The organism is Frisingicoccus caecimuris, from assembly GCF_004340975.1.
GTDB classification, from domain to species: Bacteria; Bacillota; Clostridia; order Lachnospirales; family Lachnospiraceae; genus Frisingicoccus; species Frisingicoccus caecimuris.
In genome coordinates this window covers 173,015-271,296 of the sequence record NZ_SLXA01000003.1, presented here as the reverse complement: position 1 = coordinate 271,296, position 98,282 = coordinate 173,015, and the positions used below count along the sequence as shown (strand labels likewise).

Here is a 98,282-nt window from a genome sequence, read left to right as displayed (position 1 = left end):
CAAATAACGTCTTATTATTCAAGGGATTTTCCTTAAAATGAGCACAAAGAGGCCGCCGCATCTATGATTTATTCAATCATTAATGCGACGGCCCCTCTTCTCTTATAAATATTTATCCATTATATGGCTGAAATCAAATGTGGCAAAGTAATCTGCCGGAGTTTCGGCGCGACGGATCATTTGTGTACCACCGTCCTCTTTCAAAAGAATCTCCGCTGAACGGAGTTTTCCATTGTAATTGTATCCCATTGCAAATCCATGGGCTCCCGTGTCGTGAATGATAATAAGATCACCCATATCAATCTTCGGAAGCTTCCGGTCAACGGCAAATTTGTCGTTGTTCTCACAAAGGGAACCGGTCACATCATATACGTGGTCACAAGGGGCATCTTCCTTACCGGCAACCGTAATATGATGATAAGAACCGTACATCGCCGGACGCATCAGATTGCAGGCACAGGCATCCAGACCAATATATTCTTTATAAATATGCTTTTCGTGGATTGCCCGAGCGATCAGATGCCCATAAGGTCCCAGCATGAATCGACCCATTTCTGTGAAAATTGCCACATCGCCAAGACCGGCCGGAACAAGTATCTCCTCAAAAGCCTGACGCACACCTTCACCAATTGCCATAATGTCGTTGGCCTGTTCATCCGGATGGTAAGGAATACCAACGCCGCCGGACAGATTGATAAATTCAATCGAGGCCCCGGTCTCTTCTTTTAATTCTACAGCCGTCTTGAATAGGATCCGCGCCAGAGCCGGATAATATTCATTGGTCTTTGTATTACTTGCCAGGAAAGCATGCAGACCGAAATGTTTAACACCCTTATCCATCATTTTTTTATAGCCTTCGGTCAGTTGTTCCCGTGTAAAGCCGTATTTTGCCTCTCCCGGCGTATCCATGATGCCATTGCTCAGTTCAAAATTTCCGCCTGTATTTAAACGGCAGCACATAGTCTCAGGCAGCTTTCCAAGAACCTTTTCCACAAAATCAATATGGGTAAAATCATCCAGATTGATAATGGCCCCAAGCCGGGCTGCCATCTCAAAATCTTCCGGAGGCGTTGCATTGGAAGAAAACATGATATCATGACCGCTGAAATCGCAGGCATCCGACATCATAAGTTCTGTCATGGAAGAACAGTCCGTACCACAGCCTTCCTCCTTTAAAATCTTTAAAATATATGGGTTTGGCGTTGCCTTTACAGCAAAATATTCTTTAAATCCCTTATTCCATGAAAAAGCCGCATTTACCTTACGTGCATTTTCACGGATACCTTTCTCATCATACAAATGAAACGGCGTCGGATACTGTTTTACTATTTCCTCCAACTGTTCTTTTGTCACAAAAGGGACTTTTTTCATTTTGATTCATTCCTTCCTGTCAATTCGATAATTTTTATTTCATTGCTCAATGAGTCTTTAAACAAATCTACCAGATTTTTTTTCCCGGAGTAGAGACAGGCGGACTGATCGCCGTTGCCCACATCCCCCGTCAGCACCGTCGCCGAATCCACAATGACGCCGATCTGCCCCGGTTTTCTGTCCGCCAGATAAATTCGGGCATTTGGAAGTTCATAGGGCGGATTCGTAATGACGACCACTTTCAGGCCTTCAGCCCCCCGCCGTTCAAGAATCTCCCGATAGCTGTCCAACACCTGGTTCTCCCCGGAAAAATATATACGATATACGGCATGTCCCAGCATATAAGAAACCTTATCTGATATATGGGCGTCTCCCTGGATCGTGATGTAACCTTCCATAGCCTCCGTCCGCACGGGAATCTGTTCCTGTAAAAACTGTTTCACCTGTCTAAGATGCTCCAGTTTATTATTACTGAACTCCTCAATCTCGACGGGAATATACCGCACCGGTGTTCCTTCCATCAGCCGGGCTGCACCCTTATCAACCAGACAGGCCAGAGCCGTGTAAGTGTTGGACCTGGAAATGCCTGTGCGTTTTGCTGCTTCATAGCCCGTAAGCGCCCCGTCGGACAGAAGCGTCAGATAAATCGTTGACTCCTGCCGTGTCAGTCCAAAACACATCAGAGCATCGTTTAAATCCATCGTATCACCTCTTAGTATTTCTTTACAGGAACACTATATTATAATATACAATAATTGTCAATATACTTATTTAAAAAACGCCCTCCGTCCAATCAGAGAGCGTTTTCATCTTACATATATTCAGTTAACTGATTTTATGGATCCAGCCTTCCGGCGCTTCGATGGTTCCCATCTGAATGCCGGTCAATGTATCATATAACTTCTTTGTGACCGGCCCCATCTCATCCATACCGCTCGGAAAACAGATATCTCTGCCGTGATCTACAATCTTTCCTACCGGAGAGATGACCGCTGCCGTACCGCAAAGACCGCATTCCGCAAATTCACTTAACTCGGACAATTTTACCTTTCTCTGGGTAACTTTCAATCCGAGATAATGTTCAGCAACATATACGAGAGAACGTCTTGTAATCGATGGAAGAATGGAATCTGACTGTGGTGTTACAATATCGCCTTCTTTTGTAACAAAGAGGAAGTTTGCACCGCCTGTCTCTTCAACATAAGTGCGTGTTCCAGGATCAAGGAAAAGATTTTCATCAAAACCATTGGCGTGAGCTGTCACATTGGCATGCAAGCTCATCGCATAATTTAATCCGGCTTTGATATGACCGGTTCCGTGAGGTGCGGCACGGTCAAAGTCACTGACACATAATGTAATCGGTTTTGCGCCCTCTTTAAAATATGGACCTACCGGTGTACAGAACAGACGGAACTGGTATTCATCCGCAGGCTTAACACCGATGACCGGACTTGAAGCATACATATAAGGTCTTAAGTACAGAGTGGCGCCGCTTCCGTAAGGAGGCACCCATGCTGCATTGGCCCGGACAACTTTCTCAACAGCCTCGATAAATCTTTCCTTTGGAAACGGTGGCATTTCCATGCGCTTCGCCGAATCCATCATACGTTCCGCATTTAAATCCGGACGGAAAGTAACAATGCTTCCGTCGGCTGTCGTATAAGCCTTTAAACCTTCAAAAACCTCCTGACAGTACTGAAGGATACCGGCACACTCATTGAGTACAAGCGTTGCGTCTCCGGTCATATAACCTTCCTGCCACTGTCCGTTCTTAAAATCAGCAACATATCTCTGATCCGTCGTATGGTAAGCGAACCCGATATTCCCCCAGTCCATATCTTTCTTTTCCATAACAATTCCTCCATTCGTCGTATATACATATATTCGTCATTGAACCAATTTTACTCTCATTAATTCATAAAATCAACAATTTCTTTTAATTTTGACTTTCGAACATACATTTTAAAACAATATTCCAGATCGAAATAAGTTTTTTCCTCGCTGTCCGCCGCCACAACAAAGTCTTCCATCTTATCCAAATTCGGGAACCATGTATCCGCCTGATAAGCATAATCCATCACCGTCACATGGGCCACATCACAGTAAGGAAGCATCTGTTCATATATACTGGCTCCGCCGATAACATAGATATCTTCGGACTTGAAAGCTTTCAGATATTCCAGAGCTTCCTGGACACTGTGGACCACAACGGCCCCCGGTACTTCATAATCTTTTTGCCGTGTAATGACCACATTGGTCCGGTTTTTCAACGGTCTTCCCTTTGGAAAGCTTTCCAGCGTCTTTCGCCCCATAACGACCACATGTCCTGTCGTTGTCTCCCTGAAAAATTTCATATCCTCCGGAATACTGTTCAATAACTTATTCTGAAAGCCAATTGCCCAATTTTTGTCTACTGCTACGATAATATTCATCCTTCGTCCTCCTAAACTGCTACCGGAATATTTTTGATCTGCGGTCCCGTCTGATAATTATCCAGCCTCACGTCATCCGTTGTAAAATCATAGAAATTTTTAATTTCCGGATTGATCCAGAAATCCGGAGCCGGGTAGGTCTCCCTTGAAATCAGTTCTTTTACCAGCGGAATATGTCGGTCATAAATATGGGCATCAGCAATGACATGCACCAGCTCTCCCGCTTTGAGCCCGCTGACCTGAGCGATCATATGCAGCAGCACCGCATATTGGACCACATTCCAGTTATTGGCCGTTAAAATATCCTGAGAACGCTGGTTTAATACCGCATTGAGCTTATCATCTGTTACATTAAAAGTCATACTGTAAGCACATGGATAAAGATTCATTTCATGCAGATCCTGATGAACATAAATATTCGTCATGATCCGCCGGCTGTAAGGATTTTCCTTAAGATCAAAGAGTACCCGGTCTACCTGATCCATCATACCTTCCTTATACTGATGTTTTACCCCAAGCTGATAACCATAAGCCTTTCCGATCGAACCGTCCGCATCTGCCCATTCATCCCAGATATGGCTTTTCAGTTCATGAATATTGTTCGACTTTTTCTGCCATATCCAGAGTATCTCATCCACAGCGCTTTTAAAGGCTGTCCGCCGCAATGTCAATGCCGGAAATTCTTTGGATAAATCATAACGATTGACAACACCAAACCTCTTGATCGTATAAGCATAACTTCCATCCTCCCACTTCGGGCGGACCTTTTCACCTTCCGTGCTATATCCATGATCCAGAATATCCTGACACATATCTATAAATAATCTATCCGCATAACTCATATTTTTCTCCTCCGTTATTAACGCATATTCAAAAAAATTTTAACATATCTGTCTGGTATTCGTCAAACCTTATAATTCTGACTCCATATTTTTTATTACCCAAACTAATAAATATATGATAGAATACTTATATATCTTAAAACATTAAGAACGGAGCAGTGCTATGAATGAACATTTGACAACGATTATGTCTGAATACTATCAGAACATTGACATTTACAAAAAACTTTCACACGACGTGAACGACATAATCAACACCCTGCTGGAAGTCAATCACATCAAGATTTCCAACATGGCCATCCGAATCAAATCGGAAGACGCACTTCGTAATAAAGTTATGTACAAAAATAAATACACCCATCTGGATGAAATTACCGACGTTCTCGGCGTCCGCATTATCACACTTTTCGAGAATGATGTGGACTTAATTCTGGATCTTTTGGAAAAAACCTTTGAAATCTGCGAAATTGTGGACAAGCGAAAAAAGGAACGTGAAAGCCGTATTGAATTCGGTTACAATTCTCTCCATGTAGTCGTCAAGTTTACAGATAATCGATGCGAACTGGTGGAATATCAGAAATACCAGGATATCCGTTTCGAAATTCAGATTCGTACTGTTCTCCAGCATGCCTGGGCCGAAGTGGAGCATGGACTTGGATACAAGTCTTTTTACGAACCGCCAATGAGCGTGAAGCGTAAACTGAACCGTCTGGCCGCCACCCTGGAGATTCTGGATGAAGAATTTGAAAATATCCGTTATGATATCGCCCTGTATAACCAGAGCTTCGACAAAGTGGAAAAGATATTAAAAACCGATATTAATAAGGATTCCCTTATCGCCTATGTCAATAACAGCGAATTTCTGAATCAGCTTGTGGAACGAATCGCAAAGGAGCAGAGTTACGAAATCGTTAAAGACCCGAGTTTTATCAGTCACCAGAAGCTGGCAACAAAGCTGACGATGTATGGTTATCAGTATATTCATGAGCTGGACGCGGATATCCATCGATACGAAAAGACGCTCTACCATATCGGACATGAAATGTGCGACCGGATTTATCATGATAATACCAGCATCAATCTTTACAGTTGTATCATGTGGTTTACCTTCATTCCCGTCATTAAAAACTTGATTTCCGGTATGGACTCTACCAGTGATGATATGCTTGAAGATGTGATCTTTGAAACCTTTAAAAAGAACAATAGCTCTATTTTCGAAGTATTTAATCAAAAAACCATACCCGAGACGATTTAGACCGTGGCATGTCAAAAGCCTGATTCGAAGCAAACTTCTGTTTCGAAATCAGGCTTTTTTAAATATCCTTTATATTTAAAATTCCAACTGGGCATAGACATCCTTCGGCACATAAGCCCGCACGAAAATACCGTCAGCCCGGTATTCTTCCTCCAAAAGCTGTCCATATTTCCGAATCACGGCGATATCTCCGGCCCGGCTGTACTCAAACACCCGCTCAATGAGCACCTTACTCTGACGCAGGATGTCCTCCAGAGCTTCTTTCACTTCATCCAGACCAATTTCTTTTTTAGCCGAGATTTTCAGCGTCTTTTCCGCCCGGAAATCTTTCATCACCCCATCCCCGGTCTCCATACGATCTATTTTATTAAACAGGGTAATGACCGGTTTGTCACCAACTTCCAACTGATTCAACGTATCATAAACCACATGCATATGCACATCCATCTGAGGATTGGATGCGTCCACCACATGAAGAATTATATCCGCATATTTTGCCTCTTCCAATGTACTCCGGAAAGCCTGTATCAGATGATGGGGGAGCTTTCGGATAAATCCGACCGTATCCGTCAAAAGCACTTCCTGACCACTGTCCAGCTTCAGATTCCGGGTCGTCGGATCCAATGTGGCAAATAATTTATTTTCCTCTAGGACGCCAGCCCCTGTAAGTTGATTGAGTAAGGTAGACTTTCCTGCATTGGTATAGCCAACAATGGCTGCAACCGGTACAGGATTTTTGCTGCGCTGCTGCCGTGCGACCTCCCGGTGACGTTTCACCGCTTCCAGTTCCTGTTTCAACTGAGAAATACGATCCCGGATTAATCGCCGATCCACTTCTAATTTCTTTTCGCCCGGTCCTCGCGTACCGATACCGCCGCCCAGACGAGATAAAGAACGGCCAAGCCCGGTCAGACGGGTGGAACGATACCGGAGCTGAGCCAGCTCAACCTGAATCTTACCTTCTCGGGTAGATGCCCGCTGAGCAAAAATGTCCAAAATGATCAATGTCCGGTCCATAACCTTCGTATCCAACATATCCTGAAGGTTGGCCAGTTGAGCCGGTGACAATTCATCATCGCAGATAATGCCTGTCGCATCTGTCTCCCAAATCAGTTCTTTTAACTCTTCAATCTTACCTTTGCCGAGATAGGTGCCCGGATGGGGTGCCTCCCGATTCTGAATCAATTTCCCAACAGTCCGAGCGCCGGCCGTTGCTGCCAGCTCGGCAAGCTCATCCAACGATTGTACGGTATCATCATTCTCCTGGAAGGATACGCCGACCAGAATGACCCGTTCCGTCAATTTTTTTGTTTCATATATTTCTGCCATAATACCTCTTCTATCGAATCCGTGTCTGAATAAATGTCTTTTCCCTTGCAGCGGCTGAATCATCCGAATACTTATCCAGATAGACGTTAATGTATTCCAAAGCTTTTTCCCAATGTCCTGCCTGCTCAGCTGCAAAAATCTGATTCTTAGAAATCATCCGGTCCAACAGACGATTATTCAGAGCCACACCCTGAGTAAAAATGGTTTCTGCTTTCGCAGGATCCCCCATTTCCATAAGGCACAGGCCATAATCATTATAGGCCTCCGCATTATCCCTGATCTCAGCCACATAAGTTTCATAATACTGACAGGCCAGCGTATAATCCGCCGGTGATTTCTGTGTACTGAGCTCCGCTAGACCGAGATTGGCCGAAATTTCTCCCTTATCCAAAGCCTTTTGAAGCTTTTCTTCTGCCATTGTCAGATCGCCAAGCTTCAAATAGATATTCCCCTGATTTACCAGATCTTTCGCCTTGTTGCCGCCAAGCCCCAAAGCTTCATTCAGCACAGCTTTTGCATCTTCGGTTTTATTCTGGGAAACCAGAGCTTCATATAAGGCCAAATATATTTCATAATTTTTTTTATCTTTTTTGATCGCGATCCGCAAGTCCGCTTCCGCACTGGTACCGTCACCAACTTTGACATATTCCATACCACGAAGCATATACGCATCCGCCGACTTTTCCGCATCTACGAGCTGTGTATAGGTCATGACCGCTTCCACATACTTGCCGGCTTTATCCTGAGTTTCCGCCTTATAGTATAGAATATCAATTTCCGTCGCAGAAAAACGACTCTCTTTTCCATCTAATGCCTGATTAAAACAATTCAAAGCCTCTTCATAATTACCCTGATATAATTGTGATATTCCCATCGCCCGATAAACAAGCTGGATATCTCTGTCACGTTTCATCAGTTCCAACGCCTTGTTAAAGGAAACCATCGCATCATCGTAAAGCTTTAATTCACTGCGGGCCATTCCCTGATTCATATAGTATTCACCATTACCGCCGTCATATTCGATCGCCTTTGTGAAATAATCATGTGCCGTCTCATAATCTGCCTGAGCATAGGCCTCCAGGCCTTTATTATTCAGCTTATTGCCCTCTCCGAAATTTCGCACTACATAAAAAAGAACACATACAAGTGCCACAGCCAATAGTACCTGGATCACTCGTCCGATGATATTTCTCTGATGGTGTCTCTTTGCTTTCACGCCGGAACTTTTTCTGCCTGTCGTCTTTTTCATCGTTTTTTTCTTCCTGTTTGAAGTTTCAAGTCTCCGGCTTCTCTCCAAAGCCTCTGAGTCTCCAAGTCGTTTCACCCTTCCTGAAGAACCCGTCGGCCTCTTTCTATTTGAAATTTCAGAATCCCCGCGTCTCTTTTTTTCTGATGACCCTGAAATATCTATTTTTCGCTTTCTACGCCGTTTTTCTTCCATAGTTACCTCCCTGTAATAATATTAATATTATAGGGGTTTGCTAAAAAAAAGGCAAGACTTTTCAAACTCTTTTCACAGACGGAAATTCCAACAACGGCACAGTAAGATCCATACAGGCAGCCGCAATAAATACACTGCTCACTCCAAACCCCGCCCATTGGAACAAAAGGGTCATAATTCCGGTCATCAATGCAAAAATCCACCGTCCTGCTCTGGACGGAGGCATTGTCTCATAACTCCATACAAAATAAGCTGCTGCCAGAAATACGGAAGACGATAATAAGTTTTCCGGCGACCCAATGGCAAGTATACACAAAAAAGCCAATGGATAGACGACCGGACACATGCGTTTGGAAACCATCCATACCACACTGAATATGGCAAAGGGCCACAAAGATTCAACCAATGGAAGCGAAAAAGGTGAGAATAAAAGTTTTCCCAAAATAGCCGGATGAATCGGTGAACTGCCGATGCCGCCAAAAATCTGCTTGCCTGCAATAATCGCCGTCACCGAAGCGAGCGCCACTTTCCAGAGGGGAGTCTCTATCGGAAACAACAGGGTCAGCAGCAGACCGGTAAAAAGTGCTGAACCATCCTGAATCGATACATATTCATTGCGAAACATCTGCCAGAAATACTCCGACAACACGGCACAAAGTCCTCCGACAAATAGCATCCCGGCAAAATGTATCCGCCATCCCGGATTCTGATAAAAAACGGCCCCGATCAGTGGAAGAAGCCCAATAATACTCTGCTTCATCACATCGTAAATGGTTCCACGACGGTGTATATGCGGCGCACTCTGACTGCGTATTTCCAGAGGCTTTAACCGTCGGAAAATCTTTCGTTCCGACGGAATGTCAATATAATCCCCTGCTCGATTTTCTGAATTCTCCGAAAATACAGCCGCTTTTTCCCTGGTTCTGCCTTTTTTGACCTGACCGATGTACTCGGTCAGCCGCCTTCCGGAAGGACAGACATAGGAGCACAGGCCGCATTTCATACACTCCGTTGCCCGGAGATTTTCAGGGATTTCTTCTCCGGCCAGATATTTTTCCTCAATCCTGTCCGGCATCAGTCTCTGAGGACACACTTCCCGGCAGAGACCGCAATGAATGCAGGGAGAAACGGGCATTGCCGGCGGGTGCAGAACAAGAAGACCGCAGGTCTCCCGGGTGACCCATGCATTCGGTCCATCCACCGTACTGCCTCCCAATGGCCCTCCATGAATAATAACAGCCTCAGAAGGTTTTCCTCCGCAATAGTCAATGATATCCTGAACATTAGTGCCTATAGGCACCCACAGATTTTTAGGCATAGATACTTCCCCTGAAACAGTAATTCCTACACGGGTCCAGGGTTCACCATCATAAATTCCATCATATAGAGCTGCCATCTCAGCTACCGTCACTACGCAGGCCGTCCCCTTTTCCCGGCCCAGGACCTCTTTACGGAGCATCTTTTCATCGCCCTTCGGATAGCGCCGTTTCATTGACAGGACCCATATTGGCCGCTTATTTCCCATATTCTGCCCATATTTCTGTACAGTCCGCCGCATCCGCGCCACCGCATCAAAGGCATCCTCATTGATACATATATAAATCGCCTCTGCTTCTGCCACGATCGCCCCGAGAATTGCTCCAATCACAATCTTTCCCGGACTTTCCAGCATCAATCGATATCCGGATGTAATATAGGGTTCATTGGCGAATCCGTTAACAATAAGCACCTGGGATTTCATCAGACGCTTTCCTGAAAGACCAATCCGACACACCGCCTGAGCCAGAGCATCCCTGTCAAAATTTAAGGCAAAGGGATGCCATGTATTGGCCTTTTTGTTTTCTTTTCTTATTTTTACATAGGGTTCAAAAATACCAGGCGCCCTCTGATAATTTGTAATTTCCTCCACATATCCGGCAATACTCGCATGAACACAGGCCCGCTCCCCGGAATCCGTTTCTCCGATCACCTGTCCCAAACTGACATATTCCCCCGGAAGTACAGTCGGCCGACAGATAACTTCTCCATTCTGACTCAGTGAAATACATACCTGCTCCGGTACATAGCCTTCAAAAGCCTTTTCCCTGGTCAGCTCCTCCCATGCTTCTTCATATACATTTATTCCACGGCTTCTGCCCATGCTGTCACACTCCATCTTCATATTTCTGGAATAGTATGTGTGCGGAAGATTTGATTTATGCGCATTTTTATCCGAATAAAAAACGCCTGATATCTATACGCTGTCCAAACGAATAAATATCAGGCATATCTTTCAATATATAGCTTTTTTAGAATGCAATGACGATACCGCCATCATTGGCATAAAGTGTTCCTACCCCCGCCGTGTCCGCGATGATAATCTGCTTAAATGGATAACGTTTTTCAACCTCTTCCTTTACGTACCGGGCCCGTTCCGGACAATTGCAATGAGAAATACCAAAAATGCGATTCTCAAAGTCCGATACCCGGCTTCCGACCTCTTCGATCATCTTCTTTAAGGCCTTTTTCGTTCCCCGTCCAATCGCGCACTGTTCAATCGTTCCCTCCGGTGTTCCCATCATGACCGGTTTAATATTCAGCACGCTGACCAGGGCCGCTTTCATTCCGGTCAGCCGCCCGTTTTTACGAAGTGTCTCCAGATTTTCCAGAACAAACAGGGTTTCCCGGCGACGAATATAGTCTTCGACCTGTTCAACAATCTCTTCAAAAGAAGCTCCCTTCCCGGCACACTCCTGAATCTTTAAAGCAACAAGTGTTTCACCGATACAGGCTGAACGTGAATTAAATACATAAACTTTTTTGTTAGGAAACTCTTCTTCCACCATCCGCTGACCCAAAACAGCACTGTTATAGGAACCGCTCAGCTCCGCAGATAACGTGACACAAAAAGTTGTTACCTCATCCTCACCAAATGCCTTTTTATACTCTTCCGGTGACGGACAACTGGACTTCGGGCACCCTTCAAAATCTGCCACCGCTTTAATAAATTTTTTCTGATCAAAAGAATCATCATCAATAAAGTCCACACCATCCACCTGCAACGTCAAAGAGACAATCTTGATCTTTCCTTCCTTTTTCATCTCCGATGTCAAATCCAGGCAGCTATCACCAACAATGCGATACTCCATTTTTATTTCCTCCACACATAGTTTTCATTACTACAAATCATAGCATAGAACCCTTTGCACGTCAACATTAGAAATCCAGTGAAAGGATAGAATCAGCCACATTGTCCAGAAATCTTCGGTCATGCTCTACAATGATCATCGTTGGACAGATGTCTTTTATCAAATTTTCGATTTGCATTCTGGAAAAAATATCTATATAATTCAGCGGTTCATCCCATACATAAAGATGGGCCTGTTGACATAGACTCTTCGCCAGAAGCACTTTTTTCTTTTGCCCGCTGCTGTAAGCCTGCATGGGCTTTTCAAACTGCTCCCGGGAAAAATCCATTTTTCGCAGCAATGTAAGAAACAAGGTTTCATCCAATCCATAATTTCGCACAAATTCTTTCAGATAACCCGTCAGCCATGATGTATCCTGAGGCACATAAGATATTTTCAATCCCTGAGCCGACAGGATCTGCCCCTCGTGGGGAACATCTTCACCGACAATTAATTTTAAAATACTGGACTTTCCGCAGCCGTTACTCCCTTTCAATCCAATCCGCTGTCCCTGATTCACTTTCAGATTTATATTCCGACATACTTCCTTTTCCCCATAAAAAATCCTCAGGTTTTTCAGTTCCACCAAACAGGACTTATAATGAGTCAGCGGTTTTAAGGATAAAGTTTCTGTTGTTTCCACATTCTTAAACAGCTTTTTCTTTGCTTCTATTTCTTTTTCCTGCCGATGCTCCAGATTCTTCCGGCGTTGCTGCATCCTTCGCGACTTTTCACCGACATAGTCTCTGTTTCTTTCATAAGCCACAGATTTCTTACCAATTTTTGTCGATTCCACTTTGTCCGCCCATCGCTGCGCCTGTCCGGCAGCCATTTTCAGCCTTCGGATATCTTTCTCGAGGCGGGCATTTTCTGCCCGTTCAAAGGCGTCCCGGCGCTGCTTATTCTCCCACCAGCTGGAAAAATTCCCCTTTTCAATATCGAATTCCTGACGATTCACTGCTAAAATGTGATCAATACAGCCATCCAGGAAATACCTGTCATGGGATACCAGGATAAATCCTTCTTTCCCGCTCAAATAATCCCGGACAACGTCTCTGGCTTCCATATCCAGATGGTTCGTCGGCTCATCAATCAACAGAAAATGATTTTCCCGTGCAAAAAGAATGGCCAATAGTATTTTTGTCTGTTCTCCTTGACTTAAAGTATCAAAAGACTGCTCTAACACTTCCATTTCCAAGCCAATCTGTGTCATTTCCCGACAGACTTTCCAAAATTCACAGTTCGCATCCACCTCTCCGATAACTTCCATCACCTTTTTCTCCGGATCTGGTACTTTAAAAGGAAAATAGTCAAATATCGTATCCGTAATAATTTTCCCCTGATATTTCATCTTCCCCATCAGAAGATTCAAAAAGGTGGTCTTTCCCCGTCCATTCCGTCCGATCAGTCCAAGGCGCCATCGGGTATCCATCTGAAGATTCACGTTTTCAAAAATATAATCATAAGTTCCTTCATAATAAAAAGACAGATTTCTGACATCAATTAACGACATATACATGCCTCCCTCCCACACGCTTCCGCGCAAATACTGCGTGCAAAAAGAAAGACGCGGAAATATCCGCGCCGCAAATAGACAAGCATTATCACGCGCAACCTGAAGGAGCGCGCCCATACGAAGCATCTGACATACGGTATGCCCGGATGGGTATAATTTTCTCTGTCCCGTTTTTTATTTTATGACGAAAAATTTCTTCCTGCACGCACATCAAACAACACTGTAACACCAGCGCATCTGCTGTACCCATATAAAATTTTCATTTTATCTGCAGGAAATCTTCATTTTTTCATCTCCAATCTACTCAATCTTTATTCAATTTACCACGAATAGACCTATATGTCAATCCTCTGGCCTCCCTGTGACACACTGACTGAGAACATTGATCGCCATATCCATTCTTTCTCTGTCGACAGCTGAATAATTCAGCACGATCACATGCTGTTTTGCCTGTTCCGGCTGATGATAATATCGGGACAGACATGAAATTCGCAGTCCATTTCGACCGGCTACAGCCTCCAGAGCTTCATCCGGCAATTCCGTATCGATTTCCATCAGAAAATGAAGCCCGGAATTTTCTTCTTTAATCTTTATTTTATCGGACAGTGAACTCTTTCGTATACTTTCCAGCAGAATATCACGCTGGTTCCGATAGAAATTACGCATACGGTTAATATGTTTTTCAAAATATCCTCCGGAGATAAATTTAGCCAGGGTATACTGCTCAAAATTGGAAACGGTACAGGAGTAAAATCCAAGCTTTTCATAAAAGTGTTCCAAAAGCTTCCGCGGCAGCACCATATAACTTATACGAATCGTAGAAGACAGGCTTTTGCTGAAAGTATTCATATAAATCACTTTATCCATCACATCGATGCTCTGTAGGGCTGGAATCGGCCGCCCGAGCAGCCGAAATTCACTGTCGTAATCATCCTCAATAATATATCTGCGGTCACTCTTTGATGCCCATCCAAGCAATTCATATCGACGGCTGATGGGTGTCACTGTTCCTGTCGGATAATGATGAGACGGAGAAAGATGAAGTATATCCGCTCCGGAACTTTCCAACATCTCCGTACAGACACCACTTACATCCATCGGTATATAACGTACTTTGACACCATGACTTATATATATCTGGGCAATCTTCTGGTAACCCGGATCCTCTATGGCATAGACCGCCTCATTTCCAAAAAGCTGAATGAGTAATCCGTATAAATACTCGGTTCCGGCTCCGATAATGATCTGCTCCGGTGATACACCGATTCCCCGAAACTGATACAAATGGTCAGCAATGGCCTTTCTGAGTTCCAGGATGCCCCCGGCCGGCGGCGGAAGCAGCAGCGTTGAATCCTGACCAGATAATACCTCTCTGGTAAGTTTCGCCCAGATAGAAAATGGAAAATTATCATGACTTGTGCGATTGCTTATAAAATCAGCCAAATATGTAACCTCTTCCGGCTTTTCGCACATCCAATCGATGTGTTCCGGTTTCTTTTCCGAAAATGTTTTCACTTCTGAAACAAAATATCCCCGCTTGGGCAGCGAATAAATATAGCCTTCTGCCATTAACTGGGCATAGGCATTTTCCACTGTAATGGTGCTTATATCCAGATTTTTTGCAAAATTCCGTTTCGACGGCAGCTTATCGCCGGACTTTAATTTTCCATTCATAATATCATTTTTAATGCATTTATATAAATGTTCATACAAACTGTCTGACCCTAAATCAACAAAAGAGTAGGTGAGCATTGGGCTTCTGACCTCCAATCTGACCATTTTAAATTATTCCTGTTTGGACATTTCCATATGGTCAAAATGAATTATAATTCATATCATAACTTTTGTAAAGTATGAAAGCGAAGGAGAATTAGTGTGAAAGAAAGTAGAGGAAAGCCATAAAAGGGTGCACTTCACCAAGCTGTCTGAAACAGGCAACTTTTTGAGGTCCTATTAAAAACGATTCAGACTAAGAAGCCAATGGTTTATCAGGTGGTAGTACTCCCTCCTTTTGAAGTAATTTAATGGCTTGTTTGATAGCCCTGGCCTTTTGCTTTTCAACAAGAGGTGCGGGCATATCAACTTTGTATAAGTCGCTCGGATTCCAGGTTTCACCAGTAGACAGCATCTGGTAAACAGCAGTGAGCATCATACGGGCAATATCAATAATGGCTCTTTTCTTGCCACGACGTTTTACAAGAGACTCCTATTTCTTTTTGTAGTAAGGAGATTTGCTGGAGGTTACGGCTGCATGGGCACACTGTACTAATCTCGGAGATGATAGTGATGGCGCTATCACGTTTGACACCCGGAATGATACAAAGTAACTGGACCGCATTTTCATAATCAGTATTAGAAGAAATCATATTTTCTATTTTAGAGTCTATATCATTGATTTCAGCTGTGATATAATCCATATGTGCGCGTATGAGGCGCATACGATATTTTTGGGCATCAGTCATCTGATATCCTTCAATGGATTCAATCACTGCATCTTCTTTCGATTTGAGGCTCTTAAGAAGTTTAGAAGCGATTTCTTTGTGATTGACAGACGTACCTGATTGTTCAAGCAGAATAAAGAACTGGCACAGATGTTAAAAGGCGGTGTCATCATGGATGTTACGACACCGGAACAGGCAAGAATCGCTGAGGAAGCCGGCGCCTGCGCCGGTGGTCATATCGTCGGCGCCGCCTACAAAAACCAAATCGGCATTTCCTTTCATCCTGAATTGGATTCTGATTTCCGAATTCACAGAATGTTCCTTGAAAGAATTTAAAAAGGGTGCTATAATAGTAACATCTCGCAGGGTTAGTATATCGGTAATACAGCGGCTTCCCAAGCCGCGGAGGCGGGTTCGACTCCCGTACCCTGCTTATGGCGTATTCACAAGATAACATCAAAAACCTTGTGAATACGCTATTTTTATAAATCCCCCTTGTCGCGCGAAGCTTGACGAAGCGCCCATTAACAAAAAATAATTTCGGCGGCACTGTCCACACGGATATGCCCCTTTTCTTGTATGTCATCACGAAAAGTGAACCTTCTTACCATGTTCGACATATTGTAAATAAAAAAGGAGATTTTTCCATGTCAAACTCATTTTTTTCAGACCGCTGTGGATGTGAAAATCACGGTCATAGAGATAACAGACGGGATGACCGCAGAGATCGACGCGACGACAGGCACGATGACCGCAGAGACCGGCGTGATGACAGACGCAGTTACAACGACAATCGTCGTTGGTAATATTTAAATAGATGGAGCCGCTCCAGCGGCTCCGTTACATATTTATTTCGTGTATATTTTTTTCATTTTCATCTAATTATTTTTATAATCTTTTTATTTCTTGAACACAATTTAATCACATTTTTTGTGTACTATATAATTGTACTGAATAACAAAAGCAAAGAAGTAAAAAACATTATCCCCTCTTGAAAGCCGAAGCCTAACCACTTCGGCTTTTTCTTAGTTTGCGCGCCATGGCCGCGCAAACTAAGAAAGAGCACCCTGAAGGATACTTATACTTGCCTGTTCTTTGTCTCCACCGCTTCAGATCGGGCGTTATGCGTCTGGTTCTGATTCTCTGGTTTTGTCTTTTGAGTTATACTGTTAAATTTTTCATTAGATTTCTTTTGGCCCTTATCCATGATATCACCTCCAGGATAGTATCGGTCAAGAGCAACACAGTTATTCATTCTCGTAATCAAATAAACATTATTTATAAGTATTTTGCCAAGGTTCCAGTCACATCAACACCAAGAGCCTTTGCAATTCGGCCGACTGTCTCAGGTCTAACATCCGCATTCAAAGCACTGTACAGGGTTCCTCTTGGAATTTCAGCAGCTTGAAGCTCTTTTGGTCCCATGCAGGCCCTTGTTCTCGCAAGTTCATATGGTTTAATTAATTCATAAAGAAGCGTTTCAACTATGGGAATTGGACTAAAACTAAAAAAAGAGACACTAACAAGGTTAATCCTAATGTCCTAAAAAAATATGTGATAATACCGATATCTCAATAGTTGATAATGTCCATTTGGACCCGTCCGTTTTTCGAACGGACCAGAACCTTGAAAATATAATATACTTACCTGGAGAACCGGGGGACGTGCTTTCACCCAATCCGAGACCTTACGGAGGGTGGTGATTATTATGAGTACATATGAAGAATTTCAGATTATTTTGAGCATTGCTCTTTTAATCGTCGCTATTCTGAATCTGAAAAATAAGAAATAGCCGTCCTGCTCCTGGAAAAAGTAGACGACTATTTCAATAGTTTAATGCTTATTCGCCGGGTCGGGTGATGTGCGCTCACCTTCCGGCTCCCTTGTTAAATATTATATCAAATATACCAAAAATGTCAAACCTTCCAGGCCCGCCCGGCCAGAATGAAAGGATTGATATTACCGAATACCTGAAAGAGCTGGACAACTTATCTTATGTCTAAAAAGCAAAAAAGCCTTGAAAATCAAGACTTTTCAAATGGAGCATAGGGGACTTGAACCCCTGACCTCCACACTGCCAGTGTGGCGTGCTCCCACTGCACCAATGCCCCAAAATTCAAACACTGCTGAACGACATTTACAGTATGCCATTTCAACTAAGCTCATCGTTCACCTTTGGCTCCGATTCACTAAGTTTCCAGGTATGCGTTCACACTAAGCTCGAAAATACCTGCTCTGCACACTTTCGTACTAGGCTCAAAAATACTTCGCCAAGTACTCAATGCGTCACTAAGTGTTTACAGTATATCACAAATTGTCCGGAATAACAAGTTTTTTCCTATTATTCCGGACTTTTTTATATAACGTCTCACGGTCTTTATGCACCGAATTCCTCCGCACATTTTTTTAACATATCCCGAATCGGCAAATTATACGGGCAACGTGTTTCACAGGCACCGCAGTCCACACAATCGCCTGCCTTCACAGGCATAGCATTGTAACGATCCTTTGCCCAATCACCAAGACCGTAACGATCCAGATAACCCTGGAAAAGGAAACAACCGGAAATGTTAATGCCGGCCGTACATGGCTGACAATAATTACAGCGGCGACAGAAATTCGTACCGAGCTGTTTGCGAACCTGCTCCATAGCTGCCAGCTCTTCTTCGGTCAGCGGTCCTGCTGCTTCAACGGCTTCCATATTTTTTTCAATCTCGGAGATATCATACATTCCCGGAATGACTACGGTCACATCCGGGTTGGCACAGACAAAACGCAAGGCCAGGCGGCCATCCTCGATGGCGCCGCCAGCCAGAGGCTTCATATCGATAAAACCAATATTTTTTTCACGGCATCTATGTATAAGCTCTTCACCCTGACGTTCCACAATATTATATGGAAACATGATGGTTTCCACCCAGTCCATATCAAGGGCCTTTTCAAATACTTCCAATGAATGGGCCGTCAGGCCAAGGTGACCGATTTTGCCTGCGGCTTTTGCTTCCATCATAGCCTCCAAAGCACCGTCCGGTCCGATCACCTGCTCAAGCTGCTCCATATTCGGATTGTGCACCTGATATAAATCAATATAATCTGTACGGAAATTGTTCAGACTCGTTTCAATATCCTTTGCCATAGTTTCTCTGGTACGAGACATGCTTTTCGTTGCAAGTACAAATTTTTCACGCATCCCCTCAATACCCTCGCCGATAAAGCTCTCACTGACCGTATATCCTCTGGCTGAATCAATATAGTTAATCCCCTTTTCTGCCATCATTTCCATTAATTTTTTTGTGCCGGCCGCATCAATCCGCTGAATCGGAATACCGCCAAAGCCCATGCGGGAAATCTTAAGTCCGGTCTTTCCAAGTGTTACATACTCCATTTTTCTAACTCCTTCATCAATCTTTTCCTTATGTTCTACTATACGATATATGATATTTATTTTCAATTAGCATTTTAAAAATAGACTGTCTTTTTTTCATCAGATGTGCTATTCTGATTAGGACAACATATTTTTTCTTTATCAGGGAAAATTATGGATACAAGAAAGGAGTAATATTATGGCTGTTATTGAATTGACTCAGGAAAATTATCAGAAGGAAGTCATTGAATCTGATAAACCGGTCCTCATCGATTTCTTTGCCACGTGGTGCGGACCTTGCAAGATGGTTTCCCCAGTAGTGGATCAGATTGCAAACGAGCGTCCGGACATTAAAGTATGCAAATTAGACGTAGATAAGAATCTGGATCTGGCAAGAACCTTTCAGGTAATGAGTGTGCCGACACTCGTCGCTATGAAAAACGGCAAAATGATCAACAAAATCATCGGGGCGATGCCAAAGGCCCAGATTTTAAAAATGTTTGATTGATTCAGAGAAAAACCCCTCTCAGATGGCCGAGAGGGGTTTGCTTTATCTTCAATTCCGTATATTAATATTTTCATGGCTATCCCCTCCCGACTCATACTCTTTCTTTATTGTCCAGCTAAAAAATCGCTGTACCACAACCTGAGAAGCTATGATACAGCGATTCTTCATTTTATAATACTTTTGACAAAAAATCTTTCAGTCGATCATTCTGTGGATTCCCAAAGAATTCTTCCGGTGTATTCTGTTCAAGAATATATCCGTCAGCCATGAACATGACTCTTGAAGCCACCTCTCTGGCAAAGCCCATCTCATGGGTAACGACCACCATGGTCATTCCCTCATCGGCCAGCTGTTTCATCAGGTCAAGCACTTCACCCACCATCTCCGGATCCAGTGCTGACGTAGGTTCATCAAAGAGCATGACCTCCGGATTCATGGCCAGGCTCCGCACAATGGCGATACGCTGCTTCTGTCCACCGGAAAGCTGAGCCGGATAAGCATCTGCTTTGTCTTCAAGGCCGACCCGTTTCAAAAGCTCCATCGCTTTTTTGTCCGCCTCTTCTTTTGTCATGATCTTAAGCTTTATCGGAGCCAGTGTAATATTATCTTTAATTGTCAGATGAGGAAACAGATTGAAATGCTGAAACACCATTCCCATCTTCTGACGAATCTGATTGACTTCTTTTGATTTCGCCTCGGTGATATCCTTTCCCTCAAATACAATATGTCCGGAAGTTGGCTTTTCCATCAAATTCAGACACCGTAAAAATGTACTCTTGCCCGAGCCGGAAGGTCCAACGATAACGACCTTTTCACCCTGCTCAATATGTTCATTCAAGTCTTTAAGGACATGATTGTCACCAAAGACTTTGTCAAGATGCTTAACGTCGATCACTCTGGGCCAGCCTCCTTTCAAATATTGACAATAATTTGGTCAGGATAATGACAACTACCAGATACATAGCCGCTGTGATCAGAAGCGGAGGCAGCAGATCATAAGTAATCGCACCCACATTCTGGGCTGCCTTTGTCACGTCCCGCACGGCAATCGTTCCGACAATAGCTGTTTCCTTGATCAATACGATAAACTCGTTGCCGAGAGCCGGCAGAATATTTTTTATCGCCTGCGGCATAATGATACTGATCATCGTCTGTCCCCATCCAAGGCCAAGGGAACGTCCCGCCTCCATCTGGCCGACATCCACCGCCTCGATTCCCGCACGGATGATCTCCGCCACATAGGCACTGGAATTAATACCGAAACAGAGGACAGCCGCCACGATCGGTGAGGTATCCATCTTCGCAAAGATAATAAAGTAAATAATCAAAAGCTGTACATAAACCGGAGTTCCCCGGATAATACCGATATAGATATTGGCTATCCAGTTGAGAAGCGTCAATATGATATTTTTCTCTACATGATTTGCCGTATATTTGATGATCGCCAAAATCAATCCGACAGCTACACCAAGCAATACTGCAAAAAGTGATATAATTAAAGTCGTCTTAAAACCATTCAGATAAGCCGCATAACGGCCGTTCACTAAAAATGCTTTTTCTATTCTTTCCCATGCTGATATTAACCAATTACCCACATCATTACCTCAAATCCTATTTTGTTGTATGATTGATTGTAAATTCGTCAATCTTACCTTCATCAATGAGCTGCTGTAATACTTCATTCATCTGATCAAGAAGCTCTGTATTACCTTTCTTTACTGCGATGGCATATTTATCTGTAAAAAGCTCACCATCAAGGATTTCCAGGTCGTCGTTGGCAGCTACAAGCTGTTCGGCTGGAAGAGAATCCATGACAATACAGTCTAATTTATCATTTTTAAGTTCCAGAGCTGCTTCCGCATATTTACCAAACTGTTTTACTTCGCATCCCAGATCATCTGTGCAATAAAAATCACCGGTCGTTCCCATCTGAACGCCAACAATAGTTCCTTCTGTCACATCTTCTACAGATTCAATCTTTCCGGCATCTTTTTTCACAACAACCACCTGTTTGGAGGTCGCATATTCAATAGTAAAATCCATCTCTTCCTGACGATCCGGTGTTACAGAAATACCTGCCGCCGCAAAATCAACAACGCCCTGCTGTACAGCCAGTAACGCGCCATCAAAAGTCATATTCTGGATTACCAGTTCTTTACCCATAGCTTTTGCAATTTCATTAGCAATATCCACATCCACACCAATAACTGTCTCTCCATCTTCTGTATATTCATATGGAGCAAAACCAGCCTCTGTAGCCATGATCAACTTACCGGAATCTCCGGCTGCTGTGCTTTCAGCGCCAGTTTCCGCTGTTGTATCGGCAGTCGTCTCTGCCGCCTTTGTTTCTTCGCTTTTTGAGCTGCAGCCAGCCATCACGGATACGGACAAAGCCAGCACACATGCTAAACTTACTATTTTTTTCATTGTTTCTCTCCTCCTGATAAATTAAATCTAAATATTTAACATTCTACAGTATACAATAAATGTTCCATAAAATGCAAGCATTTTCGCATAAAAATACATCAAAATACAATAACTTCACCATCGGCGGCGGCACAATAGCACTCTTCCAGTTTTTCAAACTCCGCCTTTCCACTCGTCGCCTCCACTATTTCTTTGCAGAGCCCGTCAAAAAGCCCTTTTTCTATCAGTATTTCAACAACCACCCGTTCTGTGTAATCCGTACTGACAGTAATTGCCCGACTTTTTCCAAGAATATATTGAATTTTCCCAATACCATTATAATCTGTATAAATTTTCATTCGACAGCTCATAATCTTCTCCACGATCACGCTGTTTGCAAGCCCTTCCTGAACGGCCTGACTATAGGCCCGCACAAGGCCCCCCGTTCCTAAAAGGGTTCCCCCGAAATATCGGGTCACGACTACGCAGACATTGTGCAGCCCTGACCCTAAAAGCACGTCCAACATAGGTTTCCCGGCGGTCCCCGACGGCTCACCGTCGTCACTGCATCGAGAAACCTCATTCCGCTCCCCGATCACAAATGCATGGCAATTATGCCGGGCATCCCAATATTTCTTTTTCATTTGTTCTATAAACTGTACTGCGTCTTGTTCTGAATTAACTGGGCATACTGTTGCTATAAAACGAGATTTTTTTTCAACAATCTCTCCTTCTCCGCCCTGATAAACGATTTTGACTCCATCCATCCTGTTCAAATCCTTTCAGGTTTATTTCAAATTTTTATAATATATTAGACAGTGTACCATTAATTCAGCAATAATTCAAAATTTTCTTTGCTTTCACTGCATATATTTGTTATAATGTACATTTGTAAAGGAGGCTATAATTTTATGGACTACAGTAAACACGGAACGCAAAAAAAAGAAAAACACATACGTTCTGATATTCCTAAAGCTAAGCATAAAGTCAGTTTTAATATATTCCGCATTTTTATTTTTGCCCTGATCGCCATCGGCGTTATGGGTATCGCCGCCGCAATCGGAGGTCTCAGAGGTGTATTAGACTCTGCTCCTCAGATCAGTGTGGAAGATGTTATTCCTGAGGGTTATAAATCCTTTATTTATGATAAGGACGGTAACCTGCTGACACAGCTTTATCAACCGGAAACTAACCGTATTCAAAAAAGTATCAGCGAGATGCCGGAAGTTCTCCAGAACGCTTTTATCGCTCTGGAGGATGAACGTTTCAGAGAGCATAATGGTATTGACCCAAAAGGTATTGTTCGTGCCTTCGTTGTCGGTGTTACCTCCGGTGATTTCTCCGAAGGTGCCAGTACCATCACACAGCAGCTTCTGAAAATTAATGTTTTTGGCGGCGGTGATGAAGATTCACTGCTTTTAAAATTCAAACGTAAATTTCAGGAACAATATCTTGCTCTTGAACTCGAAAAAACGATGTCCAAGGATGAGATTTTGGAAGCCTACTTAAATACCATCAATCTCGGGGCTTCGACCTATGGTGTTGAAGCAGCTTCTCAGAGATATTTCGGTAAATCCTGTTCGGAAGTCAATGCTTCTGAAGCGGCCGTTCTTGCAAGTATCGCCAAGAGCCCGACCTGGTTTGATCCGATGTACTATCCGGATAATAACAAAGAGCGACGGGATAAAACCCTTGGAAATATGCTGGAGCAGGGTTACCTGACCCAGGAACAATACGACGAAGCGATCGCCGATAATGTCTATGAACGTATTGCTGCCCGGGCTGAAGAACAGGGCGATAATCATCGTGTCTTTACTTATTACGAAGATGCGGCAATCCGTCAGGTACTTCAGGACCTTCAGGATCAGCTTGGCTACACCCAGGAGCAGGCCGTCAACAAACTATACGGCGGCGGCCTCAAAGTCTATCTGGCGCAGGATAACCAGATGCAGACGATTGTTGACGAAGAATATCATGATGATTCCAACTTTGGTTATAATAACGCTCTTGGCCTGGAATGGCGCTGTTCCGTTATGGAAGAAGACGGAAGTACCTCAAACTACGACCAGTTAACGATGCAGTACTGGTATTGGAACAATGAAAACTCCAGCTTCAAACTGATTTATAATAATGCGGACGAAGCCTGGAATGATATTAATCATTATAAAGAAGCCCTTGGTATCACGGAAGAGAATACCCTCGCTGAAACCTTTTACCAGCCATATGCGATGCAGTCCTCATTTGTGCTGATGGATCAGCGGACCGGGGAAGTAAAAGCCATTGCCGGTGGACGTAATGAGAAGCAGGAAAGCTTATCCTTCAGCCGCGAGACTCAGGCCACACGTCAGCCAGGTTCCTGTTTCAAGATTCTTGGATGTTATCTTCCGGGTCTGGATGCGGCAGGGCTGACACTTGGCAGTACAAAAATGGATGCGCCGTACACCACACCATCCGGCTACAGCCCGGTCAACTGGTATTCGGGATACTGGGGACTGGCTACGGTGCGTTATGCCATTACCCAGTCCATGAACGTTGTAACGACAAAATTCTTTGTGGAGGATGTTACGCCGGAACTTGCCATTGACTACTGCCGGAAACTTGGTATTACCACATTGACTGACAGCGACTATGTAGAATCCTTTGCTCTTGGCGGTCTGACCTATGGTGTTACCAACCTGGAAATAACCGGAGCTTATGCTGCCATTGCCAACGGCGGTAAATATGTCCGTCCGGTCTTCTATTCCAAAGTCGTTGACCGTGATGGTAATGTCCTTCTGGATAATACAAATCCTCAGGGAAAACAGGTTATTAAAGAAACAACCGCTTACCTTCTGACCAGCGCCATGCAGGACGTTGTCACCAAAGGTACCGGTACCGCCTGTGCTCTTCATGACGGTATGGATGTGGCCGGAAAAACCGGTACAACTTCCGACAGTAAGGACCTCTGGTTCGTGGGCTATACTCCATATCTGACTGCTGGTATCTGGCTTGGTTACGATCAGAGCTATGCAATGGAAGGTGAGTTAAGCGAAACTGAACACGAATATCTGTGGGCAACAATCATGCGCCGGATTGATGCAGAATGCGGCTATGAGCCGACTTCCTTTACCGTACCGGAAAATATCGGTACACGGACCGTCTGCTCCAAATCCGGAAAGCTTGTCGGAACCTCCGCATGTACACCGGTCACCGAATATTTTGATTTAACATCACTGCCAAGCGGTTACTGTAATGACCACATTGGTGCAACAATTTGTAATGTATGCGGTGGTATTGCAAATGGAAACTCGAAGAGCACTTCTTATAAAGAATATCGTTCTTCATCAGAAATACCTGGTTACTACTGCACATGCCCGCCGGAAACAACATCTGTTGAAAGTACAACGTCTGAAACGACTCCGACGACGACTCCAAGTACAGAGCCATCTGGTGAAACTCCAACGACACCGACAACTCCAACGACACCGACAACTCCGACAGATCCGACAGCGCCAACACCTGTTGGCTGACCAACGAGATGAAACACGTTTTGCGCGTTTCACTCGTTATCGCAACAATCGCCAAATATCCGCACAAGTGCGGCTGCCTGGCTCGTTGCTCGCATAAATAAAAGAACGTCCCCAAAGTCATCAAATAACTTTGGGGACGTTCTTTTTCATCTACTTTTTCATCTTTGGATTAAAAATGAGAGATGCCAGATAAGAAATCAGCAGAGACGCGCTGATTCCAATCGACGACGCACTAAACCCACCTTTAAAAATCCCAATAAATCCTTCATCATTGATTGCGCCTTTAACACCTTCCCACAAGCTGTAACCAAAGCCGCACAGCGGTACGGTAGCCCCTGCCCCGGCAAAATCCACCAGAGGTTTATAAATACCAAGGACTCCTGCCGCGATTCCCAGACAGACGAGCAGTACCATAATGCGTCCCGGAAGGAGTTTGGTCCGATCCATCAAAATCTGAATCAGCCCACAAATCAGGCCTCCCACTAAAAAAGCTTTAAGAAACATCATTATACATCTTCCTTTCCATCCCACAGTCCGACCTGCGGGCTCTTATGGAAAGTATGTGCAAAAACCACCGTAATATACCCGGGAGCAATCAATTTACTCTATTCTTTAAAATACCGCTTTCATCAATAATTTGTACGATTTTTTCCATCGTCGGAACATCCCGCACCAGCGCAAATCGAACATAACGGCTTCCCAGACTTCCGAAACTGCTTCCCGGCGTACAGATAACACCGGTTTTGTCCGCCAGGTCCATACAAAATTGTTCGGAGGATACATACCCGTCCGGAATCGGCGCCCAGGCGAACATGGTCCCCTCACTGTCCGGTACATTCCATCCGATACGGCGCAAGCCTCCGCAAAGTGCATGATTTCGCCGTTCATACTCAGCACACTGCTCAAGCACCGCATCCTGAGGTCCGTTCAAAGCCGCAATGGCGCCATACTGTACCGGTTTAAATACGCCGTAATCGATCTGAGACCGAACCGTCTTAAACTTACTGATAATCTCCTTATTGCCAATCACAAAAGAAATTCTGGCTCCCGTCAGATTATAGGATTTAGAAAGAGAGTAAAATTCCACGCCCACATCCTTTGCCCCATCATACGCCAGGAAAGAACCGCCCTTTCTTCCGCCGTAAATGATATCTGAGTAAGCATTGTCATGCAGGACAATAATCTGATATTTCTCCGCAAAACGAATGAGTTCTTCGTACATCCGATCATTTGCCGTCACACAGACCGGATTCAGCGGATAGGATACAATTATAAATTTTGCTTTCTTTGCCACTTCTTCCGAAATGCTGTCAAAATCCGGCAGGAAATGATTCTCCGGACGCAGATCATAAGTCACAGGCACAGCACCGCATAAAAATGGTCCGACTGAGAAAATCGGATATCCTGGATTGGGCACAAGGACCACATCTTCCGCATCACACAGAGCCATGGCAATGTGGGCGATCCCTTCCTGAGAACCGTTAATGGACATAATTTCATCATGTTCAATATGTACGCCATACCGACGCTCATAATGGCCGGCCACCGCATCTAAAAGCTCCGGCATGTCCACCAGAGAATACTTATAGTTCTCCGGATCCTGGCATGCTTTACAAAAAGCTTCCATCACATGGGGTGCCGGTTTAAAATCCGGCGTTCCCACGGACAGATTATATACTTCTCTTCCCTGCCGCAGAAGCTCCTCTTTTTTCTCATTTAATATGGCAAATATCCCTGCCTCAAAGCTGTCCAAATGTTCGGCAAAATGGAATTTCATCCTCATCGCTCCTTTAAAATTTTATCATATTGTATTTATTATAGACCAATCATCCGTCTTTTTCAAGCACTACACCGTGGGCAATCCCCGGAATACTCAACCCCTCGTTAAAACTTATTTTTGACAACAACGCCCCCGTCGGAACAAAAAGGACCCGTTTCCACTCTCCGATTTCCATCTGATGCATGACATAGCTGCATAAAGTCACAGCCGAACATCCACATCCACTTCCCCCGGCATGGGTATCCTGAGTCTCATGGTCAAAAATTTCAATACCGCAATCCATATGAGACCCTTCAATATCGTAGCCTTCCTCACGCATCAATTCAAATAAAATTTTCTGACCGACAGTCCCCAGATCTCCGGTAATGATCCGGTCGTAGTCCTCCGGTTTCCGATTCATGTCCTTTAAATGACTGGCAATAACAAGGGCGGCGGCCGGCGCCATGCAGGCCCCCATATTCTGGGAATCCTTAATGCCATAATCCATAATTTTTCCTGTCGTTATCCCATGAACACGAACACATTTTTTTGCCGCCTGCTCCGAACATTCCTCCGCGTTTTCCAAAACAAGGGCGCCGCTTCCTGTTACCGTCCATGTAGACGCTAAAGAGCGCTGATTACCATATCCCAGAGGATAACGAAATTGCTTTTCAGCACTGGCAAAATGGCTGGAAGTCACCGCCACTACACGACTGGCAAAACCGCCATCAATCGCCATAGAAGCCAGACTCAGAGACTCTCCCATCGTCGAACATGCACCATAAAGACCAAAATGGGGAATCTGCAGCTCCATGACGCCAAAGGAAGTGGCAATCGTCTGACCGAGCAAATCCCCGGCAAACAGATAATCAATATCCTCCGGCCGTAAAAATGCCTTATCCAGCGCTTTTAATACGGCCGTGTATTGAAGCTGACCTTCCGCTGCCTCCCAACTGTCCTGTCCCATCATCGGGTCTTCGCATACGGTGTCAAAATAAGCCCCTAAAGGTCCTTCTGATTCCTTTTCTCCCACAATAGCCGCATAGCTGCGGATTATCGGAGGTTTTTCAAACATCACTGTATATCTGCCCTGTCTCTTTGTTCCCATAACTGCCCTCCTATACCATTCCGATACTCATAAGTATCCAATAAATCAAGCCAAAAAACCAACTTGTCACTATACCATATAAAATGACCGGCCCGGCAATATTAAAAATCTGACTGCCGATACCAAATACCTGTCCTTCACGCTTAAATTCTATCGCACAGGAGGCCACCGAATTGGCAAAACCGGTAATTGGCACGAGATATCCGGCCCCGGCAAATTTTGTAATCGGTCCTACCAGGTTGAATCCTGTTAAAAGAACGCTGATCAAGATCAGTATAAGTGTTGTGTAATTGTTCGCCAGTGTGTGCATCATCCCCTGGGATTTAAACCAGTTGTACAGACACTGGCCGATCACACAGATGATGCCGCCGCTGACAAAAGCCTTCAAAAACGAAAGCCATCCATTGACTTTTGGCGTTACCTGTTCTACATAGTCCTGATATTCTTTCTTATTCAATGCCTTTTCCTCCTCACACAAAAAATTCTATGATTCCACCGACAGCTTTTCCCAGAGCTATGGCCCAGATAAATGCTTTCATCCCCTCCCTTAGCCGCAGCCGATGAAATAAAATCGGAAATACATTAACGACTTCGGCCAATGCTCCGATAAAACAGCCCACATATATTCCCATGAACAGACCAAAGATTCCCATCTCCCATGATAAACCCACCGGTATATGCCACTGATAAATCCAAAGCAAATTTCCAATGATGCCTCCAGCTATAAAACAGACCTCATACCATCGAATTCGGGAGGCGCTGTGGGTCACCTGAGCTAATCGGTTCAATACACCAATGGTGGCGATCAGAGCAAACAGAGCAGCCGCCACTGTAAACCCGGAAGATACACCAATAAAAGCCAATGCAAGGTTTTCCATATTCTAATCCTCCACATCCAGTGATTTTCCCCGACGGTCCGAAGATTTTACATAGGCATCCACCATATCCTCTTCATACTTATCCATTTGAATTTCCATGGCTGTTGGATTCCTGCGCCCCTTCTTTTCAAAATGATTAAAAAATACAAGAATGCCAAGTGCAATTCCCACGGAATAGGTCGCCTCTAACACACCATTGCCGCTGTCCGGTCCCAAAAACATTTCATACAGCGTATCAAAAAGGTCTTCCACTCCTGCGTCCTCATTATAAGTCATGATAGAAAAGGCTGCCCCGAAAAATGTGACCAGACTGACCAGAACAACTTGAATATGACTCCATAGACCAGATGGCCTCTTTCCGGAAATCAAGTCTACCAGACAGTCACTGCTTCCTGTGGAATGGATCTCTAAATCCCTCCCCAAAAACCTGTAAATCGCCTCATAAACATAGAGAATAGAGATAACCTCTTTTTCTCCATCCGTTTCCTGAAATGAAAATACCGGCACATTCTTAACCCGCTGCATCAGTTCCTCATCGTTGCAGTAAATACTGGCCATATCCTTCAGTCTGACCTGTTTTTGGTCGACACGGACATGGGCATCCAGCTTAATATAAATATCTGATTTTATATGCTCCAAAGAGTATCCTCTCCTTCCTTTGGCGCATGATCTTCTATTTCCACAAAAACCGCATCCTCATAAGTTGTCTGACCCACATTGGAAGCAAAACGACTCCACACACTCAGCCAGAGAACTGCAGCGACGACTGTCAATATCAGGCATATGAAAATTTTAAAACCCCGTATTTCATGCATTTTCATCACTCCTTTGAACCTTATTATTCCTGACCAACATAAAAAAATACATCTTTTGAAAAAAATGCTTGTTTTTTCAAAAGATGTATTCATAAAAAAGCTATTTAATTATTTACACACATTCACCGGTGAACCATCCAGATAAGCATACACATTATCAAAAACAATTTTCGCACGGCGAATCATAGATTCCTCAGAGATAAAAGCCTGATGCGGTGTCAGCAGCGTATTCTTTGCGGAAAGGATCGGATAATCTTCCGGAATCGGCGGTTCCATATCAAATACGTCCAGACATGCAAAGCCTAATTTATCTTCATTCAATGCCTTTGCCAGCGCCGCATTGTCTACGATCGGTCCGCGGGCACAGTTGATAAATACCGTATCCGGTTTCATAAGCGCAATCTTATCTGCACTGATAAATCCCCGTGTACTGTCATTTAACGGCATATTCAAAGAAACGATATCACTTTCGGATAATACTTCATCCAGTGATTTATATTCAATACCAAGAGCTTTGGCTTCCTCGGTCTGACTCCGGTTATAAGCAATAACCTTTGCGCCAAAAGCCAGGAACAATTTTGCAGCAACCATACCAATCTTTCCAAGACCGATAATACCTACCGTACGTCCACAGATTTCGCGGCCGCCGATACCTGCACTTGTACCGCCTTTACGAACCACATCATTTGCCTTTGCCACATTTCTCAGACCAGCAATCGCCATACCGATCACCAACTCTGCCACCGTCTGATTCGAATAACCGGCCGCATTACAGATCATAATATTCTTATCTCTGCATGCCTGTACACCAATATGATCGATTCCTGTAAATGCTACGGAAATCATCTTTAAAGCATCTGCAGATTCCACAACCTCTGCCGGATATGGATTGTTGGCGATCATGGCAATGTCACATCCTGCGGTACGTTTTTTAAGTTCTTCCAAATCTGTAGTCTTTGTATCATAATAACAGAATTCATGACCCCTGTCCTTCAACCCCTGTGAAAGTTCATCCAATACTGCCTGTGATACCCCAATCGGCTCTAATAAACTGATTTTCATACTAAAATTCCTCCTCGATGTAATCCTTATTATACTCCTTTCAGGCGGATGCCCGTATCTCTATAATACACCCAAATACAGGTGAAATGCAATCCCAATTCTGGGTATGATTACTGGTCGATAATCTCCCTCATCCGCTTCAGAATCCGCTTTTCCATTCGGGACACCTGAACCTGAGAAACACCAAAATGTTCAGCAATTTTACTCTGAGTCTCATTACAATAATATCTGAGAATAATCAGTTCCCGCTCCCTCGCATCCAGATTCGCCAACAATTCCTCGATCAGCAGATGGTCTAAAAGTTCTCCATGGCTGTCTTTCTTTTCAATCAGTTTATCCACCAAATGTACCGGCTGACCATCGCTCTGGAATATCACCTTATTTAACGATTCAACCTCCGACCCGGCTTCCATGGCTGAAATAATATCCTCCGGCTCCAGACCGGTACAGGCACAAAGCTCACTTAACGAAGCTTCACGACCATTCTGATGGTTCAACGTCTCTCTGGCTTTCTGAATTTTCCACGAATGCTCTTTCAGAGACCGACTGACCTTGATCATTCCATCATCCCGGAGAAACCGCTTGATCTCCCCGGAGATCATCGGCACCGCATAGGTAGAAAACCGTACATCATAGCTCGTATCAAAATAGTCGATCGCTTTCATCAGACCGATGACACCGATCTGAAACAAGTCCTCCGCTTCATACCCCCGATGAGCGAAACGTCGGACCACACTCCACACAAGTCCCATATTTTTTTCTACAAGTAAATCTCTTGACTTCTTATCTCCTGATTTAGCGGCTAAAAGTAACTCAAGAAATTCCATAGATTGTCAGACCACTCCCAGTCTCTTTTTCATAACGATACGGGTTCCCTTTCCCGGCTCGGACTCTACCTTCAGTTCATCCATAAACGCCTCCATAAAAGCGAATCCCATACCCGAACGATCAATATCCGGCCTTGTCGTAAACATTGGCTCCATAGCCTTCTCAATGTTTTCAATGCCCACGCCAAAATCCACAACTTCCACGACCACCTCCCTGTCATCAATCCGGCCATACATTTCTATATCGCCCTTACCACCGCCGTAACCATGAATAATACTATTTGTTACCGCCTCAGAAATTGCTGTCTTTATATCCGCCAGTTCTTCCAGCGTCGGATCCAGACGGGCCACAAACGCAGAAATTACCATCCGGGCAAAGCTTTCATTTTCCGAACAACTGTCAAATATTACTTTTATTTCATTTTTGTCCATTGAAAACATCCTCCACTTCCGAATAGACCCGAATAATTTTATGCAGACCGGACACGTAAAAAAGTTTTTCCACCGCCGGACATACGCCCGCCGCACATACCGTACCGCCGCACATGGAAAGATCCCGATACCGGCTGATCAGCATCCCCACACCGGAACTGTCCATAAACGTTGTCTTTGTAAAATCAAAAATAATATTCCGAATATCCCGTTCTCGTCCGATACGTTCCAGTACCTGCCGTATATGCTCTGCCTGATGATGATCCAATTCCCTTCCTACCTGAATGATCAGATAGGGACCTTTCACCTGATATTCCATTTCCATTGTCATACCTCCTATACAGCAAAAAAGATGAGCCCCCCACATGTATGAGTTTCTCATCTTTTGTTTCTCAATTTCAGTTTTATTCACCTTCCGATATACGGCTCTCAATCTGGCTCAGATAAGTCCGCGCATCATTCGCATAATCACTGTCACCGTAATTATTAATGATCGTATTATAACAATTTCTGGCCTGTTCGAAATCCGTCAGGTACTGATATGCCCGTCCCATATTATACCAGGCCTCCACCGAATCCGGATTCAGATTCAGCACTTTACGGAAATAGGTCACCGCATTCATATAATCCTTCTGATCGTAATACTCACAGGCCTCCTCATAAAGCTGGTTAATAACCGTATCTTTGGTATTTGTCAGCAGAAAATCATAAACATCCTGAGCCTCCTGGCCATCCAAAAGCGTCTTATCCACATCCGCCAGCACTGTTCCGGCCGTCACAAAATCATTATCCAGATAAGACTTCATCGCCTGAATCAAACGTTTATCATTCTGCTCACTGTCCGCCCCGCTTCCTACACTGTCCATATTATTTTTCAATTTATCATTTTCATCGGTCAGCGTATCCACCTGATTCTGAAGTGACGTAATTTCCTTATTTCTTTCGGAAACCTGACTGCTATACCCAACCACCGCCTGATTGTATTCCGATGCTTTGGTCTTCTGAATCGATGGTACGAGCAAAAGGCCAACCACTGCAGCGCCGATAATAATACCGATCAGTATATTTACAAAGGAAAGCGTACTTGTATTAAAATCCGTATAGCCTCCCGATGTTCGCTCAATAACGATAGGATTCGGGTCTTTAATCTGAACATAGGCAGCTTTTTCCCGCTCCACGTCCCCACCTTTCCGCCTCTGTCTGGAATACCCGACCAACTCATTCATATAGCGAACGGTTGTAATATTATTCCGGTCCAGCTTCAGCGCTCTGGATAATATCTTCCTCGCCGCAGAATATTGCTTATGTTGAATATATAAAAGACCTAAAAGCTGATAGGCCCGAATATAATTCGGATTCAGGTTGACTACTTTTTTTAATTCAATAATAGCCAGATCACCGTTGCCTTCCTCCAGATATTTCAAAGCCAGATTATAATTCTGAATCGTATTGTTGATGACCTGGAGCTGCCCCTGATTATTCTGAACCTTTTTAATATAATTCCGGGCAACATTTCCTTTACCCTGAAAATGGACACTAATGACCCACTCACTCAAAGCAGATACTGTTTCTCCCATCTGAAAATAAACCAGACCTAAAAGATTCCGGGCCTTTGTATTACGTTTATTGTATTTCAGACTCATCTGCAATGACGTGATGGCGCCGCTCAGATCCCGTAACTTCGCTTTACTTAAACCCACATTGTAATGATCATTCGAAGCCCGGATAATCCGCTTCATCGTCGGTTCTTCATATTCACATTTCGGACAACGGTATGTATTTTCAAGGGGCGTACCGCATTTTGGACAATTCATACACGTCCCTCCTAAAACTGTTTAAAACCCTTTGGATCACTGCGGAATTCTTTCATCATCTCTTCAACAATATCGATGACATCCCTGAGGTCATTTCTTTGAATTGCCTCTTCCGCCTGGTCCACTTCAAGACTCGGTTTGTATTTTTTAAGTTCTTCATCAAAGTTAATCATCTAAATCTCCTCCCAGAAGCTCTTTCACATGGCCGACCAGATAGAGAGAGCCTGTACATATAAGAACGCCATCTCTGCCCTTCCATTCCTGTCCGGTCATAATGGCCTCACTTACATTATATGTACCCTGAATATTTCCATGCCAGTTTTTTTGAAAATCTTTCATTACTTCATGAAAATCCCGGCGCCGGCCATTATCAATCTCGGTCACAATGATACCTTTCAGCCGGCGTATACCGCACAAATGTCGGACCATCTCCTGATAATCCTTATCCTCTGCTACAGCAAATATCAGATAAATATCTCTCTGTGAAAATATCCGGTCCACCGAACGTACCAGTTCCCGAATACCATCGTCATTGTGAGCGCCATCCACATAAATATCTCTGCCCACCGGCTCCATCCGTCCCGGCCAGGTCATATGCCGGACACCCTTCAAAACTTTCTCACGAAAATCTGTCTCTGTCATTTTCCAGTCTGAAAACTCTCGGAGAACTTCCATGGCTGTCACTGCCAAAGCCCCATTTTCCACCTGATACATGCCGCTGGTATTAAGCATTATATCATACTTTTTAAAATATGGACACACTAAAGAGAACTGTATGTGGGCTTCCTCTGCGGAAATGTCTTCCATCCATTCCGGTTTTACCGGATAACACATGGGCCTCTCCGAAAGATGCTGCTCATTAGCCCGCGTTTCAATCACCCGGACGGCATCCGGACGGGCCGCCAGATAGACAAGAGGCACTCCCGGTTTGATGATACCCGCTTTCTCCGCCGCAATTTTTTCAATTGTGTCACCAAGTATGGCCGTATGGTCCAGTCCGATGGAGGTGATGACAGTCAGATCCGGCGCTTCCACCGCATTGGTCAGATCCAGCCGACCGCCAAGTCCCGTTTCAATGACGCCATATTCAATCCCGGCTTTTTGAAACGCACACATGGCCATCAGATAAATAAACTCAAAAAAGGTCGGATGGACAATCCCCTCAGCGCTCTGAGCATCCACCAATGCCTTAACTTTATAAAAAGCTTCCGAAAAAGCCTTGTCACTGATCTCTCTGTTATTGATACGTATCCGCTCATTGATACGGACCAGATGAGGTGAAGTAAAGAGCCCGGTCTTAAACCCCATTTCCCGCAGACAGGATTCCATATAAGCGCAGACCGAACCCTTGCCGTTGGTTCCCGCCACATGAATATAATGAAAACTCTTTTCCGGGCTTCCGAGAAGTCTTAAACGCTCCCGGGTCTGTTCAAGACCCCCGGTCCTTACGAACCGGGGGATATGATACAAGTATTCAACAATATCATTCATCATCCGTTTAAAGCTTCCAATCGTTCTTCAACCTGCTTTAACATCTGGGTGTATTTTTCCAGCTTGTCCCGCTCGGCCTGAATCTTTGCTTCCGGCGCTTTGCTGACAAAGTTCGGATTATTCAACATTCCCGATGCTCTGGCAATCTCTTTGTGAAGCTTTTCTTCCTCTTTGGCCAGCCGGGCTTTTTCTTCGCCAATATCCACCAGCTCAGCAAACGGCATGTAGATGACCGCCTGGTGAATCACTGCGGATACGGCATCCTTTTCAATGCCTGTCTTATCGGCCTGAATCAAAACATCGCTGGCATGGGCCAATGTGGCAAAGAATACTTTACCATCTTCAAAAATCCTGCGAACAGCTTCGCTTTCAGAAACAACGATGACCTTTGCCTTCTTGCTCGGCGGCACATTCATACCTGTTCGCACATTACGGATACCGCGGACAGCCTCTTTAATCGTCTCTACCGCATTTTCATCCGCTTCAAAATTCCATTCTTCCCTATATTCCGGCCAGGAAGAAATCATAATGGATTCCTCTTCCTCCTGAACATTGCAGAAAATTTCTTCTGTGATAAACGGCATATATGGGTGAAGAAGCTTTAATGCCTGGATGAGGACCGTTTTTAATGTCCAGAGAGCCGCAGCCTTCGTCGTATCCTCATTATTGTACAGACGTGGTTTAACTATCTCGATATACCAGTCACAGAATTCTTCCCAGATAAAATCATACAATTTCTGAACGGCAATGCCAAGCTCGTATTTATCCATATTGGCTGTAACGTCTTTCGCCAGTGTGTTTGCCTTGGACAATATCCACTTATCTGCCTGAGTCAGATCATCTAATGTCACATTGTCTATAGAAATGCCTGCTTCTTCCGCCTGCTCAAAATTCATCAGCATAAACCGGGAGGCATTCCATACTTTATTCGCAAAATTACGGCTGGCTTCCACCCGCTCCCAGTAGAAACGCATATCGTTTCCAGGCGCATTGCCTGTAACAAGGGTAAACCGCAGCGCATCGGCACCGTATTTATCAATAACTTCCAGCGGATCGATGCCATTTCCAAGAGACTTACTCATTTTCCGTCCCTGGGAATCTCTCACAAGACCATGGATGAGAACTGTATCAAATGGAACCTCGCCCATATGCTCAAGGCCCGAGAATACCATACGGATAACCCAGAAGAAAATAATATCATAACCGGTAACAAGAACATTTGTCGGGTAGAAGTAATCCAGATCTTCTGTCTTATCCGGCCATCCCAATGTGGAAAACGGCCACAGAGCCGAGCTGAACCATGTATCCAACGTATCTTCATCCTGAACAATATGATGGCTGCCGCACTTACAGCAGGTTTTCGGTGCATCGGCTTTTCGGGCCACCATGATCTCACCGCAATCCTGACAATAATATGCCGGAATCCGGTGTCCCCACCAGAGCTGACGGGAGATACACCAGTCGCGGATATTTTCCAGCCAGTGAAGATAGGTCTTATCAAACCGTTCTGGAACAAATTTTAAGTCACCTTTTTTCAATGCTGTAACGGCCGGTTTTGCCAGCTCCTCCATCTTAACAAACCACTGCTGCTTAATCAGCGGTTCTACCGTCGTCTTGCACCGGTCATGGGTACCTACATTGTGATTGTAATCTTCAATCCGTACGAGCAGACCGAGACGGTCCAACTCTTCTACAATGGCCTTACGGGCCTCATAACGGTCCATACCGGCATACTTCCCGCCGTTTTCGTTGATAGTGGCATCATCGTTCATGATGTTGATCTGTTCCAGATTGTGTCTCTTGCCCACTTCAAAGTCATTCGGGTCATGTGCTGGTGTGATTTTAACCGCTCCAGTTCCAAATTCTTTATCTACATACTCATCTGCTACCACCGGAATCTCTTTATTAACGATTGGCAAAAGAACCTTCTTTCCGATGAGATGTTGATAACGTTCATCCTCCGGATGTACGGCTACCGCCGTATCACCCAACATGGTTTCCGGACGGGTTGTGGCAATTTCCACCATTTCATCAGAGCCAACGACCGGATAATTGATATGCCAAAAATGACCTGCCTGGTCCTCATATTCAACTTCCGCATCGGAAATGGATGTTTTACATACCGGACACCAGTTGATAATTCTTGCACCTTTATAGATCAATCCTTTTTCATGGAGACGTACAAACACTTCCTCAACGGCTTTATTGCATCCTTCATCCATGGTAAATCGCTCTCTGTCCCAGTCACAGGAAGATCCCAGTTTTTTAAGCTGGCTGATAATACGTCCTCCATACTCTTTCTTCCAATCCCAGGCCCTCTCCAAAAAAGCTTCCCGACCTAAATCTTTTTTGCTGATACCTTCTTCTTTTAACTTCTCCAGAATCTTAACTTCCGTTGCAATACTTGCATGGTCTGTTCCCGGCTGCCAGAGGGCATTATATCCCTGCATCCGTTTGGAACGAATCAAAATATCCTGTAATGTATTGTCAAGGGCATGACCCATGTGAAGCTGTCCCGTGATATTTGGCGGCGGAATCACGATTGTAAACGGTTTCTTACTCCGGTCCACCTCCGCATGAAAATATTTATGGTCGAGCCATTTCTGATAAAGCTTATCCTCAATGGCCGACGGATTGTAGTTTTTCTCCAACTGCATCTTTTTTCCTCCTTAAAATTGAAAGAGCTTCCGCCCCCATAAGGGCGAAAGCTCGCGTTACCACCTTAATTATACGGAAAAAACAGAATTCCCGTACATCTCTCCGGTCTTTAACGGAACCGCCCGTGACCGGCTACTTGCCAAACCTGATTTCACCTGTCCTGTTCAAAAGCTACCTTCGGAACCCACTTCTTCAGATGACCTTTCAGCCGCCGGGCCATCCTCTCTGTAAAGGTTCTGTTCCTACTCCTCTTTCTCGTCACATTTGCTATATAGAATACATTTTATTCAAAATCATTGGAAAAGTCAAGTCCTACATTTCTTCCACTGAATTGACACCTTCCAATTCTTCGATAAAAGTATGTACATCTACGCCTTTAGATTTAGTGCTGACTTCCAGAGACATGGTTGCATTGACAATATCATCCTTATTTTTTTTAGATTTACTGAGTTCCAGGCTCAGAAACTTAAAGCCCCTTTCCTTCATGGCCGACATAAACGGTGTAATGTACTTTCTGGACTCGAACTCCACATACAAATCATAGACCCGGGAATGCTCATAGGCAAATTCATCAATTTTCTGCAGATAGTTATAGACAAAAAACACAATCGCCGTACAGATAATGGCACCGGAATAAAAGCCAATGCCGATGGCCAGACCAATACCGGAGCAGGCCCAAAGACCGGCCGCCGTTGTCAGACCTTTAATCTGATTTCGTCCGGTCACCATGATCGTTCCCGCTCCCAGAAAACCAACCCCACTGACAACCTGAGCAGCCATACGAGCTACATCACCGGTTCCATTGGAAACAAAACGAAATACATATTCCCCTGTCATCATGATCAGCGTTGCTCCAAGGCATACGAGTATATGGGTCTTAAATCCGGCGCCCCGCTTTTTCATACTGCGAAAAAATCCGATCACGCCGCCACAGATCGTTGCCAGAAGCAGACGGATCAAAACAACGGGTATACTAAATGTGTGGAGATATTCATTTATCGCTTGTAATACTTCCATGTTCATTCTATCACCACCAGAACAATGCTTTTTACAAAGCTTCTACATTTTTCGTTGCTACTATAGAAACACCCGTGCCGACAACATTTTCCATGATCACGTCACCAATATGCACCGGCGCTTCCACCTGAATGCTCTGAAGTGCTTTCGCACAATCAAAAATCTTGCTCTTCGGGATATCCGACTTTGTTTTTACAGAGACCATCGGAATCTTACCGCCGTTTACCCGCACGATGGATGTCACAATACGGGTCGGATTCGTCACTTCTTTCCGTGCGTATTCCTCTCCCCGTTTACATGTATGTCCGGTAACCCGAAGGATTTCCGTACCTTCCATCTCTACTGTCACGGTGCAGCCCAGAGGGCATCCGATACAGGTTAATTCTCTTTTTTCCATATGCTTACGCCTCCTCGACCTTAAAGATAATCTGTTTCAAATCCGGATATTTCAAAAGTTGTTCCTTTTTCAGCTTGACCTCTTCCATCTCACCAGGCGCCACCACCGGACGTCTCCGGCGCATGACCCGTTCATCGTCAAAATAGGTGGACACATAACAATTTTTCTGAACAGCCCCCACACGGAAACGAACGGTAATCTCGTCGTCCATCCGGTCTACATTCAATGTCTTAGGCACCGTATAACGGACAATCCCCTGTGGACAGAGCGCTACGGTTTCATGGGTTGTCTCCGGCTCTTTACTGCCGTTCCGAATATATTTAGCTGCATTTCTTCCAGCCGCTGCCGCTTCTTCCGAAACGAAGTCTACCAGATCATGGACATGAAGGACATTACCGCAGGCGAAGACTCCCGGCACGCTTGTTTCCAGACTTTCATTGACCACCGGTCCGTTGGTCACCGGTTCGATATCGACGCCGATGCCTCTGGACAATTCATTTTCCGGAATCAGGCCGCAGGAAAGAAGCAGTGTATCACAGTCATAATGTTCTTCCGTTCCCGGAATCGGTTTACCTGTGCTGTCTACCTCAGCCAGAGTAATTCCTTTTACCCGCTCTTTACCATCAATATCGATGACCGTATGACTTAATTTCAACGGAATACCAAAGTCATCCAGACACTGCACAATATTTCGTTTCAGGCCACCAGAAAATGGCATCAATTCTGCAACCACTTTCACCTTTGCCCCTTCCAGTGTCATACGCCGGGCCATGATCAGCCCGATATCACCGGAGCCTAAGATAACCACTTCCCGTCCCGGCATAAAACCTTCAATATTTACCAGACGCTGTGCGGTTCCGGCAGAATAAATACCGGCCGGACGATATCCCGGAATATTCAGCGCGCCCCTTGGACGTTCCCGACATCCCATAGCCAGAATGACAGCCTTTGCCTGAATCTCAAACAGACCGTCCTCCCGATTCATGGCTGTCACCACTTTATTTTCTGAGATATCCATAACCATCGTATTTAATTTATACTCAATCTTTAAATCCGCCACTTCATCAATAAAACGCCCCGCATATTCCGGTCCGGTCAACTCTTCCTTAAATGTATGGAGACCAAAACCATTGTGGATACACTGATTCAAAATACCGCCAAGCTCATGATCTCTTTCCAGGATGATGATACTTTCCAGACCATTTTTTCTAGCAGATGCTGCGGCTGCCAGACCGGCAGGACCGCCACCGACAATGACTAAATCGTAATTTAACATTTCTCACACCATCCCTTCTATAACCTGTCTTTTACCGTACCGACGATCAGTTTGGAATCTCCGCCGGATTTTGTAATATCCGCCATACTTACATGAAGCTCCCGTGCCAGAATCTCCATCGTTCTCGGTGAACAGAAACCTGCCTGACATCGTCCCATTCCGGCCCGGGTCCGACGTTTCACACCATCTAAAGACCTGGCGCCCACCGGACGATGAATTGCATCCAGAATCTCGCCTTCCGTGATCATCTCACAACGGCAGATAATGTTGCCGTATTCCGGTTTCACTTCAATCAATTTTGCCCGTTCTTCTTTGCTCAGCTCAGAAGGGTTTAAAATGCCCCGGCGTGTTCCGATAAAATCCGGATTCTCAGCCAGCCCCATCATCCCGGACACAATATCTGCCACCATCACACCAATGGCCGGCGCACTGGTAAGTCCCGGAGACTCGATACCGGCCACATCAACAAAACCTTTGGCATCTTTTACCTCACCAATGATAAACTCATGGTGGTCTTCATGGGCACGAAGTCCGGCAAAGGAAGTGATCACCTGCCGCATTGGAAGATCTGCCACAGCTTCTCCCGCTTTGCCAGTGAGAAAATCCAGTCCCTCTCGTGTTGTCGCCGTAGCCTCTTTATCTTCGATGTCAATGGCCGTTGGTCCGACGAGCAGATTGCCATGAACCGTCGGTGTTACGAGCACACCCTTGCCAAACTGATCCGGCAATGGGAAGATTGTGTGAGACACATGATTTCCGGCCGTCTTATCCAGGAGACAGTAATCGCCCCGCCGCGGCGTAATATGAATCTTTTCTTCACTGACCATATTATGGAACCGATCCGCATAAACACCGGCTGCATTGACAACAACCTTCGTCTCAAGGATCCCCTGATTCGTAGTCAATACATAACCTCCATCGATTTTTTGAATATTCTCAACCTCTGTATTTAATTTAAATTCAACGCCGTTGACTGCTGCATTTTCAGCAAAAGCGATGGTCATGCCAAATGGACATACGATGCCGCCTGTCGGCGCATAAAGGGCTGCCACCACCTGTTCCGTCAGATTCGGTTCCAGTTCATGGGCTTCCTTTGCATCAACAATCCGAAGATCTTTGACACCATTTTTCTTTCCCCGCTCCAAAAGCTCTTCCAGCTTATAAATATCCTCTTCATGTATACAGACGACCATAGAACCAATTCGCTCAAACGGAAAATCCAGTTCCCCGGCCACAGCGTCCATCATCTGATTTCCCTGGACATTCAGCTTTGCCATCAGTGAACCCGGTTCTGCATCATAACCTGCATGGGCAATGGCGCTGTTTGCTTTGGAAGTTCCGGCACAGACATCCTCTTCCTTCTCAACCAGACAGATATTGGCTTTATAACGTGACAGCTCTCTGGCTGCCGCACAACCGGCAACACCGCCGCCAATAATAATAATATCGTACATCTTTTCTCCCTCCTGCATGTTTATCGATATGCTTTCTGAATCTCACGGACGATATCCGGATAATTGCCAATGACCGAATCCACACCCCGCTCAAACATTTCTTCAATTTCCTCTTTTTCATTGACCGTCCATGTATTGATCTCCAGATTATGGGACTTAATCTCCGCCACCACTTCCGGCGTCATATTTTTATACATCGGATGGTAACACTCCACACCGGTGGAAGCTACATAGACTCCCGCATTGATCAGCCAGGACTCTTCCAGAAGGCCGCATTTTATCGTCGGGTCAATGGCTTTCATACGAAGAATGGAAAAATGATTAAATGAAGAAATAATCATTTTATCCTTCAGCCCATATTCCTGAATCATGTCATACACTTTTTTCTCGATACCGTCATATTCAAACACACCGGTTTTCAATTCGATATTGGTAATGATGTCTTTATCCTTCACCAGTTCCAGATATTCCCGTAATGTCGGAATATGCTGAAAACCATATTCTTTAAAGATATAGGATGCATCCAGCTTTGCCAGTTCTTCATAGGTAAAATCCCTTACCCATCCGGCGCCGTCGGTTGTCCGGTCCACCCGCTCGTCATGAATGATAACAACAACGCCATCCTTTGTCAGATGAACATCGTTTTCAATGCCGTCGGCTCCGGCCTCAATGGCCTTTTCAAAAGCCAGCATCGTATTTTCAGGGTATTTGCCGCTGAATCCTCTGTGCGCAAAATTCTTCGTCATCACTTTTCCCTCACTTTTTTTAAAAAAATGTAAGGCGAAACAGATAGCCCCGTCGAACTACCCATTTCGCCTCTCTCACTCTCTAAAGCGTTACACTATGTATTTTTATAATAGCACTTCTGCCCTTTAAATGCAATGGTCAAACACATATTATTGCATTTTCCACAACGTTCTGTTCGTCGTGGAGATGGCATCTGCACCGGCAGATAAAGCACTCATAACATCCTTTTTATCTGTTAAAAGTCCGCCTGCGATCACAGGAACACTGACAAAATTACGGATATCCTTCAAAATCTTCGGCATGATTCCCGGCATGATCTCCACACAATCCGGATGATATACTTCAATCTGACGCTTGGAATTCTCCAGTGCGATCGAATCAATGATGAAAAATCTCTGAATTGTCAGAAGCCCCAACTCTTTTGCTCGCTTCACCATCATTGGTTTGGTACTGATGATACCATCTGCCTGAGTTACTTTTTTTATAAAATCCACAGAAATTTCTTTGGAGCTTAACCCCGTGATCAAATCCATATGGACGATTGCTATTTTACCGCTATCCTTTATCCTTTTAACAATCTCGCCAATATTACATACGTTACCAAACAGGATAAAGATGACCTGACATTCCGTTTTCAGGCATTCGGCCAGTCCCTGTTCGTCCTTAATCGCCGCAATCACCGGCGAATCAATCAATATCTCTGCATCTAACATCTCTTTCATGCTATAAACCCCGATACTCTCCTTTCTCCTTTTCCAGCCATGCAAGCACCTCCGGACAAATTTCATCCCATTGACTTTCACTGTGTATATCTTTCATTTTTTCCAGCATTTCGCTGACTGGCTGCGCTTCAAAACTATGCTCCGCATCTTTGAACCGCTGATTGATCCGCTCAAGAATATCCGGTGAAAGTATCATGCGATTCGTCTCCTGGAGCATTTCTTCCTCTCTGCCCAGAATTTTCAACATCATCAGCCAGGCGTCTCTGGAGGCCTCCGAACCATTTCTCTCATAAGCCTTTTTAAAACAGGCCAGAGCCGCTTCCCCATTTGCCAGACGCGCAAAGGCAATTCCCATATTATGGTAAACATTTCCCTGGAATTCCTTTGTCACCATGTCTTCCGAATCTTCCATCATCAAGTCTACCTTTTTATACACAGCCAGCGCTTCCAGCGGACGTCCATAACGCAGATAATTATCCGCTTCCACCTTACGGGTTTCAATCGGATTCTGCATCTCAATCTCTTCGATGGTCTTTTGTAGCTGGTGTATCTCTTCTTTGGAATAATAATCCACTGACATAAGAATGAGCCGCACCATTTCTTTCAGTGTCCGCCCATTTTTCTTTGCCTCTCTGAGACGTTTGACCAGTGCCCTTTCTCCCAGATTTTTCTCAATCCAGTAAAACAAGCCATCGCCGAAGGTTTCCGTGCTGACCGTATAGATATGATGATAAATGTAATAGCAGAGCTGCTCCAGACTGTAAACGCGTATACCGCTTAAGCCAAAATAATAAGGCACCATATTCTGCCGTCCATCCGTCAGAATCAGACGTCCCGGCTCATGAACTTCCTTATCATCAAATGTCTCGTCATAAATATCAAATACATGCTCCGCCGCTTGATCGGATGCCGGATAAAATTCCCCAAATCCCATATCTTTCAGCGAAACCCGGCAATTGGATGCATCGTCAAAACAAAGTTGGATATGAAAATATCTTGTTTTATCCGGACGTTTTTCATCCCCTCCAAAGCTCTGCAGCGGGATCTGAAATGAACGTTCTCGTTTACTTAAATAATCCATCAGATGAATAGTCACATGATCCATACCATCCGGTATAAAAAAGGCTTCTGCCTGGACATCATACCAAATCTGACCCGCCTGAACAAGCTCCAGATTCATCATCTCTCGTTTTTTACTACCCCGAATATAGATGGTCTTGGAAATCACATCGTCATTAAGCGCAATAAAACTGCCCTCTTCCAGCAATCCTGCTGCCAACAGGCTATAGTAACAGGCTCCCCGTGAAAAAATATTGGAGCCAATAAAGCCCTTGCGGTGATGACAGAGATTTTTCAGCGAAATCTTTGCCCAATTGCCTTCAAATCCTTCGCCGGTCAAATAAACCGTAGAAATAATTTTATTTGCTGTTACCTGCCGGACGACTTCTAAAAATCTGCGGTCCAGCTCAGGAGGCGCCATCTGTCCGATCTCGCTGCCGTCAAAATATTCGGTGAGCGGGACTGTCGTCGCCATGACGGTCACCGGCATCCTTTTTTTTGATATAGCCAGATGATAGTAAGTCATCCCCCTGTGGGAATAATCAAATAATCCCACATCATGCTGCCACAATTCATGTTTCTGGTTCAGAGCATAATGCTCATAGGCCGAAACATGATTGATCACAGATAACCGACTCTCATCAAAATTCATCTCAGCGCTCAGCGCCTTCAGTGCCTCTACTGTATTTTTGCCCAGTTTCTCCACGGACACGGTCAATTGCCCCACTGCCCAATGAGGATAATACTTGGTTAACAATTTCAGGCTTTCCTGCATAAAAATCCGTACCAGTCCGGCACCGGAATAGATATCGCCGTCAACCGTAATGCTCTGTTCCGGCTCCAGCGCATCGACAAAATTCTCCACCAACACCCCACGATGTTCATTGACTGCTTTCCATGCCTCATAACCGCAGACCCATGAACGATCGGAATAGAGACGGCAAAGAACCGCTGGAATCCGGTCCATCATCTTTTCTCCGATATAACAGATGGTATCCATATCCTGTGTTTTCTGGTTATAGCAGCTGATCTGGATATAATCATTGCACAGATCGTATCCTAAAATCAGTTCTTTTATTCGATTATCCATAAACACATCCTCTTCTCTAAAGTAAATCAAACACTTCGCCTGCTACAGCTTTTCTCCGGCTATATTCGCAGGCTGTCCGATAAAGTGCATCATAGTCATTGAAATCTTTCTGAAGAATCATGCGGTTAATATAATCCATACCGCCGACAGGTGTCCGCTCTCCATCAGCTTCCCTCTGAATCTCCCGGCTCTCCGTCACGGTAATGTCTTCTCCATCGTCATCCAGCGCCTGCCAGATAAGTTTCTCACCGGCAAATAACGGCCAGGAGCTGACAAAAATACCGCCGTATACATTCTGCATATTTTCTTCTTTCCATTCACTGTCCTGCGCATCTGACTGAATCCGGTAACGCACCTTGACCGTATGCTCCGGATTCGTTATGAATGTAACAAACACTCTATCCAGCAGTTCCCGCGGAATATCCGTCAGATTCATAAATGATTTAAACCACGGAAGCATGATACCCCGGCTCATAAATCTGCGCACTTCACGACGAATCCAATCGCTGTACTGATTCTCACCATGAGCAGGCTCCGAAAGATATTTTAAGATTGCCAGACTGCAGATATCCCGTCCCCGGTCCATCTGATCCATTTCAATCTCCATATACTGGAAAAGATTCTCTTTTAGTTCCGTATCTTTCACCAGACAGCTATAGGCATTGTAAGCAAGATAGGCCCGGACAATTTTAATATTCGGCCGCATCCGGTAATAGGAATCAAACACAGGACTGCTTTCTTCTACCATATCCTCAGTAAATAAAACCTGACAGAGCATTTTTTCCTCTAATTGATGGACTTCCACCTCAAAACCGACAGCAGCTTTCCAGATATCCATATAATCCTTCGTTGTTCCAAGATAATACCGATTCAGATATTCAAGAATACTCTCGTCATATTTGCCCGCCTTAAATGTGTAGAAAGCCATCTCTAAAAGAAGCCCATCCTCTTCATAATTCCGCTTCCGGATCATCCGGGAAGTCAGCCGCATCAGCCGTTTATCCCGGATATTTTCATAACCATATTCGCTGATGGCTTCCAGGGCTTTTTCATAAAAACCCCGCTGGATATAATATTCAATGATACTTCCCCGCTCTTCACTTCCAAGCAAATGAATATCCAAGCGGATCAGGTATTTTTCAAGGGTCTCTCCTTCATAATTTTCATAGTAAATATCAATCAGATTTTTTAAAATATTTTTCTGATACTCATTGCTGATATAATGAATCTTTAAAGTTCGTTTAAAAATTTCGATGGACGTATCATCAATCATCTGATATTTCAGCGCCCGTTCGCTCCGGTTCAGCAACACCTTGACATTTTCCGGACACAATTCATAACAGTCCTTGATAAATTCGGACTCGTCCATCAATTTGTCCATAGTATATTCCACAGTGCGCACATATCGGTTGCCATCCATATCCTCAAAGGCGATATTATACTCATCCATGAAAATATCCACATAGGCTTTGCCATTCTCCACCGGATAAATAAATTCCCGGTCTACCTCCCGCATCGAGACCACCACACTGATGATCCCCGGATGACTGCATTGAATCTGATATTTAAACATGATATCCGGCAACTCTCTGGCCAGCTTACTGTTCATCTTATCCCGGGTAATATAAAACTTGTAAAGTTCGGCAAGATTGGCATCGATATGTCCCAGACTGAGCTGTTCATAGGTAAAGGCTTTCATAATATTCTCATAGGAATAATAAATCCGTTCCTGATTCTGGCGATGACGGATAATATATCGATATAAAAAGGCCTTCCGCTTCCAGTCCAGCTGATTATTATAATTAAAATAATAAAGCACTGCTGACGGAAGTTCCTTCACCGCTTCCTCATCCAGAGACTGCATATAAAATTCATATAGCCGCGCCAATTTTACAGAATGAAGAATTCCTTTCAGATACCATTCATTATATTTTTTATCAATCAAATGTCCTTTCATAAGCATGCTGCATACAGCCGCCAGAAATTCTTTATTCTCATGGCGTTCGCATAACCGCATCATGGACCGGAGCACCAATGGACGATATTTCCGCTCTCTCACAGCCAGATCTGCGAACTGATACATCAAGGAAGCGCTTAGTGTCTCATACCTTGTCCCCCAATGAAGCAGCTGCGCCTCAAAGGCATCCAGTTCCCGCACCATCGACGGATCCTCGTTGGCCAGATGCAGCGCCTCCTGATACATTAAAGGACTGTGGCATCCCCGTTCAAACTCTGCTTTAATCCTTTTGAAGGTATGAACGCCGCCGCCCATCAGCCGTTCATCCAGCTGTATCAGCATCCATAAAAGCTCCCACCGGTCACACTGGCCTTCATAAAACTCCCACATCCGCTGAATAACGTAGTGGGTATAATCCGGTTCTCTGCGGTAGAGAGACGTAATATACATATAATAACAGTATTCCAGCAGACAGTTTCTCCGAAGTTCCCGACCATTGATGTGGCTGACAATATCCTTTGCACCCTCTTCCTCACCAATGGTCATCAAAAAATGAGCCTCCAAAAGGGCATAACGGACGGAATCACTATTATTCCGGCAGCAATCCACATCTTCTCTGCTCTCCCGGCTCCACGTGTCCATATCAATTTTTCCGGCTTTCCAGTCCAGATACCGCCGTTCAATATTGTAAATGCTGCTGCGAATTGAAGCATGCGGTTCATCCTCCTCACGGAAAACCTCCTGATCACAACATACTTTGATCTCTATAGACTGGGAAAAGGTCGAAAGCACGATACGGCCGGAATTACGGCCCCGCTTTAAAAATTCCGGATTGATAAAATATTCCAGTTCATAATAGCTGCCCAGAAAATCCTGAGTTGTCAGCCGCTTTTTATAAACGCTTAAAAAATCCCCCTCGGCATGAATAAAAATCTCCTGATAGCCCCAAGTGTTCTTTTCCAGAACCAACTTATCACTGAAAGCCTCCGACAGATTATTCTGAATAATTTCCCGCTGAGTTACCGAAATCGTCACCTTCTGTTTTTTCTTTAATGTATAAAGAAATTCCTCCAACGCCTGATTGACATTCCGGCTCTTCATCAGTTTTTCATAAATATGGGCATGAATTTTATTTACGAGGAAGACTCTCGGGAAATCCGCAGACTTGAACAGATTGACAGCTTCCTGCCAATGCTCGGCAGCCAGTCTTGAAAATTCTTCCAGGTTTCCAACTTCACCAAAGCTGGTCATACAGTAAGGAGAACGCACAGATACCCGGTATGGTACCTGAAGCTCTCCTCCATTGCTGATAATACTGATATGTCCCTCCGCCTTGTCTCCCGGCTCCATATTCTCCGCCATAAACGTAAAATGAATCCGGTTATCCGTTCCAATAATATCTGTCTCCGTGCAGCGCATCTGCTTATTGGAAGAAAAGACTTTGGCACGCACATCAATACCATTCGTAGCATAGACCCGGAATTCTCCCGAAAAGCTGCTGCCGGCTTCAACCTCCAGACAAATGGATTCCTCCGAAACATGAATATCCGGACAACCATATTCAAATATTCCTTTAGACAATAAATTTATCTTTTCTTTCAATGTTTCTCTCCTGTTTATCATTTGCATTTTTAAATGAAATGTACTAATATAGATTATACCACTACAATGAAGACTGGTGCAACAAAAAGTAATGAGGTGTAATATTATGACACAGAAATCCGAACATTTTCATGGCAGCGACCTTGAGAAAATCGAGGAAATTTACCATATTCCGAGGGAAGAAATTACCAGCTTTTCAGCCAATGTCAACCCCATTGGTATTTCTCCGAAGCTGCGTACGACCCTCGCCCGGCACATTGACGATATTACCGGCTATCCTGAAAGGGAATATACCTCTCTGAGAAAATGCATAGCTTCCTATGTGGATACTGATTTTAAGAATATCATCGTGGGAAACGGCTCCACTGAGTTGATTTCCCTGTTTATTCAGATATTAAAGCCCCACAAAGCCCTTATTCTCGGACCAACATATTCCGAATATGAGCGTGAAGTCACTCTGGCCGGCGGCACTTCCCGCTATTATCGACTGGACGAGAGTCATGGCTTTTCCATCCATGTAGACGCACTTTCCAGACAATTGAACGAAACCATTGACTTACTGATCATATGTAACCCGAATAACCCGACGTCCACAGCCATTTCCCGTTCTGATATGCGCCAGATTCTGGACACATGCAAAGAGAACGGCATCTATGTTCTTGTGGATGAGACCTATGTGGAATTTGCCGGAAATCTCCAGGATATTACAGCTATTCCGCTGGCCCAGTATTATAATAATATCATCGTTCTTCGAGGCATCTCCAAGTTTTTCGCCGCCCCTGGTCTCCGTCTCGGCTACGCTGTCTGCGGTAATCGAGACCTGATCAAAGAAGTCGTTGGACACCAGGATCCCTGGACGATCAATACCCTGGCCGCCATCGCCGGTGAAATCATGTTTACCGACGAAGAGTACATCGCCCATACCCGCCAGCTCATCTCTTCTGAGAGAGAACGAATCTGCAGAACGCTGGACAATTTCAGCGGCCTTACCTATTATCCGCCAAAAGCCAACTTCATCCTCTTGAAAATTCTAAAAGATGATGTCACAGCTATGGATGTTTTTGAAGCGGCCATTCAGAAAAAACTTATGATTCGGGACTGCTCGGACTTCCCATTTCTGAATAATAAGTACTTCCGCTTCTGTATCATGATGCCGGATAAAAATGACGAACTACTGGCTGTTATACAAAAACTACTTGGATAATTCTTATTAAAACAGGGAGGCTATGACACTTAAGCATCATAGTCTCCCTGAAATTTTTATTCGTTATGAAACTTCTGCCTTCGGCACCAACGCCAATACGGATCTGAAAATCGGCGGAATATGAATACTCTGCTTATAAGTCATGACCACATGCCCCGCATCCAGCCGTTCTTTCATATCCATCTGATCCGCCAGCAGATCGCCCTTCCGCCCATAAATGGACCGGACCGATAAATCAAACTGTATGTAATCGTTGCTGTTATGCACTTTGAATCGCTGACGCTCATAATCCACAACAACGCCAATCGTTCGAAGATTCACTGTAATTTCTAAATACAGATTTTTTAAGAGAGGATAACTGCTTTCCTTCAACCACCGTACATCACCCCTGAAAATTTTCCGACACTCCTGAGACGTTATCGGTGCATAATCTTTATAAATCATACCGGATCTACGGCTTTTTCGCTCAACCATCAGATGCTCCGTATCATAATCCACCATGACAATACTGTATACATCTTTATCCGAGGAAGCATTATCCAGCCCATCCTCCAGATAATTAATATCATCGTTAAAATATATTTTACGGATTTTGCTGATCTTACTCAGGCGGTTTTCCGGTGTGTTTTTAATCGTTTCCATCATTCGTTCATAATCTTTCAAATCAAGAACATTATTGCTCTCGTAATATACTTCTCTATCCATCAGTTATTATATTCACCCTTTCCAAAAAGTGTTTCCCCATTGACCTTTCCTACTCTTATTATTATATTCGGAAGTTGTGAAAAAATGATGTATAAATACTGAAGAATTTCTAAAAAGAATTGAAAAAATCCGTTGAGCCGGCAAAAAAAACTGCCGCACCTGTGATTTACCAACCACTGATGCGGCAGCGCCGCTTTACTTTTTACAAAAAGATACAATCGTCTTCTTTGAAAGACAGATATACATCCGTATTATTTTCAATCAAGGTAGCTTTTTTGAATAATACGTCCACATCCACTTGCTTATCACCGCAAAGTACTGCGTAACGAAGCACATTTCCATGTGGAAGGCTGACGAAAACTCTTCCCTTCATCGTCAGATAACCTTCTTTTTCTATCGGTTGCGTACTGATTTCCACAATCTCAGGACGGAAAGCCACATCTTTGGCATCCGCCTGTTTTCCGGTCAATTTCTGGAAATCTTCCATCGGCATGATGTTGTAGTGACCGATAAAAGTTGCCGCAAATTTGGATATCGGCTGGGTATACATCTGGGTCGGTGCGGCCGACTGTTCAATCTTGCCTTTATACATCAGATGAATCACATCGGACATAACCATCGCCTCGTCCTGGTCATGGGTTACGAAAATCGCTGTAATATCCATCTCCTTCTGAATACGGCGAATTTCCACCTGAAGCGAATGACGGAGCAATGCATCAATGGCCGACAATGGCTCATCAAGAAGCAACACCTTTGGATGAGTCACCATCGCGCGGGCCAGAGCAGCTCGCTGCTGCTGACCACCGGACATCTGAGCCGGATAATGGTGCAGATGATCGGACAGACCAACAATATCCACCATCTCTTCCACCCGCTTTGTGATTTCTTCCTTCGGAACCTTTTTTAATTTAAGGCCAAAGGCCACATTCTGGGCCACGTCCATATTCGGGAAAAGACTGTACTGCTGAAATACCATACCGATATCTCTGTCCTTTGGATTGACATTGGTAATATCCTTACCATCGAGATACACTTTGCCGGAGGTCACCGTTTCAAGTCCCGACAGACATCGGAGTAATGTACTTTTTCCACAGCCGGAAGGTCCCAGGAGCGTCACCAACTGTCCCTTTTCCACCTCCAGGTCAATATTCTTCAAAACTTCATTCTTTCCAAAACTCTTACTTATATTTTCAAATCGAATATATGACATTTCTCATCACTCCTTTATTTTTTCTGTACTCTGTTTTTACCTTCACGGCTCTTCAGGAATAATACGACCGCCGTGATCACAAAGGTCACGAACATAATAATCACAAACACAGCACTGGCCTTTGTACTATCACTCTTCATTGTCTGATAAAGGAATATCTGCATATTCGGAGCAGATGTTCCGGCAAGATTTCGAATCAGAACATAATCACCAAAGATGATACCAACAGCCAAAAGCGATGATACGATAATTGCTGAAATAATATTCGGTACAACGACTCTGAAAAAGGCATAGATCTTTGAAGCTCCGAGCATCTCAGCCGCTTCAATCAATGTTACCATATTCACAGCGCGCATTCCGTTTCGGATACCCTGATAAATATAAGGCAAGATTACAATACAATATGCGCCCATCAACATCACCATACGATTACTGAGAACAGATTTGTTCCCTACATATAAGGATAAGATGCTGACAGAAAGGATAACCCCCTGAATGGTATATGGAATCATACAGATAATCTGTACATATTTTTCAAGTTTAGGAAAATAAATCGTTGTTACAAACAGGGCCAGTAAGACGATAACGATCGTCAATAAGATCGGCACAATACACATACCGACCGAACGCCCCACCGACGCAAGGAAATTAGGGTCTGAGAACAACGAAGCATAGTTGCCAATACTAAAGCCTTCCGGAAGGATACCCGTCCATTTTTTGAATAAAGAATAAATGATGGATATCACGAGAGGAATCAACAAATAAATCATGACAAGCAGCATAACGGCTATAGAACCTGCACTTTTTTTCTTCATTTTCTACGGCCTCCCTTCTGGAACTGTCTGCTCAAACCATTCGTAATGAGAATCATGATGACCATGATCACCATCATCACAACGGATAACGCACCGCCAAGACCGGCGCGAATCTTCACTTCACCCGTGAAACATCCCGCAATCTGAACCGGCAGAAGGGCGATATTGTCCATCATCAACGCATAGATTGTTGCGTAAGCAGCCAGCGCGTTGGCAAACAAAACGCTAAACGTACTGAGAATACTCGGCATCAATACAGGAATTCCGACTTTTTTCCAGAAAATCCCCTGGGTGCCGCCTAAAAGGGTACATGCTTCCTTCCACTGCTTTTGCACGCCGTCAAAAGCCGGTATCAAAAGGAGGGTGGACAACGGAATCTGAAAATAGATATAAATAAGGCTCATGCCATTCATTGTATACAGATTATAATTCGCCAGCATATCAATGCCAAATTCTCTGCCGATACTTACGATGAGTCCGGCATTTCCCAAAAGAATCATATAGGCAAAAGCCAGCGGAATCCCGGCAAAGTTAGACACCATATTCAACACGGCCATAAAGATATGATTCATCCGTCCCTGATGCTGATGGGCAGCCCGTGCCCCAAGAAAGGCAATAATGATACCTACGATTGCCGATACGAATGATATTTTCAAACTGTTAAGAATTGCTTTTTGATAAAGTAATTTTGAAAACACAGCCTGATAGTTTTCGAGCGTAAAGCCTGTTCCCCCATCGGACTGAAAACTCTTTAGAATGACTGTAAGCAAAGGTACAATCTCATAGAGCATCGCAACGATCAAGAATGGCACTAACGCAAGTAAATATATATACGTTTTCCTTTTCATTCAATTCAACTCCTGTCTGATGCTATCGTTTTGTTTACCTGGATGCGCCAGATTCCTGTTTTATAATCTAAAAATGGGGGTGCAGGAATTTGCACCCCCATAAACGAACTCAGATTAGATTATAATAATTACTGTACAAGCAGCGGAGCGACTTCTTCTTCCCAACGTGTTTTTGCTGTTTCACAAGCTGCGGAATATGCATCTGCATCTGAAATCAGAACTGCATTTGCAACCTCCTCTTTGCTGATAACCTGATCTGCATATTCTTCTGCAATTTCAAAATCCTCTCTTGTAGGAATAGCGCCAGCCAGAGCCAGATATGTCTGACCTTCATCACTGAACATTACTTCTCTTGTCAGAGCTGCTGCATTTGGATGAGGAGCATATTTATTGATCACAGATGCGTATCCGTTCTGGAGAGAACCATCGGATGGAACAACTGCTGTCATGTTATACTGGTCAATATTCTTGCTGTAAGGAATACCCTGGAAGCTCCATACAACACCGACTGCGATTTCACCGGATTCGAAGTTAGCCTGGGTAATATCCAGTGTGTTAACTCTTCCTGCTTCAGCCATTTCTGTCCAGAATTCAAAAGCAGGCTCAAGGTTGTTCATGTCACCGCCGAATGCATAAGCAGAAGCGATAAATGCGCCCTGTGCATTACCTCCGGTAAGAGGTCCAAGTGCAACTTTATAGTCGCCTTCACGGATATCCTGCCAGGATGTCGGTACTTTATCAACCTGATCTGTGTTTACAAGGAATGTTGTAACACCTGTGTAGGCAACCATCCACTTGCCGTCTTCGCCTTTCGCCCAATCCGGAACGTTGTCCCAATAGGATGTTTTATATCCCTGAACAAGGTCTTCGGAAACTGCCTGGCCTGCAAAACCATAACCAACGTCTCCCATATCCTTCGTTCCGTTTTCTCCTTCTGTTTTGAACATCTGCAATTCTTCAGAAGAACTCATATCCGTATCATTATGAGCAATAGCGTATGTATCATTCATTGCCTGCCATAACGAACCCCAGTCTGCCCATTCGTCCGGCATACCAACAGATTCTACATGGCCTTCTGCTTTTGCATTTTCAGTGATTTCATCCACTGTTAACGCATTCAGATCAACAGCGCCATCTGCTGATGCAGTTGTTTCAGCACTGGATTCAGCTTTTGTTTCTGCAGTGGTCTCGGCCTTTGTCTCTTTATTTCCGCCGCCACAGCCAACCAATGCCAGGCACATTGCTCCAGTCAAAGCAACTGCCAATGATTTCTTAGTCATTCTTTTCATAGTTTCTCCTCCTTTTTCATGGACTTTTCTCGTATAAAGTCCTTATAAACTATAAAAAGAGTCGAAAGGAACACCTTTTTGACATTCTCTCTCTAACTCTATCGTCAAAGCTATTTTACCATAAATTGTCCGAATTGTAAACCAATGATTGTTTATTTTCCATAATCTTTTGAAACTTTTAACATTTTTTATATATTCACGTTATATTTATGCAATTTTCATGCCAAATTTTTACGTTAAACGGGAATCCTCGGTTTTTTATGTTAAATTTTTTTAACATTCTGATTTGTCTAAATTTTCACAATATAAAAAGGCACAAAGGTGTTTTTACATGCCTTTATGCCTTTTATGATTAATTTTATTTTATCGGTTCAGACTGCTCTGACGATGAATAATTTCATGACGTCCCGGTCCGTTGGAAACCATCGTAATCGGAACTTCAAGCTCTTTTTCGATAAATTCGATATAGTTCCGGCAGTTTTCCGGAAGATCTTCATATTTTGTGATACCACGAATCTCTGTTTTCCATCCAGGCAGCGTCGTATATACCGGTTTTGCCTTTTTAAGCTGTGGTGTAGCCGGGAAGTCACGTGTCACTTCACCGTCTATCTCATAGCCGACACAAATTGGTAATTCATCCAGGTAACCAAGAACATCCAGAACAGTCAGCGCCACTTCTGTCGCCCCCTGCATGCGGCATCCATATCTGGAGGCCACCGCATCAAACCATCCCATACGTCTCGGCCGTCCGGTCGTCGCACCAAACTCGCCGCCATCTCCGCCGCGTCGGCGAAGTTGATCAGCCTCATCTCCGAAAATTTCAGATACAAATTCACCTGCACCTACAGCGCTGGAATAAGCCTTTACAACAGTGACCACATCTTTAATCTCGTATCCCGGAATACCGGCGCCGATGGCACCGTAGGATGCCAGTGTGGATGAAGATGTGACCATCGGATAAATACCAAAATCCGGATCCTTCAGGGAACCAAGCTGACCTTCCAGTAAGATCTTCTTACCTTCTTTAATAGCATCCCGAAGGAATACGGAAACATCACATACGAACGGACGAATCATCTCTCTGTATTTCAGAAGTTCCTGGAAAATTTCTTCCGGATCGATTGGAGCTTTATGATATAAATGTTCTACAAGAACATTCTTTGTTTCCAGTACCTGATAAACCTTTTCTTTCAACACAGCTTCATCTTCAAAAAGTTCATTGACCTGGAAGCCAATTTTTGCATATTTATCTGAATAAAATGGTGCAATACCGGATTTCGTGGAGCCAAAAGATTTGCCTCCCAGACGTTCTTCCTCATATTGATCAAACAGAACATGGTACGGCATAAGAATCTGTGCCCGGTCCGACACAAGGATCTTCGGCTGCGGAACTCCCTGTTTCACCAGAGAATCGATCTCATCAACCAAATTCTGAATATTCAACGCCACACCATTACCAATGACGCTGGTTGTGTGATTATAAAACACGCCTGATGGAAGGATATGAAGAGCAAATTTACCATAATCGTTAATAATAGTATGGCCCGCATTGCTTCCGCCCTGAAATCTGACAATAATATCGGACTCTTCCGCAAGCATATCGGTAATCTTACCTTTTCCTTCATCTCCCCAGTTTGCGCCAACGATTGCTTTAACCATAATAAAATCTCAGCTCCTTAAAAGTATTCGTACAACAACTGTAAACGAGGCTACGTTTACATACTCTTACATTTTATGCTATAACCCACAAAAAGTAAAGCTAAAAATGCGGTCAGGGAAAATTCCCTGACCGCAAAGCCTCTTTATTTATTCAGCAAAAGAATTAATATTTGAAGAATCCTTCGCCAGTCTTTCTTCCAAGTTTACCGCCGCGAACCATCTGTCTCATCAAACGGGAAGCACGATATTTGGAATCACATGTTTCAGCATAGAATGTATCCATGATATGTAAGCAGGTATCCAGACCGATCAAATCGCCCAGAGCCAGAGGTCCCATCGGATGATTGCATCCAAGTTTCATGGATTTATCAATATCTTCTGCGGAAGCCAGTCCTTCCTCAAGAACGATAGCTGCTTCATTGATCATCGGAATAAGGATACGGTTAACAACAAATCCAGGTCCTTCTTTAACTTCTACAGGATCTTTACCGATTTCTTTGGAAAGTTCATAAACTGTATCAAAGGTTTCTTTGGATGTATTCAGGCCATTGATAACTTCAACTAATTTCATAACTGTAGCCGGATTGAAGAAATGCATACCGATCACTTTATCCTGACGTTTTGTAGCAGATGCGATTTCAGTAATGGAAATAGAAGATGTGTTTGTTGCTAAAATTGTTTCAGGTTTGCAGAGTGCATCCAGTTTTGCAAACAAATCTTTTTTAACCTGTACGTTTTCAACGATAGCTTCAATAACAAGATCAGCGTCTGCTGCTGCATCCAGAGTAGCAGATGTAGAGACGTTACCCATGATTTCAGCTTTCTTTTCTTCTGTCATTTTCCCTTTGGAAACCATCTTGTCAAGGCTCTTTTCAAGTTTTCCAACCTGAGTTGCTAAGATTTCCTCGGACATATCGTTAAATACTACCTGATATCCGGTTTTAGCCATAACCTGTCCAATATCCAGTCCCATCTGTCCTGCGCCCACAATAAATACTTTTTTCATAGTGCCCTCCTACTGTGAATTATTTTATATATTGTTTTCTTATTTCTCGTGCAAACAGCCTATTTGATATTTATTTAACTTCTTTTTTAGTTACTGTTTGCCACTAACTTCATTCTACCTCAATTTATCCCAAAAGTAAAGTTATTATTTCACTATTATTCACAACTTTTAGTATATATTCCGATAACTTTTGTGCATAATCAAGCTTTACCTGTTGTTATCAAATTAACAACTTTTAGATATTATTCATTTTCTATTCTGCCACTGCAATAACTTCGATTTCTACTAACGCTTCTTTTGGAAGAGAGGCAACCTCAACACAGGAACGGGCCGGAGCATCTCCCGTAAAATATTTTGCATAAATTTCATTTACTACAGCAAAATCATCCATGCTGTCCAGAAATACTGTTGTTTTGATAACATCGGTATAAGCCAGTCCGGCTTCCGACAGAACCGCACCGAGATTTTTTAATACCTGCTCTGTCTGGGCAGCAATCCCCCGGGCCAATACACCCGTCTCAGGAATGAGACCGATCTGTCCGGATGTAAATACAAAATTTCCGGCTTTTACCGCATGTACATAAGGGCCTACTGCGGCCGGAGCATTTTTTGCATTTATAATTGTCTTTTTCATAATGTTTACCTCCATTTTAAGCCTTCATGTATGTCTTCAGGCTGCTTTAGTCACTTGTCCCCTCAATGAGCACATCCATAACGCCACCGCAGACCATGGCGTCCTCTTCGCTGACATCCTTTGTCATATCTACCGTCATTATTGTATATCTGCCTGTCCCGATATATTTCAATGCTTCCCGTATCACCTGAGCTTCCGCACAACCACCGCCAATGCTGCCGTATATCCGTCCATCCCGGTAAATGATCATCTTTGCACCGCTTCGCCGGGGAGTGGACCCCCTGGCGGAAAGCACGGTAGCCACCGCATAAGGTTCGTTTTCTTCCGCAAGTCTTTCAAGAACACGAAAATCGGCGTCTGCTGCAGGCATTTTAAAAGCAGAAACGATATGACGGCGCTCCTGAATCATTTCCGCAAGAATGGATACAGCGATTTCCGCCGGGGATAAGGCTCCGATGGAAAGTCCAATCGGCATATGAATCCGGTCAATGGCTTCTTTTTTGTATCCTTCGGATAATAAAAGTTCCCGGACGCCGGCCACCCGCCGCTTAGACCCCATCATTCCCACGTATGCCGGTTCTCTCCCGGAAAGCAATTTACGAAGACACTCCATATCGTAGCGGTGTCCCCGAGTGACCACCGCCACATAATCACTGGATGTTATATGAAGTTTGTCGAAGCATCGTTCAAAACTCTCACACAGAATCTGCCGGGCCTTCGGAAAACGCTCCCGATTTGCAAAGGAAGGCCTGTCATCCACCACCGTCACGGCAAATCCGCATTCCGCCCCAAAAAGCGCCAGCGGCCATGATACATGACCGCCGCCAAGAATGATCAGCCGTTCTTCCGGTTTGTAATATTCCATAAAATCAGCCTCTTTCTCCGCCGGATCACCAGGATTTGAAAGAACCCATTTTATCGTCTGTCCATCGACTGCTTTACGTGTACACAACATAGCCGGATTTCCCTGCCTCAATACATTCAACAATTCCGAATACTCTTTTTTCATAGCTATTCCTTCGGCATCCGTTTCACATCGGCCACTTTATCACTGTGTACCGTAAGCTGCCACAACGCCTGGGTCAACTTTTCAACCTCTTCTTCCGTGTTGAAATAATTAAATGAAAATCTTGCGGTACCTCTTGGGTAGGTTCCCAATGTTTTGTGTGCTTCCTCTGCATTATGAAGACCAGAACACATAACAATGCCATACTGGTTTTTCAATGCTTCCTCCAACTCCGATTCTTCCATAAAATCCGTCTGAATTGAAATTACCGGAATCCGGTCTTTATAACCCGGTCCGATAATATGGACCCCGTTAACATGCTGAACCTTGCGTATGAACTGTTCCACCCGTTGCCGTCCCATACTGCTGAGCGTATGCAGTGTCTTTTCTTCAATAAATTCAAAGGCTTTATGAAGTCCGGCAATCGCCACAGCATCTAACGGCTTCTGTTCAAATTTTTCCCGCATATCCGGTCCACCGAGCATAGCCGCCGCCCGTTCACTGGCAATAAATCCGCCGATTTTTTCCGAGGCAAAAAGTCCATAGCCGCCGGAAAAAGTCATCAGATCAACGCCCCATATGTTCATAAATATTGGAACGCATCCGGCCGTCTGTGCCGCATTGACGATCACAAGAAGCCCATGTCTTCTGGCAAACTCTGAGATTTCTTTCGCCTGCAGGATGGTACCGCAAACTTCTGAAGCATGATTGACGATCACTGCCTTTGTATTCGGACGAAGCAGTTTTTCTACTGCATCAAATCCCTTTTCTCCCTTTATGGGATCAAAGAAAATAAGCTGTCCTTTTTCGTTACATGGTATCCGTGTATATTCCACGCCGCCGGATACACCCTCATCCGCCTCATGTCCGATGGCATTCAGAGCATTCATGACCGTATCATTTTCCATCGATGATATGAGAACATGGTCTCCATCTTTAAAAAGCGCCCGAATCAGCCCATCCAACGCGGCGTCGACACCCGATGTAAAAACAACCGAATCTGGCCCAGGTCCGTGAAACAGTTTATTTAACTGTTCTCTTGTCTCATCCGCCATCGTCTGAATATCGGATATATCCATATTGACAGCAGCTTCCATCGCTTCTTCCACACCATCCCCCTTCGGTATCAGGGTTGTCAATTGATCCATATAAATTGTATCCATTAGATTTCCTCCTGTCTTTCTATTACTTCTATTTGCTCTCGCTTGTCAATATCCTGAAGCTCCTTTTCATCATTAACTTCCAGAAAGCGAACATTTTCTCTGTGACGCGCCATCACCTGGCGTCCGCCTATATCTCCGGATAATTCACTCAGCTCCTTCAAATATTCCCTCGAAAATATCACCGGATTCCCCCTTCGTTCTCCGTAACTTAAAGCCAGAATACCACCGTCAAATTCCGACATGAGCCGTACCAGCGTTGTTTTTTCCAGCCACGGCTGATCACAGACCATAAAAAGTATTCCATCCACTTTTCTGTCTTCTTGAATGACCGCTTCAATACCAAGACGAATTGAAAGGGATATCCCCAGCTCTGGTTGTCCATTGAATATGGCGATCATCCCTTTTGCCTCAGCCGCCGAGACGATTTCCGGCGTCCCGGTCACAACGACAGCCGGCAGTTCCGTTTTCATTTCCTCTATATTTTCCATAGCCCACAGATACATGGGCTTTCCGTGAACCTGAGCGGCCAGCTTATTTCCTCCAAAACGCTTTCCCGCACCCGCGGCCAGCAAAACAATTCCCAGTCGCATCATTTCTCCAGGGCCAACATGCCCATTTTAATTCGCTCCGCTGTCATTGGAAGTTCATGCAGACGCACGCCACAGGCATGATAAATCGCATTTGCCAGTGCCGGAGACGGTGTATTGATAACAATCTCTCCGATGGATTTTGCACCAAAAGGCCCCGTCGGCTCATAGGTACTTTCAAATTCTACCTGAATTTTCCCCATATCGATCCGTGTTGGAATCTTATACTGCATGAAGGAATTATTCATCATCATCCCATCATCTCTGTACTGTATATTTTCAAAAAGCGCCATGCCAATTCCCTGAACGATACCGCCCTCCGTCTGAACCCGGGCCAGATTCCGATTGATCGGCGTACCACAGTCTACAGCTGCTGCATAATCGATGATTTCCACCTGCCCCGTCTCTTTATCCAGCTCTATTTCGACAATTCCTGCCATAAAGGGCGGCGGAGACACCGGTGAAGTAAAGCTTTCCGACGCACTCATGACATCATTTCGATTAAAATGGCTGGCATCAGCCAAATCCGACAGGGAGATCTCTTTTTCATCTTCCATCGAATAAAACCGTGTACCGTCAAATTCCACATGTTCCACCGGACAATCCATTTTTTCGGCCGCCAGAACCGTCATTTTCTTTTTCAATGTCTCACAGGTCTTGATGACGGCGCCGCCGGTCACATAGGTCGTACTGGAAGCATAGGAGCCTGTATCGTAAGGCGAAACGTCCGTATCCACGCCGTGAACCGATATTTTATCCAGATCACATTCCAGACATTCAGCCGCCATCTGGGCCAGTATCGTATCGCAGCCTGTTCCCATATCTGTAGCGCCAATGAGCAGATTATAAGTTCCTTCATCGCCGAGGCGGATTTCCACCGCCGCCTGGTCCACACCGGAAATTCCTGAGCCCTGCATCGCCAGAGCGCCGCCGACAGCCCGGACTTTTCCATTGCCCATATCTTTTACCGGATATTTTTCATCCCAGCCAATCATCTTTTTCGCCTTTTTCAGACACCGCTGAAGTCCGACGGATTTAAAGGTTTCTCCATAATAAGAAGCTACCGGCACATCTTCCGGTATGATATTTATTTCCCGCAGCTTCATCGGATCCATATCCATTTTGGCTGCCAGTTCATCCATCGCCGATTCCAGAGCAAAAATCCCCTGAGTAGCCCCGTATCCCCGATAGGCTCCCGCTGACATGGTATTTGTGTAGACCACCTCTGCTGTAAAACGACTGGCTTTTAATGGTCCGTACAGGGATATGGACTTGTGTCCGGAAAGTCCGACCGTTGTCGGTCCATGCTCCCCATAAGCTCCCGTGTTCGATAACGTATATAAATCAATCGCCTGCAGCCGTCCGCTCTTATCCGCGCCGATGCGAACAGTCACTTCCATTTCATGACGGGATGTGGAAGCGATCATCACTTCTCTTCGGGTAAAGATCATCTTGCATGGCTTTCCTGTCAGCCAGGTGACGATTGCAGGGTAGACCTCTGAAACCGCCGTCTGCTTGGCCCCGAAACCGCCGCCGATCCGTGGTTTAATCACACGGACCTTGGATTTTGATATGCCAAGAGCCCGGGCAACAATCCGACGGACATGAAACGGAATCTGAGTCGCACTGGTCACCACCAGACGGCCATAAGCATCCAATGCAGTACTTGTCACAAATGGTTCCATCATCGCCTGATTGTTTGCCAGCGTATGATACGTTCCTTCCACCACATAAGCACAGTCCGCCAGTACAGCCTCCACATCTCCATCCGTATAGCCATCCGTGGCGCAGAGATTGCGCCGGTTATCCGCACCAACCGGCATCATGGAAACCCAGTCTGCCTCCGGATGTACAAGCACCGGATGATCCTTTGCCTTTCTAAAATCCAGTACCGGCGTCAGAATTTCATATTCCACCCTGATTAATTTTAATGCTTTTTTCACCGCTTTTTCTGTTGTTCCTGCCACCAGGGCCACTTCATCACCCACATACCGGACCATATCTTCCAGAATATACCGATCATAAGGGCTGGCTTCCGGATAGGTCTGTCCCGCTTCCGTAAACCGGATATGCGGCACATCCTCATAGGTCAGTACACACTCGATTCCAGGAACAAGCTTTGCCTTCGACGTATCGATGGACACAATCTTAGCAAAGGCGTGAGGACTTCGGAGCGCCTTTACGATCAAATAATCCTTTGTCGTCAGATCATCGGTAAACAAAGGCTTTCCGGCCATCAAGGCCATCGCATCTTTTTTTACAATTCTTTGATTAATGTAAGATTTTTTATCGGACACCCTCAATGACCTCCCCTTTTTCAAATAATTGATAATTCGCCCGGGTTGCTCCCAGATAATTGCGAATTGCCCGATACTGACCCTCATAGCCCGTACACCGGCAAAGATTTCCGGCAAGATATTCTTTAATCTCCTGTTCCGTCGGTTTTTTCAATTCCTTTGCCATGGCGAGCACATTCATAATGAATCCCGGACTGCAGTAACCACACTGCTCCGCCCCCTGTGCAGCCATAAACCGGGCGAATTCCTCCGCTTCTTTTGCTACACCTTCCAGGGTGGTCACACGATGTCCATCCGCCCGGACCACAGGAACCGAACAGGATAATACCGTCTTTCCGTCCAGATAGACCGTACATACTCCACAATTGGTCGTATCGCAGCCGCATTTCACACTTTTAAACCCCTTCTCCCGGAGATAATCCAACAGCATTGTATCCGGCTCAACATGATCCTCATATACTTTATTATTAATCCAAAGTTTTATCTTCATTGCTGTGACACCTCTACATTTTTCCTTCTTCCGACTGGGATAAAACATCCCGTACCGCTCTGTAAATAAGAATCTCCGATAATATTCGACGATATTCGCTGCTGGCTCTCATATTACTTCCAAAACGCACCTTTTCACTGACTGCCGACGCAAACTGCCGGATAGCTGCTTCTGATGCCTCTTTCATTAAATTTTCTGAAAGTATTTCCGACAGCTTTCCTGAATTTTCTGCAACCACTGCTCTGGCCGGACGAGCCCCAACAGTGATTTTCCATTGACTGTCTAACCGGGACACACCGACTGAAAGTACTGGAAAATCCGTCTTTGTATTGCGGAAACTTTGATAAGCCGCCTTCCGTCCGTTTTTTTTCACATGCACCCGCACCAGAATGTCCCTGTCATAATCCATAGAAACAAATTCATCCAGAGGAATCCTGCCTCCGGCATACATTTCTATCGTCGTGTCCAGCGCCAAAAAAGCCGTCAGCGGATCGGAAAATCCAAAACGCTGATATAAACTGCCGCCAAGCGTCGCTGTATTCCGGAACTGAGTACCGACAATTCCCCTCAACGTCTCCTTCATCATTCCATGGAAATATCGGTTCATTCCCTCATGGCACTCGATATCTCTGAGGGAAGTCATACAGCCGATAATAAACGCTTCCTCCGTCTCCTCAATCTTATCCAACCCCAGATCACTCAGATCAATGGCCTTTCCGATCGCACGATTCCCAAGGCGCAGCCACATACCGCCGCCAAAGACAGCAGAACTCTTTTTCTGATTCAATTCATAAGCTTCTTCCAGGCTTTTTACTTTTTCATAGCCTTGTATGGTATACATCTCTTCCTCCTATATTCCATGCTCCCAGCCACAGACGGCTTCCAGCACGCCGCCGCCGATAGCTCTGGCTTTATCTGATATGGTAAAACAATGATTCCGTTCACACCGGGCGTCAATATCTCCTGCCTTCATCCCCCTTGTCACCAGGACCCCTTCCTGCAAAATGCCTCGCACAATTCCGGAAATCTGTGCCTTCACTGGCACATTCCCGGACATGGCTACTATCTGCCCGGCTTCGACCCGGTCGCCGATGGCCGTCAGAGGCATGAACCGTCCGTCTCCGGAAGCACGAATAATCCGTTCCACCGTGTAGCCACCGATATTTCCGGGAATCCCTGTATTCGGTATAGCGCTTCCCGAATCAATCACCCGGCCCAGATAATGCCCCCGTTTCGTCTCTATAACCCGATGACAGTCGATGCCGGCAGTAAACCCCGGACCTACACCGATGACAAACGGTGCATCCGTTATCTTTGTGCCAAGATTCTTCTTTGCCATAATGGCATCCACGAGTACATCCGGTTTAAAATCTTCCAGAATGACCGCTTCCGGATCCACAAATACCGGTATGCATCCCTCCGAAGATATCTTTTGTCCATCATTCAGACTATCTGCAAGCCTTGCACGGATACCTTCTACTTCCGCTTTGCCTTCGTAGACCGCCCTTGAAAAAGACACGCTCCGTCGGACCGCTGTTGGCACCGCCAGGTCCGTCATCCATACCCGGTATCCGGCCCGGAAAAGACGCCAGCCGATACCTGTCGCCAAATCTCCGGCTCCTTTGATCAATATCTTCACACCCACTTCTCCGTTTCATTTATTTTTTATCCGTACAAAAAAGAGCTGTTCCACTCCTTTTTGCCGAAGCTGTTTTCGAATATACTGTATTTCATGATAGATAAAATCATTATCCACCTGATTTATGACAAGGCCGTACCATTGACTCTCTTTAACATTCTTTCGTAAACCTTTGGGACTGGAGCCTATCTCAACAAGATCTTCCGCTGTTATCCGGTGTTCCGACCCACATTTTAAAATATCCATCACCCGTTCCGGTCGATGGCAGCTCTCAATCACGCTTCCTCCAAGACAGGAAGCGCCCAAAACCCCAATGACATGGGTGGTTTCTGGTCTCAGTACCGGCTCCCACATTTCCGGCGCTTTGCATGGTAAGCCACGAGAGCCGTCCGCTTCGATCAAAACCGGGATTCTCTCCGCTATCAATGTCTGAACATCCGCTTCTTCCGGCGGTCCAATTTTCCCCGATGCTGTCACAACACCCAATGTCTGCCGAAAATTTCCGTCATTCACAGGCCACATATGGGTCGTCGTGAAAATTCCATGCCGAATCTTCCGAAATGCATATTCTTCGGATAGACTTTCGATCAGGCTTGTCTTGCCGCCGGCGCCGACAATCGAGATCACCGGTGCCTGGAGATGTTCCAACCCGGTCGCCTTTAAAAAGCTGTCCGTTGACGAGTCATAAATTTTCATCATGAATTCCTTCCTATTTTAGCATACTTTCACCGCATTTGATACATACTATTCTCCATAAAAATAAGTTCTCTTCAGTGAAAGGAGCATCCCTATGCAGATTCTTTATATTATCATACTTTCCACAGCATCCATCGTGGAACTTTTTATCTTATGTAAACTTATGGGCTACCGTCAGCTCTCCCAGCTCAGTATGTTTGATTACGTCAATGGTATCACCATTGGAAGTATTGCCGCTGAAATGGCAACCTCTCTGGACGACAGCTTTGTGGAACCTCTCGTTGCCATGATCGTCTACGCTCTGGCCGCCATCCTTTTGTCCTGGTGGAGCAGTAAATCCATCCGGGCCCGGCGCATCATTTCCGGAAATCCGGCCCTTCTTTTAAATAATGGAAAACTCTTTGAAAAAAATTTCCGAAAAGCCAAAATCGACTTAAATGAGTTCCTGTCCCAATGCCGGATCAATGGCTATTTTGACATATCCCAACTGGAATCTGCCATTCTTGAAGAAAATGGACACATCAGCTTTCTTCCGAAAAGCGGAAATCGGCCGCTGACACCGGTGGATATGCAGCTCACTCCGGAACGGGATTCTCTTGTCGCCAATCTGATCATCGACGGCCATATTATGCCCCATAATTTGAAAGCTTCCGGAAAAGATGAGAAATGGCTGTCCGGCCAGCTCAAAACCTATGGGATTTCTGATGTAAAGGAGGTCTTTCTGGCCACCTGTGATTTAAAACAGAAATTTACCGTCTATACCTACTCTAAGGGTGAAATTCCACCGGACGTCCTCGCCTGAAAAAGGATTTTCACGCATTAAAACCTACCCGCGGACTTCATTCACCGGATGCCCACTTAAAAATGCATGGATATTCTCAATAAGAATATCCATCAGGCGCTGCCGTGTTTCCTTCGGCGCCCATGCAATGTGAGGAGTTATCCAGATATTTTTCGCCTGAAGCAGCGGATTGTCCGGTTTGATCGGCTCTGTCGACGCCACATCCACACCGGCTCCTGCAACCTTTCCGCTGTTCAAGGCGTCTCGTAAATCGGCTTCCCGAATCAATTTTCCCCGTCCTGTATTTAACAAGATCACACCATCTTTCATTCGACTGATGGTTTCTTTATTGATCATTTCTTCATTTTCTGCCGTCAATGGGCAATGCAGCGTAATGATATCCGCTTTCTCGTAAATCTCATCCATCGTCGCCATATGGCAGTGTTCCGTTTCCATGGACCAGTCCGGTGTTCGGCGATAAGCCAGGACTTCCATACCAAAGGCTTCCGCTTTACGCGCTACCGATTGTCCGATGGCTCCATAACCGATAATTCCCATCGTCTTTCCGGCCAGTTCCATCAACGGCCTATTCCAGAAGCAAAAATCCAGACAGGATGCCCACTGTCCCTGCCGAACCGCTTCCGCATGCATTCCCACTCTGGAGGTAATCTCCAACAAAAGCGCCATCGTAAACTGCGCCACTGCTTCCGTACCATAGGTCGGAATATTTGTCACCACAACACCCTGTGCACTGGCCGCCGCCACATCAATAACATTATAACCAGTCGCCATACAGCCAATATAACGGATGGATGGACAGGCTTCCAGCGTTTCCTTTCGAATCAGTGTTTTATTCGTCAAAACAATATCACTGTCTCCAACACGTTTGACCACATCTTTCTCCTCCGTCCGGTCATAAATCCGAACTTCGCCCATCGCTTCAAGTTCCGCCCAGGACAGATCTCCCGGATTTAATGTATATCCATCCAGAACAACAATTTTGTGCATCTCTTTTCCTCCTGATTTTAATTTTCAAACCAACGTTTGACTTCATCCACGTTGCCGGACAAGGTTCCCTGGATCATCTGGGCTGTACCGCCGCCTTTTCCCTGATACAGTGACTGTATCTCTTTGCCGAATTCTCTGGCCCGCTGTCCGCCATCAATGAGCACATAACGGTACAGGCTGCCGTTTTTGGCCAGAACCAATACCCGCTCTGCCCGGCCTGCGAGAAGATTGGCATACTCCCGGAGTTCATTGCCTTCCAGCTCATTTTCCAGAACACAGACCGCTTTGCCTTCCACCGGTTGACCGGCAGCTTTCATCGTGAGCATTTCCCGTTTCATCTGGACCATTCTGAATTTTAAATCACTGATTTCTTTCTGAAGTCGTTCCACAGCTCCGGAAATCTCTCCGGTTTTCGCCGATAAGAGATGGGAAATCTTCACGACGTTCTCATGCTTTTCCATATAATCCTCCAACGCCCTCTGGCCGGAAAGCATAGCGATACGTACACCACCCTTATAATTCTGTACGGATAAAATCTTGATCAGCCGGATCTCTCCCGTTCGGGATGGATGAGTACCGCAGCAGGCGCATCGGTCATATCCCGAAATTTCAACAATACGTACATCCCCGTCCAGAGCCTTTTTACTGCGATACGTCATCTGTTCCAGCGCATCTTTAGAAGGAAGCATTGCCTGAATCGGAATATTTTCTTCAATGGCCCGATTGGCCTCCGCTTCAATTTCCTGAATCTGCTCCTCCGTCAGTTCACCGTTGATATCCAGTGTGATTGCTTCACTTCCCATATGAAATCCCACATTGTCATAACCGTATTTTGCATGGATCAATCCGGAAACAATGTGCTCCCCGGCATGATTCTGCATGTTGGAAAAGCGAAATGCCCAATCCAGCCGTCCCTGAACCCCGGCGCCGACCGCCAGCGGTCTGTCGGCATAATGCCATACCTCTCCGTCCTTCTCATGAGTATCGGAAACAAGCGCCGTATCAATCCATCCTCTGTCTCCCGGCTGGCCGCCGCCTTCCGGAAAAAAGGCCGTTCTGTCCAGTCGTATTCTATATGTACCATTTTTTTCTTCACATTCCAGCACCCGAGCATTAAATACACGAATGTAAGGATCCTGTTCAAATAATCTATCTGTCATTGTTTTTACTCCTGTAATCTTCTGAATCATATACATTGATGTTACATTCATATTCTACTGTAGCAGGTTTAAAAAATCAATGGATTTGCTGAGCATAAAAAGCTCAGGGCAAAAAGAAAATATCGCTCCATCATCTGATTTGATGATTTTGCGATATCCTCTTTTACTTCACATATTTTACTGAAAACTTTTCCGTCCGCTGGCGTCTTTAACGCCCATTTCTTCCCGATACTTTGCAACTGTCCGACGGCAGATTTTCACGCCGCGCTCTACGAGCCGTTCCGTGATCACCCGGTCACTCAATGGCTTTTTCTTGTCTTCTTCATCGATAATTGCCATCATCAATTTTTTCACCTGCTCCGTGGTAATCTTTCCACCGCTGTTTCCAGCCGCAATACTCTTTGAGAAGAAATAATTCAATGGATAAATTCCCCATGCGCACTGGAGGTATTTATCCCGGATCGTCCTGCTGACTGTGGACTCATGAACATCTAAAATCTCGGCCACATCCTGAAGTCTCAATGGTTTTAAATGACCTGTACCCAGTTTAAAAAACTCTGCCTGATAATCCACAATACATTTTGCAACACGCATTAATGTAGAGTTTCTCTGTCCGATACAATTCTGTATCCATTCTGCCTGACGGATTTTTTCAATGATATAATTCTGGGTTTCCTTTGAAGATTCTGTCTCTAAGACTTTTTTATAAAAATGATTAATACCAATCTTCGGATATGTATATTCATTCAACAAGATTTCGTAGTAATTTGCCAGTTTAACCACTGTCACATCCGGTGTAATATATTTCAAATGCCCTCTCGCATCAAAACCACTGCCTGGTTTCGGATTCAGTTCTTTAATATGATCGCAGGCCTCGATCACCTGCTCCATCGGCAACTTCATCTTTTTGCTGATGACATGAAGCTGATTTTTCCCTAAAAGTTCCAGATAATCTGAAACAATCTTCCGGGCGGTTGCATCTTCCTCGTCTTCTCTGTCCAACTGTAAAAGCAGACATTCCCGAAGATTTCTGGCGCAGACTCCTGCCGGGTCCAATCCCTGGAGAAACTTCAGCTGCTCTTCTACAAAGGCAACGTCCGTGTCAAACCGTGCAGCCACATCCTCCAGATTTTCTTCCATATATCCTTTAGAATCCAGAGAATATACCATAAACTGAATCACATCATACTGCAAATCTGTCAATTCCACCGTCAAAAGCTGGTGAAGAAGATATTCGGATAACTCTTCACCCATACTTTCACTGTAATCCATCAAACGCTTATCGTCCGAATCCTCACCACCATATTCCTGACGGTAATAAATACGATTGCGTTCGTCGATTGAATCCAGCCATTCCAGCTTTTTTACCAAATCCCCGGCCTTATCCGGTGTCTCATAGGCATCCTCAATATCCACTACCGGATTTTCCAACGAAACCTCTTTGATATATTCACTCAATTCCTGAGAACTCATCTGGAGTATCTCCATCGATTGTATCATTTTTTGAGATAATATTTGATTTTGAGTCACCGACAATCGAATATCCATAATTCACCATACCTTTTCCAAAGCCTCGCCTTCGGCTCTTTTCACACTCCGTGTTCTTTCGGGTATCGCCTTGTCCTGGTCGGACAAGCCGCGAAAATAGCCTCGCCTTCGGCTCGGCTATTTTCCATTATACCTCATTTTCTTCAGAATGGCAAAAGTATTTAAAAAAGGATGTGATTTGTCATTAATGATAAAGCCGAGAAGCTGTTTCCAGATTCTCGGCCATTTTGTTTTATCTTCAGATATGTTTCACAGCTTCCGCAATCATATTGACTGTACCGTCAATACCAAATCTGGAGCTGGAAATAGACATATTGTAGGATGCGCTCCGCCCCCATTTGGCTTCACTGTAGTAATTATGATAGCTGGCACGCCGTTTGTCAATTTTGTTCATCAGGCTCTCGGCCCGCTTTTTATCAACATTCTGCCGTTTCATGATTCGTTCTGTCCGGTCGGCTTTATCGGCATGAATGAAAACGGAAAATACATTTTCCTGATTTTCAAGAACCGATTCGGCACAACGCCCGATAAAAATACATGAACCCTCCGCTGCCAGTTTCCGGATCGTGCGGCTCTGCATAATAAACAGGCTATCATTCGTCAGATAGTCCATCGAAGTGATCATCGCTGCATCTGCTGTCGGATTTCCGGAACAAAAACCGTTTAAAAGCCAGCTTGTGCGTTTTTCATCGGCATTTTCAAACAAAGACTGGGTCAGACCGGAATCAATAGCCGTCTGCTTTAACAATACTTTATCGTAACATGGAATACCCAGTTTTTTTGACAGTTTTTCGCCAATCTCCCGACCTCCGCTGCCATACTCTCGTCCAATACAAATAATTACTTTTTCTGCCATACCAAAGCTCTCCTTCCGTTAATTACTGCGCTTTGAATTGATCCGCCCATTTACCGCGCCAATAGAAAATTACCGACAATGCGGTAGCAATGGACCAGCCGATCGGCCAGGACATCCATATACCTGTGACGCCAAAAGATGCCGACATTATGTAAGATAAGATCACTCTCAGAATCAAATCCGTAAAGGTGGCAATCATAAAAGAAGCCATTGCTCCTGCACCCCGAAGCATACCATCAATCACAAGCTTGATGGAAATGACAAAATAGAACGGAGCCACGATTCTGAGAAAGGTAATCCCTGTATCCGAAGCCAGGACAGATGCATCACCGCTCATAAATAATTGTACCATATTCCGGCCAAAAATAAAGAAGGCAATGAAAAATGGCACTGCTGTCAAAAGCCCCATTTTGATACCTGCACTCAAACCTTTTCTGGCCCTGTCCACCTTACCCGCTCCCAGATTCTGGGCTGTAAAGCTGGACACACCGTTCCCCAGGGTCGTAAAACAGGTAATGGAAAAGGTATTCAGTTTAATCGCTGCCGAATATCCGGCAATGACGGAAGAGCCAAAGGAATTGACCAGACTTTGAATAAATATATTTCCAACAGAAACAAAACTCTGCTGCAAAATACTCGGCACAGCGATCATGCTGATTTTTTTCAACATACTCAAAGAAAAAATGTCATATTTTTCCGCTGTTTCGACTGTTTGAAGACGTTTAACAAGGGTTAAAAGCGCCAGTACACAGGCAATTCCCTGTGCGATAAAGGTAGCCCAGGCCACACCGGCCACTCCCCATTGGAAGCCGGCGACAAACCAAATATCCAGAACGATATTTCCCAGAGAAGAACCAATCAGAAAATACAAAGGCGTCTTTGAATCGCCCAGCGATGTGAATATTCCGGTGGCCACATTATATAAAAACAGGAAGAGGAATCCGCCGACATAAATTTTCAAATACAGAGCGCCGTCAGCAAAGATATTCTCCGGTGTGCGAATCATCTCCATCAGCCCTCTGGTCCCTAAAAGTCCTGCAGCCATTAACACAATAGATAAGACTACCGACGATATCAACGTCGTAAATACCGCTGTTTTCATTTTTCCATATTCTTTTGCACCAAAAAACTGAGATATGACGACAGCGCAGCCTACATTGCTTCCTACCGCGATCGCCATAAATATCATTGTGATCGGATACGAAGCCCCGACAGCCGCCAATGCATCCTCCCCCGCGAATTTTCCCGCGATAACACTGTCCGCAATATTATATAATTGCTGGAAAATTACGCTGATGAACATCGGAATTGTAAACTGCCAGAGTACTTTTTGAGGATTACCTTCTGTCAAATCTTTTATCATGCTTTTCATCCTTCCCTTATTGCTTTTATTTCCGAAGGGAATTATACTATAAAACAGATAATAAATAAAATCAATGGATTTTATATACTTCATTAATAGCATCTATGGAAAGGACAAGTCCTTATGAATTTCGATTTTTACCGTACGTTTTATTATGTTGGAAAATACCAGAGCATCACGGCTGCCGCCCGGGCTCTCTATGTGACTCAGCCTTCGGTGACCCATGCGATTCAGTCATTGGAGCGGGAACTTGGCTGCCCCCTGTTTATCCGTTCTCAAAAAGGCGTTCATTTTACACCGGAGGGCGAAAAGTTTTATGCATCTGTCGCTGCCGCCTGCGAAACCATTTTTCAGGCAGAGGCCAGCCTTGAAGCGGCGAAAAATCTTTCAGAAGGTCTGGTCGCCATCGGGGCCAGTGAAACCACACTGCACCACTATCTGATACCCATCCTCGCCGATTTCCGGAAAAAGCATCCGGGTATCCGTCTGAAGCTTTTTAATTCCAGCACTCCGGAAATGCTGAAGGAAATACTGACCGGACATATTGATTTCGCTGTTCTCGTTATCAACAGCGGCTACCGGCATGCAGATTTATCCTTCACTCATCTGACGGATTTTCAGGATATCATGATTGCCGGCCGGATCTTTTCAGACCTGTACGGACGCACTGTCTCACTGAAAGAATTAATGGATTATCCCCTCGTTTCTATGGAAAAAGGAACCATGACCCGTCAGTTTTTTGACCGTTTTTTCCAAGACCATCACCTCGACCCGGAACCGGATATTGAACTGGCGACCACCGATTTGATCGTTCCTGTCATTACCGGAGGACTGGGTGTTGGTATGGTTCCGGAACCCTTTGCCAGAGAAGCTCTTTCTCAGGGACATATCTTTCGTCTGGCTCTCAAAGAAACCATTCCACGCCGTGAAATCTGCCTTATAAAAAAGAAAAAGGCCTCCCTTTCCCTTACAGGTGAAGCCTTTATTCAATATCTTTTGTCAGATAATCGACAAGTTCTTTGATGCCCTCGCCGGTCATACTGCATATTTTAAAAATCGGATGAGCGCCGGCCAGGGTCAGACTTTTTTCCGACCGGATAAGCTGCGCCTCATCTTTGATCAGATCACCCTTTGTGATGACCCCCACCATTGGCTTCTGGAACATGGCCTGAAGTCCCGGCGGAAGTGTAAATGTCATGTCTGTCGGGTCCTGGAGAAGCAATACCACATCCGCCCCGAGGGATGTCACCGCCAACGCCTGATAAAACTGGCGCCGCTCCACATATTCCCCCGGCGTATCGATGATATTATCCGTCACTTCCAGTGCCTGGGTTTTCTTATAATTAATCGCCTGATTGGTCAAATACTGACACAGGGTTGTTTTCCCACAGGACACCTTTCCAATGAGCATTAACTTTTTCATACTGCGCCTCCCGTCAAGTCCGGGTAATCTGGGCCGGACTAAAGCCCAAGACATCGGCCAAAGTATCATTGACGGCAATCAATGCCGCCTCCACACTGGACACATCACCACAGATCACCAGAGAGCCGCTGAAACGATCCACAAAAACAATATCCACCGCTGCCGCTTTCGTCGCCACATCAGCGCCGATAATCGCCGCCTCGCTCGGCGTAATGGTCATAATTCCCAGAGCGCCCCGATTCTCCGTAATGACACCCAGTTTGGTGTACAGATCCTCCTTTGGATTGGCAATCAAATGGGCCATGGTCGTCTGCTTGCCGGGTACATATTCCTGAATAACCCTTTGTTTATCTTCAAAAACATTTTCCACGTTGTTCACCTCTACATCAGGCTTTCAAAAATTTCCGGACGCGGGCTCGGGATGACCACGCTGGAAACAAGTAATCCATTGTTTTTGCCTTCTTCGCTGCCGGCTTCCACAGAAGCCTTCACCGAAGCTACATCACCGGTCATGACCACAAAGGATTTGCCGCCAAGCCCCATACCAAGACGCACATCAAGCAAGGTCACGTTGGCCGCCTTCACCGCCGCATCGGCGCCATAGACCGCTGCTGTAATACTGAAAAACTCCATCACACCGATAGCCCCTGTGCCATGAAAATCCGTCGCCTGATGAATCGCTTCGATCACCTGGGGATGAACTCTCGGAATAACGGTGGAATCCACCACATGACTTTCTCCGACGGCCATTCCCGCATCCAGAGAAGCCTTTACCGCCGCGACTTCACCCGTAAACAATATACTATACTTTCCGGGACATACAGGTTTCGCAAAGGTCAGTTCGACCTGGGCCGCCTTTAAGATAGCATCGGCAGCCTCCACCCCTTTGGCAATACAGTTCAATTCAAGAAAACCTACCGTCTCGATCATCGTCATCCACCTGTCCTTTCAATGATGATCCGTTTTTCAACGGCAACCACCTTTCCGGAAATGCTGGCATGGATATTGGCTCCCATAGCCCCTTCCGGAATTCGTGCGATCAACTGTCCTTCTGTCACCCGGTCACCCGTCTTAACGACCGGTTCCGACGGCGCACCAATGTGCATGCTGACCGGAATCTCTACTCTGTCCGGCGTTCCTTCGGCACAGGTATCAATCTTTAAATCGTACCACGGCATCACTCCGACACGAGCCGCTACCCGTCCTGCCGGAATCTTCCGTCCTTCCCGGTTTCTGTCTGCCGTATATACAGTCTCTTCCCGCGTATAACGGATTCCCGCTTCTCTGAGTGCTCCTTTAAGTACCTGATTCACCCGTTTTGGCTGCAGGCCCATCGGACAGGCATATTCCTCACAGATGCCGCACTCACAGCAGATGGCCGCATTACGGACATCTTTATCATTCAGAATCTTTTTCATATCACCGGACATTGAAAGCTTTCTCATGATCTTATGGGGCTGAAGCGGATGGCCGATCAGATGTCTCGGGCACATCTGCGTACAATAACTGCACTGGATACAGGCGGACCGGGCCCGGTTCAGCATATGCTGGAGGGAAATCTGAGTCTTTCGTGCGATACTGCTGTCCTCCGGAAGAATGAGAATACCGGAGGTCGTCTTCGTCACCACCGCCGTCTTTGCCTCTTCCATCGTCATCCGGGTGCCCATCATCGGGCCTCCGGAAACAACAAAATATCTGGATTTCAACGTTCCGCCGGCCATTTCAATACAGGTTTCAAAAGATGTTCCGACAGGCACATGGAGTACCGTCGGTTTTTTTACTTCTCCTGTGACCGTTAAATATTTTTTTGTAAATGCTTTGCCTTCCATTGCGTCACTAATGCCGAGCATTGTTGCCACATTAGAGACCACGCAGCCAACATCCAGGGGAATTCCTGCCGGAGGCACCACCCTTCCGGTTACCTCATAGACCATCGTCTGTTCATCTCCCGCCGGATAAAAGCTGTCCATTTTCGCCAGCTTTACTCTGGAGCTCCGGTCTTTTAACACCTTTTCCAGCGCTTTAATTTCCTCTGTATATGTTTTTTTCAGGGCAATCCGGCATTCCTTTGCCCCAAGCATCTCTCCGACCGCTTCCACTGCAGAAATGACCCGGTCTCCCAGGTGTTTCATAATATATCTGTCCGTACGGAGCAGCGGTTCGCACTCAGCGCCGTTGACGATCAGATATTCCACCGGACCTCCTGCATATTTGACATGGGTTGGAAAGCCGGCACCGCCGCAGCCGACGATGCCCGCCTCTTTAATACAATTCAATAAGTCCATGGATTCACTTCCTGTTCTTGTTTTCTTTCATGATTTCCATAGAATCTATAATGCCCACAATCGCGCTGTCCACCGGAACGCCTTCTTTTCCGGCAGCCCGCCGGGCCGTACTGCCTGTGACAACAAGCACGTCCTCACCCACGCCGGCGCCGACCATATCTGCAGCAACAAAGACCTCCCCTTTACCCTGAGCCGTCTCCGTCTCCTTGACGATCATAAGCTTCTGTCCGTTTAAGGCTTCCTGTTTTTTGGTCGCCCATACGTGTCCGATTACTCTGCAAATAAGCATACAAGTCCCCCTAAACGATTTCTATCTTTTTATGTCCGGCTTTTAAAATATCCTTTGCCGCCGGTGTAAGGATCGTTCCCTTTGCAAAACGAAGGGTCCCGCAGGTACAGTCCTTCACCAGCTCCTTTGCCATCTTTTCCGTCACCAGCTTCTCACGGATCACATCGTCCCCACATCCGGTTCCGGAAACGCAGGTCTCCGTTCTGCCAGGGCATGCCGCATCGCTGCCTGCAAGACCGCCGCAGCTCTTTCCCTGCTGCTCTTCATTCAGTATGGCACAGACATTTTTTACCACTTCATTAATTAATTGTTCCATATCCATTGCTGACATCCCCTTACTTTCACATGGCGTGCCATAAAGGATAAATGCTTCGGTACCCACCCGGTATCCGCAGGCGTTGGCTTCATCAAAGTCGATATGCATGGCCGGAGCAAATTTTTCGCTGACACGAATCGGTACATCTTCAAAGATAACCTTCCGGTCGCTTTCCACTTCCACCCGGACCCGCTCACCGTCGCCTACTCCGTATGCCTCCGCATCCTGAGGACGCATATGGATGTGATTGCGCGCCACGATAACGCTGCCATTGGCTTTCATCTCGCCATGGGAACCAATGATCATCACATCCGACGCTCCGTCAAGATTCCCTGACAAATTTACCGGCGCCGTCAATCCGAGCTTCCGACAATCTGTCTTGGACAATTCTACCTGAACAGCCTCTCTCGGAGGACCAAGAACAGCCACATTTTCCACACAGCCATCTTTGGTTACCAGTTTCACCCTTTGTTCGCTCAAATACTCTCCGGGCTGAGATAAATCCCGCCGTTTTTTCAAAACAGCCCCTTCGCCGAAGAGGGTCTCGATCGCGGCCTGAGTTAAATGGACATGGCAGCCGGATGCTTCGATCAAAATTTTCTTTTTCTCTACGCTCATCACTTTCTGCCTCCCTCATAATAACCTGCCAGCCACCGGCAAAATACAATATAAACGCCGCTGCTCAGACGATTCAGGTTCCGGATAATATCCGGCCGCTCTACGACGCCCTCCGCCGTCATAAAGGCACGCGCCGCCGAAAGCTCCGCTTCCCGCACTCTTGCCCGGAGACGGTTCAGCTCCGCCGCCATCCGCCCCATCGTATAGTCGGGTATCGGATGATCTATTCCCAGATATTTTTTTACATTGTGGGAATTCTCCCGCAGCTCTTTATCGGTCATGCCGAGAATCTTCATCGGCTCCAGGGGTTCTTCCTTCACCTCGGCGCCCAGAATACACCGGACACCATAAAGAATATCGCCCAGGTCTGTCACCAGCTTTTCCTGTTTCCTGTCGCAGGCTTCTGCCTGAAGGCAGATGATCTCTGCCTGCAGACTGTCAAGCTGTCCCCGAAACGCAATGCGCGGATGGGTTTTCGGCACCAGAAGATTGCCCCGCAGGTGCGTCATATGTTCCGGCTTTTCACCGTATCCCGCACCGGTCTGTGCATCAATATATGTACGCTGTCCATGGCCCGGAAGAGGCGTCCTGGTCATCACCGCCGGCTGACGTTCCATGATCACCAGAGAAATGCCCCGGTCCCGGAGATATTCTTTGGCAAGAGGCGTCACAAACACATCCGGTTCAACTCGATATTCGGTTGTACTGTCCGCAAGGGTGGCGGCTCTCAGCATGGTCTCTGTCAAAATTTTCATAACCAAACCTCTTCTTTAATCCGTCCGGACTTATTATTTTAAAGTAGGAAGGATGTATTCTACTTCTTCGTGTGGACGTGGGATAACATGAACGCTGATCAGTTCACCCACATTCGCTGCCGCGGCTGCACCGGCATCCGTAGCTGCCTTTACAGCGCCGACATCACCGCGGACCATGACGGTAACAAGTCCGCCGCCGACATGAACCTTACCGATCAATGTAACATTTGCCGCCTTTACCATTGCATCGGCTGCCTCAATTGCGCCAACCAAACCTTTTGTTTCGATCATTCCCAAAGCCTGTATAACATCTGCCATAATAAATATCCTCCTTAAAATAAATATTTAAATTTTTTCTTTATATAGTATGTCTCTTTTGAAAGAGAATAACTAACCTCTCAGTTTTGCCAGTACCGCCCGGGTAATGGCTTCCACATCCTCTGCCGTCAGTCCGGATGCCTGTCCGGCACTTTCCGTCCCATAACAGCATGGGGTCTGCTCCGGTACCGGAACATTGTATTTCTTCCGGATATCCGAAAGTTCTGTCACTCCGCAGGCTACCCGGCGGATATTGATCAGATTCATCGGTGTGATATTATCCGATGTGGCGCTGCCGCCGACCGCACCGCAGCCCAGTGTCAATGCCGGAGCCAGGTTCGTCGTGCCGCCGACGCCTCCCAGAGCTCCCGGCGTATTCACCAACAATCGGGATACGGGCTTCTTTAAAGCAAATTCCCGAATAACATCCGTATCCTGAGAATGAATCGTCATCGTATGACCTGCACCCTCATTCTGAAGTATCTGAATACTTCGCTCGCAGGCTTCCTGCCAGCCTTCTTCAACAAAGAAAGCTAAAAGTGGACAAAGCTTTTCACGGGTATATGGATTCTTCTTAGACACTTCCGTCTGTCTGGACAAAAGTACCCGGGTTCCTGCAGGAATCTGTATTCCCGCCATATCCGCAATGGCCTGAGCCGATTTTCCGACAATCTTCGGATTCATCGTGCCATTGTCCCGAAGGATAAATCGTGCCACCTTTTCCGACTGGGCTGTATCCATAAAATAACCGCCCTGCCGCCGGACCTCTTCCACCACCTGGGCTTCGATACATTTTTCCGTCACAATTGACTGTTCCGAAGCACAGATCGTCCCGTTATCAAAGGTCTTACTGTCAAATATACGGCGTACTGCCTCCGGTATATTCGCCGTCCGCTCAATAAAGGACGGACCGTTGCCCGGACCAACACCGATGGCCGGATTACCTGAACTGTAGGCCGCATGTACCATCGCTTCACCGCCGGTGGCTAAGATGACGCCGATATTCGGGTCTTTCAGCAAAGCGTCCGTGGCCTCCATCGTCGTAAGCCGTATAACGCCCACAAGCCCTTCCGGCGCTCCCGCCTTTCTGGCCGCCTCCTGAATCACACTGACAGTTTCCAGAATACAGTTCTTTGCTCCCGGATGGGGGCTGATCACAATGGCATTTCCTGCCTTTAACGCGATCAATGTTTTATACATGACCGTAGAGGTCGGGTTCGTAGAAGGAATCAGTGCAGCTATAACCCCCATCGGAACTCCCACTTCCATAATTCCCTTCGCACCGTCCTCGTGAATCACACCAATGGTTTTCATGTCTTTGATGGATTCATAGGTAATGGTACTACCAAGAAGATTTTTCAACACCTTGTCCTGCCAAACGCCAAATCCGGTCTCCTCGACAGCCATTTTGGCCAGCCGCTCCGCATTGGCCACACAGGCTTCTGAGATGGCTTTGACAATCTGGTCAACCCTCTGCTGATCGAAAGTTCCAAAAACTTCCTGGGCCTTTTTGGCATCCCGGATTAAATCCCGGACTTCCTGGATTGACTGCAAGTCCATATCAAGTCCCATATATATTCTCCTTTCCGGCTTATTTTAGTTTAATAGATCAGCGGAGCATCCGCAATCTTATTCACACATTCTGCAAATGCTTCACAGGCTGCTTTGCACGCTGCCTGTTCTCCCGTAAGCAGCCCCCCGGCAAAGTTTGTCTCCGACGGCGGTCCGTAAAACACTTTCATCTCCACCTGAGCTGCCTTTAAGGCCGCATCCAGACCGACCATCGCTTCCAGAGGCGGTGCGATCAGATAGGCCATAGCCGTTCCCTCCGGAACACCGGCTACCCCGGATAAATAACTTCCTGTCCTGGAAATGCAGTGGGCAAAATAGACAATAGAATCATCCTCATTGGCACTGTAAAAACAGGCATCCTGCTCAATATACAGAATCGCTGCATCCAGACCACTCCGCACCTCCGCCGGATTTCTTCCGGCAAGAATACCGATGAATTCACCGGCCAGCTTTGTACTGGCATTTACCGATCCCGCATACATACTTCGGGCATAGGCTACCCGCACCTCCGCCTTTTTTGTGGCTTCATCCAGAGCCGCATAGGATACATCATCACAGTCTGTCGTGAACAGACCAAGGCTCCGCTCATCTTCCCGCAGATTTAAGGCTTCCCGCAGCATCGGATCCGCATTTGGAATCATTTTTACACTGAGGACCGTCGTCTTTATCTTATCATGTTTCATATGACGTCCTCCTATTTTTTCAGTTCAACCCCACTGGCTTTGGCTTCCAGAATCTTCTGAATCACATCCACGATATAGGCGCCGGCTTCCACCGCCGGAATCCCTCTGGAATGGATGTTGGAAACGACCGTCCGCCGGGCCTCCGGCATCCCCACCGTCGCCTTATAAGCTATGTAAGCGCTCATACTTTCCGCCGTCGCCAGTCCCGGCCGCTCGCCGAGCAATACGCAGGTCACCGTGGCATTCAGCGCCTCCGATATCTGATCCATAGCGGCCACCCGTCCGTTTTTAACAAAAAACGGCGTTCCGACTTTCAGACCTTTGGCTTTCAGGCCTTCTATAATGATTGGTAATATATTTTCAAGATTTGCTTCCACCGCCGTCGATGACAGACCATCAGAAACATAAATCTGCACATCGATGTCATGGACACATTTGGATTTAATGGTTTCCAGTCCCTCCGGTGGGAAAATACGTCCCAGATCCGGGCGGGTTAAGAACTGAGTCTTATCCATGCACCGGGTCGCCACTGTAAAAAGATTCATTCTGTCCAAAAGCTCCTGACTGACATCCATAAATACCGCGTCTCTGGCCGCCGCATGATCTGCACGAAGGGTCAGCATGGTCCGTGTCTTTAACCGCGGTCCGCAGTTGCCCACGCCGATGCGCGCCGGAGTCCGGGCTATCATCCGTTCCAGTCCTTCCCGGTCCTCCACATGGTCCAGCAGAGGTATGGCTTTGACTTCCGGCGATGTGATATCGATCAGTCCTTCATTATCTGCCAGACCGTTTTTTTGTGAAACCCTTTCGGCCGGAGACTTTTCCATCATAAAGGAGGCGTCCATCGGAACGACCTCCGAAGCTTCCACCGGCCTGTCCTTTTTTATCTCTGTCGTCCGGTGCATCCTTCGTTTTTCTTCCGGGGCTGGCGCCGGTTTCATGCTTTGAATGACCGCTTCTGCAATGGCGTCAATCTGACTTTGTGTTAACATTGGCATCCTCCCCTATTTTCTGCTCAGGAATATGGTCGGATCACCGGCTCTGTCGGTCAGCCGTCCATTTTCCATAATTCCCATCTTCTCCAGCCAGATTTCAAATTCTCTGATTGGACGTTTTCCTAAAGTTTCCCGTACCGCATTCACATCATGATAAGCATTCGTCTGATAATTCAGCATAATATCATCACTGCCCGGTACACCTAATATGTAGTTTACGCCGGCTGCTCCGAGGAGCAGGGCAAGATTCTCAATGTCATTCTGATCTGCCTGCATATGGTTCGTATAACAGCAGTCACAGCCCATCGGCACACCGGAAAGCTTGGCCATAAAATGATCCTCGAGTCCGGCCCGGATGACCTGCTTACTGTCATAAAGATATTCAGGTCCGATAAAACCGACCACCGTGTTGACCATAAACGGAGCAAACTCCCTGGCATAACCATAGCAGCGGGCCTCCATCGTCACCTGATCCGCTCCAAAGTGGGCATCGGAAGAGAGTTCGGAACCCTGACCCGTCTCAAAATACATCACATTCGGTCCAACCGCAGTCCCCTGCTTTTTAAGCAGGGCTTTTGCCTCCCGAAGGGTATCCGTGGAAAAGCCAAAGGCCTTATTCCCTTTTTCGCTTCCCGCAATCGACTGGAAGATCATATCACAGGGTGCCCCCTGTTTTACCGCCTCAATCTGGGTCGTTACATGACCGAGGACACAGATCTGGGTCGGTATTTCGAATTTATTCTTGACTTCGTCAAACCGCCGCAGGACTTCTGCCAGACTGGACACCGTATCATTGACCGGATTCAGACCGATCAGAGCGTCGCCACAGCCATAGCTCAATCCTTCAAACAGGGAAGCGGTAATACCCTCCACATTATCCGTCGTATGGTTTGGCTGAAGCCGCGTTGCCATCGTTCCCCGAAGGCCGATGGTCGTATTACAGCGGGCCGGAACCTGTATCTTCTGAGCTCCATAGATCAAATCCAGATTGGTCATCAGCTTTGCCACTCCCGCCACCATTTCACTGGTCAGAGCGTGGGACATGTCCCGGAGCTGACGCTCCGTCGTGGAATAGCTTAAAATCCATTCCCGAAGATCGCTGACCGTCCAGTTTTTTATCTTATTATAAAAGACTTCATTGATACTGTCCTGATTTAACCGGGTCACATCATCTTCTTCATAGGGCACTGCCGGATTCTCTCTCAAATCTTTCAGCAACATATTTGAAAGCACTTCCTTTGCGGCAATCCGCTCCAGATCGGACGAGGCTGCCACTCCGGCTAAAATATCCCCGGATTTTTCTTCATTGGCCTTCGCCATGACTTCTTTCACCGAATCGAAGGTAAACATCTGTCCGCCTAATAATGTTTTGTACGCCATACTGCACCACCTTATCCAAATATTAAGGTTTTAACCACCACCGGAATCACCAGACCGTCCACCAGCGGTTTTCCCATATCTACAAAATCATTCTGATCCACCTGGACCGAATCAATACAAATAACATCTCTCGGATGCACTGTTGGAAGCTGCATCATCATCTGCCCCAGAGCCTTTGCCATATCACATTCAAGGACAATCAGCATCGGCTGGCCCTCCGGCAAAAGGGCATCCAAAACACTCACAAGGCAGGCAGCCAATCGTTTGACTTCCATATAGGAAGGATTTGGTTTTCCCTTCATCGCCAAAATGAGCTGTTTGGAATCACTCTGTCTCTGCATCCACCGAAGCTTTTCCGCCAAGTCTCCGGTCTGCCCTGAAAAGCAGACCTGCTGTTCTTCGTCACTCAATTTTAATACGGGAATATTTTTCAGTGGAAAAACATCCCTGTTATATGTGATCGTACTGCCGGACACGGAAGTCGTATAACTTCCCGCTCCTACAACCGTCGCCCGAATCGTTTCTTTTGCTTCGATCACCCGGAAATCAGAAAACAGACGGCTGGCCCGAATGGCCTCGCCAAGCACAACGCCCATATCGCCATACCGCATCCATGAACCTTCGGCCGGATGATAGATACAGTCCGCTACGCCGCCGGAAAAACATATGGCCCGAATCGGTTTATGAAATTTAAATTGTGAGCTGCCCGGTGTTGTGATCGATGCCAGCAGCCGGTCATCCTCCCGGCACAGCCATCGATACAAAAGCTCCGCCATGATCTCGCCAATCCGGTAAATCTTCGTATACTGGGCTTCATCGCCAATATTTAAAGACAATCCGTCGGACGCTGTCATCTTCAACACACTGTCACTGATGTATTCTACCCGGCCATCGGAGGTTACCTTTACCAGGCGGCCGCCGATATCCACGCAGCCTTTGGCAATGACTTCCCCCGCATCAAAAAGTACCACATTTGTCGTGCCGCCGCCGATATCCAGATTCGCCACCGTACATTGATTATCAATGGAATACTGTCTTGCACCGCTGCCCTTTCCGGCGATGATTGCTTCCAGATCCGGCCCCGCCGTTGAAACGACGAACTCTCCGGCAAAATCACTAAGCTCCCGAAGTACGATTTCTGAATTTTCCTTTCGCGCTGACTCTCCCGTGATGATAACGGCCCCTGTCTGGGTATCTGTCGGCTTGTAGCCCGACTTTCGGAACTCCTCAGCCACGATATTCCTGACCTTTTCGCCGTCGATCATCACCCGATTTTTAAGGGGCGTCATATGGATATTGCTTTTATAAACGACTTCTTTATCCACAATAGCGATATGCGGCACAGCAAAATATCCGGCCGAATTTTTAAATGTCAGCCGGCTGAAAATCACCTGGGTCGTGGAAGTGCCGATATCAATTCCGACACTTAAAATCGTTGATTCTTCGCTCATAGCTTATTTCGCCTTCATATGTCTGTTTTTTGAAAAAGCGGAAATATATTCCGGCGCCTTACCAGAGATATTTCCGCTCTATTTACTCCATAAATATCATGGTACTATTTTACCTTGTTTTTGGAATTTATGCAAGTTTTTGTACCTATATTCTGAATTTATTTTATTCTACTTTTGGAAGTCCGGCAAAACCTGCGGCCAGCTCTTCATCCGTCGGGATATAGTCGCTCATTTCACCGTTGTTGAATTTTTCATAGGCAACCAGATCAAAATATCCGGTTCCTGTCAGTCCGAAGACAATCGTCTTTTCTTCACCGGTCTCTTTGCATTTCATCGCTTCATCGATGGCTACCTTGATGGCATGACTGCTCTCCGGCGCCGGAAGAATGCCTTCGATGCGGGCAAATTTTGTCGCTGCTTCAAATACAGACGTCTGTTCAACAGAAATTGCCTCCATAAGATGATCATGATATAACTGGGAAAGTGTGGAGCTCATTCCATGATATCTTAAACCGCCGGCATGATTTGCCGATGGAATAAAGCCGCTTCCCAGAGTATACATTTTAGCCAGCGGGCAAACCATACCTGTATCGCAGAAGTCGTAAGCAAATTTGCCCCGTGTAAAGCTCGGACAGCTGGCCGGTTCTACGGCGATAAACCGATAATCCTTTTCGCCTCTGAGCTTCTCGCCCATGAAAGGAGAGATTAATCCGCCCAGGTTGGAACCGCCCCCGGCACATCCGATGATGATATCCGGCTGAATATTATATTTATCCAGAGCAGCCTTTGTTTCCAGACCGATAATGGATTGATGCAAAAGTACCTGGTTCAAAACGGAACCGAGTACATAACGATAACCTTCATGGCTTGTGGCGTCTTCAACAGCTTCGGAAATGGCGCATCCAAGACTTCCCGTAGTTCCCGGATGCTCTGCCAGAATCTTACGTCCCACATTGGTCGTTTCTGACGGGGACGGCGTTACGTTCGCACCGTAGGTACGCATCACTTCACGACGGAACGGTTTCTGTTCATAGGAACATTTTACCATATACACTTTACAATCCAGTCCGAGATATGCACAGGCCATGGAAAGAGCAGTTCCCCACTGCCCTGCTCCGGTCTCCGTCGTCACGCCCTTTAAGCCCTGCTGTTTTGCATAATAAGCCTGGGCAATAGCCGAATTTAATTTATGACTTCCGGAAGTATTGTTTCCTTCAAATTTGTAATAAATTTTAGCCGGAGTATCCAATGCCTTTTCCAGACAATAGGCCCGGACCAGCGGTGACGGACGATACATCTTATAGAAGTCCAGAATTTCCTGTGGAATATCAAAATAAGCGGTTGTATCGTCAAGCTCCTGTTTTACCAGTTCTTCACAAAATACCACGCCCAACTCGTCGGCTGTCATCGGCTGTAATGTCCCCGGATTTAAAAGAGGCGCCGGTTTGTTTTTCATATCTGCGCGGACATTGTACCACTGTTTTGGCATCTCATTTTCTTCAAGATAAATTTTGTAAGGGATCTGCTTCTTGTCTGTCATTTCTTTCCTTCCTTTCCTATAAAACAAAAAATCCTGTCCTATAATACAATAGGACAGGTAAATTCTCCTGCGGTGCCACCTATATTCATTCTGTTTCAGAATGCTCTCAGCCATGTACAATCATACATGTTCCATAATAACGGTCGGATTCCGTCGCCCCTACAATCAGCCCTGGCCAACTTCGGTTTGCCCTCACAAGTCCATTCACTTTTACTCATATATCACGGTCTCACCTCTCCGCGACTCTCTGGGAATACACCATAAAAGTTACTACTCTTGTTCATCGGTTTTTTAATTGTTATTTATTATAATTCAGTAAAAAAAATTTGTCAATGGTAAGTTTTCAGATTATCCGGTTTTCATAATCCATATTTTCCTACAGCAAAGCATCGCCCCGCTCTGCGACAAGCCGGTAACCGGTTGATAAAACTCTCTGTTCCAGGCAGTCCCGACATTCAGCTGCTTCTTCGCCTGTACATATCTTGTTGTCATACAAGTCATATTGTTTTCGGTTTTTCACCGGAGAAAGGTTGGGCATGACCACATTGGCGCCCGCTGCCAATCCCTTTTCCCGTCCCAGAGGGTCCATCGTTCCAAGGGCTGTTGTGGCCGGAAGAAGCACCTTTGGAAGCAATATGCGAATGACGGACAAAAGAAACAAGGTCAGCCCAACGCTGCCTGCCGCCTCATTTGCAAACCGGGTTTCATGATGCGGAATAAACGGGCCGATTCCCACCATCTGGGGCTGAAGCTCCTTTAGAAAAATCAGGTCTTCTGCCAAATGTTCCATCTTTTGTCCCGGTGAACCGACCATAAATCCGGCGCCCACCTGATAGCCGAGGGCTTTTAAATCATATAAGCACTGTTTTCGATGGGAAAGAAGCATTTCTTCCGGATGAAGCCGGCGATAAAGCTCCTCGCTGGCTGTTTCGTGGCGAAGCAGATAACGGTCTGCCCCCGCTTCTTTAAATAATTTATAACTCTCATAGGATTTCTCACCGATGGAGAGCGTGATCGCACAGTCCGGATAATCTCTGCGAATGGAACGAACAATATCTGCCATCCGCTCATCTGTATAATAAGGGTCCTCGCCCCCCTGAAGGACAAAGGTCCGAAATCCCAGGGCATAACCGTTCTCACAGCAGTCAAGAATTTCCTCTCCGCTCAGCCGATATCTTTGGGCATGTCTGTTTCCACGACGAATACCACAATAATAACAGTCGTTTTTACAATAATTGGTAAATTCAATCAGTCCCCGTGTATAGACCTTATCTCCATAATACTGTTTTCGAAGCCGGACGGCTTCTTCTGTCAGCTTTCTGGATACTTTCGGTTTTTCCCACCCCTTAAGAAGTTCTATATATTCTTTTTTTGAAAGTTCATGATTTTGAATCAATTTTTCTGCAGCATCCATACGAATCTCCTGTCTCGTCCGATCCGATCATAAAGAATATTGATCATTCAGCGAATAATGGCGTGGAATAATATCTGTCGCCCGTATCCGGAAGCAGGGCAACAATAGTCTTGCCTTTATTTTCCGGACGTTTTGCCAGCTGAATGGCACCATATAAAGCCGCGCCGGAAGAGATACCCACTAAAACACCTTCATGCTTCGCAATCAGCTTGCCTGCAGCGAAGGCATCTTCACTTTCCACGGTAAAAACTTCATCATAAATCTTTGTATTCAACACCTCCGGCACAAAACCGGCGCCGATACCCTGAATTTTGTGCGGGCCTCCTTTGCCTTCGGAAAGCACCGGAGAATCAGCCGGTTCAAGGGCCACGATCTTCACATCCGGTTTCCTGGATTTTAAAAACTCACCGACACCTGTTAATGTTCCTCCTGTACCAACACCTGCGATAAAGATATCCACATTGCCATCCGTATCATTCCAGATTTCAGGACCTGTCGTTGCTTTGTGCATTGCCGGATTGGCCGGATTTACAAACTGTCCAGGGATAAAGCTGTTCGGAATCTCTTTTGCCAGTTCATCTGCTTTTTCGATAGCGCCCTTCATACCTTTGGTCCCCTCAGTAAGAACCAGCTCGGCACCATAGGCTTTTAAAATATTTCTGCGTTCAATACTCATTGTTTCCGGCATTGTCAGAATAATACGATATCCCTTTGCCGCTGCGATGGCGGCAAGACCAATACCCGTATTGCCGGAGGTTGGCTCGATAATTACTGAGCCTTCTTTTAAAACGCCTCTTTCTTCCGCATCTTCAATCATTGCTTTGGCAATTCTGTCTTTAACGCTTCCTGCCGGATTAAAATACTCAAGTTTTACAAGAATGGTTGCTTCCAATCCCAGAGCCCTCTCAATATTTGTCACTTCCACCAGCGGGGTATTGCCGATCAATCCTAATGTTCCCTTATAAATATTTGCCATTTTTCCTTCCTCCTATATTCCTATTGGTTTACTATGATTATTTATGTTGTTTGTATTATATTTATGTAATTCCTATTTGTCAAGTAGGTTTTATATGTTTTTAAAGAAAAAACCTGTCCTGTGAATGAACTAAAACCGTCTCACAGGACAGGAGTCTTGTAACGCATGGGTATTATTTTTTATCTTTTGTCTGGTACAGATTGATTTCCGCCCGCGCCATATCTTCCAGAGCGGAATAAACATCGTCCATTTCGGAAAAATCCATCATCTGTTCTTCCAGCATTGCATCGCCGCTGAACAATGTCTGCATAGACTTTTCAAGGCCCCGTACAGATTCAGGAACCTCCGCCGATTCTTCACTCTCCGGTATACCTTCATCCATCGGTCTGTCCGGTATAGCTGCACCCTGCAAAAACGCGATAATGTAATCCAGTTTATTTTCCGGTATAAGTTCAAGAAGGTCTATGGCCTGCTGTCTTTTATTCATCATAATCTCCTCTTTCTGTACATTATTCAAATCTAATTATAATATATTTTCTTTAAGTTGTCTCCCTGATTTTCTGCCGCACAGGCAAAACCATCGCCGGCGATACGGAAAGCTCATCCATTCCCATCCGGATAAAGGTTTCTGTCAGCGATATATCCGCACCAAGCTCCCCACAGATACCGACCCATATACCCGCTTTATGGGCATTATCCGCTACCATCTGAAGCAAGCGCAGGATGGCCGGATGGTGCGGGTCAAAAAAGATGTCCAGCTTTGGATTCTGGCGGTCAATGGCCAGAGTATACTGGGACAGATCATTGGTTCCGATGCTGAAAAAATCTACCTCTTTTGCCAGAAGATCACTGATAAGGGCAGCGGCCGGAGTCTCGATCATAATTCCCTCTTCCACATTACCAAAGGATATCCCCGCCGCAGAAAGCTCCCGGCGGATACCGGCAGAAATTTCTTTAATCTTCTTAACTTCTTCCACCGAAATGATCATCGGATACATAATAGAAATATTCCCATAGGCACTCGCACGATAAAGGGCACGAAGCTGAGTTTTAAATACATCTTCTCGATCCAGGCAAATGCGGATCGCCCGATAACCCATAGCCGGATTTTCTTCCGGTTCTATATTAAAATAATCAATCCGTTTATCTGCGCCGATATCCAATGTCCGGATAATAACCTTCTTTCCGGCCATGGTCTCTGCCACAGTTTTATACACCTGAAACTGTTCTTCTTCCGTTGGATAATGGTCCTTTTCCAGATATAAAAACTCGCTTCGGAACAAGCCGATGCCGGCTGCATCATTTTTTAATGCAGTCATCACATCCGAAATATTTCCCACATTCGCATAAAGATTGATTTTCTTTCCGCCAAGTGTCACATCTTCTTTACCTTTTAAAGTTTGCAGCAGCTCCTGTTTTTTCTGCTCCTTTTGCTGTTTTTCTTCCATCTCACGCAGTAACTCCGGTTCCGGTTCAATGTAAAGACAACCGGAGGCACCGTCCACTATCCCGATTTTTTCCTCGCAATCTTCAGGAAAATCCGCAGAAATAATGGCCGGAATGTTCATCGTCCGGGCCAGAATCGCCGTATGGGAGTTTGCTGAACCATAACGCGTCACAAAGGCAAGTATTTTTGATTTGTCGAGTTGGACTGTTTCACTTGGCGCCAGATCATCCGCCGCCAATATGACCGGCACATCCCCCTGCAGCATGTCATCCCCCTGACCGCTCAATATCTGAATCAACCGATTGGAAACATCCTTTACGTCCGCTACCCTGGCCCGCATATAATCGTCATCCATCGTTTCAAAAAGTGTGGAAAAATTATCGCTGGTCATGGCAATGGCATATTCCGCATTTACATTCTGCATTCGAATCATATTCGTAATAGATTCCACATAATCCATATCCGACAGCATCAGCTGATGAACATGAAAAATATCCGCATCGGCCTCGCCAACTTCATTCAGTGCTTTATCATAAAGCTTCTGGAGCTGACTTTCTGCCTCTTTCGAGGCGTCCTCATAACGTTTAATCTCTTCTTCTACCTGCTCCACATGATTGCGAATCACTTTTTTATCCTTTTTCCTTAAAATTCCTATCGGTCCGATGGCAACTCCGCCGAAAACAGACTTTCCCTGAATCTTAATCATTTATCCAGCCTCCTAATGGATTTCATTACTCATAGAACACTTCATCCAGGAACAGCCCCTGAGGCGGCAATGTCATTCCAGCCTTTTCCCGGTTCTTCGTACGGAAAACTTCTTTAACCGTCTCCGACTCCCTATCTCCGGTTCCAATCTCGACAAGCGTTCCCGCCATAATACGCACCATATTGTAGAGAAATCCATTGCCCTCAAATATCAAATCAATTTCCCGTTCTTTTACGTCAATATCAATCTGGCTGACTGTTCGGACAGTGGATTTATTCGTCTTTTTCACCGAAGAAAAGCCCTTAAAATCATGCTGGCCCACCATCAGATCAGCGCCTTCCTTCATAAGTCCCATATCCAGCCGGTCAAAACAATACCACGTATAGTGACGATCAAAGACCGATGGCACATCCCCTGTGGCTACCCGATAGATATAACGTTTTGACTTCGCATTCAGTCGGCTGTGAAACCGTTCCGGCACATCCGATACATAAAGGATACCAATATCCTGCGGCAAATACCGATTCAGATAATATTTCATCTCCCAACATTTCATATCGCTGTCCGTATGAAAATTTGCCACCTGTCCCCGGGCGTGAACGCCTGCATCCGTGCGTCCTGAACCAATGAGTTCGATCGTCTCCCCTGTCATTTTCGATAGCACCTCTTCGATTTTGCCCTGTATCGTCGTTCCACTGTTTTTCTTTCCGAGACGCTGCCATCCGTCATAACGGCCGCCGTCATATTCCATAAGTAATTTAATATTCCGTTTCATAATATTTTTATTCCCCTGCATTTTCTTATAAGATTCATCTCTCAAAATAATTTCATTATTTTACAAAAAGCAGGGTATGTCCATGATTATGTACATCCCTACCTAAAATTATTCTTTCCGCCATGATTCCTCTTAAACAGTATATCATAAAAAACATGCCCGATGCACAGTAAATTACCTGCATCGAGCATTTTATAAAGCTATGATTGATATTTAAAACATTTGACCCAATGCGGATCTTGCCCCTCCGGATTCAAGTTGATCCGTTCCGGTCGTTTTTCACGGCACACATCGCTCCGACTCATGCAGCGATGATAAAATGGGCATCCGTTCGCCGACGCATCCTCCCGACTCTGTTCCACATCGGTAATCTTCTGGAGCTTACGTTCATCTGTCAGTATGGAGTGGAACAAAAGCTGTGTATATGGGTGTTTCGGATCCTCATAGATTTCCTCAACCTCCGCCTCTTCTACAATCTCTCCCAGATACATGACAATGACCCGGTTACAAAAATGCCGGACAATATTCAAATCATGAGAGATAAATAAATAAGTCAACTGATGGGTCCGATGCAGATCCAGAAGAAGATTGAGCACCTGAGACTGGACAGTTACGTCCAGGGCCGACACCGGCTCATCTGCCACGATAAATTTAGAATTCAGAATCAGAGCTCCGCCGATACTGATTCTCTGCCGCTGACCGCCGGACAATTCATTCGGATACCGGTCGGCATAGGATGGGTCCAGGCCAACCTGGGTAAGCATCTGACTGACAAGCTCTTTTCGTTTTGCTTTGTCTTTCATTCCATGGACCTTTAAAGGCTCCTCAAGAATCCAACCGATTTTTTTCATCGGATTCAGGGAACTGTAAGGGTCCTGAAATACAAGCTGAGGATGCTCCTCCCGGATGTCCAGAGTACCCGTATAGTTTTTATTCAAACCGACAATACATTTTGCCAAGGTCGACTTGCCGCAGCCGCTTTCTCCAACCAGACCGAGAATCTCGCCCCGTCGAATATGAAAGTTCACATTCTGCAGCACATGTTTGTTTTCCTTTTTTCCAAACATTCCCCGTTCCTTCACAGAATAATAAACATTCAGATCTTTTGCCTGCATGACCAGCTCGTCTTCCCGGATGTCTTCCTTATTCCGTGGGATGGATGCAATCAAATGTTTGGTATAATCATGTTTTGGATGATACAGGACCTCCTCCGTGTACCCTCTCTCCACAATCTTTCCCTGATACATGACAATGACTTTCTGGCAGACTTCCTTGACCACATTTAAATCATGGGAAATAAATAAGATAGATGTATTCGCTTCCATATGGATTTTTCGAAGCAGCTGGAGAATCTGAGCCTGAACCGTCACATCCAGCGCTGTCGTCGGTTCATCGGCAATCAACAGCTTCGGCCAACAGATCATCGCCATAGCGATCATGACACGCTGACGCATACCTCCGGAAAGCTGATGCGGATATTTCTGGCACAATTCTTCCGGCTTCGGCAGACCTACATTGGCAAGGATCTCCACAACCCGGCCATGAATTTCATCATCCGGCATAGATGTATGGATTTTTAGACTTTCCGCTACCTGCCAGCCGATTTTTTTCACCGGATTCAGGGACGTCATCGGCTCCTGAAAGACCATAGACATATCATTTCCCTGAATTTTTGACAACTCTTCATCCGACATTTTCAATAAATCTTTGCCATTAAAGAGAATCTCTCCCGATAAAATATGGGCATCCCGGTTTTTGAGTCCCATGATCGTCTGCACTGTCATACTCTTACCAGAACCAGATTCACCGACAATGCCGACAATCTCCCCATAGCCAACAGTAAAACTCACGTCATCAACTACGGTACGCATTCCCGTTTCTTCCGGAAATCCAATGGTTAAATTTTTTACTTCTAAAAGTTTTTCTCCCATGGTTTTCTCCTATCTCGCCTGGTATACGCGCAGCCCTTCGCTGATCATACTAAAACCTAAAATGATCATAACAATTGTAAGTCCCGGAAAAATGGCATACCACGGTGCAATCTGCAAAAAAGCCTGTGCATCTGAAAGCATCAGCCCAAGACTCGGCTCCGGCGGCTGTACACCCAGACCCAGATAACTCATACTGGCTTCTGCCAATACGGCATTATTGAACCCCACCGTTGCCGAAGTCAGCATGCTGACCAGGGCATTCGGTAATATATGCACAAAAATAATCCGAAGTTTTCCTGCTCCCATTACCTGGGCACTTTTGACAAACTCCAGCTCTTTATAACGGATGATCTCGCTTCGGACAATACGGGCAAAGCTCGGAATAAACAGAATGCCAAGAGCAAAAATGATATTATTGCGCCCCGGCCCGAGAAGACTGATAAATATCAACGCCAGAAGGACACTCGGAAAGGCACTGAGGGCATCATTCAGACGCATGATGATCTCATCCAGCCATCCGCCGAAAAATCCTGTAATGGCTCCGATAATAGTTCCGAACACAACACCGATACCTACCGTACAAAGGGCAACAAAACAAGTCGTTCCCATACCGTTCATAATACGGCTTAAAATATCCCTTCCGAAATTATCATTTCCAAAAGGATGGGCCAATGACGGCGCAGCGTTTTTCAACATCGAATTCATATCTGTCGGCCCATAGGGGGTCCAGAAATGTCCGACCACCGCCATTAAAACAACGATCGTGGTCAAAATCAATCCGATGGTCAAATTATAGTTCCATTTCTTTCGCTTCATCTTATGCTCCTATTCTGTCCGCACCCGTGGGTCCACAAACTGATAGAGAATATCTACAATAAAATTAATAATGATAACAATCACCGTAATATACAGGACGACCGCCTGGACGATCGGGTAATCTCTGTTTGAGATTGCCGTTACCAGAAGTCTTCCCATTCCGGTCACACTGAATACCTGCTCCACCACAATACTGCCTGCAAGAATCTCAGCAGCCACCATGGCGATAAAGGTAATGACCGGAATCAGAGCATTCTGAAAAACGTGTATATATAATACTTTCTTCGTACGGTTTCCTTTGCTGTAAGCCGTGCGAACATAGTCTTTTTTCACTTCACTGAGTACAGAATTTCTTAAAAATTTCACGACCATGGCAATCTTTGGAATTGCAATGGCAATGGCCGGAAAGATCAAATATCGGATACATGATCCCAGATTCTCCTGAGGCATGACAAATTTCCCCGGCTGAAAAAATTTAAAAGTCAGTCCAAAAAAGTAGGTTAAAATCATTCCCAGGAAAAAGGCCGGTATCGCCATCGTTACCTGGGTAAACAAATTTATAAAGACATCAATCCACGTGCCTTCCTTTCTGGCTGACACAATTCCCATCGGAATGGAAATCACCAGAATGATAATGAAAGCCATGACGGCCAGAATCGCCGTCACCTGAAGTCGCTGGTTAATAAGTTCACTGACCGGAGTCCCTGCGTACTGATAGGATTCCCCGAAATCACCGCGAACGGCTCCGGAAAGCCAGTCAACATAACGTTCCGGAAGGGATTTATTTAAGCCCATCTCTTCTCTGAGGGCTTCTACCCGCTCCGGCGTGGCATAGGTTCCCAACTTTGCTAAAGCCGGATCTCCCGGAATAACAGAAAAGGCCACGAAAGTAACCACGGATACAAGTAACAAAGTTATAATGAGAGTTGTTATTTTTTTAAGCATGTATTTCATGGTTATTTCGTGCCCTTTCTATTCATTTAAAACGGATAATTCAAATCCGCTGTTCTGTATTTATTCTACAAAATGTACCCCGGACATATCCTGAGCTGCACATGGATAGAATACATAGCCATCCAACTTCTCATTGACTGCCACCAGGTTTGCGGCATCCTGAATATAAACAGATGCGGCATCTTCAGCCAAGATCATCTGACATTTCTTATAAAGTTCAACCTTTTCGTCATCATCAACGGTTGCCAGTGCGGCTGCATAAGTCTCGTCAAACTCCGCATTGCTGTAATTTGTGAAGTTCTTCGGCGCATCGCTTGGATTCTTTTCCAGCCAGCTTCCCGGAGATAATGTTCCGTCAACAGCAACGATGGTTGCCTGGAAGTCACGGCCGGTGTAAACTTCTTCAACCCATGAAGAAAATTCATCCAGCTGAATCGTAGCATTGATGCCGACTTCTTTCAGGCTTTCAACGATGATTTCTGCTGTGCTTTCATGTGGTTTATAATTGTCCGGAACACGGATAACTAAATCAAATCCGTCCGGATATCCGGCTTCTGCCAGAAGCTCTTTTGCTTTCTCAACATCTCTTGTGTAGACAGTTTCTGTCTCTTCGTTATAATATTTGGAGAAAGCCGGAATCATATTCGTTCCAATGAGGTGGCTCTTGCCGCCGAACAACATTTCATTGATCTGGTCCTTATCTACGGCGTAGTTCATCGCCTGACGGACACGAACATCCTGGAATGGCTCAAAGCTGTTATTCAGGAACAAAGCCTGAACATAGTTTACATTACCCTGCAGAATATTGAATCCGCTGGTAAGCGTAGCAACCTGGTCATCGGTCAGGTACTGCCATACATCCAGTGTACCAGCCTGAAGTTCTGTTACCGCCGTATCTGTATCAGCCACGATCTTGAATGTCACTTTATCCAGATATGGCAGTTCCGGATTCCAGTAACCTTCGTAAGCTTCAACAACAAAACTCTGTCCTGGTGTAAAAGAAACGAATTTAAAAGGACCGGTTCCGATCGGCTGAGTCTCAAAGTTTGCTTCATTGCTCTGCGGAAGAATAGCCAGTGTCAGGTTTGCAAGGAATTCGGAATTTCCTTCGGTCAAATTAACCTTTACTGTCTTCTCATCAACGATCTCCACACTGTCCATAATAGAAAATGCGGAGCCTTCACCCTGAATCTCCGCATATCGTTCAATCGAATATTTAACATCTTCCGCGGTGACTGCTGAGCCATCGTGGAATGTGATTCCATCTCTCAATGTGAAAGTATAAACTTTCGCATCTTCTGAAACCTCATACTCGCTTGCAACTGCAGGTACAAGGTCTCCGCTCTTATCCGGCTTTACAAGGCCTTCAAAGACATTGAATAAAACTTCCTTAGTTCCTGCATACACCATTTTGTGTGGGTCAAGACTATCCAGATCCTGTGCAATACCTACGGTAACTTCGCCGCCTTTAACAGCAGTACCCTGGGCTGTGCTTTCAGCTTCTGTGGTCGTTGTTTCCGAAGAGTTCTTACTCTCTGCAGAAGACTCGTCTCCCTTGCCGCCTCCACATGCGCAGAGTGCAGCAGTTACTACAAGTGTCATTACGCTCAAAAGAATCTTGTTTGTTCTTTTTTTCATAATTTTCTCCCTCTCAATAAGTAATTCCTCTCATTATGAAATTGTCACATTCATTCTATACGATTGATAAAAAAAAATCAATGGATTATTGATAAAAAAACAATAAATTATTATACTGATAGTATCCGATTTTGGATAAACTTAACAAAAACAGGAGGAATTATGATGATAAAAACCGATAGCGTTCCAAATCGCTCCGAAATAAGCAGCGAAAACACCTGGGACTTAACACCTTTATACGCAGACCGTACAGCATTTTCCGAAGCTTTTTCTGCAGCGGAATCAAAAAT

95 protein-coding genes, 2 tRNA genes, 1 pseudogene and 2 other annotated features (1 of these 100 cut by a window edge) are annotated in these 98,282 nt (G+C 45.4%); of the genes and pseudogenes, 11 read left to right on the top strand and 87 right to left on the bottom strand.

The genetic code is table 11. The annotated features are described in order from the left end of the window. Window positions 1–102 precede the first annotated feature (102 nt). The 5 genes from EV212_RS05375 to thyA form a co-directional block, all read right to left on the bottom strand. Window positions 103–1,371, bottom strand: a complete 1,269-nt coding sequence (locus EV212_RS05375) for a diaminopimelate decarboxylase (RefSeq protein ID WP_132089963.1) — start codon at window positions 1,369–1,371, stop codon at window positions 103–105. Beyond that, window positions 1,368–2,072 (bottom strand): TrmB family transcriptional regulator, encoded by a 705-nt coding sequence (locus EV212_RS05370; protein ID WP_132089960.1) that lies wholly within the window; start codon window positions 2,070–2,072, stop codon window positions 1,368–1,370. Before EV212_RS05370 ends, EV212_RS05375 begins: the two co-directional genes overlap by 4 nt. Before the next feature lie 124 nt (window positions 2,073–2,196). Then, window positions 2,197–3,222 carry a branched-chain amino acid aminotransferase gene (locus EV212_RS05365; RefSeq protein WP_132089957.1) on the bottom strand — a complete coding sequence of 342 codons (1,026 nt, stop codon included), beginning with the start codon at window positions 3,220–3,222 and terminating at the stop codon, window positions 2,197–2,199. Between the two features lie 59 nt (window positions 3,223–3,281). Next, window positions 3,282–3,803: a dihydrofolate reductase gene (locus EV212_RS05360; protein WP_132089954.1), complete on the bottom strand. Its 522-nt coding sequence runs from the start codon at window positions 3,801–3,803 to the stop codon at window positions 3,282–3,284. Between the two features lie 11 nt (window positions 3,804–3,814). Further along, window positions 3,815–4,645, bottom strand: a complete 831-nt coding sequence (gene thyA, locus EV212_RS05355; RefSeq protein ID WP_132089952.1) for a thymidylate synthase — start codon at window positions 4,643–4,645, stop codon at window positions 3,815–3,817. A gap of 163 nt (window positions 4,646–4,808) precedes the next feature. Between thyA and EV212_RS05350 the strand changes: the two genes are divergently transcribed. Continuing rightward, window positions 4,809–5,900: a GTP pyrophosphokinase gene (locus EV212_RS05350; RefSeq protein ID WP_132089949.1), complete on the top strand. Its 1,092-nt coding sequence runs from the start codon at window positions 4,809–4,811 to the stop codon at window positions 5,898–5,900. A gap of 75 nt (window positions 5,901–5,975) precedes the next feature. Here EV212_RS05350 and hflX read toward each other — a convergent pair whose 3' ends face one another. The 7 genes and pseudogenes from hflX to EV212_RS14020 all read right to left on the bottom strand — a co-directional run. Continuing rightward, window positions 5,976–7,229, bottom strand: coding sequence for a GTPase HflX (gene hflX, locus EV212_RS05345; protein ID WP_132089946.1), 1,254 nt, complete (start codon window positions 7,227–7,229; stop codon window positions 5,976–5,978). Between the two features lie 10 nt (window positions 7,230–7,239). Next, the gene (locus EV212_RS05340) at window positions 7,240–8,478 is read right to left on the bottom strand and encodes a tetratricopeptide repeat protein (RefSeq protein WP_165873308.1); all 1,239 of its coding nucleotides are present in this window, start codon (window positions 8,476–8,478) and stop codon (window positions 7,240–7,242) included. 253 nt (window positions 8,479–8,731) lie between these two features. Beyond that, window positions 8,732–10,831 (bottom strand): RnfABCDGE type electron transport complex subunit D, encoded by a 2,100-nt coding sequence (locus EV212_RS05335; protein ID WP_132089940.1) that lies wholly within the window; start codon window positions 10,829–10,831, stop codon window positions 8,732–8,734. A 127-nt stretch (window positions 10,832–10,958) separates the two neighbouring features. Further along, window positions 10,959–11,798: a DegV family protein gene (locus EV212_RS05330; RefSeq protein WP_132089938.1), complete on the bottom strand. Its 840-nt coding sequence runs from the start codon at window positions 11,796–11,798 to the stop codon at window positions 10,959–10,961. A gap of 67 nt (window positions 11,799–11,865) precedes the next feature. Continuing rightward, complete coding sequence (abc-f, locus tag EV212_RS05325) at window positions 11,866–13,350, bottom strand: ribosomal protection-like ABC-F family protein (RefSeq protein ID WP_132089935.1); 1,485 nt, start codon at window positions 13,348–13,350, stop codon at window positions 11,866–11,868. A 345-nt stretch (window positions 13,351–13,695) separates the two neighbouring features. Then, complete coding sequence (pdxR, locus tag EV212_RS05320) at window positions 13,696–15,105, bottom strand: MocR-like pyridoxine biosynthesis transcription factor PdxR (protein WP_132090030.1); 1,410 nt, start codon at window positions 15,103–15,105, stop codon at window positions 13,696–13,698. Between the two features lie 217 nt (window positions 15,106–15,322). Further along, window positions 15,323–15,926: pseudogene (locus tag EV212_RS14020) on the bottom strand (IS110 family transposase); the annotation flags it as partial. 18 nt (window positions 15,927–15,944) lie between these two features. Between EV212_RS14020 and EV212_RS13655 the strand changes: the two are divergent. The 3 genes from EV212_RS13655 to EV212_RS13430 all read left to right on the top strand — a co-directional run bounded on the left by EV212_RS13655 (window position 15,945) and on the right by EV212_RS13430 (window position 16,607). After that, window positions 15,945–16,130, top strand: coding sequence for a hypothetical protein (locus EV212_RS13655; protein WP_132089932.1), 186 nt, complete (start codon window positions 15,945–15,947; stop codon window positions 16,128–16,130). A gap of 26 nt (window positions 16,131–16,156) precedes the next feature. Beyond that, window positions 16,157–16,227 (top strand) — tRNA-Gly (locus EV212_RS05305). A 242-nt stretch (window positions 16,228–16,469) separates the two neighbouring features. Beyond that, window positions 16,470–16,607, top strand: coding sequence for a hypothetical protein (locus tag EV212_RS13430; RefSeq protein WP_165873292.1), 138 nt, complete (start codon window positions 16,470–16,472; stop codon window positions 16,605–16,607). A 265-nt stretch (window positions 16,608–16,872) separates the two neighbouring features. Here the strand turns inward: EV212_RS13430 and EV212_RS13800 are convergent, their stop codons facing one another. Both EV212_RS13800 and EV212_RS05300 read right to left on the bottom strand, forming a co-directional pair. After that, window positions 16,873–17,001 (bottom strand): hypothetical protein, encoded by a 129-nt coding sequence (locus tag EV212_RS13800; RefSeq protein ID WP_257591929.1) that lies wholly within the window; start codon window positions 16,999–17,001, stop codon window positions 16,873–16,875. Between the two features lie 71 nt (window positions 17,002–17,072). After that, a complete protein-coding gene (locus EV212_RS05300; protein ID WP_243115467.1) occupies window positions 17,073–17,219 on the bottom strand; it encodes a hypothetical protein in 147 nt (48 codons plus the stop codon). 271 nt (window positions 17,220–17,490) lie between these two features. Here EV212_RS05300 and EV212_RS13870 point away from each other — a divergent pair, with 271 nt between their 5' ends. Continuing rightward, a complete protein-coding gene (locus tag EV212_RS13870) occupies window positions 17,491–17,586 on the top strand; it encodes a putative holin-like toxin (protein WP_330570430.1) in 96 nt (31 codons plus the stop codon). 247 nt (window positions 17,587–17,833) lie between these two features. Here EV212_RS13870 and EV212_RS05295 read toward each other — a convergent pair. Together EV212_RS05295 and EV212_RS05290 are read right to left on the bottom strand one after the other, a co-directional pair. Next, window positions 17,834–17,905 (bottom strand) — tRNA-Ala (locus EV212_RS05295). Between the two features lie 266 nt (window positions 17,906–18,171). Then, the gene (locus EV212_RS05290; protein ID WP_132089927.1) at window positions 18,172–19,179 is read right to left on the bottom strand and encodes an aldo/keto reductase; all 1,008 of its coding nucleotides are present in this window, start codon (window positions 19,177–19,179) and stop codon (window positions 18,172–18,174) included. Between the two features lie 178 nt (window positions 19,180–19,357). Between EV212_RS05290 and trxA the strand changes: the two genes are divergently transcribed. Then, window positions 19,358–19,666 carry a thioredoxin gene (gene trxA / locus EV212_RS05285; RefSeq protein WP_132089925.1) on the top strand — a complete coding sequence of 103 codons (309 nt, stop codon included), beginning with the start codon at window positions 19,358–19,360 and terminating at the stop codon, window positions 19,664–19,666. Between the two features lie 169 nt (window positions 19,667–19,835). Here trxA and EV212_RS05280 read toward each other — a convergent pair whose 3' ends face one another. The 4 genes from EV212_RS05280 to EV212_RS05265 all read right to left on the bottom strand — a co-directional run bounded on the left by EV212_RS05280 (window position 19,836) and on the right by EV212_RS05265 (window position 22,839). Then, window positions 19,836–20,561 carry an amino acid ABC transporter ATP-binding protein gene (locus EV212_RS05280; RefSeq protein ID WP_132089922.1) on the bottom strand — a complete coding sequence of 242 codons (726 nt, stop codon included), beginning with the start codon at window positions 20,559–20,561 and terminating at the stop codon, window positions 19,836–19,838. Next, entirely contained in the window at window positions 20,548–21,261 is a 714-nt protein-coding gene (locus tag EV212_RS05275) for an amino acid ABC transporter permease (RefSeq protein ID WP_132089920.1), read from the bottom strand. Before EV212_RS05275 ends, EV212_RS05280 begins: the two co-directional genes overlap by 14 nt. 16 nt (window positions 21,262–21,277) lie before the next feature. After that, on the bottom strand, window positions 21,278–22,093 hold the full coding sequence (locus EV212_RS05270; RefSeq protein WP_207669067.1) for a transporter substrate-binding domain-containing protein: 816 nt from the start codon (window positions 22,091–22,093) through the stop codon (window positions 21,278–21,280). 98 nt (window positions 22,094–22,191) lie between these two features. After that, a complete protein-coding gene (locus EV212_RS05265; protein WP_132089917.1) occupies window positions 22,192–22,839 on the bottom strand; it encodes a YigZ family protein in 648 nt (215 codons plus the stop codon). Between the two features lie 144 nt (window positions 22,840–22,983). Between EV212_RS05265 and EV212_RS05260 the strand changes: the two genes are divergently transcribed. Then, a complete protein-coding gene (locus tag EV212_RS05260) occupies window positions 22,984–25,581 on the top strand; it encodes a transglycosylase domain-containing protein (protein WP_165873306.1) in 2,598 nt (865 codons plus the stop codon). A 150-nt stretch (window positions 25,582–25,731) separates the two neighbouring features. Here EV212_RS05260 and EV212_RS05255 read toward each other — a convergent pair whose 3' ends face one another. The 23 genes from EV212_RS05255 to EV212_RS05150 form a co-directional block, all read right to left on the bottom strand. Next, a complete protein-coding gene (locus EV212_RS05255) occupies window positions 25,732–26,088 on the bottom strand; it encodes a SpoVA/SpoVAEb family sporulation membrane protein (RefSeq protein ID WP_132089910.1) in 357 nt (118 codons plus the stop codon). An 88-nt stretch (window positions 26,089–26,176) separates the two neighbouring features. Further along, window positions 26,177–27,358: an aminotransferase class I/II-fold pyridoxal phosphate-dependent enzyme gene (locus EV212_RS05250; protein ID WP_207669066.1), complete on the bottom strand. Its 1,182-nt coding sequence runs from the start codon at window positions 27,356–27,358 to the stop codon at window positions 26,177–26,179. 49 nt (window positions 27,359–27,407) lie between these two features. Beyond that, the gene (spoVAD, locus tag EV212_RS05245; protein ID WP_132089904.1) at window positions 27,408–28,448 is read right to left on the bottom strand and encodes a stage V sporulation protein AD; all 1,041 of its coding nucleotides are present in this window, start codon (window positions 28,446–28,448) and stop codon (window positions 27,408–27,410) included. 10 nt (window positions 28,449–28,458) lie between these two features. Further along, entirely contained in the window at window positions 28,459–28,905 is a 447-nt protein-coding gene (locus EV212_RS05240) for a SpoVA/SpoVAEb family sporulation membrane protein (protein WP_243115466.1), read from the bottom strand. A 13-nt stretch (window positions 28,906–28,918) separates the two neighbouring features. After that, on the bottom strand, window positions 28,919–29,326 hold the full coding sequence (locus EV212_RS05235; protein ID WP_132089898.1) for a stage V sporulation protein AB: 408 nt from the start codon (window positions 29,324–29,326) through the stop codon (window positions 28,919–28,921). A gap of 3 nt (window positions 29,327–29,329) precedes the next feature. Further along, window positions 29,330–29,965: a stage V sporulation protein AA gene (locus tag EV212_RS05230; RefSeq protein ID WP_132089895.1), complete on the bottom strand. Its 636-nt coding sequence runs from the start codon at window positions 29,963–29,965 to the stop codon at window positions 29,330–29,332. Then, window positions 29,953–30,141 (bottom strand): hypothetical protein, encoded by a 189-nt coding sequence (locus EV212_RS05225; protein ID WP_132089892.1) that lies wholly within the window; start codon window positions 30,139–30,141, stop codon window positions 29,953–29,955. Before EV212_RS05225 ends, EV212_RS05230 begins: the two co-directional genes overlap by 13 nt. Before the next feature lie 108 nt (window positions 30,142–30,249). Beyond that, the gene (locus EV212_RS05220) at window positions 30,250–31,203 is read right to left on the bottom strand and encodes a 2-hydroxyacid dehydrogenase (RefSeq protein WP_132089889.1); all 954 of its coding nucleotides are present in this window, start codon (window positions 31,201–31,203) and stop codon (window positions 30,250–30,252) included. Window positions 31,204–31,313: 110 nt separating this feature from the next. After that, the gene (locus tag EV212_RS05215; RefSeq protein WP_132089886.1) at window positions 31,314–32,030 is read right to left on the bottom strand and encodes a SigF/SigG family RNA polymerase sporulation sigma factor; all 717 of its coding nucleotides are present in this window, start codon (window positions 32,028–32,030) and stop codon (window positions 31,314–31,316) included. Window positions 32,031–32,036: 6 nt separating this feature from the next. Then, window positions 32,037–32,462, bottom strand: a complete 426-nt coding sequence (gene spoIIAB, locus EV212_RS05210) for an anti-sigma F factor (RefSeq protein WP_132089883.1) — start codon at window positions 32,460–32,462, stop codon at window positions 32,037–32,039. Beyond that, on the bottom strand, window positions 32,449–32,787 hold the full coding sequence (locus EV212_RS05205) for an STAS domain-containing protein (protein ID WP_165873305.1): 339 nt from the start codon (window positions 32,785–32,787) through the stop codon (window positions 32,449–32,451). The genes spoIIAB and EV212_RS05205 overlap by 14 nt, the downstream gene beginning before the upstream one ends. 79 nt (window positions 32,788–32,866) lie before the next feature. Continuing rightward, window positions 32,867–34,276 carry a tetratricopeptide repeat protein gene (locus tag EV212_RS05200; RefSeq protein WP_132089877.1) on the bottom strand — a complete coding sequence of 470 codons (1,410 nt, stop codon included), beginning with the start codon at window positions 34,274–34,276 and terminating at the stop codon, window positions 32,867–32,869. A gap of 11 nt (window positions 34,277–34,287) precedes the next feature. Next, on the bottom strand, window positions 34,288–34,449 hold the full coding sequence (locus EV212_RS13425) for a hypothetical protein (protein ID WP_165873304.1): 162 nt from the start codon (window positions 34,447–34,449) through the stop codon (window positions 34,288–34,290). Then, window positions 34,442–35,770, bottom strand: a complete 1,329-nt coding sequence (locus EV212_RS05195) for a bifunctional folylpolyglutamate synthase/dihydrofolate synthase (protein ID WP_132089874.1) — start codon at window positions 35,768–35,770, stop codon at window positions 34,442–34,444. The genes EV212_RS13425 and EV212_RS05195 overlap by 8 nt, the downstream gene beginning before the upstream one ends. Beyond that, a complete protein-coding gene (locus EV212_RS05190; protein WP_132089871.1) occupies window positions 35,767–38,424 on the bottom strand; it encodes a valine--tRNA ligase in 2,658 nt (885 codons plus the stop codon). The genes EV212_RS05195 and EV212_RS05190 overlap by 4 nt, the downstream gene beginning before the upstream one ends. Window positions 38,425–38,461: 37 nt before the next feature. Further along, window positions 38,462–38,693, bottom strand: a binding site (T-box leader). Between the two features lie 44 nt (window positions 38,694–38,737). Then, a complete protein-coding gene (locus EV212_RS05185) occupies window positions 38,738–39,448 on the bottom strand; it encodes an MgtC/SapB family protein (protein WP_132089868.1) in 711 nt (236 codons plus the stop codon). Window positions 39,449–39,473: 25 nt separating this feature from the next. Then, on the bottom strand, window positions 39,474–39,839 hold the full coding sequence (locus tag EV212_RS05180) for a DUF1667 domain-containing protein (RefSeq protein WP_132089865.1): 366 nt from the start codon (window positions 39,837–39,839) through the stop codon (window positions 39,474–39,476). A gap of 4 nt (window positions 39,840–39,843) precedes the next feature. Next, the gene (locus EV212_RS05175) at window positions 39,844–41,115 is read right to left on the bottom strand and encodes an NAD(P)/FAD-dependent oxidoreductase (RefSeq protein ID WP_132089863.1); all 1,272 of its coding nucleotides are present in this window, start codon (window positions 41,113–41,115) and stop codon (window positions 39,844–39,846) included. Window positions 41,116–41,132: 17 nt separating this feature from the next. After that, on the bottom strand, window positions 41,133–42,569 hold the full coding sequence (locus tag EV212_RS05170) for an NAD(P)/FAD-dependent oxidoreductase (RefSeq protein WP_132089860.1): 1,437 nt from the start codon (window positions 42,567–42,569) through the stop codon (window positions 41,133–41,135). A gap of 20 nt (window positions 42,570–42,589) precedes the next feature. Then, entirely contained in the window at window positions 42,590–43,315 is a 726-nt protein-coding gene (locus tag EV212_RS05165) for a glycerophosphodiester phosphodiesterase (RefSeq protein WP_132089857.1), read from the bottom strand. 150 nt (window positions 43,316–43,465) lie between these two features. After that, window positions 43,466–44,038 carry a glycerol-3-phosphate responsive antiterminator gene (locus tag EV212_RS05160; RefSeq protein ID WP_330570460.1) on the bottom strand — a complete coding sequence of 191 codons (573 nt, stop codon included), beginning with the start codon at window positions 44,036–44,038 and terminating at the stop codon, window positions 43,466–43,468. Window position 44,039: 1 nt separating this feature from the next. Then, window positions 44,040–46,187 carry a DUF5716 family protein gene (locus EV212_RS05155; RefSeq protein ID WP_132089854.1) on the bottom strand — a complete coding sequence of 716 codons (2,148 nt, stop codon included), beginning with the start codon at window positions 46,185–46,187 and terminating at the stop codon, window positions 44,040–44,042. 16 nt (window positions 46,188–46,203) lie between these two features. After that, window positions 46,204–49,746: a DUF5717 family protein gene (locus EV212_RS05150; protein ID WP_132089852.1), complete on the bottom strand. Its 3,543-nt coding sequence runs from the start codon at window positions 49,744–49,746 to the stop codon at window positions 46,204–46,206. 106 nt (window positions 49,747–49,852) lie between these two features. Here EV212_RS05150 and EV212_RS05145 point away from each other — a divergent pair, with 106 nt between their 5' ends. Continuing rightward, entirely contained in the window at window positions 49,853–50,950 is a 1,098-nt protein-coding gene (locus EV212_RS05145) for a pyridoxal phosphate-dependent aminotransferase (protein WP_132089849.1), read from the top strand. 63 nt (window positions 50,951–51,013) lie between these two features. On the opposite strand, the gene EV212_RS05140 is transcribed toward EV212_RS05145, so the two are convergent. The 16 genes from EV212_RS05140 to yqeC all read right to left on the bottom strand — a co-directional run bounded on the left by EV212_RS05140 (window position 51,014) and on the right by yqeC (window position 66,997). After that, window positions 51,014–51,655: a CYTH domain-containing protein gene (locus EV212_RS05140; RefSeq protein ID WP_132089847.1), complete on the bottom strand. Its 642-nt coding sequence runs from the start codon at window positions 51,653–51,655 to the stop codon at window positions 51,014–51,016. A 202-nt stretch (window positions 51,656–51,857) separates the two neighbouring features. Further along, a complete protein-coding gene (locus EV212_RS05135) occupies window positions 51,858–52,865 on the bottom strand; it encodes an ABC transporter ATP-binding protein (protein WP_132089845.1) in 1,008 nt (335 codons plus the stop codon). A 14-nt stretch (window positions 52,866–52,879) separates the two neighbouring features. Then, window positions 52,880–53,680: an ABC transporter permease gene (locus EV212_RS05130; protein WP_132089843.1), complete on the bottom strand. Its 801-nt coding sequence runs from the start codon at window positions 53,678–53,680 to the stop codon at window positions 52,880–52,882. Beyond that, complete coding sequence (locus EV212_RS05125) at window positions 53,677–54,528, bottom strand: ABC transporter permease (RefSeq protein WP_132089840.1); 852 nt, start codon at window positions 54,526–54,528, stop codon at window positions 53,677–53,679. Before EV212_RS05125 ends, EV212_RS05130 begins: the two co-directional genes overlap by 4 nt. Window positions 54,529–54,656: 128 nt before the next feature. Continuing rightward, window positions 54,657–55,817, bottom strand: coding sequence for an ABC transporter substrate-binding protein (locus tag EV212_RS05120; RefSeq protein ID WP_132089837.1), 1,161 nt, complete (start codon window positions 55,815–55,817; stop codon window positions 54,657–54,659). A 363-nt stretch (window positions 55,818–56,180) separates the two neighbouring features. Next, window positions 56,181–57,476 (bottom strand): adenylosuccinate synthase, encoded by a 1,296-nt coding sequence (locus EV212_RS05115; protein WP_132089834.1) that lies wholly within the window; start codon window positions 57,474–57,476, stop codon window positions 56,181–56,183. Window positions 57,477–57,639: 163 nt separating this feature from the next. Then, window positions 57,640–58,482, bottom strand: coding sequence for a 3-hydroxybutyryl-CoA dehydrogenase (locus EV212_RS05110; protein WP_132089831.1), 843 nt, complete (start codon window positions 58,480–58,482; stop codon window positions 57,640–57,642). Between the two features lie 253 nt (window positions 58,483–58,735). Beyond that, complete coding sequence (locus EV212_RS05105; RefSeq protein WP_132089828.1) at window positions 58,736–59,116, bottom strand: RidA family protein; 381 nt, start codon at window positions 59,114–59,116, stop codon at window positions 58,736–58,738. 46 nt (window positions 59,117–59,162) lie between these two features. Then, window positions 59,163–60,125, bottom strand: coding sequence for an XdhC family protein (locus tag EV212_RS05100; protein WP_132089825.1), 963 nt, complete (start codon window positions 60,123–60,125; stop codon window positions 59,163–59,165). 2 nt (window positions 60,126–60,127) lie between these two features. Then, window positions 60,128–61,285: an aminotransferase class V-fold PLP-dependent enzyme gene (locus EV212_RS05095; protein ID WP_132089822.1), complete on the bottom strand. Its 1,158-nt coding sequence runs from the start codon at window positions 61,283–61,285 to the stop codon at window positions 60,128–60,130. Continuing rightward, window positions 61,285–61,878, bottom strand: coding sequence for a nucleotidyltransferase family protein (locus EV212_RS05090; RefSeq protein WP_132089820.1), 594 nt, complete (start codon window positions 61,876–61,878; stop codon window positions 61,285–61,287). The genes EV212_RS05095 and EV212_RS05090 overlap by 1 nt, the downstream gene beginning before the upstream one ends. Further along, complete coding sequence (locus tag EV212_RS05085) at window positions 61,875–64,118, bottom strand: xanthine dehydrogenase family protein molybdopterin-binding subunit (RefSeq protein WP_132090020.1); 2,244 nt, start codon at window positions 64,116–64,118, stop codon at window positions 61,875–61,877. The genes EV212_RS05090 and EV212_RS05085 overlap by 4 nt, the downstream gene beginning before the upstream one ends. 40 nt (window positions 64,119–64,158) lie before the next feature. Beyond that, complete coding sequence (locus EV212_RS05080; RefSeq protein WP_132089817.1) at window positions 64,159–64,659, bottom strand: (2Fe-2S)-binding protein; 501 nt, start codon at window positions 64,657–64,659, stop codon at window positions 64,159–64,161. Window positions 64,660–64,672: 13 nt separating this feature from the next. Beyond that, window positions 64,673–65,500, bottom strand: a complete 828-nt coding sequence (locus EV212_RS05075) for an FAD binding domain-containing protein (protein ID WP_132089814.1) — start codon at window positions 65,498–65,500, stop codon at window positions 64,673–64,675. 9 nt (window positions 65,501–65,509) lie between these two features. After that, window positions 65,510–66,298 carry a selenium-dependent molybdenum cofactor biosynthesis protein YqeB gene (yqeB, locus tag EV212_RS05070; RefSeq protein ID WP_132089811.1) on the bottom strand — a complete coding sequence of 263 codons (789 nt, stop codon included), beginning with the start codon at window positions 66,296–66,298 and terminating at the stop codon, window positions 65,510–65,512. A 15-nt stretch (window positions 66,299–66,313) separates the two neighbouring features. Next, entirely contained in the window at window positions 66,314–66,997 is a 684-nt protein-coding gene (gene yqeC, locus EV212_RS05065; protein WP_132089808.1) for a selenium cofactor biosynthesis protein YqeC, read from the bottom strand. 91 nt (window positions 66,998–67,088) lie between these two features. Between yqeC and EV212_RS05060 the strand changes: the two genes are divergently transcribed. Continuing rightward, window positions 67,089–67,796 carry a DUF421 domain-containing protein gene (locus EV212_RS05060; protein WP_132089805.1) on the top strand — a complete coding sequence of 236 codons (708 nt, stop codon included), beginning with the start codon at window positions 67,089–67,091 and terminating at the stop codon, window positions 67,794–67,796. Window positions 67,797–67,820: 24 nt separating this feature from the next. On the opposite strand, the gene EV212_RS05055 is transcribed toward EV212_RS05060, so the two are convergent. The 5 genes from EV212_RS05055 to EV212_RS05035 form a co-directional block, all read right to left on the bottom strand. Further along, a complete protein-coding gene (locus EV212_RS05055; protein ID WP_132089802.1) occupies window positions 67,821–68,783 on the bottom strand; it encodes a D-2-hydroxyacid dehydrogenase in 963 nt (320 codons plus the stop codon). A 17-nt stretch (window positions 68,784–68,800) separates the two neighbouring features. Further along, window positions 68,801–69,943 carry an alanyl-tRNA editing protein gene (locus tag EV212_RS05050; RefSeq protein WP_165873303.1) on the bottom strand — a complete coding sequence of 381 codons (1,143 nt, stop codon included), beginning with the start codon at window positions 69,941–69,943 and terminating at the stop codon, window positions 68,801–68,803. Window positions 69,944–70,120: 177 nt separating this feature from the next. After that, window positions 70,121–71,491, bottom strand: coding sequence for an RNA polymerase factor sigma-54 (gene rpoN, locus EV212_RS05045; protein ID WP_132089796.1), 1,371 nt, complete (start codon window positions 71,489–71,491; stop codon window positions 70,121–70,123). A 238-nt stretch (window positions 71,492–71,729) separates the two neighbouring features. Further along, entirely contained in the window at window positions 71,730–72,347 is a 618-nt protein-coding gene (locus EV212_RS05040; RefSeq protein ID WP_132089793.1) for a cytidylate kinase-like family protein, read from the bottom strand. 22 nt (window positions 72,348–72,369) lie between these two features. Then, complete coding sequence (locus EV212_RS05035) at window positions 72,370–73,710, bottom strand: MATE family efflux transporter (protein ID WP_132089790.1); 1,341 nt, start codon at window positions 73,708–73,710, stop codon at window positions 72,370–72,372. Window positions 73,711–73,833: 123 nt separating this feature from the next. On the opposite strand from EV212_RS05035, the gene EV212_RS05030 reads away from it, so the two are divergent. Next, the gene (locus tag EV212_RS05030) at window positions 73,834–74,733 is read left to right on the top strand and encodes a LysR family transcriptional regulator (protein WP_132089787.1); all 900 of its coding nucleotides are present in this window, start codon (window positions 73,834–73,836) and stop codon (window positions 74,731–74,733) included. Here EV212_RS05030 and EV212_RS05025 read toward each other — a convergent pair. The 23 genes from EV212_RS05025 to EV212_RS04915 form a co-directional block, all read right to left on the bottom strand. Next, on the bottom strand, window positions 74,693–75,133 hold the full coding sequence (locus EV212_RS05025; protein ID WP_132089784.1) for a EutP/PduV family microcompartment system protein: 441 nt from the start codon (window positions 75,131–75,133) through the stop codon (window positions 74,693–74,695). The two genes, EV212_RS05030 and EV212_RS05025, sit on opposite strands and share 41 nt — an antisense overlap. A gap of 13 nt (window positions 75,134–75,146) precedes the next feature. Then, window positions 75,147–75,437 carry a BMC domain-containing protein gene (locus EV212_RS05020; protein WP_132090017.1) on the bottom strand — a complete coding sequence of 97 codons (291 nt, stop codon included), beginning with the start codon at window positions 75,435–75,437 and terminating at the stop codon, window positions 75,147–75,149. A gap of 77 nt (window positions 75,438–75,514) precedes the next feature. Continuing rightward, window positions 75,515–76,063, bottom strand: coding sequence for a BMC domain-containing protein (locus EV212_RS05015; protein ID WP_306812195.1), 549 nt, complete (start codon window positions 76,061–76,063; stop codon window positions 75,515–75,517). 2 nt (window positions 76,064–76,065) lie between these two features. Then, window positions 76,066–77,418 carry a 4Fe-4S dicluster domain-containing protein gene (locus EV212_RS05010; protein WP_132089781.1) on the bottom strand — a complete coding sequence of 451 codons (1,353 nt, stop codon included), beginning with the start codon at window positions 77,416–77,418 and terminating at the stop codon, window positions 76,066–76,068. A gap of 4 nt (window positions 77,419–77,422) precedes the next feature. Further along, window positions 77,423–77,707, bottom strand: coding sequence for a EutN/CcmL family microcompartment protein (locus EV212_RS05005; protein ID WP_132089778.1), 285 nt, complete (start codon window positions 77,705–77,707; stop codon window positions 77,423–77,425). Window positions 77,708–77,717: 10 nt separating this feature from the next. Next, window positions 77,718–78,641, bottom strand: coding sequence for a phosphate propanoyltransferase (gene pduL, locus EV212_RS05000; protein ID WP_132089775.1), 924 nt, complete (start codon window positions 78,639–78,641; stop codon window positions 77,718–77,720). Continuing rightward, window positions 78,641–79,396: a hypothetical protein gene (locus EV212_RS04995; RefSeq protein WP_132089772.1), complete on the bottom strand. Its 756-nt coding sequence runs from the start codon at window positions 79,394–79,396 to the stop codon at window positions 78,641–78,643. Before EV212_RS04995 ends, pduL begins: the two co-directional genes overlap by 1 nt. Window positions 79,397–79,429: 33 nt before the next feature. Beyond that, on the bottom strand, window positions 79,430–79,714 hold the full coding sequence (locus EV212_RS04990; RefSeq protein WP_132089769.1) for a BMC domain-containing protein: 285 nt from the start codon (window positions 79,712–79,714) through the stop codon (window positions 79,430–79,432). Window positions 79,715–79,786: 72 nt separating this feature from the next. Then, on the bottom strand, window positions 79,787–81,286 hold the full coding sequence (locus EV212_RS04985) for an acetaldehyde dehydrogenase (acetylating) (RefSeq protein WP_132089766.1): 1,500 nt from the start codon (window positions 81,284–81,286) through the stop codon (window positions 79,787–79,789). Between the two features lie 29 nt (window positions 81,287–81,315). After that, complete coding sequence (gene eutL, locus EV212_RS04980) at window positions 81,316–81,969, bottom strand: ethanolamine utilization microcompartment protein EutL (RefSeq protein ID WP_132089763.1); 654 nt, start codon at window positions 81,967–81,969, stop codon at window positions 81,316–81,318. A gap of 11 nt (window positions 81,970–81,980) precedes the next feature. Then, entirely contained in the window at window positions 81,981–82,961 is a 981-nt protein-coding gene (eutC, locus tag EV212_RS04975; RefSeq protein WP_243115464.1) for an ethanolamine ammonia-lyase subunit EutC, read from the bottom strand. Between the two features lie 12 nt (window positions 82,962–82,973). After that, complete coding sequence (locus EV212_RS04970; RefSeq protein ID WP_132089760.1) at window positions 82,974–84,344, bottom strand: ethanolamine ammonia-lyase subunit EutB; 1,371 nt, start codon at window positions 84,342–84,344, stop codon at window positions 82,974–82,976. A gap of 11 nt (window positions 84,345–84,355) precedes the next feature. Then, window positions 84,356–85,795, bottom strand: a complete 1,440-nt coding sequence (locus tag EV212_RS04965; protein ID WP_132089758.1) for an ethanolamine ammonia-lyase reactivating factor EutA — start codon at window positions 85,793–85,795, stop codon at window positions 84,356–84,358. A gap of 163 nt (window positions 85,796–85,958) precedes the next feature. Continuing rightward, window positions 85,959–87,335, bottom strand: a complete 1,377-nt coding sequence (locus EV212_RS04960) for a TrpB-like pyridoxal phosphate-dependent enzyme (RefSeq protein WP_132089755.1) — start codon at window positions 87,333–87,335, stop codon at window positions 85,959–85,961. A 46-nt stretch (window positions 87,336–87,381) separates the two neighbouring features. Further along, window positions 87,382–87,628: a binding site (T-box leader), on the bottom strand. A gap of 83 nt (window positions 87,629–87,711) precedes the next feature. Beyond that, the gene (hydE, locus tag EV212_RS04955) at window positions 87,712–88,749 is read right to left on the bottom strand and encodes a [FeFe] hydrogenase H-cluster radical SAM maturase HydE (protein ID WP_132089753.1); all 1,038 of its coding nucleotides are present in this window, start codon (window positions 88,747–88,749) and stop codon (window positions 87,712–87,714) included. Between the two features lie 43 nt (window positions 88,750–88,792). Next, window positions 88,793–89,725 carry a cysteine synthase A gene (cysK, locus tag EV212_RS04950; RefSeq protein WP_132089750.1) on the bottom strand — a complete coding sequence of 311 codons (933 nt, stop codon included), beginning with the start codon at window positions 89,723–89,725 and terminating at the stop codon, window positions 88,793–88,795. Between the two features lie 172 nt (window positions 89,726–89,897). Then, the gene (locus EV212_RS04945; RefSeq protein ID WP_132089747.1) at window positions 89,898–90,215 is read right to left on the bottom strand and encodes a hypothetical protein; all 318 of its coding nucleotides are present in this window, start codon (window positions 90,213–90,215) and stop codon (window positions 89,898–89,900) included. A 49-nt stretch (window positions 90,216–90,264) separates the two neighbouring features. After that, on the bottom strand, window positions 90,265–91,878 hold the full coding sequence (gene ptsP, locus EV212_RS04940; RefSeq protein ID WP_132089744.1) for a phosphoenolpyruvate--protein phosphotransferase: 1,614 nt from the start codon (window positions 91,876–91,878) through the stop codon (window positions 90,265–90,267). Window positions 91,879–91,903: 25 nt separating this feature from the next. Continuing rightward, window positions 91,904–92,653, bottom strand: a complete 750-nt coding sequence (gene truA / locus EV212_RS04935; protein WP_132089741.1) for a tRNA pseudouridine(38-40) synthase TruA — start codon at window positions 92,651–92,653, stop codon at window positions 91,904–91,906. 200 nt (window positions 92,654–92,853) lie between these two features. After that, the gene (locus tag EV212_RS04930) at window positions 92,854–94,584 is read right to left on the bottom strand and encodes a dipeptide ABC transporter ATP-binding protein (RefSeq protein WP_132089738.1); all 1,731 of its coding nucleotides are present in this window, start codon (window positions 94,582–94,584) and stop codon (window positions 92,854–92,856) included. Window positions 94,585–94,593: 9 nt separating this feature from the next. Beyond that, window positions 94,594–95,400: an ABC transporter permease gene (locus EV212_RS04925; protein WP_132089735.1), complete on the bottom strand. Its 807-nt coding sequence runs from the start codon at window positions 95,398–95,400 to the stop codon at window positions 94,594–94,596. Between the two features lie 9 nt (window positions 95,401–95,409). Then, window positions 95,410–96,354, bottom strand: a complete 945-nt coding sequence (locus tag EV212_RS04920; RefSeq protein WP_132089730.1) for an ABC transporter permease — start codon at window positions 96,352–96,354, stop codon at window positions 95,410–95,412. Window positions 96,355–96,414: 60 nt separating this feature from the next. Then, window positions 96,415–97,992 (bottom strand): ABC transporter substrate-binding protein, encoded by a 1,578-nt coding sequence (locus EV212_RS04915; protein ID WP_132089727.1) that lies wholly within the window; start codon window positions 97,990–97,992, stop codon window positions 96,415–96,417. 165 nt (window positions 97,993–98,157) lie between these two features. Here EV212_RS04915 and pepF point away from each other — a divergent pair, with 165 nt between their 5' ends. Further along, window positions 98,158–98,282, top strand: partial view of an oligoendopeptidase F gene (gene pepF / locus EV212_RS04910; RefSeq protein ID WP_132090008.1) — the start only. It continues 1,678 nt past the right edge of the window; 125 of the gene's 1,803 nt are visible here — the first part of the coding sequence; its start codon is at window positions 98,158–98,160; its stop codon lies beyond the right edge, outside the window.

Bases quoted from the DNA above. Each gene is read 5' to 3' on its own strand.
- EV212_RS05375 (WP_132089963.1), bottom strand. From the start codon at position 1,371: ATGAAAAAAGTCCCTTTTGTGACAAAAGAACAGTTGGAGGAAATAGTA.
- EV212_RS05370 (WP_132089960.1), bottom strand. From the start codon at position 2,072: ATGGATTTAAACGATGCTCTGATGTGTTTTGGACTGACACGGCAGGAG.
- EV212_RS05365 (WP_132089957.1), bottom strand. From the start codon at position 3,222: ATGGAAAAGAAAGATATGGACTGGGGGAATATCGGGTTCGCTTACCAT.
- EV212_RS05360 (WP_132089954.1), bottom strand. From the start codon at position 3,803: ATGAATATTATCGTAGCAGTAGACAAAAATTGGGCAATTGGCTTTCAG.
- thyA (WP_132089952.1), bottom strand. From the start codon at position 4,645: ATGAGTTATGCGGATAGATTATTTATAGATATGTGTCAGGATATTCTG.
- EV212_RS05350 (WP_132089949.1), top strand. From the start codon at position 4,809: ATGAATGAACATTTGACAACGATTATGTCTGAATACTATCAGAACATT.
- hflX (WP_132089946.1), bottom strand. From the start codon at position 7,229: ATGGCAGAAATATATGAAACAAAAAAATTGACGGAACGGGTCATTCTG.
- EV212_RS05340 (WP_165873308.1), bottom strand. From the start codon at position 8,478: ATGAAAAAGACGACAGGCAGAAAAAGTTCCGGCGTGAAAGCAAAGAGA.
- EV212_RS05335 (WP_132089940.1), bottom strand. From the start codon at position 10,831: ATGAAGATGGAGTGTGACAGCATGGGCAGAAGCCGTGGAATAAATGTA.
- EV212_RS05330 (WP_132089938.1), bottom strand. From the start codon at position 11,798: ATGGAGTATCGCATTGTTGGTGATAGCTGCCTGGATTTGACATCGGAG.
- abc-f (WP_132089935.1), bottom strand. From the start codon at position 13,350: ATGTCGTTAATTGATGTCAGAAATCTGTCTTTTTATTATGAAGGAACT.
- pdxR (WP_132090030.1), bottom strand. From the start codon at position 15,105: ATGCTCACCTACTCTTTTGTTGATTTAGGGTCAGACAGTTTGTATGAA.
- EV212_RS13655 (WP_132089932.1), top strand. From the start codon at position 15,945: ATGTTAAAAGGCGGTGTCATCATGGATGTTACGACACCGGAACAGGCA.
- EV212_RS13800 (WP_257591929.1), bottom strand. From the start codon at position 17,001: ATGGATAAGGGCCAAAAGAAATCTAATGAAAAATTTAACAGTATAACT.
- EV212_RS05300 (WP_243115467.1), bottom strand. From the start codon at position 17,219: ATGGGACCAAAAGAGCTTCAAGCTGCTGAAATTCCAAGAGGAACCCTG.
- EV212_RS05290 (WP_132089927.1), bottom strand. From the start codon at position 19,179: ATGGAGTATGTAACACTTGGAAAGACCGGACTTAAGATTTCCCGCATG.
- trxA (WP_132089925.1), top strand. From the start codon at position 19,358: ATGGCTGTTATTGAATTGACTCAGGAAAATTATCAGAAGGAAGTCATT.
- EV212_RS05270 (WP_207669067.1), bottom strand. From the start codon at position 22,093: ATGAAAAAAATAGTAAGTTTAGCATGTGTGCTGGCTTTGTCCGTATCC.
- EV212_RS05265 (WP_132089917.1), bottom strand. From the start codon at position 22,839: ATGGATGGAGTCAAAATCGTTTATCAGGGCGGAGAAGGAGAGATTGTT.
- EV212_RS05260 (WP_165873306.1), top strand. From the start codon at position 22,984: ATGGACTACAGTAAACACGGAACGCAAAAAAAAGAAAAACACATACGT.
- EV212_RS05255 (WP_132089910.1), bottom strand. From the start codon at position 26,088: ATGATGTTTCTTAAAGCTTTTTTAGTGGGAGGCCTGATTTGTGGGCTG.
- EV212_RS05250 (WP_207669066.1), bottom strand. From the start codon at position 27,358: ATGAAATTCCATTTTGCCGAACATTTGGACAGCTTTGAGGCAGGGATA.
- spoVAD (WP_132089904.1), bottom strand. From the start codon at position 28,448: ATGGGAACAAAGAGACAGGGCAGATATACAGTGATGTTTGAAAAACCT.
- EV212_RS05235 (WP_132089898.1), bottom strand. From the start codon at position 29,326: ATGGAAAACCTTGCATTGGCTTTTATTGGTGTATCTTCCGGGTTTACA.
- EV212_RS05225 (WP_132089892.1), bottom strand. From the start codon at position 30,141: ATGCATGAAATACGGGGTTTTAAAATTTTCATATGCCTGATATTGACA.
- EV212_RS05220 (WP_132089889.1), bottom strand. From the start codon at position 31,203: ATGAAAATCAGTTTATTAGAGCCGATTGGGGTATCACAGGCAGTATTG.
- EV212_RS05215 (WP_132089886.1), bottom strand. From the start codon at position 32,030: ATGGAATTTCTTGAGTTACTTTTAGCCGCTAAATCAGGAGATAAGAAG.
- spoIIAB (WP_132089883.1), bottom strand. From the start codon at position 32,462: ATGGACAAAAATGAAATAAAAGTAATATTTGACAGTTGTTCGGAAAAT.
- EV212_RS05205 (WP_165873305.1), bottom strand. From the start codon at position 32,787: ATGGAAATGGAATATCAGGTGAAAGGTCCCTATCTGATCATTCAGGTA.
- EV212_RS05200 (WP_132089877.1), bottom strand. From the start codon at position 34,276: ATGAATTGTCCAAAATGCGGTACGCCCCTTGAAAATACATACCGTTGT.
- EV212_RS13425 (WP_165873304.1), bottom strand. From the start codon at position 34,449: ATGATTAACTTTGATGAAGAACTTAAAAAATACAAACCGAGTCTTGAA.
- EV212_RS05195 (WP_132089874.1), bottom strand. From the start codon at position 35,770: ATGATGAATGATATTGTTGAATACTTGTATCATATCCCCCGGTTCGTA.
- EV212_RS05190 (WP_132089871.1), bottom strand. From the start codon at position 38,424: ATGCAGTTGGAGAAAAACTACAATCCGTCGGCCATTGAGGATAAGCTT.
- EV212_RS05185 (WP_132089868.1), bottom strand. From the start codon at position 39,448: ATGAACATGGAAGTATTACAAGCGATAAATGAATATCTCCACACATTT.
- EV212_RS05180 (WP_132089865.1), bottom strand. From the start codon at position 39,839: ATGGAAAAAAGAGAATTAACCTGTATCGGATGCCCTCTGGGCTGCACC.
- EV212_RS05175 (WP_132089863.1), bottom strand. From the start codon at position 41,115: ATGTTAAATTACGATTTAGTCATTGTCGGTGGCGGTCCTGCCGGTCTG.
- EV212_RS05170 (WP_132089860.1), bottom strand. From the start codon at position 42,569: ATGTACGATATTATTATTATTGGCGGCGGTGTTGCCGGTTGTGCGGCA.
- EV212_RS05165 (WP_132089857.1), bottom strand. From the start codon at position 43,315: ATGACGAAGAATTTTGCGCACAGAGGATTCAGCGGCAAATACCCTGAA.
- EV212_RS05160 (WP_330570460.1), bottom strand. From the start codon at position 44,038: ATGAAAGAGATGTTAGATGCAGAGATATTGATTGATTCGCCGGTGATT.
- EV212_RS05155 (WP_132089854.1), bottom strand. From the start codon at position 46,187: ATGGATAATCGAATAAAAGAACTGATTTTAGGATACGATCTGTGCAAT.
- EV212_RS05145 (WP_132089849.1), top strand. From the start codon at position 49,853: ATGACACAGAAATCCGAACATTTTCATGGCAGCGACCTTGAGAAAATC.
- EV212_RS05140 (WP_132089847.1), bottom strand. From the start codon at position 51,655: ATGGATAGAGAAGTATATTACGAGAGCAATAATGTTCTTGATTTGAAA.
- EV212_RS05135 (WP_132089845.1), bottom strand. From the start codon at position 52,865: ATGTCATATATTCGATTTGAAAATATAAGTAAGAGTTTTGGAAAGAAT.
- EV212_RS05130 (WP_132089843.1), bottom strand. From the start codon at position 53,680: ATGAAGAAAAAAAGTGCAGGTTCTATAGCCGTTATGCTGCTTGTCATG.
- EV212_RS05125 (WP_132089840.1), bottom strand. From the start codon at position 54,528: ATGAAAAGGAAAACGTATATATATTTACTTGCGTTAGTGCCATTCTTG.
- EV212_RS05120 (WP_132089837.1), bottom strand. From the start codon at position 55,817: ATGAAAAGAATGACTAAGAAATCATTGGCAGTTGCTTTGACTGGAGCA.
- EV212_RS05115 (WP_132089834.1), bottom strand. From the start codon at position 57,476: ATGGTTAAAGCAATCGTTGGCGCAAACTGGGGAGATGAAGGAAAAGGT.
- EV212_RS05110 (WP_132089831.1), bottom strand. From the start codon at position 58,482: ATGAAAAAAGTATTTATTGTGGGCGCAGGACAGATGGGACTGGATATT.
- EV212_RS05105 (WP_132089828.1), bottom strand. From the start codon at position 59,116: ATGAAAAAGACAATTATAAATGCAAAAAATGCTCCGGCCGCAGTAGGC.
- EV212_RS05100 (WP_132089825.1), bottom strand. From the start codon at position 60,125: ATGAAAAAAGAGTATTCGGAATTGTTGAATGTATTGAGGCAGGGAAAT.
- EV212_RS05095 (WP_132089822.1), bottom strand. From the start codon at position 61,285: ATGGATACAATTTATATGGATCAATTGACAACCCTGATACCGAAGGGG.
- EV212_RS05090 (WP_132089820.1), bottom strand. From the start codon at position 61,878: ATGATGCGACTGGGAATTGTTTTGCTGGCCGCGGGTGCGGGAAAGCGT.
- EV212_RS05085 (WP_132090020.1), bottom strand. From the start codon at position 64,118: ATGGCCTTGATGGCCGGAAAGCCTTTGTTTACCGATGATCTGACGACA.
- EV212_RS05080 (WP_132089817.1), bottom strand. From the start codon at position 64,659: ATGAAGATAAAACTTTGGATTAATAATAAAGTATATGAGGATCATGTT.
- EV212_RS05075 (WP_132089814.1), bottom strand. From the start codon at position 65,500: ATGTATACCATACAAGGCTATGAAAAAGTAAAAAGCCTGGAAGAAGCT.
- yqeC (WP_132089808.1), bottom strand. From the start codon at position 66,997: ATGATGAAAATTTATGACTCGTCAACGGACAGCTTTTTAAAGGCGACC.
- EV212_RS05060 (WP_132089805.1), top strand. From the start codon at position 67,089: ATGCAGATTCTTTATATTATCATACTTTCCACAGCATCCATCGTGGAA.
- EV212_RS05055 (WP_132089802.1), bottom strand. From the start codon at position 68,783: ATGCACAAAATTGTTGTTCTGGATGGATATACATTAAATCCGGGAGAT.
- EV212_RS05050 (WP_165873303.1), bottom strand. From the start codon at position 69,943: ATGACAGATAGATTATTTGAACAGGATCCTTACATTCGTGTATTTAAT.
- rpoN (WP_132089796.1), bottom strand. From the start codon at position 71,491: ATGGATATTCGATTGTCGGTGACTCAAAATCAAATATTATCTCAAAAA.
- EV212_RS05040 (WP_132089793.1), bottom strand. From the start codon at position 72,347: ATGGCAGAAAAAGTAATTATTTGTATTGGACGAGAGTATGGCAGCGGA.
- EV212_RS05035 (WP_132089790.1), bottom strand. From the start codon at position 73,710: ATGATAAAAGATTTGACAGAAGGTAATCCTCAAAAAGTACTCTGGCAG.
- EV212_RS05030 (WP_132089787.1), top strand. From the start codon at position 73,834: ATGAATTTCGATTTTTACCGTACGTTTTATTATGTTGGAAAATACCAG.
- EV212_RS05025 (WP_132089784.1), bottom strand. From the start codon at position 75,133: ATGAAAAAGTTAATGCTCATTGGAAAGGTGTCCTGTGGGAAAACAACC.
- EV212_RS05020 (WP_132090017.1), bottom strand. From the start codon at position 75,437: ATGGCCCATTTGATTGCCAATCCAAAGGAGGATCTGTACACCAAACTG.
- EV212_RS05015 (WP_306812195.1), bottom strand. From the start codon at position 76,063: ATGATCGAGACGGTAGGTTTTCTTGAATTGAACTGTATTGCCAAAGGG.
- EV212_RS05010 (WP_132089781.1), bottom strand. From the start codon at position 77,418: ATGGACTTATTGAATTGTATTAAAGAGGCGGGCATCGTCGGCTGCGGC.
- EV212_RS05005 (WP_132089778.1), bottom strand. From the start codon at position 77,707: ATGCTTATTTGCAGAGTAATCGGACACGTATGGGCGACCAAAAAACAG.
- pduL (WP_132089775.1), bottom strand. From the start codon at position 78,641: ATGAGCGTAGAGAAAAAGAAAATTTTGATCGAAGCATCCGGCTGCCAT.
- EV212_RS04995 (WP_132089772.1), bottom strand. From the start codon at position 79,396: ATGAAAATTTTGACAGAGACCATGCTGAGAGCCGCCACCCTTGCGGAC.
- EV212_RS04990 (WP_132089769.1), bottom strand. From the start codon at position 79,714: ATGGCAGATGTTATACAGGCTTTGGGAATGATCGAAACAAAAGGTTTG.
- EV212_RS04985 (WP_132089766.1), bottom strand. From the start codon at position 81,286: ATGGGACTTGATATGGACTTGCAGTCAATCCAGGAAGTCCGGGATTTA.
- eutL (WP_132089763.1), bottom strand. From the start codon at position 81,969: ATGAAACATGATAAGATAAAGACGACGGTCCTCAGTGTAAAAATGATT.
- eutC (WP_243115464.1), bottom strand. From the start codon at position 82,961: ATGTTAACACAAAGTCAGATTGACGCCATTGCAGAAGCGGTCATTCAA.
- EV212_RS04970 (WP_132089760.1), bottom strand. From the start codon at position 84,344: ATGGCGTACAAAACATTATTAGGCGGACAGATGTTTACCTTCGATTCG.
- EV212_RS04965 (WP_132089758.1), bottom strand. From the start codon at position 85,795: ATGAGCGAAGAATCAACGATTTTAAGTGTCGGAATTGATATCGGCACT.
- EV212_RS04960 (WP_132089755.1), bottom strand. From the start codon at position 87,335: ATGACAGACAAGAAGCAGATCCCTTACAAAATTTATCTTGAAGAAAAT.
- hydE (WP_132089753.1), bottom strand. From the start codon at position 88,749: ATGGATGCTGCAGAAAAATTGATTCAAAATCATGAACTTTCAAAAAAA.
- cysK (WP_132089750.1), bottom strand. From the start codon at position 89,725: ATGGCAAATATTTATAAGGGAACATTAGGATTGATCGGCAATACCCCG.
- EV212_RS04945 (WP_132089747.1), bottom strand. From the start codon at position 90,215: ATGATGAATAAAAGACAGCAGGCCATAGACCTTCTTGAACTTATACCG.
- ptsP (WP_132089744.1), bottom strand. From the start codon at position 91,878: ATGATTAAGATTCAGGGAAAGTCTGTTTTCGGCGGAGTTGCCATCGGA.
- truA (WP_132089741.1), bottom strand. From the start codon at position 92,653: ATGAAACGGAATATTAAATTACTTATGGAATATGACGGCGGCCGTTAT.
- EV212_RS04930 (WP_132089738.1), bottom strand. From the start codon at position 94,584: ATGGGAGAAAAACTTTTAGAAGTAAAAAATTTAACCATTGGATTTCCG.
- EV212_RS04925 (WP_132089735.1), bottom strand. From the start codon at position 95,400: ATGAAGCGAAAGAAATGGAACTATAATTTGACCATCGGATTGATTTTG.
- EV212_RS04920 (WP_132089730.1), bottom strand. From the start codon at position 96,354: ATGAAATACATGCTTAAAAAAATAACAACTCTCATTATAACTTTGTTA.
- EV212_RS04915 (WP_132089727.1), bottom strand. From the start codon at position 97,992: ATGAAAAAAAGAACAAACAAGATTCTTTTGAGCGTAATGACACTTGTA.